94 protein-coding genes, 2 rRNA genes and 2 pseudogenes (2 of these 98 only partly in view) are annotated in these 115,343 nt (G+C 63.5%); 47 read left to right on the forward strand and 51 right to left on the reverse strand.

The genetic code is table 11. From position 1 onward, the window contains the following. From WBP07_RS28175 to WBP07_RS28185, 3 genes are all read left to right on the forward strand, one after another. Positions 1-940: ribosomal RNA gene (locus WBP07_RS28175) — 23S ribosomal RNA — on the forward strand (it extends 1,853 nt beyond the left edge of the window). Between the two features lie 167 nt (positions 941-1,107). Then, positions 1,108-1,222: ribosomal RNA gene (gene rrf, locus WBP07_RS28180) — 5S ribosomal RNA — on the forward strand. 293 nt (positions 1,223-1,515) lie between these two features. Further along, entirely contained in the window at positions 1,516-1,938 is a 423-nt protein-coding gene (locus WBP07_RS28185; protein WP_395396548.1) for a hypothetical protein, read from the forward strand. 64 nt (positions 1,939-2,002) lie between these two features. Here the strand turns inward: WBP07_RS28185 and tnpC (WBP07_RS28190) are convergent, their stop codons facing one another. Next, entirely contained in the window at positions 2,003-2,632 is a 630-nt protein-coding gene (tnpC, locus tag WBP07_RS28190; protein ID WP_395398262.1) for an IS66 family transposase, read from the reverse strand. Between tnpC (WBP07_RS28190) and WBP07_RS28195 the strand changes: the two genes are divergently transcribed. Beyond that, positions 2,579-2,710 (forward strand): hypothetical protein, encoded by a 132-nt coding sequence (locus WBP07_RS28195; protein WP_395396549.1) that lies wholly within the window; start codon positions 2,579-2,581, stop codon positions 2,708-2,710. The genes tnpC (WBP07_RS28190) and WBP07_RS28195 overlap by 54 nt on opposite strands. A gap of 57 nt (positions 2,711-2,767) precedes the next feature. Here WBP07_RS28195 and istB read toward each other — a convergent pair whose 3' ends face one another. The 6 genes and pseudogenes from istB to WBP07_RS28225 form a co-directional block, all read right to left on the reverse strand. After that, entirely contained in the window at positions 2,768-3,508 is a 741-nt protein-coding gene (istB, locus tag WBP07_RS28200) for an IS21-like element helper ATPase IstB (protein WP_395395986.1), read from the reverse strand. Positions 3,509-3,518: 10 nt separating this feature from the next. Continuing rightward, positions 3,519-5,045, reverse strand: coding sequence for an IS21 family transposase (istA, locus tag WBP07_RS28205; RefSeq protein WP_395395985.1), 1,527 nt, complete (start codon positions 5,043-5,045; stop codon positions 3,519-3,521). Between the two features lie 178 nt (positions 5,046-5,223). Next, positions 5,224-6,225: pseudogene (gene tnpC, locus WBP07_RS28210) on the reverse strand (IS66 family transposase); the annotation flags it as partial. Between the two features lie 66 nt (positions 6,226-6,291). Continuing rightward, positions 6,292-6,645 (reverse strand): IS66 family insertion sequence element accessory protein TnpB, encoded by a 354-nt coding sequence (gene tnpB, locus WBP07_RS28215; protein ID WP_009822160.1) that lies wholly within the window; start codon positions 6,643-6,645, stop codon positions 6,292-6,294. Further along, the gene (tnpA, locus tag WBP07_RS28220) at positions 6,642-7,100 is read right to left on the reverse strand and encodes an IS66-like element accessory protein TnpA (RefSeq protein WP_395396550.1); all 459 of its coding nucleotides are present in this window, start codon (positions 7,098-7,100) and stop codon (positions 6,642-6,644) included. The genes tnpB and tnpA overlap by 4 nt, the downstream gene beginning before the upstream one ends. A 33-nt stretch (positions 7,101-7,133) precedes the next feature. Next, positions 7,134-7,583 carry a DUF2269 family protein gene (locus tag WBP07_RS28225; RefSeq protein WP_395398263.1) on the reverse strand — a complete coding sequence of 150 codons (450 nt, stop codon included), beginning with the start codon at positions 7,581-7,583 and terminating at the stop codon, positions 7,134-7,136. Here WBP07_RS28225 and WBP07_RS28230 point away from each other — a divergent pair. Beyond that, positions 7,569-7,658, forward strand: coding sequence for a helix-turn-helix domain-containing protein (locus WBP07_RS28230; protein ID WP_395396551.1), 90 nt, complete (start codon positions 7,569-7,571; stop codon positions 7,656-7,658). The genes WBP07_RS28225 and WBP07_RS28230 overlap by 15 nt on opposite strands. 34 nt (positions 7,659-7,692) lie before the next feature. Here WBP07_RS28230 and WBP07_RS28235 read toward each other — a convergent pair whose 3' ends face one another. Together WBP07_RS28235 and WBP07_RS28240 are read right to left on the reverse strand one after the other, a co-directional pair. Next, on the reverse strand, positions 7,693-8,865 hold the full coding sequence (locus WBP07_RS28235) for a sensor histidine kinase (protein WP_395396552.1): 1,173 nt from the start codon (positions 8,863-8,865) through the stop codon (positions 7,693-7,695). Continuing rightward, positions 8,855-10,099 (reverse strand): sigma-54-dependent transcriptional regulator, encoded by a 1,245-nt coding sequence (locus tag WBP07_RS28240; RefSeq protein WP_395396553.1) that lies wholly within the window; start codon positions 10,097-10,099, stop codon positions 8,855-8,857. The genes WBP07_RS28235 and WBP07_RS28240 overlap by 11 nt, the downstream gene beginning before the upstream one ends. Positions 10,100-10,246: 147 nt before the next feature. Here WBP07_RS28240 and WBP07_RS28245 point away from each other — a divergent pair, with 147 nt between their 5' ends. From WBP07_RS28245 to WBP07_RS28270, 6 genes are all read left to right on the forward strand, one after another. After that, entirely contained in the window at positions 10,247-11,482 is a 1,236-nt protein-coding gene (locus tag WBP07_RS28245; RefSeq protein ID WP_395396554.1) for an efflux RND transporter periplasmic adaptor subunit, read from the forward strand. 15 nt (positions 11,483-11,497) lie between these two features. Further along, entirely contained in the window at positions 11,498-12,175 is a 678-nt protein-coding gene (locus WBP07_RS28250; protein WP_134096332.1) for an ABC transporter ATP-binding protein, read from the forward strand. 11 nt (positions 12,176-12,186) lie between these two features. Further along, a complete protein-coding gene (locus WBP07_RS28255; RefSeq protein WP_395396555.1) occupies positions 12,187-14,607 on the forward strand; it encodes an ABC transporter permease in 2,421 nt (806 codons plus the stop codon). After that, entirely contained in the window at positions 14,600-15,859 is a 1,260-nt protein-coding gene (locus WBP07_RS28260) for a TolC family outer membrane protein (protein WP_395396556.1), read from the forward strand. Before WBP07_RS28255 ends, WBP07_RS28260 begins: the two co-directional genes overlap by 8 nt. A 212-nt stretch (positions 15,860-16,071) precedes the next feature. Next, positions 16,072-17,691: a sensor histidine kinase gene (locus WBP07_RS28265; protein WP_395396557.1), complete on the forward strand. Its 1,620-nt coding sequence runs from the start codon at positions 16,072-16,074 to the stop codon at positions 17,689-17,691. Next, positions 17,691-18,338 carry a response regulator gene (locus WBP07_RS28270; protein WP_395396558.1) on the forward strand — a complete coding sequence of 216 codons (648 nt, stop codon included), beginning with the start codon at positions 17,691-17,693 and terminating at the stop codon, positions 18,336-18,338. Before WBP07_RS28265 ends, WBP07_RS28270 begins: the two co-directional genes overlap by 1 nt. On the opposite strand, the gene WBP07_RS28275 is transcribed toward WBP07_RS28270, so the two are convergent. Both WBP07_RS28275 and WBP07_RS28280 read right to left on the reverse strand, forming a co-directional pair. After that, positions 18,335-18,760 (reverse strand): DUF6678 family protein, encoded by a 426-nt coding sequence (locus WBP07_RS28275; protein ID WP_395396559.1) that lies wholly within the window; start codon positions 18,758-18,760, stop codon positions 18,335-18,337. The two genes, WBP07_RS28270 and WBP07_RS28275, sit on opposite strands and share 4 nt — an antisense overlap. A gap of 55 nt (positions 18,761-18,815) precedes the next feature. Next, positions 18,816-19,106 carry a hypothetical protein gene (locus WBP07_RS28280; protein WP_395396560.1) on the reverse strand — a complete coding sequence of 97 codons (291 nt, stop codon included), beginning with the start codon at positions 19,104-19,106 and terminating at the stop codon, positions 18,816-18,818. Between the two features lie 263 nt (positions 19,107-19,369). On the opposite strand from WBP07_RS28280, the gene WBP07_RS28285 reads away from it, so the two are divergent. The 8 genes from WBP07_RS28285 to WBP07_RS28320 all read left to right on the forward strand — a co-directional run bounded on the left by WBP07_RS28285 (position 19,370) and on the right by WBP07_RS28320 (position 26,406). Further along, on the forward strand, positions 19,370-19,720 hold the full coding sequence (locus WBP07_RS28285; RefSeq protein WP_395396561.1) for a hypothetical protein: 351 nt from the start codon (positions 19,370-19,372) through the stop codon (positions 19,718-19,720). 153 nt (positions 19,721-19,873) lie between these two features. Then, positions 19,874-20,962 (forward strand): hypothetical protein, encoded by a 1,089-nt coding sequence (locus WBP07_RS28290; RefSeq protein WP_395396562.1) that lies wholly within the window; start codon positions 19,874-19,876, stop codon positions 20,960-20,962. Between the two features lies 1 nt (position 20,963). Further along, positions 20,964-22,037, forward strand: coding sequence for a nucleotidyltransferase family protein (locus WBP07_RS28295; protein ID WP_395396563.1), 1,074 nt, complete (start codon positions 20,964-20,966; stop codon positions 22,035-22,037). 139 nt (positions 22,038-22,176) lie between these two features. Continuing rightward, a complete protein-coding gene (locus tag WBP07_RS28300) occupies positions 22,177-23,157 on the forward strand; it encodes a sterol desaturase family protein (RefSeq protein ID WP_395396564.1) in 981 nt (326 codons plus the stop codon). Between the two features lie 121 nt (positions 23,158-23,278). Next, positions 23,279-23,899: a hypothetical protein gene (locus WBP07_RS28305; RefSeq protein ID WP_395396565.1), complete on the forward strand. Its 621-nt coding sequence runs from the start codon at positions 23,279-23,281 to the stop codon at positions 23,897-23,899. Between the two features lie 118 nt (positions 23,900-24,017). After that, positions 24,018-24,470 carry a tRNA (cytidine(34)-2'-O)-methyltransferase gene (locus WBP07_RS28310; protein ID WP_395396566.1) on the forward strand — a complete coding sequence of 151 codons (453 nt, stop codon included), beginning with the start codon at positions 24,018-24,020 and terminating at the stop codon, positions 24,468-24,470. An 85-nt stretch (positions 24,471-24,555) separates the two neighbouring features. Then, positions 24,556-25,659, forward strand: coding sequence for a Rieske 2Fe-2S domain-containing protein (locus tag WBP07_RS28315; protein WP_395396567.1), 1,104 nt, complete (start codon positions 24,556-24,558; stop codon positions 25,657-25,659). Positions 25,660-25,689: 30 nt separating this feature from the next. Continuing rightward, a complete protein-coding gene (locus WBP07_RS28320) occupies positions 25,690-26,406 on the forward strand; it encodes a GntR family transcriptional regulator (protein WP_395396568.1) in 717 nt (238 codons plus the stop codon). 90 nt (positions 26,407-26,496) lie between these two features. On the opposite strand, the gene WBP07_RS28325 is transcribed toward WBP07_RS28320, so the two are convergent. Then, a complete protein-coding gene (locus WBP07_RS28325) occupies positions 26,497-27,438 on the reverse strand; it encodes a GGDEF domain-containing protein (protein ID WP_395396569.1) in 942 nt (313 codons plus the stop codon). 288 nt (positions 27,439-27,726) lie between these two features. Between WBP07_RS28325 and WBP07_RS28330 the strand changes: the two genes are divergently transcribed. Genes WBP07_RS28330 through WBP07_RS28340 form a run of 3 tightly spaced genes read left to right on the forward strand, consistent with a single transcriptional unit; the run spans position 27,727 to position 31,981 of the window. Beyond that, on the forward strand, positions 27,727-28,410 hold the full coding sequence (locus tag WBP07_RS28330; protein ID WP_395396570.1) for a response regulator transcription factor: 684 nt from the start codon (positions 27,727-27,729) through the stop codon (positions 28,408-28,410). Then, a complete protein-coding gene (locus WBP07_RS28335) occupies positions 28,407-29,735 on the forward strand; it encodes a FecR domain-containing protein (protein WP_395396571.1) in 1,329 nt (442 codons plus the stop codon). Before WBP07_RS28330 ends, WBP07_RS28335 begins: the two co-directional genes overlap by 4 nt. Next, complete coding sequence (locus WBP07_RS28340; protein ID WP_395396572.1) at positions 29,732-31,981, forward strand: CHASE2 domain-containing protein; 2,250 nt, start codon at positions 29,732-29,734, stop codon at positions 31,979-31,981. The genes WBP07_RS28335 and WBP07_RS28340 overlap by 4 nt, the downstream gene beginning before the upstream one ends. A 97-nt stretch (positions 31,982-32,078) precedes the next feature. Here the strand turns inward: WBP07_RS28340 and WBP07_RS28345 are convergent, their stop codons facing one another. The 5 genes from WBP07_RS28345 to WBP07_RS28365 form a co-directional block, all read right to left on the reverse strand. Further along, on the reverse strand, positions 32,079-32,618 hold the full coding sequence (locus tag WBP07_RS28345; RefSeq protein WP_395396573.1) for a hypothetical protein: 540 nt from the start codon (positions 32,616-32,618) through the stop codon (positions 32,079-32,081). Positions 32,619-32,756: 138 nt separating this feature from the next. Continuing rightward, positions 32,757-33,560, reverse strand: a complete 804-nt coding sequence (locus WBP07_RS28350) for a sterol desaturase family protein (protein ID WP_395396574.1) — start codon at positions 33,558-33,560, stop codon at positions 32,757-32,759. A 343-nt stretch (positions 33,561-33,903) separates the two neighbouring features. Continuing rightward, positions 33,904-34,581 carry a TetR/AcrR family transcriptional regulator gene (locus WBP07_RS28355; RefSeq protein WP_395396575.1) on the reverse strand — a complete coding sequence of 226 codons (678 nt, stop codon included), beginning with the start codon at positions 34,579-34,581 and terminating at the stop codon, positions 33,904-33,906. Positions 34,582-34,655: 74 nt separating this feature from the next. Then, a complete protein-coding gene (locus tag WBP07_RS28360; protein WP_395396576.1) occupies positions 34,656-35,861 on the reverse strand; it encodes a phytanoyl-CoA dioxygenase family protein in 1,206 nt (401 codons plus the stop codon). 448 nt (positions 35,862-36,309) lie between these two features. Beyond that, positions 36,310-37,221 carry a LysR family transcriptional regulator gene (locus WBP07_RS28365; protein WP_395396577.1) on the reverse strand — a complete coding sequence of 304 codons (912 nt, stop codon included), beginning with the start codon at positions 37,219-37,221 and terminating at the stop codon, positions 36,310-36,312. A gap of 143 nt (positions 37,222-37,364) precedes the next feature. Between WBP07_RS28365 and WBP07_RS28370 the strand changes: the two genes are divergently transcribed. The 4 genes from WBP07_RS28370 to WBP07_RS28385 all read left to right on the forward strand — a co-directional run bounded on the left by WBP07_RS28370 (position 37,365) and on the right by WBP07_RS28385 (position 43,505). After that, on the forward strand, positions 37,365-38,513 hold the full coding sequence (locus WBP07_RS28370) for a TIGR03364 family FAD-dependent oxidoreductase (protein WP_395396578.1): 1,149 nt from the start codon (positions 37,365-37,367) through the stop codon (positions 38,511-38,513). Continuing rightward, the gene (gene phnX / locus WBP07_RS28375; protein ID WP_395396579.1) at positions 38,510-39,355 is read left to right on the forward strand and encodes a phosphonoacetaldehyde hydrolase; all 846 of its coding nucleotides are present in this window, start codon (positions 38,510-38,512) and stop codon (positions 39,353-39,355) included. The genes WBP07_RS28370 and phnX overlap by 4 nt, the downstream gene beginning before the upstream one ends. After that, entirely contained in the window at positions 39,352-40,686 is a 1,335-nt protein-coding gene (locus WBP07_RS28380; protein WP_395396580.1) for a DUF5690 family protein, read from the forward strand. Before phnX ends, WBP07_RS28380 begins: the two co-directional genes overlap by 4 nt. A gap of 203 nt (positions 40,687-40,889) precedes the next feature. Beyond that, positions 40,890-43,505, forward strand: coding sequence for a TonB-dependent receptor (locus WBP07_RS28385; protein WP_395396581.1), 2,616 nt, complete (start codon positions 40,890-40,892; stop codon positions 43,503-43,505). 141 nt (positions 43,506-43,646) lie between these two features. On the opposite strand, the gene WBP07_RS28390 is transcribed toward WBP07_RS28385, so the two are convergent. The 11 genes from WBP07_RS28390 to WBP07_RS28440 all read right to left on the reverse strand — a co-directional run bounded on the left by WBP07_RS28390 (position 43,647) and on the right by WBP07_RS28440 (position 60,110). Continuing rightward, a complete protein-coding gene (locus WBP07_RS28390) occupies positions 43,647-45,281 on the reverse strand; it encodes an alkaline phosphatase D family protein (protein WP_395396582.1) in 1,635 nt (544 codons plus the stop codon). 91 nt (positions 45,282-45,372) lie between these two features. Continuing rightward, complete coding sequence (locus tag WBP07_RS28395; RefSeq protein ID WP_395396583.1) at positions 45,373-48,162, reverse strand: TonB-dependent receptor; 2,790 nt, start codon at positions 48,160-48,162, stop codon at positions 45,373-45,375. Between the two features lie 195 nt (positions 48,163-48,357). Further along, on the reverse strand, positions 48,358-49,089 hold the full coding sequence (locus WBP07_RS28400) for an SDR family NAD(P)-dependent oxidoreductase (protein ID WP_395396584.1): 732 nt from the start codon (positions 49,087-49,089) through the stop codon (positions 48,358-48,360). Further along, positions 49,086-49,499 (reverse strand): hypothetical protein, encoded by a 414-nt coding sequence (locus tag WBP07_RS28405; RefSeq protein ID WP_395396585.1) that lies wholly within the window; start codon positions 49,497-49,499, stop codon positions 49,086-49,088. The genes WBP07_RS28400 and WBP07_RS28405 overlap by 4 nt, the downstream gene beginning before the upstream one ends. A gap of 74 nt (positions 49,500-49,573) precedes the next feature. After that, positions 49,574-50,695, reverse strand: a complete 1,122-nt coding sequence (locus WBP07_RS28410; protein ID WP_395396586.1) for a TonB family protein — start codon at positions 50,693-50,695, stop codon at positions 49,574-49,576. Continuing rightward, positions 50,679-51,272, reverse strand: a complete 594-nt coding sequence (locus WBP07_RS28415) for a biliverdin-producing heme oxygenase (RefSeq protein ID WP_395396587.1) — start codon at positions 51,270-51,272, stop codon at positions 50,679-50,681. Before WBP07_RS28415 ends, WBP07_RS28410 begins: the two co-directional genes overlap by 17 nt. A 17-nt stretch (positions 51,273-51,289) precedes the next feature. After that, positions 51,290-54,832 (reverse strand): TonB-dependent receptor domain-containing protein, encoded by a 3,543-nt coding sequence (locus WBP07_RS28420; RefSeq protein ID WP_395396588.1) that lies wholly within the window; start codon positions 54,830-54,832, stop codon positions 51,290-51,292. 113 nt (positions 54,833-54,945) lie between these two features. Further along, the gene (locus WBP07_RS28425; protein WP_395396589.1) at positions 54,946-55,983 is read right to left on the reverse strand and encodes a FecR family protein; all 1,038 of its coding nucleotides are present in this window, start codon (positions 55,981-55,983) and stop codon (positions 54,946-54,948) included. Next, the gene (locus WBP07_RS28430) at positions 55,980-56,594 is read right to left on the reverse strand and encodes an RNA polymerase sigma factor (RefSeq protein WP_395396590.1); all 615 of its coding nucleotides are present in this window, start codon (positions 56,592-56,594) and stop codon (positions 55,980-55,982) included. The genes WBP07_RS28425 and WBP07_RS28430 overlap by 4 nt, the downstream gene beginning before the upstream one ends. A 170-nt stretch (positions 56,595-56,764) precedes the next feature. Continuing rightward, a complete protein-coding gene (locus WBP07_RS28435; protein WP_395396591.1) occupies positions 56,765-57,160 on the reverse strand; it encodes a hypothetical protein in 396 nt (131 codons plus the stop codon). A 130-nt stretch (positions 57,161-57,290) separates the two neighbouring features. After that, a complete protein-coding gene (locus WBP07_RS28440) occupies positions 57,291-60,110 on the reverse strand; it encodes a TonB-dependent receptor domain-containing protein (RefSeq protein ID WP_395396592.1) in 2,820 nt (939 codons plus the stop codon). Positions 60,111-60,322: 212 nt separating this feature from the next. On the opposite strand from WBP07_RS28440, the gene WBP07_RS28445 reads away from it, so the two are divergent. The 6 genes from WBP07_RS28445 (at position 60,323) to WBP07_RS28470 (ending at position 67,289) form a co-directional block, all read left to right on the forward strand. Further along, a complete protein-coding gene (locus tag WBP07_RS28445; RefSeq protein WP_395396593.1) occupies positions 60,323-61,264 on the forward strand; it encodes a helix-turn-helix domain-containing protein in 942 nt (313 codons plus the stop codon). Positions 61,265-61,399: 135 nt separating this feature from the next. Continuing rightward, positions 61,400-61,825: a hypothetical protein gene (locus WBP07_RS28450; RefSeq protein ID WP_395396594.1), complete on the forward strand. Its 426-nt coding sequence runs from the start codon at positions 61,400-61,402 to the stop codon at positions 61,823-61,825. Between the two features lie 33 nt (positions 61,826-61,858). After that, positions 61,859-63,667: an ABC transporter ATP-binding protein gene (locus WBP07_RS28455; protein ID WP_395396595.1), complete on the forward strand. Its 1,809-nt coding sequence runs from the start codon at positions 61,859-61,861 to the stop codon at positions 63,665-63,667. Beyond that, complete coding sequence (locus WBP07_RS28460; protein WP_395396596.1) at positions 63,664-65,463, forward strand: ABC transporter ATP-binding protein; 1,800 nt, start codon at positions 63,664-63,666, stop codon at positions 65,461-65,463. Before WBP07_RS28455 ends, WBP07_RS28460 begins: the two co-directional genes overlap by 4 nt. Positions 65,464-65,500: 37 nt before the next feature. Further along, a complete protein-coding gene (locus tag WBP07_RS28465; protein WP_395396597.1) occupies positions 65,501-66,361 on the forward strand; it encodes a class I SAM-dependent methyltransferase in 861 nt (286 codons plus the stop codon). A gap of 73 nt (positions 66,362-66,434) precedes the next feature. Beyond that, positions 66,435-67,289, forward strand: coding sequence for a siderophore-interacting protein (locus WBP07_RS28470; RefSeq protein ID WP_395396598.1), 855 nt, complete (start codon positions 66,435-66,437; stop codon positions 67,287-67,289). 122 nt (positions 67,290-67,411) lie between these two features. On the opposite strand, the gene WBP07_RS28475 is transcribed toward WBP07_RS28470, so the two are convergent. Next, a complete protein-coding gene (locus tag WBP07_RS28475; protein WP_395396599.1) occupies positions 67,412-67,879 on the reverse strand; it encodes a MarR family winged helix-turn-helix transcriptional regulator in 468 nt (155 codons plus the stop codon). A gap of 64 nt (positions 67,880-67,943) precedes the next feature. On the opposite strand from WBP07_RS28475, the gene WBP07_RS28480 reads away from it, so the two are divergent. Next, positions 67,944-69,074 (forward strand): FAD-dependent oxidoreductase, encoded by a 1,131-nt coding sequence (locus WBP07_RS28480; RefSeq protein WP_395396600.1) that lies wholly within the window; start codon positions 67,944-67,946, stop codon positions 69,072-69,074. A gap of 263 nt (positions 69,075-69,337) precedes the next feature. On the opposite strand, the gene WBP07_RS28485 is transcribed toward WBP07_RS28480, so the two are convergent. The 9 genes from WBP07_RS28485 to WBP07_RS28525 all read right to left on the reverse strand — a co-directional run bounded on the left by WBP07_RS28485 (position 69,338) and on the right by WBP07_RS28525 (position 78,132). Beyond that, entirely contained in the window at positions 69,338-69,760 is a 423-nt protein-coding gene (locus WBP07_RS28485) for a hypothetical protein (protein WP_395396601.1), read from the reverse strand. Between the two features lie 10 nt (positions 69,761-69,770). Then, positions 69,771-70,541, reverse strand: coding sequence for an energy transducer TonB (locus WBP07_RS28490; protein WP_395396602.1), 771 nt, complete (start codon positions 70,539-70,541; stop codon positions 69,771-69,773). Between the two features lie 5 nt (positions 70,542-70,546). After that, positions 70,547-70,837, reverse strand: coding sequence for a hypothetical protein (locus WBP07_RS28495; protein ID WP_395396603.1), 291 nt, complete (start codon positions 70,835-70,837; stop codon positions 70,547-70,549). Further along, positions 70,834-71,124, reverse strand: a complete 291-nt coding sequence (locus tag WBP07_RS28500) for a DUF3325 domain-containing protein (RefSeq protein WP_395396604.1) — start codon at positions 71,122-71,124, stop codon at positions 70,834-70,836. Before WBP07_RS28500 ends, WBP07_RS28495 begins: the two co-directional genes overlap by 4 nt. Further along, complete coding sequence (locus WBP07_RS28505; protein WP_395396605.1) at positions 71,121-72,650, reverse strand: PepSY-associated TM helix domain-containing protein; 1,530 nt, start codon at positions 72,648-72,650, stop codon at positions 71,121-71,123. Before WBP07_RS28505 ends, WBP07_RS28500 begins: the two co-directional genes overlap by 4 nt. A 40-nt stretch (positions 72,651-72,690) precedes the next feature. Beyond that, positions 72,691-75,204 (reverse strand): TonB-dependent siderophore receptor, encoded by a 2,514-nt coding sequence (locus WBP07_RS28510; RefSeq protein ID WP_395396606.1) that lies wholly within the window; start codon positions 75,202-75,204, stop codon positions 72,691-72,693. A 151-nt stretch (positions 75,205-75,355) separates the two neighbouring features. Further along, entirely contained in the window at positions 75,356-76,360 is a 1,005-nt protein-coding gene (locus WBP07_RS28515) for a FecR family protein (RefSeq protein WP_395396607.1), read from the reverse strand. A 79-nt stretch (positions 76,361-76,439) separates the two neighbouring features. Beyond that, positions 76,440-76,955, reverse strand: coding sequence for an RNA polymerase sigma factor (locus WBP07_RS28520; RefSeq protein ID WP_395396608.1), 516 nt, complete (start codon positions 76,953-76,955; stop codon positions 76,440-76,442). Positions 76,956-77,112: 157 nt separating this feature from the next. Continuing rightward, entirely contained in the window at positions 77,113-78,132 is a 1,020-nt protein-coding gene (locus tag WBP07_RS28525; protein ID WP_395396609.1) for an SDR family oxidoreductase, read from the reverse strand. An 87-nt stretch (positions 78,133-78,219) separates the two neighbouring features. Here WBP07_RS28525 and WBP07_RS28530 point away from each other — a divergent pair, with 87 nt between their 5' ends. From WBP07_RS28530 to WBP07_RS28575, 10 genes and pseudogenes are all read left to right on the forward strand, one after another. Continuing rightward, positions 78,220-79,083, forward strand: coding sequence for a LysR family transcriptional regulator (locus WBP07_RS28530; RefSeq protein ID WP_395396610.1), 864 nt, complete (start codon positions 78,220-78,222; stop codon positions 79,081-79,083). A 342-nt stretch (positions 79,084-79,425) separates the two neighbouring features. Beyond that, entirely contained in the window at positions 79,426-79,935 is a 510-nt protein-coding gene (locus WBP07_RS28535; protein ID WP_395396611.1) for an RNA polymerase sigma factor, read from the forward strand. Between the two features lie 103 nt (positions 79,936-80,038). Beyond that, on the forward strand, positions 80,039-81,010 hold the full coding sequence (locus WBP07_RS28540) for a FecR family protein (protein ID WP_395396612.1): 972 nt from the start codon (positions 80,039-80,041) through the stop codon (positions 81,008-81,010). Between the two features lie 122 nt (positions 81,011-81,132). Continuing rightward, positions 81,133-83,586: a TonB-dependent siderophore receptor gene (locus tag WBP07_RS28545; protein WP_395396613.1), complete on the forward strand. Its 2,454-nt coding sequence runs from the start codon at positions 81,133-81,135 to the stop codon at positions 83,584-83,586. A 23-nt stretch (positions 83,587-83,609) separates the two neighbouring features. Next, positions 83,610-84,350: a TonB family protein gene (locus WBP07_RS28550; protein WP_395396614.1), complete on the forward strand. Its 741-nt coding sequence runs from the start codon at positions 83,610-83,612 to the stop codon at positions 84,348-84,350. 810 nt (positions 84,351-85,160) lie between these two features. Continuing rightward, positions 85,161-85,289 carry a hypothetical protein gene (locus WBP07_RS28555; protein ID WP_395396615.1) on the forward strand — a complete coding sequence of 43 codons (129 nt, stop codon included), beginning with the start codon at positions 85,161-85,163 and terminating at the stop codon, positions 85,287-85,289. A 272-nt stretch (positions 85,290-85,561) separates the two neighbouring features. After that, positions 85,562-87,538: a hypothetical protein gene (locus WBP07_RS28560; RefSeq protein ID WP_395396616.1), complete on the forward strand. Its 1,977-nt coding sequence runs from the start codon at positions 85,562-85,564 to the stop codon at positions 87,536-87,538. Between the two features lies 1 nt (position 87,539). Beyond that, positions 87,540-88,022, forward strand: coding sequence for a TadE/TadG family type IV pilus assembly protein (locus tag WBP07_RS28565; protein ID WP_395396617.1), 483 nt, complete (start codon positions 87,540-87,542; stop codon positions 88,020-88,022). After that, the gene (locus tag WBP07_RS28570) at positions 88,019-88,471 is read left to right on the forward strand and encodes a TadE/TadG family type IV pilus assembly protein (protein ID WP_395396618.1); all 453 of its coding nucleotides are present in this window, start codon (positions 88,019-88,021) and stop codon (positions 88,469-88,471) included. The genes WBP07_RS28565 and WBP07_RS28570 overlap by 4 nt, the downstream gene beginning before the upstream one ends. Before the next feature lie 45 nt (positions 88,472-88,516). Continuing rightward, positions 88,517-88,784, forward strand: a pseudogene (locus WBP07_RS28575) (transposase); the annotation flags it as partial. A 728-nt stretch (positions 88,785-89,512) separates the two neighbouring features. On the opposite strand, the gene treF reads toward WBP07_RS28575, so the two are convergent. The 6 genes from treF to WBP07_RS28605 all read right to left on the reverse strand — a co-directional run bounded on the left by treF (position 89,513) and on the right by WBP07_RS28605 (position 99,249). Continuing rightward, positions 89,513-91,108: an alpha,alpha-trehalase TreF gene (treF, locus tag WBP07_RS28580; RefSeq protein WP_395396619.1), complete on the reverse strand. Its 1,596-nt coding sequence runs from the start codon at positions 91,106-91,108 to the stop codon at positions 89,513-89,515. 12 nt (positions 91,109-91,120) lie between these two features. Beyond that, positions 91,121-92,608 (reverse strand): tryptophan halogenase family protein, encoded by a 1,488-nt coding sequence (locus WBP07_RS28585; protein WP_395396620.1) that lies wholly within the window; start codon positions 92,606-92,608, stop codon positions 91,121-91,123. Continuing rightward, on the reverse strand, positions 92,605-94,644 hold the full coding sequence (locus tag WBP07_RS28590) for a hypothetical protein (RefSeq protein WP_395396621.1): 2,040 nt from the start codon (positions 94,642-94,644) through the stop codon (positions 92,605-92,607). The genes WBP07_RS28585 and WBP07_RS28590 overlap by 4 nt, the downstream gene beginning before the upstream one ends. Before the next feature lie 162 nt (positions 94,645-94,806). Then, entirely contained in the window at positions 94,807-97,614 is a 2,808-nt protein-coding gene (locus tag WBP07_RS28595; RefSeq protein WP_395396622.1) for a TonB-dependent receptor domain-containing protein, read from the reverse strand. A 154-nt stretch (positions 97,615-97,768) separates the two neighbouring features. Further along, a complete protein-coding gene (locus tag WBP07_RS28600; protein WP_395396623.1) occupies positions 97,769-98,734 on the reverse strand; it encodes a FecR family protein in 966 nt (321 codons plus the stop codon). Then, entirely contained in the window at positions 98,731-99,249 is a 519-nt protein-coding gene (locus tag WBP07_RS28605) for an RNA polymerase sigma factor (RefSeq protein ID WP_395396624.1), read from the reverse strand. The genes WBP07_RS28600 and WBP07_RS28605 overlap by 4 nt, the downstream gene beginning before the upstream one ends. A 487-nt stretch (positions 99,250-99,736) precedes the next feature. Here WBP07_RS28605 and WBP07_RS28610 point away from each other — a divergent pair, with 487 nt between their 5' ends. Both WBP07_RS28610 and WBP07_RS28615 read left to right on the forward strand, forming a co-directional pair. Then, positions 99,737-100,933: a DUF2252 family protein gene (locus WBP07_RS28610; RefSeq protein WP_395396625.1), complete on the forward strand. Its 1,197-nt coding sequence runs from the start codon at positions 99,737-99,739 to the stop codon at positions 100,931-100,933. 230 nt (positions 100,934-101,163) lie between these two features. Further along, the gene (locus WBP07_RS28615; protein ID WP_395396626.1) at positions 101,164-102,462 is read left to right on the forward strand and encodes an ammonium transporter; all 1,299 of its coding nucleotides are present in this window, start codon (positions 101,164-101,166) and stop codon (positions 102,460-102,462) included. Positions 102,463-102,658: 196 nt separating this feature from the next. On the opposite strand, the gene WBP07_RS28620 is transcribed toward WBP07_RS28615, so the two are convergent. The 3 genes from WBP07_RS28620 to WBP07_RS28630 all read right to left on the reverse strand — a co-directional run bounded on the left by WBP07_RS28620 (position 102,659) and on the right by WBP07_RS28630 (position 107,862). Next, the gene (locus tag WBP07_RS28620; protein WP_395396627.1) at positions 102,659-103,924 is read right to left on the reverse strand and encodes a dicarboxylate/amino acid:cation symporter; all 1,266 of its coding nucleotides are present in this window, start codon (positions 103,922-103,924) and stop codon (positions 102,659-102,661) included. Positions 103,925-104,008: 84 nt separating this feature from the next. After that, positions 104,009-105,466, reverse strand: a complete 1,458-nt coding sequence (locus WBP07_RS28625) for an amidohydrolase (protein WP_395396628.1) — start codon at positions 105,464-105,466, stop codon at positions 104,009-104,011. Positions 105,467-105,555: 89 nt separating this feature from the next. Further along, positions 105,556-107,862, reverse strand: a complete 2,307-nt coding sequence (locus WBP07_RS28630) for a TonB-dependent receptor (protein ID WP_395396629.1) — start codon at positions 107,860-107,862, stop codon at positions 105,556-105,558. Positions 107,863-108,111: 249 nt separating this feature from the next. Here WBP07_RS28630 and WBP07_RS28635 point away from each other — a divergent pair, with 249 nt between their 5' ends. Then, a complete protein-coding gene (locus WBP07_RS28635) occupies positions 108,112-108,567 on the forward strand; it encodes an RNA polymerase sigma factor (RefSeq protein WP_395396630.1) in 456 nt (151 codons plus the stop codon). After that, positions 108,564-109,616, forward strand: coding sequence for a FecR family protein (locus tag WBP07_RS28640; RefSeq protein ID WP_395396631.1), 1,053 nt, complete (start codon positions 108,564-108,566; stop codon positions 109,614-109,616). Before WBP07_RS28635 ends, WBP07_RS28640 begins: the two co-directional genes overlap by 4 nt. 9 nt (positions 109,617-109,625) lie before the next feature. Here the strand turns inward: WBP07_RS28640 and WBP07_RS28645 are convergent, their stop codons facing one another. The 4 genes from WBP07_RS28645 to WBP07_RS28660 all read right to left on the reverse strand — a co-directional run. Further along, positions 109,626-112,094, reverse strand: coding sequence for a TonB-dependent receptor domain-containing protein (locus WBP07_RS28645; protein ID WP_395396632.1), 2,469 nt, complete (start codon positions 112,092-112,094; stop codon positions 109,626-109,628). Positions 112,095-112,543: 449 nt separating this feature from the next. Beyond that, a complete protein-coding gene (locus WBP07_RS28650; protein WP_395396633.1) occupies positions 112,544-113,551 on the reverse strand; it encodes an MBL fold metallo-hydrolase in 1,008 nt (335 codons plus the stop codon). A 22-nt stretch (positions 113,552-113,573) separates the two neighbouring features. Continuing rightward, positions 113,574-114,662 carry an MBL fold metallo-hydrolase gene (locus WBP07_RS28655; protein WP_395396634.1) on the reverse strand — a complete coding sequence of 363 codons (1,089 nt, stop codon included), beginning with the start codon at positions 114,660-114,662 and terminating at the stop codon, positions 113,574-113,576. A 424-nt stretch (positions 114,663-115,086) separates the two neighbouring features. Beyond that, positions 115,087-115,343, reverse strand: partial view of a TSUP family transporter gene (locus WBP07_RS28660; RefSeq protein ID WP_395396635.1) — the 3' portion only. Its footprint extends 520 nt past the window's final position; the window shows 257 of its 777 coding nt (coding positions 521-777); its start codon lies beyond the right edge, outside the window; the stop codon is at positions 115,087-115,089.

A 115,343-nucleotide genomic window follows, 5' to 3' on the forward strand; every position in this document is an offset into this window, starting at 1 on the left:
TGTCGGGTAAGTTCCGACCTGCACGAATGGCGTAACGACTTCCCCACTGTCTCCAGGATATGCTCAGCGAAATTGAATTCTCCGTGAAGATGCGGAGTACCCGCGGTTAGACGGAAAGACCCCGTGCACCTTTACTGCAGCTTCAGAGTGGCATTAGGATAGAATTGTGTAGCATAGGTGGGAGGCTTTGAAGCACCGGCGCCAGCTGGTGTGGAGCCATAGGTGAAATACCACCCTGTTATGTTCTGATGTCTAACCTCGCACCGTTATCCGGTGCAGGGACCCTCTGTGGCGGGTAGTTTGACTGGGGCGGTCGCCTCCTAAAGAGTAACGGAGGCGCGCGATGGTAGGCTCAGGCCGGTTGGAAACCGGCTGCAAGAGTGCAATGGCATAAGCCTGCCTGACTGCGAGATTGACGAATCGAGCAGAGACGAAAGTCGGTCATAGTGATCCGGTGGTCCCTCGTGGAAGGGCCATCGCTCAACGGATAAAAGGTACGCCGGGGATAACAGGCTGATGATTCCCAAGAGCTCATATCGACGGAATCGTTTGGCACCTCGATGTCGGCTCATCACATCCTGGGGCTGGAGCAGGTCCCAAGGGTTTGGCTGTTCGCCAATTAAAGTGGTACGTGAGCTGGGTTCAGAACGTCGCGAGACAGTTTGGTCCCTATCTGCCGTGGGCGTCGATACTTGAGAGGAGTTGACCCTAGTACGAGAGGACCGGGTTGAACATGCCTCTGGTGTACCTGTCGTGGCGCCAGCCGCGCAGCAGGGTAGCTATGCATGGACGGGATAACCGCTGAAAGCATCTAAGCGGGAAGCCTCCCTCAAGATTAGGTATCTTCGAGTCGTGATAGACCATCACGTTGATAGGCCGGGTGTGGAAGTGCGGTAACGCATGGAGCTAACCGGTCCTAATAACTCTGTTCATGCTTGATGAATCCCACCATCAATGACAGCCCTGCCAACCCGTGAGACACAGTCTCACAAACCGGGAAAAGCAGCGCCAGTCTTGATGATCGGACGATCATCCAGCCAGATATTCAGCTCCGACAAGGAGCAGCACGGGAACCATCGATTAAAAAACAGCACGCCGTCTCCATTGCTTGGTGACCATAGCGTCAGTGACCCACCCGATCCCATCTCGAACTCGGCCGTGAAACCTGTCAGCGCCAATGGTACTGTGGCTCAAGCCCCGGAAGAGTAGGACGTCGCCAGGCATTGAAGCCGGCGTGCTTAAAAAAAACCCATCACAATGACAAAGGGCTAACGCCCTCAAGCAGGGCCCCAAAAGGGCCCTGTTCGCGTTCATCAAGAACGCAACAAGTAGCAAGGGGGCTTTCGCCCCCTTTTTTTGCGTTCCGACAACGCTGAGCGTGCATTGCGTTAGCGTGATATCCGTAAGCGTCCGCCCAGGACCGTTGGCAGCAGAAAACGCCAACTTAGCTGCCGTGGGCAGACATTTTCGTCAGTCGCCCTAGCCGACGTTCGCAATGGACCTTATCACTCTCATATGCACGCTCATATCGTCAGTTGCCTCGCTGTCCTCCTCGCATTGTCCGGCTGCGGAAAGTGGGAGCCGAAGAGCAAAGTGAAATCGCCAGATGGCAAAGCGGTGGCCGTTGTCGAGACCAAATTGAGCGGGGCTTCTAGTTCGAACCGGACTAGGATCAGTCTTGAGAATGCCGGCGATGGCAAGCTGCTCTCGCCCGGCGAAATAGTTTCGGCTGACGGCGCCATTGTCGATCAAATTCAAGTCGCCTGGGTAGGGCCGAATGTTCTGAGCATCGCTCTATGCGAAGCGACAGATTATCAAGTCCGCGCTCGCGTTCTCCGTGATCCTGTCACGCTACCGGATGGCTCCGTGAACGCAGTGTCGATCAAGGTCGAAAACTGGCAATACTTCGAGACGCAAAGGGCCTGTAAACCTGGGTAGGGTCACCTTTGCTGGATTATCGTGCGGAACCGAACTGTGTCCGGCCCCCGCGACAAATGCGCGTTCACGCCTGCTGGGTGGCACAGTTCCAAGGCAACAGTTCGTCGATCCGGTTGATCGGATGCCCCTTGCCGATGCGATCAAGTACGTCGGCTAGCCATTCCTGCGGATTGACGCCGTTAAGCTTGGCGGTCTCAAGCAGTGAATACATGGCAGCAGCACGCTCCCCACCGCAGTCGGCGCCTGCGAACAGCCAGTTTTTGCGGCCGAGACAGATGCCACGTAGCGCATTCTCTGCCGGGTTGTTGTCGATCTCCAGCCTACCATCGTCGGTGTAGGCGAGCAGTTGCGGCTTCAGCTTCACGCCATATCGCAACGCCTCAGCCAGCGGTGACCGGGCTGAGGCCCTGGACAGCACATCATCAGCCCAGGCGAAGAAATCCAGCGCCTTGAGCTTCGAGAGCTTGCGAGCCTTGCGGCGGAAATCCGCCGGCTCACGTACGATCTGCCGCTCCACGTCGTAGAGCTCGCCGATTATCTGCAGCCCCTGGAGCGCGGCCGAGTTCGGGGCTGCCTTGTAGACATCGTTCAGCTTGCGCCGCGCATGGGCCCAGCAGGCAACGGGCGTGATCGGCGCAGGTTGGCGGTCACTCGCGTAGAGGCGCTCGAAGCCAGCATAGGCATCGGCCTGCAGGAATCCCGCAAAGGTCTGCGGATTCCGATGATCCCGGTCGCCTGTTCCAATCTGATCCCGGCCACCATTCCGATTTGATCCCGGCCGGGTAGAAGCCAGATCGTTTCGCTTGATGGCATTAGGGATTGACGGTGGTCAAGCGGCGGTTTGGGTCGCAGGCCGGCGCATGGAATCTCCCTCGAGTTCGAGGCGGTGTGCATTGTGAACGAGGCGGTCCAGGATGGCGTCGGCGTATGTCGGATCGTTTATGGTCTGATGCCAGCGGGCCACGGGAAGCTGGCTGGTGACGAGCGTGGAGCGTTGACCGTAGCGGTCCTCGAGAATTTCGAGGAGATGATGCCGGGCATTGCCGTCGAGCGGCTGAAGACCCCAATCATCCAGGATCAGTAGCTCCACCCGGGCAAGGCTTTTCATCCGGGCGGCGATACGGCCGTCTCCCTTGGCCAGCGTCAGTTCGTCGATCAGCCGGGGCAACCGGGTGTACAGAACCGAACGGTTATCGCGGCAGGCCTTGTGGCCGATTGCACAGGCCAACCAACTTTTGCCGATGCCAGTCGGGCCGATGATGGCCAAGTTCTCGTGCCTGGAGATCCATTCCCCGGCCAGCAGCGTTTCGAAGAGCCGGCGATCAAGGCTGCGGCGCGTTCGGTAATCAACATCCTCAGGCACGGCGCGGTGCCGCAGCTTGGCATGTCGCAAGCGCAGAGCGAGGCGTCTGTCATTTCGGTAGGTGGCCTCATGGTCGAGCAGCAGCGCCAGCCATTCTGCGTGACTGAGACTGGCTGCATCATCGTTGCTTTCCATCTCGGCGAAGGCCTTGGCCATGCCGGCGAGGCCGAGCTGGCCCAGGAGGTCCAGAGTGGGATGCTTCAGCATTCTTGCTCCTTCAGTTGTAATAGCTCGAGCCGCGGATGTTGGAGTGGATGATCGGCTCTTGCTCGGGGGATTGGGGAACCGGGACCTGATCGAGGCCCTTCTCGAGGATCGATTTGACCGACGGGTAATTGCGCGCCTGGATTTCCAGCGCGCGCAGCGCCGCGGCCTCAAGCCGTTGGGCGCCGAAGCGCCTCTCGAGCCCGATGATGCCCAAGCATGACCGGTAGCCCTGTTCCGGATGGGGCTTTGCCTCGATGACCTTCTCCACCAGCAAGGACAGCATCGGTCCGATCCGACCCGCCTCTTCGCGGATCTTCGCCGGCGTCCATTCGCCGTAGCGCCGATGACTGGAGGGCATGTGCTCGGGGACGGTGGTGTGCCGGCCATTCCCGCTGCCGCGCATGTGCACGGCGATACGCTCGCCTCCCAGGAAGATTTCGACCGTACTGGCAGTGAACCGGGCTTCGACCTCGCGGCGCGCGAAGCGGTGCGGGACCGAGTAGTGATGCCGCTCAATCGCGATATGATAATCGAGCCCGACGCGGCAGCGGCGCCATTCGGCATGAACCCACGGCTCTGCCGGCAGCGGCTTGAGGTTCGGAACATCGACTTCGTCGAAGAGCTGGCGGCGCGTCTTGCCGAACTGGCGCAACACCCGCCGATCATTGAGATCGGCAAGGCATTCGGCGATCGCTGCATTCACTTCGGCGAGGCTGTAGAAGATCTGGTTACGTAAGCGGCCAAGCAACCAGCGTTCGACGATACCGACGCAAGCCTCGACCTTGGCCTTGTCCCGCGGCTTGCGCGGCCGGGTCGGCAGGATCGCTGTACCGTAATGCCGGGCCATGTCTGTGTAACTGCGGTTCACCTGAGGATCGAAGTGACAGGCCTTGATCACCGCCACCTTGGCATTGTCGGGCACCAGCAACTGGGGAACGCCGCGGAAGAAGGCGAAGGCGGCATTGTTGCCCGCGATCCAGTCAGGGAACTGCTCGGTCCATGTCGCCAGCGCAAACGACAGGCTCGATCCGCCCATTACAGCGACGAAGATGTGGGCACCGCGGACTTCCCCAGTCCTGCGGTCCACCACGACCGGAACCGTGTCGCCAGCGTAGTCGAGGAACAGCTTCTCCCCGCCGGCATGGCTTTGGCGCATGACCAGCGGTAGGCGGCCTTCCCACCGACGGAATAGGTCGCAGAACCGGCTGTAGCGATATCCGTCTGGATGTTCGGCGCGGTACTCCTCCCAGAGCACCTGCAGCGTCACGTGTTTGCGCTTCAGCTCGCGCGCGACCAACGGCCAGTCCGGCTCGGGCAGCTTACGTCGCCCAGGTTTGACGCCGGAGGGGCCATACAAGCGGCCCTCCAGATCTATGTCGCCGATCTCGGCCGGAACCGGCCACGCCAATCCCGAGCGGTCGAAGCGCACGATCATGTCGCGCACTGTTGATCGAGCAAGGCCAGTCAGTCGGGCGATCTCGCGCATCGGGACACAAGCCTCCCGATGCATTCTCATTACTTCGCGCACATGGCGCATCTTCGGCCTCCTCGTCGGCATCTCCATCCTCCGGCTGCTGCGCCGATAAGATGGACCCAACGATCGGGCTTCTCACTCCCTCCCGGGTGGCCGGGAATTGCTCGGAATGGTGGCCGGCATCATCTCGGAATCCCGGCCGGGATCAAATCGGAATGGTGGCCGGGATGACCCCGGAATCCGCAAAGGTCTTGAGATGTTCGCGCGGACGCTCACCTTTGCGATCAGGGCTGTAGCGGAACAGCGCTGCCGGCTTGTCCAGATGGGTCCATCGTCGGTTGTCGCGAAGGTAGACCCATAGCCTGCCAGTCGCTGTCTTCCCGGTCCCCGGCGCTAGGACGGGAACGGGTGTATCGTCGGCGTGGAGTTTTACGCTGGCCATGACGTGATCGGCGATCCGATCGACCAGCGGCTGCAGCAGCCAGCTTGCCTGTCCGAGCCAGTCCGCCATGGTCGAACGGCTGATCTCCACGCCCTCGCGAGCGTAGATCTGTGACTGGCGATACAGAGGCAGGTGATCAGCGAACTTGGAAACGATCACATGGGCCAAAAGGCCGGGACCCGCACGGCTACGCGGCACGGGAAGCGCCGGGGCCGGTGCCTGACTGATCGCATCACAGCGGTTGCAGGAAAGCTTGGGTCGGACGTGACGGACGACGCGAAAGCGGCCGGGGACACATTCCAACACTTCGGTCACGTCCTCGCCGAGCTTGCCCATCGTGCCCCCACAGGCGGAACAACCATCGGCATCCGGCGCTGCGTGAATAACCTCGTCGCGAGGGAGATGGTCGGGCAGTGGTGCACGGCGCGGCTTGCGAGGGGCAGCCTTGACCGGGGCATCTTCGGGCACATGGCCCTCGATCACACACTCGGCATGGGCATGCTCGGCTTCGAGATCCTCCAGCGTCAGTTCGAGCTGGTCGGCCTGGAGCGCAAGGCGCTCCGAGGACTGACCGAACTTCATGCGCCGAAGGCGGGCCAGTTGGACCTTGAACTTCTCGATCTGCAGCGCGGTTAGCAGAATCGAGTTCTGGGCGGTCTCGAGCTTCTCGCGGGTCGCGTCATGGGCCGCCCGTTCGGCTTCCAGCGCCTGCTCCGAAGCCGCCAGGCGTGCGCGCATCGCCTCGGCGAAAGCGCGCAGTTCTGCGGGATCAGAGGGGAGTTCGAGATCGTCGGGAGACACGCTTCCCGATAGCAGAATCCAGCCTTCCGCCCAAGGAGAAAGCCCGGAAATACGCCGATTATCGCGTCAAATCTGCACCGGCAGACGGGGCGGATCGGGAGCTACGGTGCGCCGCCAATCCATCGCTTCGATCAGCAGCGCAAACTGCGCCGGGGTCAGCACAACACCGCCCTCGATGAGCGGCGGCCAGACGAAACGGCTGCGTTCCAGGCGCTTGGCGAACAGGCAAAGTCCTGTCCCATCCCAGTGCAGCGCCTTCAGGTAGTTGCCGCTCTTGCTGCGAAACAGGAAGACATGCCCGCCATAGGGCTCGACCGCGAACAAGGGACGCACCAGCGCGGCAAGCCCGTCGAACCCAAGCCGCATGCTGACCGGTTTGCTTGCCAGATAGACCTTCGTTCCGGGTGCCAGCGAGATCACGAGACATCCTGGAATGCCCGCAGCACGAGGGCCAGCGCCTTCTCGTTGACATAGCTGTCCACTGACAGGCGAACGCCGCTCGGCAGGTCTATGTCTATGGCTCCAGGGCGAGCACCGGGATGGGGACGGATCAGATCCTCCGGCGCTGACAGTATCGGTGGCGAAACGGGTCGCGGTGCCTTCTGGGGCTCAGGCACAGCCGGCGCAGGTGCAGGCTCCGTCGTCATGATCGCGCCGTAAGGAATGAACTCGAGCGCCTCGCTGGCGATGCCCGCCGCCTGGCGGCGGGCCGACCGCCAGTTGTAGATCAGGCTCTCGGCAATCCCGTGGCGTTCAGCGACCTGGCGGACGGATACGCCGTCTGCATCGGCCTCGGCGAGGATCGCCGCCTTCTCGGCATCCGAAAACTTCCTGCGCCGCTCGGTGCGCGCGATGATCTCCACCCGATCCTTCACCTGGCCTCCTTCTGGAGTCCAGAAAGAGACTCCTTAGCGGAGGTCCATCAGCGCCGAGCCGAAATGCCGCAACACGCCCGAGGGCGGACGCTTACTGATATCCGGCTTGGCAATCATGAGCCAAAAGATGGCGCGAACGCCGATGTAGGCGGGCCAGCCGAGTGCGAACCACCAGCAGGATAAATGGAAGTAGCGTGCCGGCAGCGGCACTTCGTCCAGAGTTTCGTCTGCAATCCGGCACATTGTGATCCGGATAGCTGCCATGGGCAGCCAATACGGCCCGACCATTGCATAGCGCAGCATGGCCGTGACCAGCGAGCCGGGAAACGTACGCGAACTGCGCGCCGCCGCTCGCTGTGCGGGGAGCGGCGGGTCTTGTTGTTGAACGGTGATAGGGGGCTGCGGGCGACGTTCGAAGAGGAAATCGCCGTGCTTGAGTGCCGACAGATTACAGGAGTGCTGGCGCGGATGGGCAACAACCATACCCACGCTGCCCGTGAGCTTGGCCTGTCGCGTGTGGGATTGCCAAGAAGATGGACCGGATGGGCTTGCGATTGATAGCAGGCGACGCGGCCGATGCTCAGGCCCGCGGTTATTGCGCATCATCGGAGAATGGTGCCGCCCCCGGCAGAAGCAGGCGAAAGGTCGTCGGCTCGGCGTGCTGTATCGAGAGCGTGCCTCCGTGCGCATGCGCGATCTGCCGGGCGAGGCTGAGGCCGATGCCCGTGCCGTGGGCTTTCGTCGTGTGGAAGGGGCGGAAAATGGCCGCTTCGCTGCCCAGCGAAATGCCGTTGCCATTGTCCCTTACGTCCAGGGCCAGCCCGGCATCGATCCGGTTCACGGCTATCTCGATCCGCGCATCTCCGCCGCGATCGGCGGTTGCGGCTTCCGCGCCGTTCTGGATCAGCGCCCAGAGGGCCTGGTTGATCTGATCGCGGTCCATCGGCCAGGCGGGCACGTCTGCGACGTCAACTGTCAGAGCAACTTGCGGCCAGCGGCCTGCGAACAGCCGGGTAAGATCTTCGACGAGCTGCGCGATCGAAACCGGGCGCGTGCATGGTTCGGGCAGGCGAGCCAGCGCGCGATAACCCTCCACGAAGCGTTGCAGGCCCTCCGCATGCCGGGTCAGCGTGCCCAGTATCTCCCGCAGTAACGCCCTGTCGACAATGGCACCGGGAACGGGCGTATCGATCGCCGCGATCCCGCTCTCGGCAAGCGAGGCGATCGGGGCCAGGCCGTTCAGCAGTTCGTGGCCTAGGACCTGGATCAGTTCGGCGGTGGCCCGCGCTTCGGCCGCACGTTCTTCTTGCTCGATATCGATCAGGGTCACGACGGTGCGGTTTTCGGTGGCCAGTAGGACCCGGTCGATGCGCCAACTGCGGCCTTCATGGCGAAAGTGGCTCATGTCCCGGTCCGCCAGCGCGGGCGGCATCGGCAGTATCCTGTCATCGGTGGCGAACAGACGCCGCGCCGCACGGTTGAGTGCGCGCGCGTCGCGCTCCCCCTCGATACTGAGCATCGGCGTTGGTGCGGCGTCGAGCAGAAGCCGGTGCGTGGCCACTTCCACCGGCGCGATCGGAGGCACCGCAGCCGCGGGTCCGGCTTCGCGAATGAGGCTCCAACCATGGAGGAAGACGATCCAGACCGCGATCAGCGCCGCACCCGTCACGGTGCCCCAAAGGCCCTGATGCCACGCCTCGCTAGCAACGATCCCGCAGGCGACTAGCCCAAGGCCAGACAGGATCGCGCGCAGTTTATAGGCCATGGCGCGCCATGCGGCGATAGAGGGCGCCGCGGCTGAGGCCCAGCGCGGCAGCGGCATGCGTCACGTTATGGCGGTGTTCGCGCAGGGCAGCCTCGATCATGGATCTTTCGGCATCGGTAAGATCGAAACTGGCATCTGCCGGTCCGGTGAAAGGCGATTGAGCGGGAAGCGCCAACGCCGCCGCATCGATCGTGCCGTGGTCTGCCAGCAGGACCGCACGCTCGATCGCGAGGGCGAGCCCGCGAACTTCATCGTTCCATACCGTCGTGCGGATCGCCTCTTCGGCAGCCTGAGTCAGTTGAGGGAGTGGACGACTGAAGCGTTCGGCCGCCAAGCGCGCAAAATGCCGCGCCAGAAGTACTGCATCGTCCCCCCTCGTGTGGAGCGGAGGAACGGCGACCTGCACTGTCGCGAGCCGGCGGCGCAGCGCGGGGGTCAGTGCACCCAGATCGTCGGCAATGGCGATACAGCGCAGGCCGTGCGGCAGGCGATCCAGCAGGCGGGCCTGCGTAACTTCGTCCAGCCTGTCAGGATGACGCAGGATCGCGGTGCCCGTGGCGCCGGACAGCCGCTGCCACGCGCTTTCGTCCCGCAAGTCGATCCGCAGCGGTTCGCGGGCCGCATCCAGCGAAGCGGCATGGATGGCAAGCGCCGTCAGCATGCGGCCGCCGCCCGATGGGCCGGTCACCGTTACGCCCGCCGGAGTGGGCGCGACGCGGCGGATCATGTCGCGCAGAGCCTGCATCGCGGCGCTTTCGCCGAGCAGCCGCACCGGTTCACCGCTGCCACTTTCCATCGCGGCGAAGGTGGGCACGACAGGCGCTCCGCGCGCGATTGCCGCCTCCACTTTGGCAAGGAGTTCGTTGTTGCGCCACGGCTTCATCGCGAAGTCGCGCGCGCCTGCCTGCATCGCGGCCACGGCGATCCGGATGCCGCTATGCGCGGTGATCACGATCACGCAGGCGGCCGGATCGTCGGCCATGATCCGCGCCAGCAGCGCCAGTCCCTCGTCCCCGTTCGACTGGCCGGGGGAGAAATTCATGTCCAGCAGGATCGCGTCGAACCGGCGCGAAGCAAGACGCGACAATGCCTCTTCCGGACCATTTGCCGTCTCCAGCCGGCGGCCGGCCATGCGGAAGGCGATCTCCATCGCGCCGGCGACGGCGGGATTGTCATCGATCAGCAGAATCGCATTGTCGCTTGACGCTTCGCCGGACTGTCCACTTCCGGACACTGTGTCCGGACCCGAACGTTCACCTGTATTGGCTTCGTCAGAAAATCGTTGATTCATCGATGGTTAGGCTTTCTGACGAACTTGGGTGACACTGTCCCCATGATGACCGAACAGCCTGTACATGCAACAGTTTCTCCCGGAGCGGAGATGGACCGCAAGGTTGCCCGTCCGCGTGCGCCGCTGTGGCGCCGACCGGCCACTTTGGCGACGGTGGGGGCCGTTGTCGCCGCCATTTTGGTCTGGAGGATGTTGCCGGCCAGCGGCTCAACCGATGTGGCTGCCGCGGACATCGAGACGGGCATGGTAACCCGCGCGCCTTTCGCGGACTATCTGCCGGTGCGCGCCACCGTCGCGCCGAAAGTGACTACGCTGGTTGGCGTGCTCTCCGGCGGGCAGGTGGAAAAGCTGCTGGTGCAGGACGGCGTCATGGTCACCGAAGGCCAGCCGCTGGCGACCCTCGCCAATCCCGAACTGCGATTGGATGTGCTGACGCGCGAGGCGCAGATCGCCAGCCAGCTTGGCGGCGTCGCGGGCGAGAACCTGGGCATCGAGCGCAACCGCATCGACCGCGCCGGCCAGGTCGCGCAGGCCAGCTATGACCTGATCAAAGCCCGCCGCGAACTGGCCATTCGTCAGCAGCTCTACGATCAGGGCTACCTCGCCGATGCCGGGGTCAAGAGCTATGCCGAGGAAGCGGCCTATCAGCAGAAGCGACTGGCCCAGTTGCAATCGGGCAGCAGCCGTGAGGCGCAGATCACCGCGACGCAGGGTGCCCGTCTGGACGACACGCGCGGGCGGTTGGAGCGTAATTTGTCCGCCGTGCGCGCCAGCCTCGACGCGCTGACGATCCGGGCGCCGATGGGCGGCCGCCTCACCAACTTCACGATCCAGCCGGGGCAGGCGCTGAAGCCGGGCGATCCGGCGGGGCAGGTCGACAGCGAAGGGTCGTGGAAACTCACCGCCGATGTCGACGAATACTACCTGCGGCGCGTAGCGACAGGCCAGAAGGCCGCCGTGGACGGTTCGCGACTGGTCGTCTCCAAAGTGCTGCCGGCAGTCAAGGACGGCCGCTTTCGCGTCGAACTGACGTTCGAAGGCGCACCGCCCGCCGGGCTCAATCGCGGTCAGACGCTGGACACGCGCATCACGCTGGGCAGCACCGCGCCTGCGCTGGTGGCGCCAGTAGGCAGTTGGATGGAATCCAGCGGCGGTGCCACCGTTTTCGTACTGGACGCCGATGGGGCCCATGCCCGTCGCCGCGCGGTGAAGACCGGCCGCCGCAATCCCGAACAAGTCGAAATCCTCTCCGGCCTCAATCCCGGCGAACGCATCGTCACCTCCAACACTTCGTCCATCACGGGCGACGTTCTCAACCTCCGCTGACAGGGAACCAATGACATGATCCGACTGGAAAAGATCCAGCGCCGCTATGTTTCGGACGAGGTCGAGACGACCGCGCTGCGCGACGTCGACCTGACAGTGGAGGCGGGCGAGTTCCTGGCCGTGATGGGGCCGTCCGGCTGCGGCAAGTCCACCTTGCTGAACACGCTGGGCACCGTCGATCGCCCCACCGGCGGCCGTTACATGTTCGGGGACAGCGATCTGGCCGCGATGAACGAAAAGGAACTGGCGAAGTTCCGCGGCGCGACGCTGGGCTTCGTGTTCCAGAGCTTCAACCTGATCGACGAACTGACGATCGAGGAGAACGTGGCGCTCGGCCTGGCCTATCGCACCAATGCCGGCGATCGGCGCTCCAAGGTTTCGGCAGCGATGGACAAAGTCGGCATCGCCCACCGCGCGCGCCATTTCCCACACCAGCTTTCAGGCGGCCAGCAGCAGCGCGCCGCAATTGCCCGTGCCATCGTCGGCGATCCGAAACTGATCCTGGCGGACGAGCCGACCGGCAACCTGGACACCGCCAATGGGGAGCAGGTGATGAACATCCTGCAGGCCCTGAACGACGAGGGCGCCACCATCGTCATGGTCACCCACTCGCCCAGCCACGCCGACATGGCGAAGCGCCGGATCGACATGCTGGACGGCCGCATCGTCGCCTCCGCTGCAAGAGCCATCTGAGGGGCAGACCGATGAACCGCTTCGCTTTCATATCGCTCTATCGCTCGCTCACCCGCCACAAGCTCTATGCCGCACTGAACGTTGGCGGGCTCGCGCTGGGGATCGCGGTATTCCTGGTCCTGGGGCTCTATGCCCGGTTCGAAAGCAGCTTCGAACAATGGATCCCGCGCAATGACCGCATCTACGTGGTGCAGACGGTTTGGAACCTGCCGGAAAGCCCGTTCAACGGCGCCTATAACTTCACGATGGGCGGTCTTCTGGAACAGATGCGCGAAGACTTTCCCGGGGTCGTCGGCACCCGCATTCGTGGCGGCGAGAACGGCGGCTCAATCATCAGAGGAGGAGTGGCGACATCGGTTGACGTCGCACTTGTCGATGCCTCTTTCTCCAAGGTATTTGACCTGCCGATGCTGCGCGGAAGCGGCGAAGCATTGCGCCGCCCGGATGCCATTCTGATAAGCGAAACGCTTGCGCAAACCTATTTCGGCAAGAGCGATCCCATCGGACAAACGCTGACCGTGGCGACGGACAAGACCGCAAATTACCGCGTCGCCGGCATATTCCGCGATCTGCCGAAAAGCACCGATCTGAAATTCTCGGTGCTGGTGCCAATGCCCGCCACGTCGACGGAGTCGTACTGGTATCGCTGGGGCAGCACCTCACTCCAAACCTTCCTGCGCTTCGACAGACCCGAGGATGCGCGCGCTTTCGAACAGAGGATGCCGTCCTTCGTCAATCGCCGCGCGCTGAAGGATATGGGCAAGGATGCGTGGAAGACCCAGCAACTCTCGCTCTTGCCGATCACTCGCATGCATCTGGAACCGCAAGGCCCGGCCAGCGCCAGCCGGAAGATCACCGTCGTCACGCTGGGGATCGTGGGAGTGCTCACGCTGCTCGTCGCAATCGTCAACTACGTCAATCTCGCCACCGCCCGTAGCAATCTGAGGGCGCGGGAAGTCGCCATGCGCAAAGTGCTGGGTGCGGATCGTGGCGTACTGGTCTGGCAGTTCCTCTGCGAGGCCGTTTTGACCGTTGGCGTGGCAGCGCTGTTCGGACTGATCCTTGCCGAGCTTGGTCTGCCACTCGTCAATGCCGCCGGAGGGCTTTCGCTCAGCATTCCCTATGCATTGGTTGTGCCGGGACTGATCGTTCTGACCATAGTGGTCGGCGTGCTGGCGGGCTTCTACCCCGCCATCCTGCTTTCCGGCTTCCCCGCCGCAGCCGTCTTGGCTTCGGCCAGAAGCCCCGGCGGCGGCCGATCGGGCACCCGCATTCGCGAGGCTCTCGTCATCCTTCAATTTGGTTTGGCCATCGCGTTCATGGTCGGCACTACGGTGCTGGTCAGCCAGACTCGCCATGTGCGCCAGTCCGATCTTGGCTTCCAGCGCGATGGGTTGCTGATCGTAAGTTCGCTCGCCAGCAACCTGATCGACCCCGCACAGCGGCGATCAATCGTCACAGCTATCCGCGCGTTGCCAAATGTTAGCGAGGTTACCATCGCAAACAATGCAGCAGGCGGAAGCGGAGAGAACAATGCCCAGAACGTGCCCTTGCCAGGCGTGGCAGGGGACGGTCCTTCGCTCCGCTGGATCGCCATCGGGCCGGACTTCTTCAAGGTCTACGGTACCCGGTTGCTGGCAGGGCGCGTATTCGACGATGCTCACCGTGATGACGATGCTTCAGTGCGCGCGGCCGGTGAGTCTATCAACATCGTCATCAACCGCCGGGCCATCAGCACGCTGGGCTTCCGCTCCGCGCAAGAAGCCGTGGGCAAGACTGTCGGCGGAGGAACGCCGCGCACGATCATCGGCGTCGTGGACGACATGCGTTTCTTTTCCCCCCGGGAACCCAACAGCGCAACTTACTACGTCCACTACAGGGAACCGGAAAAGATCGACACAGCCGTCGGCTCGGTACGTTTCCACGGCGATCCGCGCACCACGATGGAAGCCATTGGCAAGCTGTGGCAGCAGATGGTTCCGCAAGTCCCGTTTGACGGCGCGACTGCCGATACCCAGCTCAACAAGTTCTACGAAGCGGACGATCGCGCCACGCGGCTGTTCGCCATCGGGTCGGGGCTGGCGGTGCTGATCGGCTGCGTCGGGCTCTGGGGTCTTGCCTCCTACAACACCCAGCGCCGCATCAAGGAGATCGGCATTCGAAAGACACTGGGCGCGTCGTCCCCCGACATTGCCAAGCTGCTGGTTGGCCAGTTCCTGCGGCCGGTGCTGCTCGCCAACCTGATCGCGTGGCCGCTGGCCTTCGTGGCGATGCGGACCTGGCTGGCCGGGTTCGACGACCGCATCGCGCTATCGCCGCTGTTCTTCCTCGGCGGCAGCGCTTTGGCCACGGTGATCGCGGTGCTGACGGTTCTGGGCCAATCGCTGCGCGCCAGCCGCGCCGCTCCGGCATGGGCGCTGCGCCATGAATAAGCGGACGAAATGGATGACGGCATGGGGCGCGGCGTTGCTTCTGGCGCCCCCAGCCTCGGCCGAGACGCTGGGTGATGCGATCGCGTCGGCTTATGAGAGCAATCCCGAACTGGCCGCGGCGCGGGCGCGGCAGGATTCGCTTGCTGAGACCCCGGAACAGGCCCGCGCTCTGGCGCGGCCTACGATGTCGGTCGGCGGCGATGCGGGGTACGACAGCCAAGGCTATGGCCGCTCGGCATCGCTGACGGCGAGCGCCGATCTGCCGATCTGGACGGGGGGCCGTGTCTCCTCCGCCGTGCGTGCTGCCAATGGCGATGTCGCTGCCGGAGAGGAAGGGCTCCGCGATGCGGAGGCGGCGATCCTGCAGCGCGTCGTCGGCGCCTATGCCGCGCTACTCTACAACCAGCAGGCCGTCGAAGTGGCGCGCGTCGGCATCGAGCGTCTGGACAACCAGGTGGCCGAGGCGCGTTCGCGCTACGATCTGGGCCAAGGCACCCGGACCGACGTGGCGCAGCTGGAAGCGCAGCGATCCACCGTCATCGCCAATCTGGCCGATGCCGAAGGCGCGCTGGCTACGGCTGCCGCGTCCTATCGGGCGGTGGTGGGGCGGGAGGCGGGGGCGCTTACCTCCGAAGTCGCTCCGCCGATCGCGCTTCCGGTAAGCGGCGAAGAGGCGCGCCGGGCCGCGGAAGCCGCCAATCCCCAGTTGCTCCAGCAACGACACGTGGTGGAGGCGTCCGCCGCGCGGGTAGATCGGGCGCGGGCAGAGCGTGCGCCCTCGCTCGATCTGGGCGGGGCCTATGGGCGGGGTGGCCGGCTTACCAATGGCAACGTGCAGAATTTCGAAGCGGCGGGTTCGGTCGGCATGACGCTGCGGGTGCCGCTGCTCACGGGCGGGCTGGTCTCCTCCCGCGTGCGGCAGGCGGAGGCGGACAACCGTGCCGAGCGCTTTCAGGCGGATGCCGCCGAGCGTGAAGCGGTTCGCGCGTCCGACAGTGCCTGGGCCACACTGAAGGCCGCGCAGGGCAGGCTGCAGGCCAACGTGGAGGGACTGGCCGCTGCGGACATCGCTCTCAAGGGCGTTCGCACCGAATATGGCCTGGGCCTTCGATCCACGATCGATATCCTTGTCGCGGACCAGAGCTTTCGCGCGGCGCAATTGGCGGTCGCTCTGGCCAGATCGGACCTCCTTGTCGCGCAGGCGGCGCTTTTGCGCGCCGTCGGCCGGTTGGACGGCGGGGCCTATGGCTGAGCCATCGACGGGCCCTGCGAAGGGCAGGCGGTCGATTTGGTATTACGCCAATTCCTCCCTTGCGGGGGTAGGCGGGCTCGCGCAGCATCGACGGGTCGAGAAGCGGGCGGGCGATGCGGAGCCGGCCGGCGAACCGGCGGCGAAGGCCAGTGAAGGGGGAAGTGACCGGGGATATCTTCCCTTCCGCTCTGCGCCACCGGACCGAGGGTTTGATGGCCAAGACACGATCCGCGCAGAGACTGTCCCTGGCGTACCGGATCGACCGGGCCGATCCTGAAACCCTGATCGCCATCGCGCGTCTGCTGGCATCCAGCCTGTCGCTGGTGGCGGTCTTCGTGGACCCGACGACGCCGCGGTCGAATGTCAGCGAAACCTATGCCGTCCTGTGCGCCTATGTGCTGGTCAGCATTGCCTTTCTGGTGATCCCGATCCCACCGCGCCGCCGCGAAGCCTCACGCATTCTGCAGACGGCCATCGACATTCTTACCCTGGGGGTGCTGGCGCACTATTCGAACGACCTTGAAAGCCCGTTCTTCGTCTTCTTCACTTTTGCCCTGATCAGCGCGACCATGCGGTGGGGCTGGCGCGGCGTGCTGGCGACGGCGGCGCTGCTTCAGGTGCTGCTGTTCATGGTCGCAATCCCCGATCTGGGCAAGCCGAACTGGGCGATGAACGTCCTGCTGATGCGCTTCGTCTATGCCTGGGTCGCGGCGCTCATGCTCGGCTTCTTCGGAAGCTATCGGGGGCGCAACGAACGGCGCCTGCAGGACCTGGCGGCCTGGCCTATCCGGATCATGCCGGACGATGATCGGCCGTGGCTGGCGGAAACCTTGCAGCACGCTGCCAGAGTGCTGGGCACCGATCACATCATCGTCGTCTGGCAGAATCAGGACGACGAACACGCCACGATCGGATTCTGGACGGGAGAGCGCTGTGAATTCGTGGACGATGTGGACCTGCCTGCCTCCCTGCACGAGATCAAGGCGCAGGCCCCGGTCGACCCGCATGGCATGCTGAAGCGGCTGAATCCGCGCCGCATTACCGTGGCATGGGCCGATATGTTGAACGGCGCGAAGCAGTCGCTGCACCTCACCGAGTTCGAGGGCATTCACTATCAGGGTCTGGTCATCGTCATCGATCCGCCGTTTCGCGAGGAGAACGTGGAAGCCCTGACGCGGATCATCGGGGCGCGGATCGCGCTGGCGCTGGAACAGTTCGCGATGTCGCACGGGCTGGCGGCGGCGGCGAGCCTCAAGGAACGGGTGCGCGTGATGCGCGATATTCACGACGGCGTGCTGCAGGATCTGACGGCGGCGGTCTGGCAGCTGGATGCGATGTCCAGGGCATTGCCGGTCAAGGCGCAATCCACCGTGGTGCGCGTTCGCAACCTGCTGCAGCACCAGCATTCGCGGCTGCGCATGCTGGTCGACGCCACGCGCCCGGGCCGCGGCGGCGGCTTGCTGAAGGATCAATTGTCCGCCCTGGTCGAACCGCTGGCGACCCAATGGGCATGCAGGGTGGAAATCGCCGTCGATCCCGAAGACCTTCAGGTCGGGGACGAGACCGCTGCCGAATTGTGCCTGATACTGTCGGAGGCGACCGCCAATGCCGTGCGGCACGGTGCCGCGGGCGCACTTCGGATATCGGTTCTTGCCGAACACGGCGACCTGCACGTCAGTATCGAGGACGATGGCTGCGGGCTGGAAGCGCGGGCCGCGCTGCCGCAATCGCTGCGCGGACGGATGGAGGATATCGGCGGAGCCCTCGTCGCGGTGGAGAGCGAGCGCGGGTGCCGCCTCCACCTGACGTTCCCGGCAGGGAGCAATGGCTGATGACCAGGCTGGTCGTATGCGACGATCACCACCTTATCCTGGGCGGGATCCAGATGCTGCTGGAGAACGACAGCGATCTTCACATCGTGGCCACAGCCAGCGATGGCGAAACGGCGCTGCGGCGGATCGGTGAACACCAGCCCGATATCGCCCTGGTCGACGTCCGCATGCCGGACATAGACGGACTCGCTCTCCTGGCCAGGATCAACCAGAACGGCTGGCCTGTGCGGGTGGTGCTGCTGAGCGCCACGATCACCGATGCGCAAGTGATCGAGGCGGTGGCCGGCGGCGCTGCCGGCATCGTTCTGAAAGACATGGCGTCCACGACGCTGGTCGAATGCCTGCGGACGGTTGCCGGCGGCGGGCAATGGTTGCCGCGCCAGCTCGTCGCCTCCGCAATCGGCCGCAGCCGGGCCGAGGAGCGCGAAGCATCGCCGTTCGAAAGCCTCACCCGCAGGGAATGGGAAGTTACCCGCCTGCTGGCGGACGGAAAGTCCAATCGGGACATAGCGGCGGAGCTTGCGATCACGCTTGGCACCGTCAAGATCCACCTGCACAGCATCTATTCCAAGCTGGGTGCCGACAACCGCACGGCCGTCGCGCTGATGGTCGCGCGGAGCATGCGATCGCCGTCCCGGCCAGCTTAGCGGACGTGGCCCAGAATTCGCAGGCCCGTGGCTGTATCGTGCAATGGGAATTTCTTGCCCGAAGCCGTGAGAGAAGAGCGGACCGCCTCGATATTCTGAGCAACCTGCTCTGCGGGGAGGTGGTCGGCGCGCGGCAATACCGCGATCGCGGGCACTTCGATCCACTCGATCCCGACCAGTGGAAACGGACCGAATTCCAGGCTGTCCGCGAAGGCATGCGGCGCATGGAGCCAAGGCACGTCCATGGTCTTGGCGTCGGCACCATCGATGAACTTGACGATGATCTGCCGAATGCCAGGGGCTGCTGCCTGCAAGGCCGAAAACACGGTTCGCCATTTCGTGTCCGACATCAGGGATGCGGAGAAGGACCGACGGACGGCGGAACGGTCATGCCGCAGTTCACGCGAAAGATCCTGGGTCATGCCTGATCAAGCTCCGGATACGTGATGTCCGCCACGTCGAAAGGATGGACGTCGATCAATCGAAGCCCTCGGCCCCGCCTCGCTCCCCGACGCCGTGCGGCAGCGGTGCGAGGCAAAACCAGCATACGACCATGCCCACCCCGCTCAAGCAGACGACGAGCGATAGGCCGATCACCCAATCCAGCGTCAGATTGTCGATTCTAAGAAACGAACGCAAAGCCAGCGGAATGACAGGCAGCTGCAGCCATGGGGCCAGTTGCCAACGCAAGGCAAAGGCGCGCTCGGACCGCCCCATTTGAGACGCCTTCTCGGTCAAATGGCTCTTGTACCGGGCAAGCAAATTCATTGGGCAAAGCCTATGTCACGCGCGAAGGATGCCTGCAATGTCGGCACGTCGGACCGGCAAGTATCGGTTGAAGAAACAAACTTCCGCTGCGCACTGCCTGTGCCGGCCTTAGCTGACGCGTCTGGCGCGGCGTGAGCCACCTCGCTCATGAGGGCTATATCCTGCGATAGATGTGTGTGCGGGCTGGAAGGCGTATTCAGGATGGCATGTTCCGGCCATGCGCTGGCGGAACCGTTCTGATGCAACGGTATGGGGAAACAGTCATGGAAGACCGCGATTCCGATCTCATCGGTGCTACCCATAGGCGAGATTTCCTGAAGACGGCCGGGCGCTTCGCCCTGACCGTGCCGCCAACCATGACCGTGCTGCTGTCCACCTCCTTGTCCTCACCCGCGATCGCTGCCTCAGGCGGCGGTGGTGGCGGTGGCGGCGGTGACGGTGGAGGCGGGAGCAGTGGTGGTGGCGATTCCGGTGGCGGCGGGGGCGGCGGCGGCATCGGTGGTGGCATGGGCGAGGGTAGCGGCGGCGGAGGAGGCGGTGGCGATCGCGGCGGCGGAGGCGGCGGTGATCGTGGCGGCGGACCCGGCGGTGACGGAAAGTACGGTAAGGGCTGATCTGCCTCTGTGAAGAGCCCCCAGGCCACTTGTGTATCCTCCCTAAAGCGCCCGCATTCCGCAGCGCAGTCGGCCGAACTTGCGGGCGAGCCTGGAGTGCCTCACGGCGACTGCGCACCGGCCATGTCACCGTGCTGGCAATTTGCGCCCGGCGTGGTTCTCCTCCCGCTTGCCGGCTACCAGGCACTGTTCTGCGAAGCGGCGCAGAAACTTTACGCAACCGACCTTTTCGCGGCCGTCGTCGCTCGCCGACTTGCCGAAGGACCGGCGCCGCTGGACAGCATCATTGCGGCATGCGTTCGGCTGGGGATGGCGCCAACCGGCGTCGCCGATGCGGTCATGGCGTTGTTGGGGCTGTGGTCGGATAGCGGTTTGCTCGCCATCGCTCCGCCGTTGGATCGCGAGGTTTCCGGCCGCTTCCGCTTCGAACTGGCCGGTGTAGCGATAGACGTCTCAGTCATCGGCGACGCGCCCCTTCCGGATATCGACTGGCCGGCGCTTTGCACAGAGCCGGCAGGCGTACCTGCGGCTTGTTCCTGGCAGATTCGTGCCGGTCCGCAGCGAGGCGCCGAACCCGATGTGGTGATCGCCCGAAACGGCGGGATTGCATGTATCGTCAAGCCGGCAGAGGCGGTGCCGACGCTCAAGGCAGGGCTGGTCGATAGTGTTCTGAGGGCGACTGACCGTATCGCCCTGCATACCGCCATGCTTGTCCGGCACGGGCGCGCACTTCTGCTCAGCGGGGCGCCGGGGGCGGGCAAGAGCACGCTGGCAGTCGGGCTGACGATGGCCGGCTTCGGGTATGCGGGAGACGACATTGCCCTGCTGGACGAAGACGCGATGCTTCAGGGCGTGGCGTTCCATCCCACGCTCAAGCAGGGTTCGTGGGACCTGTTGCCCGCCTGCCGCGATGTGCTGGCCGCTGGTCGCGTGCACCGGCGGCGCGACGGTGCCGTCCTGCGCTATCTTCCGGTGTCGGAGTCGTGCCGGGATCGCCATGAAGCGGGATGGATCGTGGTTCTCGACCGGCAGGAGGGGGCGCCGGCGCGGATCGATCCGATCGAACCGCTCGCCGCGCTTGAAACGCTGCTTCAGGGTGCGTTTTCCCGCAGCGGCCGATCCTCCGTCAGCGATCTGCGGGTTCTGGGGCAGCTCGTTTCGGGAGCGACCTGCTGGCGATTGACCTACGGAAACCTGGAAGGCGCCGTGGAACTGCTCGACCGTGCCACGAAAGCGGCATGACATGACCAGGATCGGGGCTTTCGCTGCGGCTCTGGACGGCAGGATCGATGCAAGCGGGATCGATCCTGGCGGCTGCGATTGGGAGGATGTGATCGGCCAGGCGAACCGGACGTTGACGACGGCCGGGCTTGCCTTGCACTGGGCGGAACGGCCGGAAGTTCCCGAGGATGCCCGCGCGTTCCTGACCGCCGTTCTCGATGCGAATGGGGAGCGCAATCGGCGCTTGATGGTGCTGCTGGAAGAAGTGCTGGGCGTACTGGACGGCATCGGCGCCGTGCCGATCCTGCTCAAGGGAGCGGCGCTCGTCCTGACACCGGGAACCTCCGCCATGCGGAGCCGCATAATGGGCGATATCGACCTGATGCTGCCCGCCGGCGCGATGCGGGATGCCCACAGGCGGCTAGGCCAAGTCGGCTTCGTGGTGCATGACGATCGGGGCCTGCCCGATGCACCGATCGTGCTCTATCGCGAAAGCGACGTCGGCATGGTCGACCTCCATGCCCGGATGAAGGGCAGCAATCCCCGTTTCGACCATGCGCTGCTTTCGGCACATTGCCGGCCCGTCACGGTCGGCAGCCGGGAAGCGCTGCTGCCCTCCGCCGCCGCGCAGGCGGGCGTGCTGATATCCCACGATCAACTTCAGGAACTGGATTACTGGCGCGGCGTGATCGACATGCGCCACCTTGTCGATCTGGCTGACTTGTCTCGATCCGGTACCGGGATCGACTGGCAGATCCTGGACGATCTGTTCGGTGCCCGTCAGTCACGGCGCGCCCTTCGCGCCCAGTTGCTGACGCTGCGCGCGCTTTTCGAGGTGGCCGTGCCTCAGGAATACTGCACCGGCCTGTGGCCCCGGATCCAGCATCGCCGCCAGCTTCTGCAGGCCGAATGGCCCGGGTTGCGCTGGCCGCTCACCTTGTTGGCTCTTGCCTTGCAATTGCCGCGCGCCGTTCGCGATGATCCCGGGCCGCTGCCGGGCGGCGTGTCGCCGGGCTCGCTACCTGCGCGGTTTCATCGCGCGGGCTTCATTGCGCGCAAGGCCGTGCGATCGCCGGGGCCAGGCAAATATTCCTGAAAAACGGGGGCAAATCCCGCCTGCGCGAAGGCCAGCGGCTGGCTCCTGCAATTGCTGTAGACGTTGCAAAAAGTTCGTATTACCATATTCAGTATTAGTATTACCGAAATGGGTGGTCACGTAATACGAGGGCAGGCGCATGGACGGAGTTCGGGTAGGCAAGAGGCTGATAGGCACCCAGGCGCCAGTCACCGTGGGATGGGAAAACATCCCTCGCGTGGAAGGCGGGCGGGTGAAGCAGTTCGTTTTCACGTGGTTCCAGCCCACCGTGTTGTTCGCGCTGATCGCGTTCTGGTACTACGCCCCCAACTCCATCGCCAAGGCATCGACCGCGATCGGCATCGGCATCGGCTTCCGGGCGCTACTGCTGGTGATGGAATGGTTCTTTCCCCGCCATGAGAGCTGGCGGCTGACCTGGAAGGAACTGGTCACCGACCTGTTCTATGTCGGCCTTGGCTACACTGTGCTGAGCATGATCGATGGCTACATCGGCGATGGCGTCATGATCGAAGCCATCCAGCACCAGTTCGATTGGGACAAATTCGCCTGGTTCACCGGCCTGCCACTGCTGGTGCAGGCCTTCATGATCTCTTTCATCTTCGATTTCGGGCAATACTGGATGCATCGCGGGATGCACAACTGGTACCCGCTGTGGCTGCCTCACTCTGTGCATCACTACATCACGCAGCTGAACATCAACAAAGGCGCGGTGGGCAATCCGGTGGAGCTTTTCCTGATCGGGCTGGGCATCGGCGGGTTCTTCGATTTCCTTCCCCGCGCCGCTCTCCTTGCCGGTGCGATCGGCCTTGCGGTCGGCAGCTACCAGCACATCAACGTCCGGTTCAATTCGCCAAAGTGGTGGCGCTTCCTGTTCCACACGACCGAGCACCACAGCCTGCATCACTCGCAGGATTTCGAGGCCAGCCGCAGCAATTTCACCAATACCTACATCTTCATCGACCGGATGTTCGGCACCTGCGTCGATGGCGAGGCCGAACTCTTGGGCATGGAAGGCGGCCGCCGCATGTCGATCCGCGAGCAGATGACCTTTCCCTTCACCGAGGCGTGGAAGTCTCTCAGGATGCGGTTCGGCCGGCCGGAGGCGGTGCCGGCGGAGTGACGGACACCGTATCGCCCGGCGCTCATTCCTCCACCCATTCGGCACGTTCCGGCCATGACCGGCGGCATCCCGGCAAGGCCATGCGCGGCGCTATCGACACTTTCCCCCGACAGGAGATCGCATGAATTCGCGCCTTATCGACTGGATCTGGCATGTCAGGGGCAGTCTGTCGCTCGCCCCCGGACAATCGGGAGCCGAAGCTTTCGACAGGCTGGACCCGCTGTTTCGCCAGGCCGGCACCAGTCATGAGCGGACGAATGACACGCTGACCTTCCGCAAGAAGGATCAGGCGGCGCAGGACAGGATGTCCGTCTTCGACGGTGGCGTTTTGCGGATCGAGAACGGACGGGCCGGGTCGGTGCTGCACTATCACCTGACCAGTCGGGCCTTGTTGTGCTGCTTTCTGGCGCCGCTTCTGTTCCTGGCCTTCGCACAACTTACGGTGGCCTTGGGCAAGCTTGAAAAGCCACCGGCCGAAGCATCGGATGCCTCGAAAAAAGGGGGCAAGAAGGATGCGGACATGCCGATGAATCCGATCGACAAGGCGCTGGGCGCCCCCGCACCCGAAAAGCCTGCCAAGGGCGAAAAGGACGGCGAGAAGGCCAGGGACGGGGACAAGTCGCACTCCCCCACGGCCGCCTATGTCTTCGCGGCGATCTTCGCGGTTCTCTACTTGGTCGGACGCATCCTCGAAAGCAGGCTGGTCAGGACGCTGTTCAGGAAGAGCTTGCTGGGCGCGTAACTTCCGGCCGCTTATTGGGCGCCCAATAAGCGCTCAACGCCGGCGCGGCGCCGGACATTCGGCGGCGCGGACCAACCGCACGCTTGCACGGCCGGTTGGCCGGCGGCAATGAGCGGCGATGCGCATTGCTCTTTTCGAACCGGAAATTGCCGGAAACGTCGGCGCCGTTCTGCGCCTTGGTGCCTGCCTGGGCGCGGCCGTGGACCTTATCGAACCGATGGGGTTCGAGTGGGATGATCGCCGGGTTCGCCGCGCGGCGATGGATTACATCGATCATGTCTCGGTGACGCGCCACGCCGATTTCGCCGCGTTCCGGGCGGCATCCGGCACGCGGCGGCTGGTGCTGTTCACCACCAAGAGCCAGGAATCGATCTACGATTTCAGCTTCCGGCCCGACGATGTGCTGCTCTTCGGAAAGGAAAGCGCAGGGGTGCCGGCCGAAATCGCCGAAGCCTGCGATGCGCGGGTGCGCATTCCGATGCGGCCAGAGGTGCGTTCGATGAATCTTGCCATGACGGCGGCGCTCGCGCTGGGCGAAGGCTTGCGCCAGACCGCCAGTTTGCCGGGCTGACCGGAACTCCGACACCAAGGCTCCGCTTGACATTGGATCCAAAAGATCGATTATTGGATCCAATAACGGTGTTTTGGAGCAGAGAATGAACGGCAAACCGCAGGCTGAATCCACCCAGATCTGGCTGAAAGACGCCTGGTACGTGGCCTGTACCCCCGACGAGATTGCGGAAAAGCCGCTCGGCCGAACGATCTGCGGCGAACGCATGGTGTTCTTCCGTGGCCCGGATGGACAGCCGGCGGCGCTGGAGGACTTCTGCCCCCATCGCGGCGCTCCGCTCTCGCTGGGTTTCGTGCGCGAAGGGCGGTTGGTCTGCGGCTATCACGGGTTGGTCATGGACTGTCTGGGCAAGGCGGCGGAAATGCCGGGCCAGAAAGTCGGCGGCTTCCCGGCCGGGCGCCGCTTCGCCGCGATCGAGCGCTACGGCTTCATATGGGTCTGGCCGGGCGATCCGGAAGCGGCCGATCCCGCGCGGCTGCACCCGTTGGAATGGGCGGAGAGCGCGGAATGGGTCTATGGCGGCGGTTACTACCACATTGCCTGCGATTATCGGCTGATGATCGACAACCTGATGGACTTGACGCACGAAACTTATGTCCATGCCAGCAGCATCGGCCAGAAGGAGATCGATGAGGCCCCCGTCCGCACCCGCGCGGATGAACGCGAAGTGGTCACCAGCCGGCACATGGATGGCGTGAAGGCCCCGCCGTTCTGGCGCATGGCGCTGCGCGGCGCCGGGCTGCCCGAGGATGCGGTGGTCGACCGCTGGCAGGTCTGCCGCTTTTCGTTGCCCAGCCACGTGATGATCGAGGTGGGCGTGGCGCTGGAAGGGCAGGGCGGTTACGACGCGCCGGAAGAGGCGAAGGCGTCCAGCATCGTCGTGGACTTCATCACCCCCGAAACCGAGACCAGCCACCACTATTTCTGGGGCATGGCGCGCCGCTTCGCGATCGACGATCCGGCTCTGACCGACACGATCCGCGAAGGCCAGGGCAAGATCTTCGGAGAGGATCTGGATATGCTGGAACGGCAGCAGGCCAACCTTCTGCGTTGGCCAGAACGGCGGTTGCTGAAGCTCAACATCGATGCCGGAGGGGTGCGTTCGCGCATGATGATCGACCGTGCCATCGCAGCCGAGACTATTCCGGTGGAGAGCGAGGATTGTTGGGAGACCGTCGATGCGGTTTGACAGGCCGCGCTGACCGGCCGAAACCAAGCCATGGACGATCAAGGGGATTCCTGGCCGCAAGGCGATGGCCGGTTGAAGCCAGGTCAGCACGTCATCATCTCGCTGCGGCGAATGATCGTGGAGGGGGCGTTTCGCCCCGGCGACCGGATTGCGGAGATCGCGACAGCGGAAACGCTAGGCGTCTCGCGCATGCCGGTGCGGACGGCCCTGCGCGCGCTGGAGGCGGAAGGACTGGTGGAGAAGCTGGGCGCGCGGGGCTATACACCGCGCGCGATCAGCTCGGCCGACGTCCATGGCGCCATCGAAGTGCGCGGCGTGCTGGAAGGGCTGGCGGCGCGGCGCCTGGCTTCGCGGGGATTGACCGCCGCAGAGGAAAAGCGCTTTGCCGACTGCCTTGCCGAAGGCGAAGCGATCTTCGCCAGCGGCACGTTGGGCCACGGCGATGTCGATCGTTTTCACGACTACAATCTGTCGTTTCACAACCTGATGGTGGAGGCCAGCGGCAATTCGTCGATAAGCCAGGCGCTGGCCCGCAACGATCATCTGCCGTTCGCCTCCGCCGTTGCTTTCACGCTGGATGAGGAACCGGCGAACGAATTCGCCCATCTCCGGTCGGCGCACCGAGAGCATGAGGCAGTGGTCGCGGCGATCCGGCGCATGGACGCGGAAGCGGCGGAACGCGCAATGCGCGATCATGCGCGCGCGGCCCTCAGCAGCGAACGACCGTTCCGCCGTTTCGTCGGCTAGAGCACTTTCCGATCCGATTGCATCGGATCAACTGCTCTAAGTTTCTGGTTTTCCGCGTCATCAGGTGATTCCACCTGATTGGAAAACGCTCTAGAGTGCCGGATTGGCGGCCCCGTTCCGCTCTTCCGGCGGGAAGGGGTGGAACCGGACCGTATTTCGTCCCTGCTCCTTCGCTTCGTAAAGCGCCCCGTCCGCAGCGGCTATGCAGCGGGCAATGACCTGGGCGTCGATCTTCCGATCCTGCAGGCCCGCCACCACGGTGACGCCGATGCTTACAGTGACATGGCCCGCGCCGGTTTCGGGATGGTCGATGTTCAGCGCCGCGATCGAGGCGCGGCACCGTTCCGCCACCCGCATGGCAGCTGGAGCGTCCGTGTCGGCCAGCACGATCACGAACTCCTCGCCGCCGTAGCGCCCGATCGCATCATCCGTCCGCCGTCCGCATTGGCCGATGCCGTGGGCGATGGCCATCAGGCATTCGTCGCCGGCGACATGGCCGAAGCGGTCGTTATAGGCCTTGAAGCAGTCGATATCGATGACCAGCAGGGCGACCGGACGGTCATCGCGGCTGTTGCGGCGAAGTTCCTGCCGGATCGCGCATTCAAGGCCCTTGCGATTGAGCAGGCCGGTGAGGTGGTCGATCCGCAAGGATTCGATCAGCCGCCGCCGCGACTGGCGCAGGCGGTTCTCCACCCGGGCCTCCCGCGTGACGTCGGCGGCGCAGACCATGATTTCGGCCGGCTTGCCGTCCCAGTCGTACGTCGCGCTGAAGGCCAGCACATACATGCGCCCGCGCCAGGAAATGCGGAATTCGGGAAGCGGCCTGCCCCGTTCGGCCCGGCTGTAGCGATCGCGAAGCACCGGCGCGATATCGGGGAACAGGCTGGTGATGCAGTGGCCGTCCAGTTCGCCCACGCTGAGGTCGACGATCCGCGCCATCTCTGCATTGACGAAGACCACGTGCCAGCTGCGATCGAGAATGCAAAGCGCGAAGGGAACGGAATCGAAATACCGGCCGATGACGTGCCCCATGCTCCGGCCCGATCCGGGACATGGATCCGGAGACGGCAATTTGGAGGGGTGCGCAATCAGGTTCACGCCGGCAGCTCTCACCATCACTTTTTCGTGTTCCTGTCAGGTTCGAATGAGTGAGGAACCGTGATGATCGGGCGGCGTGGGGATGTCATGTAAAGGAGTGCAAATTCGTCATCCGCGTGCAAAACATTGTAAAATGGCAATCGAACCGCTGACCGGCCGTCACTTCGCTGGTATGCCCCGCCGTGTCGACAATGACCTTGCATGGGTACGCGCGGAGCACGAATGCGAATTGCAATCCTGGAGGATGACCTCGCGCTCGCAGCCTATGTCGAGAAATCGCTGCTGGAGAGCGGCAACAGCTGCGTGATGTTCACCGATGGCCAGAAGCTGCTCCACCACCTTTATCGCGAAAATTTCGACATGCTCATCCTCGACTGGAACGTGCCGGGCATGTCCGGGATCGAGATCCTGCACTGGATGCGCGACAATCTGGATACCCGGCCGCCCTCGCTGATGCTGACCAGTCGATCGGCCGAAGAGGATATCGTCGAAGGGCTTTCGGCCGGGGCGGACGACTATGTGGTCAAGCCGGTTTCGCCCGCCGTTCTGCTGGCGCGCGTGAACGCCGTTGCCCGCCGCGTCTATCCGGAGCCTGCGAACACGGTCGAGACTTTTGGCGCCTATCGGTTCGACAGCCGGGCGGAAACCGTGGAGGTGGAGGGGCGGCCCGTGGCGCTCACCGCCAAGGAATTCGGGCTGGCGATCCTGTTGTTCCGGAACATGAACCGTGCGCTTTCGCGCGCCTATCTGCTGGAAACGATCTGGGGCGTGAAACCGGACCTGCCGACGCGGACGCTGGATGCCCACATTTCCAACGTGCGAACCAAGCTCAATCTGCGTCCGGCGAACGGCCTGAAGCTGACGCCGATCTATTCCTACGGCTATCGGCTGGAAGCTCTGACGTGATTTCGCCCATCGTTTCCCGCACCATTTCGCGGGCTGTTGCCCCGCTCGCCCTGGCGCTTGCTCTATCCGTCTGCCCGGTGGCGCTCTGGGCGAAGGAACCGTCGCAATTCGTCGAATACCGGGTGAACCGGAACGACACGCTCTACGCGCTTGCCCGTCGCTATTTCGCCGATCCGGGCAGGTATGCAGAAGTGCAGCGGCTCAATCGCGTTGCCAATCCACGCCGCATGCCCGTTGGCCTGGTGCTCAGGATTCCGCGCAGGCTGCTGCGGCAGGAGCCGATCCCGGCGGTCGTCCAGAGTTTCAAGGGGGACGTGCTGGTCGGTACCCGGGGCGCGGTCATCGGCATGACCGTGCGCGAAGGCGATCTGGTCGAGACGGGCGAGCGATCGTTCGTCTCGCTGCGGCTGCCCGATGAAACGACCGTGGCCTTGCCCGCGCGCACCCGGATCCGCGTCCAGCGCCTGCGCCGCACGCTGCTGTCCGAATCCGTGGAGCGGCAGTTCGCGGTCCAGTACGGCCGCGCAACCGGCATCGTCACGCCGATGACGGACCCGGCCAGTTCCTTCCGTTTCACGACGCCGCACGCGATCACCTCGGTACGGGGAACCCGGTTCCAGGTGGGATACGAACCGGCGGGCGGAAGTTCGAAAGTGGAAGTGGTGGAGGGCAAGGTCGCCTTTCGCGAAGGCAGCGAAAGCGAGCAACTGGTTCCTGCCGGGTTCGGCAGCAGCGATCGGCTGGCGGCGCCCGTGGCCCTGCTGCCGCCGCCCGATCTGGCCGATCCCGCCAAAGTGCAGGACGATGAACAGCTGTCCTTCGCCCTGCGCCCCATGGCGAATGCGGTGGGCTATCACTTCCAGATCGCCCGGGATGCCGGTTTCATCGATGTCATCGACGAGACTTATGCGGATACGCCGACCGGCGCGTTTCCCTCGCTTCCCAACGGCAGTTACTTCGTGCGCCTGTCCGGTATCGACGGCAATTCGCTGGAGGGCGAGCCGGCGGTCTACAGTTTCGAACGCCGCCTCAATCGCCTGCGCACCAGCCTGGAACAGAGCCGCGCCGGCCGTTACCGCCAGTTCCTGTTCCGCTGGCAGGCGCCGGACGTGAAGGCCGCGCAATATCGGTTCCAGCTGTCCCGCGCAAAGGACGGATCGGACCCGGTGGTAGACCAGACCGGCCTTGTCGATAGCTTCTTCATCGTTACCGACCTGCCGGGCGGCACGTATTACTGGCGGGTGATGAGCATCGAGGCGGCCGACGGGAAAGTCTACACCAAGTGGTCGGCGACCAGCGAATTGAGGGTCGGGGAAGCCAAGTGAATCTTGCGGCTCGCCTCAGGAGCCAATGGTGGATCATCGCGATCCTGGTGAGCGTGCTTGCGATCGGCCTTGCCCGGGGTGAGGCTTTGTCCCGGCTGGACAATCTGGTCTACGATCATCTGCTGCAGCTGGGCCGGGAGACGCCGGAACGGGACATCGTCCTGGTCGAGATCGATGACGAGAGCCTGTCGCGCTTTGGGCGATGGCCGTGGCGCCGGGATCTTCATGCACAGCTGATCGACCGGCTGGGCAAGGCCTCTCCCGAAATCGTCGCCTACGACACGCTGTTTACAGAGCCCAGCGATCCGGCTGACGATGCGAAGCTGGCCGGCGCCATCGCGCGCACGGGCAATGTCTTCGTTCCGCTGTTCTTCGCGCCCGCCGCCTATCCGGGCGGTCCTGTCGCCATCGTCGAGCCGATTCCCGAGATCGGCGACGCGGCAAGGGGCATCGGTTTTACCGATTTCCTGGTCGATCCGGATGGCGTCGTGCGCTCCGTCCCGCTCGCGCTCCATTCCACGCCGCCGCGTCGGCATCTCATGGAACTTGTGCGTGAGGCTCTGGAACCCTGGGCATTGGCATCGGGGCAAGCCGATCGGGGCGAAATGGTACCGTTCACCGGAAGCGAGCGCTGGCGCCGCATTTCCGCTGCCTCGATCCTGGACGGTGCGGTGCCGGAGGCGACGCTGCGCGACAAGATCGTGCTTGTGGGCATCACCGCGACGGGGATCGGTCCGCGTTATCCGGTACCGGGGCGGGGCACGATGTCCGGCCTTGAAATCGATGCGCAGCTTTTGCGCGGCCTTCTCGATCATCGGATGATCGCGAAAGCCGGCCTAGGCCCCCGGATCGTTTTTGCCATCGTGCCGCTCTGGCTGCTGATGCTGGCCATGGGGCCGTTCGCGCGCCTCTCGCCTACGGTCTGGCTGCTGGCGCTGTCGGGTACGATTCTTGCCGTTTCCACGATTGCCCTGTTCTGGTTTCGCATCTGGCTTCCGCCGGGCGCGGCCCTCCTGTCCATCGGCATCGCCTTTCCGGTCTGGGGCTGGCGCCAACTGGCCATAAGCGAGGCGTTCATGCGCCGCGAATTGCAGGGCCTGCGTGCCGATCCGGCAATCTTGCCAAGGAGCGTGGCCCCGGCCCGACAACCCGCGCTGACTTCCACCATCGCGCTGCTGGAAGCAGCGATCGCCGAAAACCGCGACATGAAGCACTTCGTGACCGACCGGCTGGATCAGCTGCCCGACGCAACGCTGGTGACCGGCGCGACCGGCCGCATCCTGTTCGCCAACCGGTCTGCCCATGCCCTGTTCGGCGATGAGGCGGTTCGCACGCAACCCGCTGCCAGCGCGGTCGCGATCCTGTCCCGTTTCACGCAAGTGAACTCCAGCGAGGCGCTGACTTTCCCTTCGCAGCCGGGAGAGAGCGCGCTCAGCTATGACGCGATGACCAGCGACGGGCATTACTATGCGCTCCGTTTCGCGCCGCAACGATCGGTGGCGGGGAATTTTACCGGCTGGATCGTCCAGTTCATGGACGTTAGCGAGGCCAAGGCCACCCAGCGCCAGCGGGACGACATTCTCGAACTGTTGACGCACGACATGCGCTCTCCGCAGGCATCGATTCTGGCGGTGCTGGAAACCGCGCCGGCAGAGAACATCGCGCCTGAGGAGGCGCGGCGTATCCGGCACTACGCGGAACGCACGCTGGGTCTGGCGGACGGCTTCGTGCAGCTCGCCCGCGCGGAGTCCCTCGAATACGCGCTGGAGGAAGTGGCGCTGGGGGACATGGTGACCGATGCGATCGACGATCTTTGGCCGCAACTGACCGCCAAGTCGATCACCATCGATACCAGCGAAACCGAGGAGCGGCTGATCGTCGAGGTGGAACGCTCGCTGGTCACTCGTGCCCTGATCAACGTGCTGGGCAATGCGATCAAGTACAGCGGGCCCGGCAGCCACATCCGCTGCACTCTGGCGCTGGAGGCTGGCGCCGATGGCGAACCGCGCGCTTCCTGCGCGATCGCCGATCAGGGGCCGGGCCTGGACGAAGAGCACAAGCACCAGATATTCGATCGCTTCCATCGCGGTCCACTGCGCGCGGGCCGCAGGGCCGATGGGGTGGGTCTGGGGCTGAGCTTCGTTCACACCGTGGTCGTGCGGCACCGGGGAGAGATCCGCTGCCACAGCACGCTTGGCCAGGGCACGACATTTACGTTCGTTCTTCCGCTGGCGGGCAGGGGATGACCGGGCGGGGCTGACGGGGAGGAGGCTGGCTGGGACGAGCTGGCTGGGACGAGCAGGCTGGGACGAGGCTTGCTCGTCCCGGTGTCGGGTCCCCGAGCTATCGCGAAGCAGCGCCCGTTGCAGCCGGCGCCGCGCCATTGTCGAGCGTGCCCGCGACGGCTTGCGCGATCCGTTCGTCCGTTTCCGGCTTTCCGTTACGCCGCTGCTCGGACACGATGACGCGGTAGAGTTCCCGTCCGGTCGCGCGGTCGGACAGTGTGACTGTCGCCACGCGCAGGCCGATGGAGCGCGATGGACTGGGCGCCACCAGCCACTGCGCCTCCGCGTCCGGATTGCCGTTCCCCACGAACAGCCCGGCCTTGCCCGGTACGCGTGAGGTGGTGATCTGTGCAAGGTAGGTGCCGTGATCCGCGGGCGTGAACCCTCTTGCGACAAGCTGTGCAGCGATCTCCTGCCCCAGCGCTTCCGTTGGCGCCGTTCCGCCGGGAAACTCCAGCGTTCCGGGCGGCGGCAGCGAGCCGAGCGTGGCGACTGCCGGCGGTGGAGTGCCCGTGCATCCCGCCAGCGCGCCGAGCCCGGTCAATGCCAGCCCCGTCATTGGCAGCCCCGTCAGAACCGTGGGGAAACGAAATTTCATAGCCTGTCCATGCCGTTCGTCGTGTTTGGGCCGAGACGCAGGTTCGCCGCCCGGCCCCATCGCCTTGCCGGAACAATCGCACCCATGGCAACCGGAGGAGTAGGGATTTTACAATTGCCGCCCCTCGGCCGAGGCGGCTCATTCGGCCGCTTCGGCAACCTCGGCACTCGTCACAGAGGCGGGTGCGGGCCGGCGCTGCTGCGCGGCGCGCTGCTTGACCGCGTCGAAATCGGCTTCGTACTTCTTGCGCACGGTTCCGCACAGATAGTCCCAGATCGTCGTATATCCGCCGTAGTTGCCGGTGAAATAGCGGTGATGCTGGTCATGGAACGTGGCGGTGATGAACCACTTGGTGGCCCAGCTGCGGTTCCACCAGCGCGGCAGGAATTCGTAGCCAGAATGGACGTAGAGGCCCATCACGATGTTGGTCGGCAGGATCAGCGCCAGCGTGGCATCGTGAACGGAGAAGACCGTGAGGAACAGCGGCACGAAGCCGCCATTGATGATCGATTCCAGCGGGTTGACCGAAAGCGTGGTCAGCAGGTTGGGGGAGGTCGACTTGTGGTGCAGCTTGTGGACCCAGCTATAGAATGGCTCCTTGTGCATCCAGCGATGCAGCCAATAGAAGTACGTGTCGAAAAGGAAGAAGTAGGCCACGAACTCAAGTGCGATAACCCACCAGGCGGCGGGGGCGTGGTTGAACGTGATCCAGCCATGGGCCTTCAGCCATCCGGTGCCAAGGCCGATTGCCTTGCCCGAAACGGCCAGCGTCACCACCGCGATAATGGCCTCGTTACGGAAGATCTTCCATTTGAACCCGCGCGGCTGGATCTTGCGGGCCTTGAAGAAGCCCGAAACCACGCCTGCCGCGATACCGACTGCGACGAAGGCCCAGAGCCACAGCGTAAGGGCGCGCTCGCCGCTGACAAATGCCTCGAACATCTCGGTCCCTCAGGAAAGCGCGACCGCGAAGGCAAGGACGTGGGCGGTGACCGCGAGAAGGCTGGCAAAGGCGACGGGGGTGATGTGAGCGGGCAATGGCTTTCTCCTGTTTCGAGACCGCTTCTGGATCTCGATCCTACAGACCTGACATTGCGCGACTGGCCGGCAACCGACTCTACGTAACGGGCGGGAAAAATCCGCGAACCCGGCAAAAAACCTTGAGTTTTCCCGTTCGCGCAGCGTGGATGGGCAGCGGAAGTCTGCGTGAACCGTTCACTCAGGCTGCATTGGGCAGTGGGTCGGGCGTATTCTGGCCGAAATCATTCGGCCTCATGCCGAGACGCTACCAGGCGTCGATCCCGCGCATCATGACGTCGATGACGTATTCGGCCTCGGTCCGTGCCTCTTCGGAAGTGAGTGGATCGTGGAGCCGGCGCACGCGCAGCCAGCCGGAAATGATGGCCATCAGAAATTGGGCAATGCGCTCCGGATCCTTGGTATCGACGCCCGCCTGGGGCCCGTAACGGGATATCTCCCCCGTCAGGAAATCGACCATGTGGCTATATCCGAAGAAATCCACGCCGACATCTCCGGGCCCTCGCCCCGCTGCGCTGAGCATCAGCCGCGTATAAGCGCGGACTTCCGGTTTCGTGCTCCATTCGAACATGATCGCGGTGTGATTGACCATGCGCGCGCGGAAATCGTTGCCGAGCTTTTCAGTCAGCGGGGTCGTCACCTGAGACCATGACGCCACGCGGCTGGCAAGGACGGCGTTCAGCAGCGCCATCTTGTCCGGATAGCGTTTGTAGAGCGTGGTCTTGGGAATGCGGACGGCATTGGCGACCGCCTCCATCGAGACGCCGTCGAAACCGTCCCTCAGGAACATTTCGGAGGCCACGGCAACGATCGCATCGGTGATCGCGGCCGACTGTTCCCGCGACGGCCTCCCCCGCCCGACAGGCCGCTTGGGTCGCACGGCGGAGGTTTCGCTGGCGGCAGCACCGGGCTTCGCTTGGTTCACACGATCGTTCCTCTCGTCAGTGCCCCTCCTTAACGTGGAGTCACTGCGCGACAAGCAACTCCCTCACTTTCCGATCAAGGCGCGGAACCGCGGATCAGGTCGTTCACCCGTTCCCGCAATTCGCTTACGGATGTATCGATCAGGCGGCCGGCCAGCGGGATCTCGGTGTACATCACCCTGCGTTCCTTAGAGGCGGGCGCGGTTGCCTCATGCAGGGTGCACGACAGGTGCACCGTCATGTCGCCGGGCTGCGTCGTCAGCGCCACCACGGGGAGATAGGGCGCCGCCTTGGCGATCTCTACCGGCATCGCCAGGCGGTGAGAGCCTGCAACGACGCGCAGTTGGCCGTTATCCCTATTCGAAGCGGAGATGGCCACGCCGATGGTCATCCGCGCACAGGCATAGCTGTGACGGCCAAGATGACAGTCGCGGTGAAACGAGAGATCGGACGGGCCCGATACGACGTTCACCGGCTTGAACAGCGCCTCGATGATCCTGCCTTCGACGGGTTTGCGGGCCAGTTTCTCGTCGCCCTCCAGGATTCCGACCATCTTTTCCCAGATCGGGCCCTTCAGCAGTTGCGCCGTCGAAGGCGAGCGGTCGACGAATTCCTGCATGCGCACGCATGTGCGGGAGCCATCCGAAAGCTCGGCCCACCACGACTTGCCGTCGCCTTCGGCATAGTGCGGCCGGGCCGCGTCCATCTCTGCCGAGATCGATCCGATCAGTGACGGGTCGACCCACCCCCGCAAGTGCGCGAAACCGGCTTCGCGCAGGAAATGTGCGATATCCGCCGGATCGTCGTCCATCGCGAAGCTCTGTTCGAGGTCCAGCGGCTTTCCGTGCCTGTCCCGGAATGCCAGGCCGGGATCGACGAGGGGCCAGCCTTCGAGAATGGCGATCCAGAGAGAATCCCAGACCGACACGTCAAGCAGCGATCCATTTCGGAATTCGAAGTTCCTGGCGGTCATCATGCCATTGAAACTGAGCTGGTTCTGCGTCCAGTCGGTAAATTGCTGTGCGCTCAGCGAAACGACCAGCGCATCGGGAACCTGACCGGCAACGAGGGACAGCGTGCCGTCAACGGGGACGAGGGACCATGCCGCGCCGCCGACCTCGATCGTGAGCGGGCGGGCGCTCAGAGCCTTGTAGCCGGCTGCGGCAACCGCACCGTTTTGCGCGAGGTAGGCGGGCAGCGTCGTGGTGAAGAAATCATCGGGCGAGACGACGGCCAGCCGGTCCTCGTCTCGGCGCGTGCGACGGTCCAGTTTGAAGCGCATTCTATCCTCCTCCATCCCAAAAACGGCGCCTTTCCGGTCTGCCTACCGATGTGTCCGAGCCTGTCGGGGACCTCGCCGGCGGGTTCCGGTTGCCGCGTCGGCACTCCGATTGTTTCGTTCGTGCAAAGTTATAAACAACGATGCGTATTTTTTGATAGGAAGAGACGGTCGGTGTCAAACGGTTTCGGGCGGGCTTGGCGGCCGGCCGGGGATGTCGGGCCGGAGATCGGCCACGATATCTTTGAAATCGCGATAAAATATGGGGGCGCCACCGGGGCGATGCCGACACCGGCCCAGGTTGAACAACTTGGGGCCAACTCTGGCAGAACGTTCGATGTTGAACCGGACTGCGGGCGCGATTCGCCGGCAAGGCACCGCCGCGTGGCGTACATCGCCTGCTCTACAGCGGTTTCGGCACATTCCCGCTCCGCTGAAACGCGGTTGGGAACTAAGCCCCGGCTTTGTCCTGCCGGGACGGCCCTTGCCTCGACATTTCCTGCGCGATCGCCATGGACTGGCGGATCAGCGGCATGCGCCTGCGCTCCGTGCGCACGGCGAGATAGCCCTTCACCTCGATCAGCGAAGAGTCGGTCTCCAGCGGCACCATGCGGATGCGGCTGTCCGGCGGGCATTCCTTTTCGAACATCAGGCTCATGCCCAGCCCCTGCGCCACCGCCTCGCGGATCATTTCGCGGGTGTGCAATTCCATCGTCTGGCGCGGGGCGAGGCCCTCCTCGGCCAGCAGGCGGTTCATTGCCGCCAGCGTCCGCGAGGCGCCTTCGCGGACCAGGACGACCTCCTCCCCGATCCGCGCCAGTGGTAGGCGAGCCAGCCCGTCGTCGGGCCAGGATGCGGGGAGGATCGCGACCAGACGGTCGGTGTAGAGCGGGGTGTAGGTGTAGTCGCTCTCGATCGGCGGTTCGCAGATGATGCCGATGTCGATCTGGGCCTTCAGCAGCAGTTCGTTGGTCTGCATGGCATTGGCGATGGTCACGCGGAAGTGGGCGTTGGGCACGGCGGCTTTGAAGGCGGCCATGAATTCGGCGGCGCAGGGCGGCGAGTCGGTGCCGAGGCGCAGCAGGGCGCCGGAATCGATGTCATCTTCGCCCAGCAGCGCACCGATTTCGTCGGCGATGCCGAACAGGCGCTCTGCCTTTTCGTAGAGCGCGCGGCCTGCCGTCGTAAGGGTGAGGGGCGGGCGCATGCCTTCGATCAGCTTGACCTTGTAGCGATCCTCCAGCGCCTTGAGCTGCTTGGACAATGTCGGCTGCGAAATGTTCAGCCGCCGCGCCGCCTTGCTGACGCTGCGTTCGGAGGCGACCGCGTAGAACGATCGCAAGTGCAGGAAATTGACGCTCACCGAACCCTCTTTTCTCTACCCCGCGCCCCTGTCGAGTTGCCGCCGTCTATAGTCGTCATTCCCGATATGCATTGGCCGGAATGGCGCGGCGGGCGCACATCGCCTGTGACGCACGATTGTTACAGGACGGTCACAGCAGAGCCATGTCAGGCATTCTTGGAAATTTCGACGTCGCGGTGGTTGGCCGCGGCATAGTGGGTCTGGCCCATGCGCTGGCGGCGGCGCGGGCGGGCAAGCGCGTGGTGGTGATCGATCGCCATGCCCGCGCCACCGGCGCCAGCATCCGCAATTTCGGCTTCGTCACCGTGACCGGGCAGGAGCGGCACGACATGTGGCCGCTGGCCCGCCGCGCCCGTGACGTATGGGCCGAAGTGGCGCCGCGTGCAGGGATCGCGATCCAGCAGACCGGCCTTGTCCTGCCCGTGCGCCGTGCCGCCTCCGCCGCCGTGCTGGAGGCTTTCATGAGGACCGAGATGGGCGAGCAGTGCCGCCTGCTTTCGGACCGCGAACTGCGTGCGCTCGATCCCGAAACGCCCTTCACTGCCAGCGAGGCGGCGCTGGTCAGCCCGCACGAATTGCGGGTGGAAGCGCGCGAGGCAGTGCCGCTGATCGCGCAGTGGCTTGAGCGTGACATGAACGTGACCTTCGCGGCACCTGCGGCGGTTATTGCCTGCGAGCAGGGCCGGGTGGTGACGAGCGGCGGCGAATATCGCGCCGAAAGCATTTTCGTCTGCCCGGGCGACGACCTTAACGCCCTGTTCCCCGAAGTCATGGCTGAGCGCGAAGTGACGCGCTGCAAGTTGCAGATGATGCGTCTGGCCGCCCCTGGATACCGCCTGCCGCGTCCGGTGATGAGCGACCTCGGCCTCGCCCGTTACGAAGGCTATTCCGCGCTGCCCGAGGCGCAGGCCCTGATCGAACAGCTTTGCGTCGAGCAGGGGGCGCAGCTCGACGCCGGGGTGCACCTGATCGTTGCGCAATCGGCCGACGGTTCGCTCGTCGTCGGGGACAGCCACGATTACGGCGATGCGCCCGATCCGTTCCATCACGAGGCGGTCGACCGCCTGATTCTGGACGAATTCCAAGCCGTGCTGGGCAAGGCACCGCCGGCGCTGGAGTGCTGGGTGGGGGTCTATGCCTCATCGCCCCGGCAGAACTGGTTCACGCGAGAGGTCGCCAATGGCGTCCATGTCACGGTGGTGACGTGCGGCGCCGGCATGTCCACCGCCTTCGCCATCGGCGAGCGGGTGGTGGGCGCGGCGATCGATGCCCCCATCAAGGAGTTGGTATGATGTCGAAGATTGTCGCAGTCTTGTTCGACTGGGCCGGAACCATGGTCGATTTCGGTTCGCGCGCACCGGTCATGGCGATGGAGCAGGTGTTCGGTCAGGCCGGCGTGCCGGTGGGTGAGGCGGTGATCCGCCGCTACATGGGGCAGGCCAAGCGCGAGCATGTGATCGCCATCCTGTCCGAGCCGGAGATTGCCGCGCGCTGGCGCGAGGCCAACGGTGCGGACTGGACCGAGGCCGATGTCGATGCGCTGATGGTGCGGCTGGAGCCGGCGATGCGCGAATGCGCGGGCGTGTGCCGCGATCTGATACCCGGCGCGGCGCGCGCAGCCGCCAGCTTGCGGGCGCGCGGCATCAAGGTGGGATCGACCACCGGCTATACCCGCACGATGATGGCGGACATCATTCCCGCCGCCGCAGAGCAAGGCTACGCGCCTGACGTGATCGTCTGCGCCGGGGAGACCGCGCAGGGCCGCCCGGCGCCGCTGATGCTGTGGAAGGCCATGGTGGAGTTGGGCGCCTGGCCCGCCGCCGCTTGCGTGGCGGTGGACGATGCGCCGGTGGGGATCGCGGCTGGCCGCCACGCCGGGATGTGGACCGTCGGCCTCGCCGGATCGGGCAACGGCGTGGGCCTGCCCCATGGTCAGTTCGCGGCGCTGGACCGGGCCGAGCGCGTATCGCTGATGCAGCCGGTGATCGCCGCATTCGTGGAGGCAGGCGCCGATTTCGTGATCGAGAGCGTGGCCGATCTGGACCTTGCCGTCGCCGCCATCGAACAGGCGCTGCGCAGCGGCGCGAAGCCGGGCGCGGCCCCCGCGCTGTTCCTGGGCGAGTTGGTCGCGTGAACACGCTGGCGGCGGAGAACCTTGCCGACGTGGAGGGCGCGCGCAGACATCGCTCTTTGCGCGAATGGCTGGCCGATGGCCATCCCTGGGCGCTGGCGCTCTATGGCGGGCTGGTCAGCTTCGCCGCCTATTTCTCGATGTACGCCTTCCGCAAGCCGTTCACGGCGGCAACTTATGCCGACGTGCCCGGCTGGGAAGGGCTGGTCGATTTCAAGATTGCGCTGGTGATCGCGCAAGTGGCCGGATACGCGCTTTCGAAGTTCATCGGCGTCAAGGTCGTGTCCGAAATGGCGGCCTCTCGCCGGGGCATCGCCATCGTCGGGCTCGTCGCCTTCTCATGGGTGGCGCTGCTGCTGTTCGCGGTGCTGCCGACCCAGTGGAAAGTGCTGGCGCTGTTCCTGAACGGGCTGCCGCTGGGCATGATCTGGGGGCTGGTGTTCGGCTATCTGGAAGGGCGGCGCACCAGCGAAGTGCTGGCGGCGATCCTCTGCGCCAGCTTCATCGTCTCTTCCGGCGTGGTGAAGTCGGTCGGCCTCTGGCTGATGACCACGCTGCATGTAGGCGAGTTCTGGATGCCTGCCGCCACCGGTCTTGTCTTCTTCCCGCTGCTGCTGGTGGCGGTGATCGGACTGGCGCAACTGCCGCCGCCTAGTGCCGAGGAGGAGGCGGAGCGCATGGCCCGTCCGCCGATGCCTGCCGCCGCCCGCCGCGCCTTCCTGCGGGAATACGGCCCCGGCGTCGCCTTGCTGGTGCTAGCTTATGTCCTCTTCACCGCGCTGCGCGACTTGCGCGACAACTTTGCAGCGGAGATCTGGAGCGAGCTTGGCTACGCGGGCGTTTCGGAAGTCTTCACCGCCAGCGAACTGCCGATAGCGGCGGCGACGCTGCTGATCCTCGCCAGCCTAGTACTGGTGCGGGACAATCGCCGCGCGCTGATGGCGGTGCACGCCATCGTCATGCTGGGCGCGCTGCTGATCGGGCTTTCCACGCTGGCCTTCCAGCTTTCCTGGATCGCACCGCTGCCGTGGATGATCCTGTCCGGCCTTGGCCTCTATCTTGGATACGCGCCGTTCAACGCCATGCTGTTCGACCGGCTGGTGGCGGCCAGCCGAAGGGCGGGAACGGCGGGTTTCCTGATCTACGTGGCCGATGCCTCCGGCTATGCAGGCAGCGTGGCCCTCACCCTGTTGCGCAACGTGCCGGGGGTGGCGGTGGACTGGCTGCACTTCTTCATCTGGCTGGCCTACGCGTCGGCCGCCCTGTGCCTGACGATGATGGCGGCGTCAGCATGGTATTTCCGGGTGCGACTGAAGAATGCGGGCATGAAATAAGTTTTATTCCAAGAATATTTCGTGTGGAACCCCGCCGGACTTTGGTTCGGCGGGGCTCTCTTGTTTTTCTGAAGCAGAATAATTCGCGTCTATTGCTGCGATGCATCCAATGAATTGGTCGCTGCGTCACAAGTCATGTCAGGGAGCGCTCCGGGAAGTGGCCGGTAACGAGAGTGTTCCGGCACAGTAATCGGGGAAGCGCAATGTCCAGATTCGTTTTCATGTCCACGCTCACTGTCGGGGCAAGCCTTGGCGCGATGCTCGTCGCGGGCACTGCCAATGCCGCTGCGACCGAAGTTGCTGCCGATCCGGCCGGAGCCGCTGCCGAAGGCGCATCCGGATCAGAGATCGTCGTCACCGGCACGATCGTCGCGGGTGAGATGAAGTCCATCGCCCAGCAGCGCCGCGCGGACAACATCGTCAACGTGCTCAGCTCGGACGGCATCGGCCGCCTGCCCGATCGCAACGCCGCCGAAGCCGTGCAGCGCCTGCCCGGCGTCGCCATCGAGCGCGATCAGGGCGAGGGCCGCTTCGTCGCCGTGCGCGGGTTGCCGTCGCAGTGGAACTCTACGCTCATCAACGGCGATCGCCTGCCGACGGCGGAGGAAGAGACCACCAGCCGCGCCACGGCGTTCGACTTCTTCCCGTCCGAACTGATCGATCAGGTGGTGGTTTCCAAGGCGGTGACGCCGGATATGGAGGGCGATGCCATCGGCGGTTCGGTGAACTTCATCACCAAGACGGCGCCGGACAAGCGCACGCTGCAACTGACCGGCGGCGTCAACTATGGAGAGAAATCGGGCAAGGCGGGCTTTCTGGCCAGCGGCGTCTATGGCGATCGCATCGGCCGCTTCGGCTTCGTTCTTTCGGGAACATATTACAAGCGCCAGTGGGCAACCGACAACTACGAGCCGCGCCGCGGCGCGGACGGCGTGGGCATTACCCGCCTGGAACTGCGCGACTATACCGGCGTGCGCGAGACGAGCGGCATCAACGCGGCGATGCAATACGATCTGGACGATGGCGGCAAGATCTATGCTCGCGGCATCTACGGATCGCTGAACGATGACGAGACGCACTACAAGCACCGCTATCGCTTCGACAAGGACCGGATCGAGCAGCAGAGCATCTTCAACACCCTGATCACCCAGCTTTCGGGCGGCGAAGTGGGCGGCGAACACATGCTGGGCGGCCTGCTGGGGGATGGCGCGAAGTTCGACTGGAAGGTGTCACACTACGAGAATCTGTTCCGTTACGGCAACACGCCGGACAAGCAGGATCACAGCTACTTCGTGGTGCGCTTCGACCAGAACAACGTCGGCTATCAGGGGCTGGAGGATCGCGGATCGGGCGATTACGCCTACAACACCGTCGATGGCGGCACCGATCCGGCCGATGCGATCAGCAACCACCTGCCGTCCGACTTCGCGATGGACCCGGCAAAGATGTCGCTGGCGAACGTGGAACTCTACAAGATCCGCGTGAAGGAGACCGACCGCATCGTGCTACAGGGCAACCTGACGGTGCCGGCTGGGGACACGCTGACTTTCAAGCTGGGCGGCAAGTACCGCGACAAGAAGCGCGAAGCCTCGTTCTCCGATCTGTTCTACACCTGGAACCCGGCGGCAGGCCCGGTGCCGACACTGTCGCAGTTCCCGCTGATGAACCAGCCCACCCGGAATGACTATCTGGACGAACTGGCGATCGGTTCGGCTTACGCCCGCCAGTTCGGACAAGTGGCCAGCGAGAAGGATCTGGTCGCCTGGTATCTCGCCAATCGCGGCAATCTGGTGCTGGACGAGGGCGAGAGCGCGACGATGGAAAACGGCGGCGCGCTGGGCCGCACCTTCACGCTCTATGAAAAGCAGGCGGCGGGTTATGCCATGGGCACCTGGAACCCCACGCCGGACTTCACGCTCGTCGGCGGCGTGCGGTTGGAATACACGAAGACGACCGTGGACGGCCACGTGCTGATCAACGACGCGCTGGAGCCGACGCGCAGTTCGAACGACTACCTCTCGGTGCTGCCCTCGCTCAATGCAACCTACCGTATGGGCGACACGCAGGTCCGAGCGGCCGTGACCCGCACGTTCGCAAGGCCGGACTTCGGCGACCTTGCCCCCGGCGGCGCGTTCAGCGAGGCGGACCTCGAATATCAGGGCGGCAATCCGGACCTGAAGCCGACCTATTCGTGGAACGGCGACCTGATGGTGGAGCACTACTTCGGCAACGACGGCGTGATCTCTGCCGGTGCGTTCTACAAGCGCATCTCGAACCCGATCTACGACACCCGCCGCGTCGGCACCTATCGCGGGATCGAGGGCGTGACCTTCCTGACACCGGGCAACGGCGCCACGGGCGACCTCTATGGCTTCGAATTCAACGTGCAGCGCCGGCTTAGCTTCCTGCCCGGTCTGCTCTCCAACCTGGGCGTCAATGCCAACTACACGCTGATCCGCTCCAGCTTCACGCTCCCCGACGGGCGCGAGGTGCGGGTGCCGCGCCAGGCCAACAACCTCGCCAACGTGGCGGTCTACTACGATGACGGCCGTTTCTCCGCCCGCCTGGCGATGAACTACAAGGGGGCATACATCGAGGAATACGGATCGGATGCGGACAGCGACAGCTACTACGGTGCCTATACCAGTCTCGACCTGACGATGAACTGGAAGGTGACGGACAGCGTCACCCTGTTCGGAGAGGCGAGCAACCTCACGGACCAGAAGCTGAACTACTATCTGGGCAACAACCAGCGGCCGCTGCAGGTCGAATACTACGGCCCGCGCTTCATGCTGGGCGTGAAGGCCGCGATTTTCTGATCCATGCCCAAACGCCGGGCCGCTTCCGATGGCGGTCCGGCGTTTGGGTTGTGGCTGAAAGAACAAGCGAGGCTCCCGCCTTCGCGGGGGCGACGCGGGTGAGGGCCGGACCAGCCGTTCGGGCCGACCGGCCTCGCGGGATCAGGTGCGGTGCAGGCCGGGTTTGCCGTTCTCGATCGCGAAGCGGGCGTACGTGGAGAGCTTGCCGCCCGGCGTGCTCACCTTGTCCACCACCTTCAGTTCGCCGATCCATTCGCCCGGCGTCACGTCGCACAGCAGGTATCCGCGCTGGTCGGTGGTGGCCTTCAGGAAGGAATTGTCGGCCCGGACCTGGCGGCTGTAGGCATCGCTATCGCCTTGGCCGTCCGCGCCGGAGGTGATCGAGGTGGCCAGGAACTCGCTGGAGATCACCTTGCCGTTCCCCCCCGGTGCGTCCGCATCCTGAACCAGATCGCCGGCGTAGTGGCGGTGGGCGTCCCCCGTGACGTTGACGACATTGCCGGGGCAGCGCTTCTCGATGCAGTCCAGCAGGCGGCGGCGGTTGGCCATGTAGCCGGGCCATTGGTCCATAGAGTAGGTCGCGCCCTTATCCGCGCCCTTCTTTACCGGCTGCTTCTTCTGGTTGAGGTTCATCACCATGACCTGATGCGCGATCAGGTTCCAGCGCGTGTCCGACGCGCCAAGCCCGTCGTAGAGCCACTGTTCCTGCGCCGCGCCCATGATGCTGCGCTCCGCAAATGCCTCTGGGCCGAGAGCCGCCAGCGTATCGCCATAAAGCTGGTCGGCGCGGTACTGGCGGGTGTCGAGCACGAAGGCGCTCATCAGGTCGCCATAGCGCGCGCCGCGATACATGCGCATGTGGCTGCCCTGCGGCATGGAGGCGCGGCGCAGCGGCATGTGCTCGTAATAGGCCTGCATCGCCATCGCGCGGCGGAACAGGAAGACTTCGGGCGGGGTGCCGTCCTGATCGAAGTCGCTGGCCCAGTTGTTGTCCACCTCGTGATCGTCGAAGCTCATCCAGAACGGGGCGGAGGCGTGTGCGGCCTTGAGGTCGGCATCGGACTTGTAGAGCGCGTAGCGGCGGCGATAGTCGTCCAGCGTGTAGATCTCGCCGCCGACGTGCCGGCGCATCCCGTCATAACTGTGGCCGTTGACCTTCAGCGGCCCTTCGCCGTGGTCCGCGCCTTCGTAGATGTAGTCGCCATAGTGGAACACGAAGTCCACCGGCTCCTCGGCGATGTGGCGCCAGGCGGTGTAGAGCCCCTGTTCGTAGTGCTGGCAGCCCGCCGCCGCAAAGCGCAGCCGCTGGACCTTGGCGCCGGCGGCCGGCAGCGTGCGACTGCGGCCGACCATGCTGTTCTCCCCACCGACATGGAAGCGATACCAGTAGGGCCGGTCGGGCTTCAGCCCGGCAACCTCTACGTGGACGGAGTGGGCCAGCTCGGGATGGGCCAGCGCCTCTCCCTTGGCGGCGACAGTGCCGAAATGCTCGTCCTCCGCCACTTCCCAGGCGACCGCGACCGGCTTCAGCGCCATGCCGCCATAAGGTTCCAGCGGGTGCGGGGCCAGGCGGGTCCAGATCACGAAGCCGTCGCTGGCGGGATCGCCCGAAGCGACGCCCAGAGTGAAGGGATCGGTGCCGAACTTGGGATCGGCCAGCAGATTGCGCGGATAGGCGCCATCCTGCGCAAAGGCGGCGAAGGGAAGGCCCCCGATCAGGCCGACGCCACCGGCGCCGAGCAGTTGGAGGGCGTGGCGGCGATCGAAGGGGCGCATGGAGGGGCTTTCCAATTGGTATCTGTCTGAAAGCACCGCACTAGCGACGCTTTCAGACAGATTTCTTTCAGGCAGGTTCGCTCGAAGGCGATCAGCGGATGATCAGGTGGATGAAGGCGGTGCGGCCATAGTCGTCCACTTCGGTGTAGTACTGCAGCTTGTCGCCCATCAGCCACTTCGGCTTCTCACCCAGCACGTTGTAGAATTCGTACTTGAGCGTCGCGAAGGAAGTGACCTTCTGCGTCAGGCTGAGATCCAGCGTGCCGTATCCCGCGCGGCCTTCGTCCAGCCACGGCGATGCGCCCACGGTTTCCAGATACTTGCCGCGATAGTTGTAGCGCGCGGTCAAGGCGCTCTTCAGGAACGGCGTGTGCCAGGTCATGCCCGCATTGGCGAGGATTTCGGGCTGGTAGAGCATGCGATCGATGCGGCGGGTGCCGCTGTCGCTCTCTACGTCCATGCGGCCCTTCATCCAGGTCACGTTGGCGAACAGGTCGAACTTCTGGCCGGCGAAACGGATACCCTTGTTCTCGATCCGCCCCTCGATACCGAAGATGCGCGAGCCGGAGGCGTTCAGCGGCTGGCTGATCTTGTAAGTGGTATCGTCCACCGTGGTATAGCTGGTCAGGTCGTAGATATCGTCCGCGATCCACTTGGCGAAAGCGCTGACGCCGAACAGGCCCTTGCTGCCGTTGAAGCCCTGCGTGAACGTGAAGTCCAGGTTGGTGGCGCGGCGCGGCTTCAGGTCGGGGTTGCCCTGGCTGATCGTGCAGCCTTCGCCGCCATCGTCGGTCTCACCGCAGCTGACGCTGCGTGCCTGCGCCACGTCGCCGGGGGTGGGGCGGCCGATGGTGCGGCTGATCGATCCGCTGACCACGCTGCGCTTCGCCAGCTTGTATTCGGCCGAAAGCGAGGGCAGCGCGAAGTCGTAACCGCCGCGATTGCGCGTCATCCCGTCGATCGCCCCGTCGGAGACATAGGGCGTATCCGCCGTGAAGCGCGTGTGATCGAAGCGCACGCCCCAGACCAGCGCCAGCTTGTCCGTGCGGTAGTGCAATGCCGCGTAAGGAGTCAGCGTCGTTTCGTTGTAGCGATAGTCGGAGATCAGGCTGTCATAGGTGGAATTGGCGGTGTCCACCGTCAGGTCGGCCATCTTGTCCACGAAGGTATCGCTGATCCACGGCATCGGCCCGATCGCGCCCAGCGCGGTATAGTCCGGCGTGAACAGATAGTTCGTCATGTCCATGCCGGTCTTGTACTCGGTCTCGTCCAGGTTGCGGCGCAGGATCAGGTTGCGCCATTCCGCGCCCACTGCGAAGCCCATGCCGCGATCGTCCTCGTCCGCGTTCCACGTATAGTCGACGCGGGCATTGCCCATGTCCTCCCGCGCCACGCGAAACATGTCGTAAGCGGTGCTGAGGGCATAGGCCGTCTTGGTGGGATCCAGCACGCTCGCATCGCTGAGCGAGGTGATGTAGGGCAGGTTGGCGATCCCGCCGTTCGATGCGTAAGTCAGATAGGCGGACTTGGGATAGGCGCGTGCCACGATCGAATACTGGTGGTTGTCGTAAAGCGCCTTGTTGTAGCCGCCGCGGATTTCCAGCACGCCCTGGCCCGCTTTCCACGACAAGTCGCCGATCACGCCAAACAGCCCACGGTTCCAGTTGTCATGGCGATAACGCGTGTAGATAGAGTTGATCTGCTGGCGGCCGCCGTCCTCGGTCTGGTCGTAGACTGCGCTCTTGGTGTAGTAGTCCTGCTTGTTCATGGTGGAATCTTCGTAGCGACGACGCCCGAAGCCCATGATCGAGGCATAGAGGCTGTCGTCGGGCGACTGCCATTCCAGCTTTGCCGATCCGCCGTATGACCGTAGGGTGTTGGTATAGCTGGCATATTGCTGGTCGTAAGGGACGATCAGCCCGTTCCAGTTGGGATCTTCCGGGCCCACCAGCTTCTTGCCGGCATCGCTGAAGTAATACTTCGTGCCCTGCCAGAACTTGGCGGAGTTGCGGATGCGCTTCTGGTATTCGCCCGAGAGCACGATGCCGAACTGGCCGCCAGGGCCGAAGCGGTTGCTGATCACCCCTTTCACGCCCTGGCCCCAGTGCGCGCCGGATCCGGTGATGTCGTTGATGTGCGCGGGGCCCCGGTAGGTCGAATAGATGCCGTTCAGGTCGATCACCTTGTAGACGCCGTCATGATCGAAGGCGCTGCGCGTGGCGACATTGACCACACCGCCAATCGCGTCACCCGGAAGTTCCGGCGTGAAGCTTTTGTAGACTTCGTTTCCCGCGCTCATGTTCGAGGGCAGGAGTTGAAGGTTTACCTGTCGCGATCCGTCACCGTCCGACCCGATCGAGGCGATCGACAGGCCATCGATGGTGGTGGCGTTGAGGTCGGCGGATATGCCGCGGATCGAGATGAAGCGCGGGGTATCGCCTTCCTCGATGCCGGTCACGCCGGGCAGGGTGACAAGCTGTTCCACCACCGAACCGTCGCCGCCGGCCAGGGTCGCCACATCGTCGAACCGCACGGTATCGACCACGGCGGTGGCCTTGCGCGTCATGCGCGACTGGGCGCGCTTGGCTTCAACCACGATCGCGCTGCCGTGCAGCGGTGCGGTGTCCGCCGTGTTCTCGCGGTGCCCCAGCGTGATCACGGTGCCGTCGATCGAGATCACCTCCAGCCCGGTGCCGCGCAGCAGCCGGCCCAGCGCCTCGTCAATGTCCAGATTGCCCTTCACCGCATTGGTGCGCTTGCCGCGCGTCAGCTGCTTTTCCACCAGCACCTGCACGCCGGCCTGGCGCGCGAAACTCTGGATGCCCGATGCGGCGGGCTGGGCGGGTACGTCGATCGATGCCGTCCGTGCCTCAACGGCCACGGGCGCGACGATTGCCGCAATGCCCGTTCCAAGCATCCATATCGAAGTACGCGAAAGCGAGAACATGAAACCTCCACCTGTTGCTAGGCAGGAAGAGGATCGGTTCGGAAAAACCCCTCACATATCGCGAAAAATATTTTCCATAACTATGTAGGGTCGGCCGATGGAGCGAACATCCGGCTAAAAATCTCTATTTTAGATCCGAGCATAGATACCGCCAGGCAGACTCTTCAAAAGCCAGCCCACCAGTCTCCAACGACGCGTGACATAAACGTGGGATTTCCGAAACCGAATGGCACGGCAGATTTGATCGGCGGCTTTATCGGCGGAAGCCACCCAGAACAAACCGTTCCCTTTTGCCATGGAAGTGTTCACAAACCCCGGTTTTACGTCCGTGATCGTAATCGGCATTTTCTTGTGGGCGGCATTCTGCCGCAATCCTTCAAGGTAGTTTGAAGCGAAAGCCTTCGACGCATTGTATGCCGGCGTGGCGCCGCCTCCGCGAATGGCCGCAACGGATGAGATGCCAACGAGGTGCCCTGAATGCTGTTTCACGAAATGCCGCATCCCGAAGTTTGCGGCCGCCGCGAACCCTGCGACGTTGACGGCGATAGTGTCGCGTTCCAGATCCCAATCCAGATTCGGATTGATATGGCCTATTCCGGCGCTGATCACGAGCAGGTCGAGGCCGCCTAGCCGTTCGACCAGCGCTCCCAAGCCGTTCAGAAGCGACGCTGTGTCCGTTACGTCAATAACTTCATAGTAAGAGGCTCCATGGAGTTCATCGACGAGAGTCTCCAACATAGCTTGCCGGCGTCCCGCTACGCCAACGGAGTAGCCCTGCCGGGAAAGATTGATGGCGAGCGCTCTGCCGATGCCGGAAGTTGCGCCGATTACGATCGCTTTCTTCGCAGTCAGTTCCTTCACGAGCATAGATATCGGGCTCTCTCGGCATTCGATTGAGGGTGTGTTGAGATCGCAGGTTGCAACCTGTGCCAGTACAGCGACAGCGGATAAAGCCGTACGCCGGCGTCGTCGAGCAAGTCGGCGCAGCGACGGATGACCGCGGCGAGGCAATGGTCGGCGGGGCGTAAGTGCTGTGCGGAGGCACGCTGAGAAGCGGCAAGCCAGGATAGCAGAGAAAGCTCGTCATCGCCGAGGTAGCCGTTGTCGGCTGCATGGATGACGAGCCCCTTGCGGCGAGCGAGATGGTTGAGACGTACGAAGGCGTTGTCGGGGTTGCCGTTCAGAAGCGGATCGTCCTCGCCGCGTAGGATCGCCAACACGCGCCGTTCGATCCGGGGGCGGCGTCGTAGAGATCGGCTGCTGTAGTTCAAATTCGATCTCCTAGCCGGGCGAGCGTTTCCCGTGCTCTTGAAAGGACTGCCCGCAAAGCGGCAGTGGTGTTCCGTCAATTGAGGAAAAAGGCGATCGGAACACTGAGTTCGGTGGGATCGGCCCGCCCCTTGGGAACAGGGGGAAGGGGCTGCGCGCGGCGGATAGTGGCCAGCGCGGCGTTATCCAGCACCGCTGAGCCTGAGGATCGCAAGATGGACATGGACGAAACCAGCCCCTGCCGGTCGACCGAAAACCGGACGTAGACAGTGCCTTCCTCTCGCCGGGAGCGGGCAGTGGGAGGATAGCGGCGATATTTCTCAAGATGGGCCAGGATCAGCGCTTCCCACGTCGCTTCGGCATCGCTCGACAGACGATTTGCAGGCGGCGCTGGAAGCGTTTTGGGAGCGGTGGTCTGTTCGACTGCCTTGGTGGATTGCGTTTGTTCCATCGGTGCTGGCGTCGAAGCGTTCGGTACCGCAATCTCGGGCATTTCCAGCTTTGGGGCCTCATGCTCCCGCGGTTTGCTTTTCGCCGCTTCGACTTTGGCCGGCCCATCCGGCACCTGCCGATCCGGTTCGGGCGGAGCGGCCGAAGGCGCGAACGCGACCAAGGCCGGTGCGGACTGGGCAGTGGCAACAGGGCTGGCGTGCCAGGCGAATGTGGCTAGTGCCAGCCCGGCAACGACAATCGCCGCCGTTCCGCCCAGCCCGAAGGATCGCGTTCGCCAACCGACAGAGGCATCGCTGAACCGCATGGCGGCGTTGTCGGATGGTACGGCTTCCGCGCTGGGGCGGGGGCGACGTGCGATCCACAGACCGCAAACGGCAAGCGTGAAGCCTACTGCGGCAGCCGGCAGCGCGCCGGGGCGGACCAATAGCCAGAACCAGGCATAGCCTAAACTCATGCCCGCGCAGGCAGCGATCTTGGCGTGGCGCGGGATGGCCCGCTCTGCTCGCCAGGCCTGCAGGCTCGGCCCGAAGCGGGGATGGGTGAGCAGCCAGTGTTCCAGACGAGGAGAGGAGCGGGCAAAGCATGCGAGTGCCAAGATCAGGAAATCGGTCGTGGGGAGTAGCGGAACGAATAGCCCCACCATTCCCACGAGAACGAGCGCAACTCCGGTTACCAGCCACGCGGTGCGTCCCAGGCGCGTGCGAGCGCCGGGGAGCACCGTTGCGACATCAGCCGAAGCTGGCATTGGCAAGGGCCTGAACGCGGGCGAAAGCGGTGTTGGCGCCTGCCGCCGTGCGCGCTTCTTCCTCGGGAGAGAGATTGATCGCATCGAGCGCTGCGGTGAAGGTGCGCCAATGTGCCGCAGGGCCTTCATCGGCGGGGGCGAGGTGCCGTGCGCCGCGTTCATCGGAAAGTCCCAGTTTTGCCGCTTCCTTGCGCAGCAGCGCGGCGCCCATGTTGGAACCTTCGGCGACGTAGAGCCAGCCGAGCGCGGTCGGCATGTCGGGTTCGATGTTCGGCGGGAACGCGCGCGAGGCATCCTCGGTGGGCAGGGCGACGCCGAGATCGGCAAGATCCGCCGCGATCAGGCTGAGGCGTCGCCGTTCGGCAAGGCCGGGGAGGAGCGCCTGCAACGCGGGTGCGCCGTAGAGTGCGTCGATATCCTGGTGAAAGCGGTACTGCATGGTCGCGAAGCGTGCATAGCCTTCGAGGTCGGCAAACGATGCGGCCTCCATGATTGAGCGGTCGAGCCGGTCATGGGTTTCGCGGGTTGCCGCCTTGAGCCGCTTGGCGCGCGACGGCTCCTGGGTGTGGGCGTCCATGGGAATGGTCCTTTCGATCAGAAGCGATAGCTGACGCCGAGGCGCAGATTGTGAAGCTCGGCATCGCTGCGAACCTTGCGGCCGGTGATGGTGTTGGAGGTGCCGGGCCCTTCCACGGTCTCGAACCAGACCGACCCGTCATCATTCCAGCCGTAGTCGAAATCGCTGTATGCCAGGCCGACACCTTCGCGCGCCTTGTCGAACTGGAAGGTCTTGCGCTTGAAGCGCGAATATCCGTACTCGGCGCGCAGCGACCAGTGTTCGCCGATGGCACGTTCGATACCACCGCCAAGCGTGACACCGGCGCGGTTCTTGCGATCCTTCTCCTCGAAGAAGTGTGCCAGCGAAGAGCCGATGCCGCGATTGCCGGACTCGGCGGAGCGATACTGATTGCGCGTCTGCGTTTCGCGCAGCCAGGCGGCGCCCGCGGTTCCGAAAACGAGCGTCCGGCCGAGCGAATAGCCAAGCCGACCCCGCAGGGTCATCAGGCGGTCCCAATTGTATCGCGTATCGGATTCGAGCACGTTGTTCGCGCGCAGTCGTTCGGTTTCGGTGCTTTCCTCCGAAACGAGCACGCCCGACCAGCCACCCATGTCGCCGGCGGAAATATCCGCTTCCAGGCCCAGCACGAAATTGTTCGGGAGCTGGTAGTTGTAGCCCGCGTGAAGCCCGCCCAGCACGTTGCGCAGCTTCTGGTGGATACGGCTGTCGTTGTCGATATCGGCGGGATTGCCAGCACTGTCTGTTACCGTGCCCTTGCTGGTTCCGATGCCGTAGCCGAACTGCGCGCCGATATAGGGGCCGGTCCAGTCGATGGCATCGTCATTGCCGTCCCGACCAAACCAGTTCGCCGGCCAAAGGGGCGTCTTCGATCCGATCTTGCCGGTGAGCCCTATGCGCAGCGTGCGGCCCGGAGCGGGGATGTACCCCAGGCTCATCGCTTCGGTGTAATAGCGGTCGGTGACGTTATCGATGCTCCAGTCGATCGAGAGCGCTTCCGTCACCTTGAACTGGCCGGTCAGGTCAAGCAGGACATAGGGATCCCACGGTATGGCGGAGATCAGCGGCATATAGCCGCTCTGCGGTGTCTCTGCGCCGACCGCGCGCTTGCCGGTATAGGTCAATCGTCCGCCCAGGGTGGCGCGTTCGTTCAGGAACTTCTGGCTGACGGAAAGATTGGCCGACCAGCGCGGCGGGATGTAGTTGGTGGCGTAATCCGAGGCGAGCGAGCTGGCGACGCAGTCCGCCCCGCTGCCCCGGCAGAACACGATCTTGTCGTAATAGGTCGCCCCTGCGGAGAGGTTGAAGCCGCCGGTCCGGTAGCTGAGATTGCCTTCGACGCCGCGGAACTGGGCGCGATCGATGTTGAACATCTGCATCGCGAAGACGGAACTGATGTAGCGGCGCGCGATATAGCCATCGATGTCGTTGTCGAACCAGGTGACCTTGGCACCCAGTTCATCGCCACCCGCAATCACGCCGGATCGGCTGAAGTTGACGCCAGCCTCCCAGTCGTGCGCGACCTCCTTGTGAAGATCGGGGTTGGCGATCATGAAGAAGCTGGTGGTCGCTTCCATCAATGAGGGCAGGCGCGCGGCCTGCTTGTAATTGGCGAAGACCTGCACGCCGTCCATAGGCATGACCGTGGCGCCCAGCGAGAAGCTGACGGCATCCTCGCTGCGATCGAGGATGCTGGTGTTGTAGGTTGTGCCGGACTGGCGGTCCTTCAGGTCATAGCGCTGGTAGCGCAGGCCGCCGTCCAACCGTAGCCAGATTGCCGGTTCCAGGCTGGCCTGGCCGAACAGGCTCCATTCGCCGCGCGTTCCCTCGCGGCCCGGCGGGGTCGACCCGTTCATGATCCAGCCGTCCTGCGGACCGGCTTTCTCATGCGTGTAGGATGCGCCGTAGTCTGCCGAAAGCAGGCCCATGGGCGTCAGCAGGCGGGAGCCGTTGGAAAGGTCCACGCCCCATCCATCGGCATAGCGCCGGGTCTGGTCGGTCTGCAGCAGTGAGGTCGCACTTTCTTTCAGCTTGGAGACCCAGCCGTTCAGCTTGACGTCGATGAGGTCGCTCGCCGGGTTCCAGCGATGGCGCGCGGTAAACCGGTCGAGGCTGGTGCGGGATAGCGGATAGCTTTGCATGACCGTACCGGTCTGGCTGATGCCGCCCGGATAGTTTTCGCCGAACGTGCTCCAGTAGCCGCCGTAGCCCAGTTCCAGCACATGGTCTGGCGCAGGGCGGATCGTGGCTTTCAGGAGCACGGATTCCGTGTCTGTGGATGTATTGAGCACTTCCTCGCCGCCGACGAAAGGCGTGCTGCCATGGACGTCGTAGAACTGCACGGCGCGCTGGCACAGGTCCGCCAGGCTCGTGTCGGCCGGTCCGGCGATGCAATCGGGAGACGGCGTGCCGGTGGCCTTGGGCACGTTCTTGCCGCTGGTTCCCGCATGGTAGTTGCCGGTGCGGCGGAACGAATAGCCCGCCACCAGGTCCACCAGATCGCTCTTTCGGGCGAACACCAGGCTGCCGGAACCGGACGTTGGAGAGAGGAAGCCGGGGCGGTTTCGTTCTCGTGTCGCGGCCAGGGTATCGCCATTGTACGACTTGGGCGCCAGTAGCGAGCGTGTCATGCCGGAACCGGGCTCGGTGGTGTTGTTGGAGAGTGAGGCCTTGATTCGCAGTCCGAAGGTCTCGCCCTCGGCAAGTATGTCGTCGGCCGTGATCGTGCTCATGCTGACCGAGCCGCCGATGCCGCCGGCAATGGCATTGCCCATCGACGGACCTTTCTCGATCGCGACATGGCCGATGAAGTCTGGGTCCACGAAACTGCGATTGCTGGTGCCTTGATAGCCGCGATAGACGGTGGTGCCGTTGATCGCGCCATCCACCGTGACGGGGACCCGGCCTTGCCCCTGAAGACCGCGGATGTTCACGTCGAGACCGCCGCTGGTACGTGCCTCGCCGGATATCACGCCGGTCGTGCCGCGCAGCATGTCGGCGGGAGAGGTGCCGGGATAGGCCTCCAGGGTTTCGCGGGTGATGACGCTGACCGAGCCGGGCGTCGAATAGACCGTGCCTGCGGTTCCATCCCAACCGGCGACGCGTCCATTGGCGCCGCTAGACCCGTTTCCCGATCCACCCTGCGCGGCCGTGCCTTCGACGCGGAGCGTATCGAGTTGAACTGCGCCTGCAGCAGCTTGTGGCGCGCGTTCAATGGTATAGGTGTTCGGCTGGGTCTGTCGGGCGGTGAGGCCGGTGCCTGAAAGCAGGTGCATTAACGCTGCGGCGGGGCTGTAGCTGCCTTTAAGCCCATGGCTGGCGCGCCCGGCGACAAGGCCGCTGTCGTAAACGAGTTCGACGCCGCTCTGCTCCGCAAAGTCGTTGAGGGCGTTGGCAAGCGTTCCCGCCGGTACCGCATAAGCGCGGCCCGTCTGCGCCGTTGCTGCGGAGGTGGTACTCGCCATTCCGGCCAGCGAAACCGAGGCGAGCAGGAGCGCCTGCGTCGCAGCACGGAAACGGCGCGCCTGCCTCGGCCACATGCGATGTGAATCGATGGTCATTGATCCCCCTTAGGTTTCATCGATGCGTCAAATGCTATTGCGACGCATATTCAGATGATCAGACGGAGGAGCCGCCGGATGCGAAACCTGGGCGAACGAATTTTTTTATATTTTCAATCGTGAAGCACGATAACCGCGCTGCCAAGGCGGGTAGAATGGACCCCCAGCGTCTTTTCCATGGCGTCGATGGCGTGGACAGGATCGTCGATGCGGAAGACGCCGTTGACCGGGCGTGCTGCAAGGGCCGCGCCCGTCACAGTGATATATCCTGGATGATAACGTCCGATTTCCCGAACGACTTCACCGAGGGGGCGGTTGACGACCCGGATAACCCCGCGCGTCCAGGCGTCGGCCTCGGTGATGCTTACCCGTTCGGGCGCGCCGATACCGTGCGGGCCGAAATCGACCTCCTCGCCTTCCCGGATAAGCCGGTCGCCTACGTTCGGCTGATGGACGCGCACGCTGTGCTCGGTAACGGCAACACTCGTTTCGTCGCTTGCCATGCGGACGACGAAGCGGGTGCCGAGCGCCGTAACCGTACCGTCCCCCACGGCCACGACGAAAGGTTTGCCGGCGGCCGGGGCCACGGTGAAAGCAGCTTCTCCCCGCAGCAGACGGACCTGCCGCCCAGCGTCATAGTCGATGGCGATGGCGCTGTCGGTATTGAGAAATGCTTGGGACCCGTCCGGCAGGGTGACATTGCGCTGCACGCCTACGCCGGTGACGGCATCTGCGCGCAGGCGCGTGAAGATCACGCCGGATTGCGCAAACACGGCGATCAAGAGGCAGGCCGCCAACGCAGTCCGCCCCAGAGACTTTCGCCCCCGCCGATGGTGCGTGGAAGCCGGCTTTTGCTTCACTGCGCGGATGCCGCCTGTTGTACTCGGGCGTATCTTCGGCAGCGACGCCGGATCATTCGCCGCAGGCGCCGGCGGCATGGTCGAGCCATCGATCGCCATCCAGATGCGTTCCATCTCGGCGTAGGCCTGCGCGTGCCGGGAATCCTGGTTCAGCCAGACGGAAAGGTCCCCCTCATCCTTCCCAGTCATCGCGCCGGCCGCACGCTCTCCAAACAAGCGTGCGGCTTCTGCCCGGATGGTGGGGGTGATGATCGATTCAGCCGGAGGCGTGGGATCCATCGGCGATGTCACTTTTCTGTCCCTTGGTCTGCATTGTGCCCATTGTCTGACGGATTGTCGTTGCGATCCGAAACCGGGGGTATCCAGTTTTCGTCTTCCATCCGCGCATGGCAATGCGTCATCGCCTGCGCGACGTAACGCCCTACCATCTGCCGGCTGATGCCCAGTTTTTCAGCCACTTCTCCCATCGGGATACCTTCGACCCTGTGCATCCGAACGATCTCCTGGCAGCGAGGCGACAGCTCGGACAAGGCGGCGGTAAGGCGGGCGAGGGCTTCTCGATCCAGAAGCACGGTCTCGGCCGAAGGCGCAGGGAAAGGCGCTTGCGCCAGAATGTCTTCTTCCGAGGAAAAGCGGCTCGCCCGGCTTTTGGCCGACCGGAATGCGTCTACCGCTACATTGTGCGCCATGCGGTAGAGAAATGCGCGCTTGTTGGCGATCGGGCGGTGATCGTCGATCGCCCGGATCTTCAGATAAAGCGCTTGGGCAACATCTTCCGCCTCGTCGCTGCCGACCAGGGATCGCAGATATCTCAGCAGCGCCGAGCGCTCCGCGACCAGGAGGCGAAACAGGGAAATGGAATTGGACCGCACACGAATGCCGTTAATGATAATGACAATCAAACGCAAATGCGTTGTTCGTTGGGCCGGCGCATTGCAATTCTCGGAACAGCATATCGCGCAAGGTCATCGGCTTTCCAATTTCATTGATCGTCGTGGACGGCGCGTTGCTGGATAATTCGCGGTTCATCGCTGCTTACTGGCCGTTCGATCGGTGCAGTGCCGGTGATCGCCTACGAGGCTGTGCCGAACGCCGGGGAATGCATCTTGAGCCAACCGGAATAGAGCGAGAAAGGCTGGAGCAAGAGGCCGTCCTTGCATAGCCGGAGAGCGCATCTTTCGACGAGGGAAGCGATGATCGGGTCGGGCGGGAAAAGCGCACGATAGGCAGTGCGTTGGGCCGCCGCAATCCAGGCCAGAAGCGTCAGTTCGCTATTGCTCAGGTAATTCGCGCCAGGAGGAAGTACGGTGATCCCCCGACTGTCTGCCAGGTGTCTTAGCTGCACCAGGCAGCGGGGTTTGATGAGTGTGGTGTCCTCACCGCGTAGCAGGGCGATAACCTGGCGTTCGACACGAGGACGCCGGGAGATCGGCCGGGTATTGCGCAGCGCTCGGGCGGGAAAGGTCATGAGGGAATCCCTCGGGCATCGTGAGTATGCAGGGGTGGCGGTACGCAGTCGTTTGCCGAGCCTCGGAAAGGCTCGGCAAACGAGGTTCTGGATGGCGGGCCTTAGAGAGAGCCAGCGTCCATCAGATCAATCAGAAGCGCGCTTCCAGGTTCGCTTTGAGCATGCGGCCCGGGTAGAAGTTGTAGCCGAAGGTGGTCGGCTGTGCGTCCATGCGGTTGGTGATGTTGGACGCGTAAACGCCCAGCTTGAGGTTGTCGTTGACCTTGTAACTGGCGAAAAGGTCGAACTTCATCACCGAGGGGAACAGGTTGGCCACCAGCCAGCCGTCGCCGTCCGGGATCGGCTGGGTGGACAGATAGCGGTTCACGTCCGTCTGCATGGCCGAGTTGTACCAGTAGGCCGCGCGCTGCCGCCCGCGATAATGCGCGGTGCCGCCCAATTCCAGCTTGTCGCCCATCGGCGTCAGCGTGGCGGTGAACGTGCTGGTGATCGGCTGGATCAAGCTGGTCTGCATCCAGTTCCAGCCCGAATAGCAAACCTCTCCGGCATGACCGAGGTTGGTGTAGATCGTATCGAGTCCGGTTGCGTCGCTACTCGTCCCATAAGCTCTGCCGCTGGGCGAGTACCAGGAGCAAATCTTGTTATCGTGGCGCAGCGGCACGGTCAGGTTGCCGCGCAGGTTGAACAGCGGCTGATGGTAATCGAGGTTGAACTCGAACCCTTGCCGGATGAACGGAAGGCGGTCGTTGACGGCGGCCATGCCGCCAGCCGCTGGCTGGAGCAAGTGCGCGCCGGTTTCGGCATCTCCATAGGGATCGGAAACGGTAGAATCCGGCGCAATGATCGGGCCATAGTCAATATAGTCGGTGATGCGATTGCGGTAAAACAGCACGCTCGCCTTCAGCCGGTCCGAGCTGGTGAACAGGCCGGACCGCGCATAATCGACGCCCAGTTGCAGCGACAGGTTCTTCTCCGGCTTCAGGTCCGGATTGGCGGTGAAGATCAGGAAGTTGTAGACGCCGGCCATGTACATTTCATTGCTGGTCGGCGCGCGTTCGCTGTAGTTGACCTGCGCGTGCGCTGACAGCCCACTGCCTTCCAGTGTGTACTGAACCGACAGGTGGGCGGATTTCAGATTGAAGTCATGGTGCTCATCTTCGGACGTATAGCGGTAGCTACCCGCGCCAGGGACGATACTGAACTGATCGGAATAGCCATCCAGATCCGCCAGTGCCGAAGTGGTGGCGTCGGAGTAAGATTGGCCGAGATCCTGGTAGCTTTGAAGAAGCGAGAGATATTTCGTCAGGAAGTCGTCCGTACCAGCCTTGGCCTGATTGCCGGTCATGTAGCGCGGATCATAGACGCTCATCCTAATGTGCTGCCAGCCTGCGCCCGCCGTGACCTGAAGAGGCCCGTCCCCTTCGGTGCTGAGCGAGAATGCAGCGCTGACGCTGTCGTTGCGTGAGTCAGGGTCCCACTTGGGTACCGGATAGTCGATCCCGAAGCTGGTCTTTAGATAGTTGGCATAATATTCCTGTTCGGACAGGCTATCGACGGTCTTGTTCATGCGGCGCAGATCGACGCCGATGTCGAAGCGCATCGGTCCGGTGAACGCGGTCGAGAAGTGGGTGGTGTTGTCCAGCTTGATGCCGAAGGATTCGTTCTTCACGTCATAGTGAAGCGGCTGGTTCATGGCCATCGAGCCCATCGTGCCCAGCCAGTTCTGTTTGCGACGCTGGTTCTCGTAATAGCCCTGTACCGTGGGATTGAATATCTGCGAGAATTCCCCGCTGTACTTCAGGCTTGCCACTGTATTGCTCATGCGCGTGCGCACGGTCCATGGATCGTCGCCCCAATAGGCGGTGCCGTTGCTGCCATCGTCATTCGTCGGCACCATGATCCGCGGCGCCTGCTCGGTGAAATAGCGCGCACCGCTGGTGACGGCGAACAGGTCCAGCTTCTGGTTGTGATCGTCACCGAAATCGTAGCGCAGACGCAGGATGCCCGAATAGGTGCGCTTCTTCGTGCCTTCCAGCGCACTCGATTTCGCGGCCTGCTTCAGTTCTTTCAGGTTCTGGGCGGTAAGCTGGCAATTCTCGAAGCCCGAGTATGCCCCGCCATAGATGCCGATGATCTTCTGATAACGGCAATCGCCTTCGGGGAGCCCGGTGCTGCCCCCGTCCCTGAAGAACGTCATGTTGTTGGCGTGGAAGTTGTTCTGCATCGCGTCGGTGTCGAAGCCGCTGCCGACGCGGTAATCGTCGTTGTCGGAATAGGCGCCGCCCGCCAGCCACTCGAAGCCGCCGGTGCGCCCTGCGAGGAACGCCGAGCCCGCCGGACGCTGGCCATTGCCGAGGCGGCCGCCGACGCCGGTGGACAGACGCGCCACGCCGCCGATGCTGCGCCCCGGCTTCACCACGTCGTCCACGTCCATGTAGCGGAAGTTGACCGAGGCGCCGAGGCCGCCGAGCGTGCCGGTGCCCACAGAGCCGCCGCGCGTCACGTCGATGCCCGCCAGCAGCATCGGGTCGATGAAGATCGATCCGGTCTGCGCCACGTTCGCGGAAAAGGCGCTGAAGCTCTGGCTGATGCCCTCGATCTGCTGGGTGATGCGGTTCTGCCCGGCAATACCTTGGATGCCTACTGCCACATCGGGCCGCGAATAGAGGCTGTTGAGGTAAAGGCCCGAGATGCTCTCCACCAGATCGCCCATGTTGCTGGTGTCGCGGCGCTGAATCTCCTTGGCGCCAAGGTCGATCGCCTCGTCCTTGTCGCGCAGACCGGTCACGGTGATCGCACTGCGATCATGGTTGCTTTCGGCAGCCTGTTCCTGCGCAAAAGCGGTGACGGGGACCAAGGCGGTCGTGGCGAGCAGCATCACGGCGGCCGAGCCGGACTGCGTGGCGGCCAATAGCGAAGACCGGCTTCCCCGGATACGCGGGCGGCACATTCTCAACATCTCCTTGTAAATCGTTTGCCCCCAAGGCGCCTTGCCCGCGCGGCAAAAACCTCATGGGAAGAGGTGTTTGCGTCTGCCGGAAGCGCCGAGATTGACTCGACAAGCACTGTCGAGGCGGTTAACTAATAATGATTATCAATTGCAAATCTGCCCGGAGCGGATTTGTTTATACCCGCATCGGATCCGCAAGGAGCACCAGACCCATGTTCACCACCCCGGCTTCGCGCATCGTGCAAACCCCGATCTCGTCCCTGATCGGGGAAGACAGGATGGATGGCGCGGGCACGTTTTCCCGGGTGGAACTGCAGCAGGGCATCGACCTGATGGTGTGGGAAGGCGATCTGGCCAGCCCGATCACGTTCGATGTCCACGACGACTGGCACCGCATCAATTTCTCGTGTGCGCTGGCGGGCAAGTCGCAATTCTCTACGCTCGATCAGCGACAGAACCGGACCTACCAACTCGACGGCGGCATGAGTTGCATCAGCCATACGCCCGATTGTCGGGGGCAGACGAGCTATGCCGGGCGATTGGAAAGCCTGTTCGTTTCGATCGATCCCGGGCTTCTGGCAAACCTCGCGCCCGACATGCCGGACGCTTTACGCAAGGAGTTGGAATCGGGGCGGTGTTACCTCCAGGGGCAGGCGGCGGCGGAATTGAGCGCCACGGCCCAGGCCATGGTCCGGGCGCTTCAGAAAGCGCGCATGCGCGGGGACGACTTGCTGGCCGGCCATTCGCGGCTCTGGATGCAGGGGCAGGCTCTGGTGCTTGCCAGCCTGGCGATGGAAGCGTTCGGCGAGGAGCGCGTTGCCGAGGATTTCAGCCTGGACGAGATGCGCAAGCTGCGCCGGGCGCGTGACATGCTTTTGGCCGATCTTACCCAAGCCCCGACCATCGCCATGCTCGCTGCGGAAACCGGCCTTCCGATCATGAAGGTCAAGCGGGGTTTCCGGCGAATGTTCGATGAAAGCGTCTATGGCCTGTTCCAGCGCGAACGCATGGGGGAGGCGCGCCGCCGGTTGGAGGCGGACACGCCGGTGATGCTCGTGGCCAGCGATTTGGGCTACACGAACGCCAGCCACTTCGCGGCGGCCTTCCGCAAGCAGTTCGGGATCGCCCCATCCGCGCTGAAGCGGCGCAAGTGAGAGCGCCTGTGGCTTTGCCTGTGCGCTTCAGCCGTACGAACCGATCCGGCCATCATCCAATCCGCGTCGGGTAGAGGCGGCTTATTGAGAACGGTTATCACCTGCAAGAACCCACCATACTTGCGGAGACACGCCATGAATTCCTTTATCAATACTCGCGAATGGCCGATCGCACGGCTGGTGATGCCGGATGAAGTCGCCGATCACGAGGCGCAGGGCCATATCGCCTGCCTTGCCGCGCTTTACGAACCACGCGAGCCGTTCGTGCTGTTGATGGCCGGCGCGGAACTGCCGCGTCACTCGCCGGCGTTCATGAAGGCCTATGTCGAATGGAGCATGGGCACGCTCGATCTGGCGCGTGAATATTGCCTTGGCGCGATCCGGGTCGAGCCGGATTCCCACTTGCGGCAAGGCTATCAGGAGCGTGCGGCGAAGGCGCTGGAAGCCGGAACGCAACCCTATCCTTACGAAATCGTCGCCGACGAAGACGCCGCCTCCGAATTGGCGCGCCACTGGCTGGCTGTCACCGCGACGGCGCCATCGGACAGCGCCGCGAGCTGAGCCGCCTTTCTTTCCTCCATAGCGGAGACTGCCATGTCCGTCACGGATGCCGACGCCCCCCAGGGGCCTGACTATCTCGCTCCCTTGCGCCTGATAAGGGGCCAGTTGCATCAATCATCCGGACGCATGGTGCTGGCGATTGCTTTGGCGACGTTGGGTGTTTGCGCCGAGCTTGTGCCGATCTGGGTTGTATACCGCCTTGTCGTTGCCGCAGCGGATGGCGCGCTGAACTGGCCAATGGTGGTATCGCATGCAGCGCTGGCGGCGGCGGCGATCGTCGTGGGCTTCGCATCGATGGGACTGGCGCTGGCGCAGTCCCACATCGTCGCGTTCGATGTGATCCACCGTCTTCGCCTGACCATCGCCCGTCACATGGCCCGTCTGCCGCTGGGCTACTTCGCAAGTCGCGCCAGCGGCGATGCCAAGAAGCTTGTGGTGGATGAGCCTGAGAAGCTGGAAGCGATCATCGCTCACGGGCTACCCGAAGGCGTCAGCGCCGTCGCCACCTGGCTGGCTGTATCGGTTTGGCTGTTCGTGGTCGACTGGCGCATGGCGCTGGCGGCCATTGTGCTGACGCCCATATCGTTCGTGCTGCTGTCCATCGGCATGTCGCGCGGGGGCAAGCATGCGAAGGCTTATCAGGCGGCAGGCGCCCGCATGAACGGTGCGATCGTCGAGTATCTTGCCGGCATGGCGGTAGTGAAAGTCTTCAACCGCACTGGTGAGAGCTTTGCCGAGACGAGCGATGCGGTGCGTGACTACGCGGCCATCGAAACGCGATGGTCGCAGGAATACCTGCCGCTGGGCGGCGCGTTCTACATGCTGGTGTTGGCCAACATCGTGGTGATCCTGCCAGTGGGGCTGATATTGATGCGGCAGGGCACGCTCGATCTGCCGACACTTCTGCTGTTCGTGGTGCTGGGGGCCAATTACAGCCAGCCGCTGCTCAAGCTGTTCAACCAGTTCCACGGCCTAGCCCATATTGCGATGGGATCGACCGCCATTGCCGACCTGCTGAACGAGGCACCGCAGGCGGATTCTCGCGAGCGGATCGTGCTGCCGCATCATGACGTTGCGTTCGAAGGCGTCCGCTTCGGTTATGGCGATGCCGACGTGTTGCACGGGGTCGATTTCATCGCGCGCACCGGCGAAGTGACCGCGCTGGTCGGCCCATCCGGATCGGGCAAAAGCACCATCGCCGCCCTGGTTGCCCGCTTCCGCGACGTTCGCGGCGGCAAGGTGACCATCGGCGGGGTGAACGTGCGCGAGCTGAGCCTGGACCAGCTTATGGAAACGGTGGCCTTCGTATTTCAGGACACGTTCCTGTTCTCCGACACGATCGCGGCCAATATCCGCTTCGGCAAGCCCGATGCCAGCGACGCGGAAGTACGCGCCGCGGCCGAAGCGGCACGTGCGCATGACTTCATTCAGGCACTACCGCTTGGCTACGATACGCCTCTGGGTGAGCAGGGCCGCACCCTGTCCGGTGGCGAGCGCCAGCGCATCGCGATTGCCCGGGCAATCCTCAAAGACGCACCGGTGATCGTGCTCGACGAAGCCACCGCATTCGCCGATCCCGATAACGAGGCGGCGATCCAGGACGCCATCGGCGCGCTCACCCAAGGGCGCACGCTGATCATGGTTGCGCACCGCCTGCACACGATCATGGCCGCTGACCAGATCCTGGCCATCGCGGATGGACGTGTCGCCGAGCGGGGCACGCATGGCGACCTGGTTTCCGAGGGACGTCTCTATGCCCGGCTATGGGAGGATTACGTTTTCGCCCAGAGCACGCAGCTTCGGCCGGCCGGATCGAACAGCGAGATGGAGACCGTGGCATGAGTGCGAAAGCGATATCCATGCACGTGGATGAGATCGCCGCCGTCCGTTCCGACTTCGCGAGCCTGCACCGGGTGTGGACGCTGGCGGGCCCGATGCGGGGCAAAGTGATGCGCGGCATCCTCTATCGTTTTGCTCAATCGCTTTCGCTGGGATTGTCGTTCGGCGCGATGATCTGGATCGTAACGGCGCTGGCAGGCGGAGAGCCACTGAGCGGGGCTCGCATCGGGCAAGTCACTGCGCTGGTCGTACTGTCGTTGCTGGGACAGACGCTGTTCAGCTATCTTTCGGCGCAGAGCAGCTGGCTCTCCAGCTTCGAGCTGGCGCGCGATCTGCGTCTGGCGATCCTCGACCGTCTACGGCGGCTACCGATGGCCTTCCATCTCTCGCGGCACAAGGGCGACACCGTCACCGTGCTGACCTCCGACATGCAGATGCTGGAGAGTTTCCTCTCGGACGCGCTGCCGCGGATTGCACAGGGGTTCGGGTTGCCGGTGATCGTGCTGGGGTATCTTGCCTGGAAGGACTGGGCGGTGGCGCTGGCGGCGCTCGTCTCGATCGCGGTAGCATTGCCGCTGTTCGCCTGGACCAGCCGCCGGCTCGCGGTGCTTGGCATCCGCCGACAGGACATGCAGGCCGCAGCCGGCGCACGCATGATCGAATACGTGCAGGGCATGGCCGTCATCCGGGCCTTCAACCGGCTGGCAAAGGGTGAGGAGAGCTTCCGCGCCACGCTCCGCGATTTTCGCGACATTTCCGTGCGCATGGTGATGCAGTTGACTTTGCCATTGGTGCTGTTCGGTGCCGTGCTCATGCTCGGCGCTCCGCTGATGATCCTGGCGGGTGGGGCGCGGCACCTTGACGGGCACATCGACGCGGGCGCGCTGATTGCCGTTCTTGTCCTGATCTTCTCGCTCTATTCGCCCTTGCTGGCGCTGATCTCGGTCATGGAACTGACGCGCATGGCCGATGCTTCGCTAACCCGTATCGATCGCATCATGACGGCCGAGATGCCGGCCAGTCCCAAAACCTCTCGTGAGCCCGATGGATTTGGCATTCGGTTCGAGGATGCCGGGTTTTCCTATGTCGCGGGCAAGCCGGTGCTCGACGGTGTCGATTTCGAAGTGCCGGAGCGAACGATGACAGCCATTGTCGGTCCATCAGGCGCGGGCAAGAGCACGATCCTCAACCTGCTTGCGCGTTTCTGGGATCTCGACAGCGGACGCATCGTCATCGGCGGCGTGGATATTCGCGAGATCGATGAGGAGCGGCTCAACAGCCTCGTCACCGTGGTGTTCCAGGACGTGTTCCTGTTCAGCGGAACGCTCTACGACAACATCGCTTTCGGTCGCGACGGAGCGTCGCGCGCCGAAGTCGAAGCGGCCGCGCGAGCAGCCTGCGCGCATGATTTCATCATGGCTTTGCCGGACGGGTACGCGACGCGGGTGGAGGAGGGCGGTGCCAGCCTTTCGGGCGGGGAGCGCCAGCGCATCTCGATTGCGCGGGCCATCCTGAAGGACGCGCCGATCGTGCTGCTGGATGAGGCAACCGCGGCGATCGACCCTACCAACGAACGCGCCGTGCAGCAGGCCATGGCCCGGCTGGTAGCGGACAAGACGCTGATCGTCGTGGCGCACAAGCTGGGCACGATCCAGGCGGCGGACCAGATCCTGGTTCTTGAAGGCGGAGCCATCGCCGAACGCGGTACGCACGAGACACTCATGGCTGAGGATGGCCGATACCGTCGGCTCTGGAGCCATCGGGCCCGCTCGGCGGCATGGCGGATCGGCGCGCAATGACACGGTGCACATCCGGGCGCAAAAGGATGAAAACGCAATGACGACGCAATTGGGTACTTCGAACCTGGCCGGCGTGCCGGAGACTTTGCTGATCCCGCTGGCCGCGCGGCTGATCGCGCATCGCCGCAATCCGGATTTGCACTTCGCCGATCCCGCGGCCGAAGCGGTGGGCAAGGCGATCGGCTTCGACCCGGATCGCTTCTCGCACGACAAGGCGAGCATGCGCGGGTGCGTGGCAAGGGGGCAATGGTTCGACCGGATCGTCAATGACTGGCTGAATGACAATCCGCATGGGCTGGTGATCTCGATCGGGTCCGGCCTCGACACGCGCGCCAATCGGTTGTTGCCGCCGCCGGGCGTTGACTGGGTGGATATCGACTTTCCAGAGGTCGTGTCCCTGCGCGAAGCTTATGTTCCCACTCTGGCCAACGTCACGTCGCTTGCGGCGGACGGTACCGATGTCCCGGGGTGGGGCAACAGCATTCCCTGGCATCATGGACGGCCGGTGATGATGATCGCCGAGGGTGTTTCCATGTATCTCCAACCGCAGCAGGCGCTGTCCTGGCTTCGGGAGTTGTCCGCGCGGGCGGAGGAGCGTGGCTCCGGCTTGACCGTTGCGCTCGATCTCGCCTCGCCGCTGATGGTGAGCCAGTCCCATCGCCATCCCAGCGTCTCGAAGACCGGCGCGGTGTTCTCATGGGGCGTGAAACGACCTGTCGACCTGACGACGGCGGTCCCGGGGCTACGTTTGATCGAAACTTACGATATCGCCCGCCAATGCGGGCTGCCTTCGTTGCTGGTCGCGTCGGCCTATCGGTTACTTACTCTCGGCAGGCCAATCTACAGTTGCGCGAAGTTCGGTAACGCCAAGGCGCACGGATCAATCCGCCAGCGATGACCGATAGTCGTCGTTTCCGTCGATGAGCGCCGGGCGATGCAACGCATGAATCAATTGAATCAGGAGGCATGACATGGCCGACGGAAACCAGAATACGCAGATGGCATCGCAGGCGGGCACCAGATTGCGAGAGGAAGAGCACGACAGGGAGCTGCATGAAGTTCGGGCCATCGTCGAAGCGATTACGCGGCCGAGCCGCTCTATCCTGCGCGTCAGCGCCCGGCTCGTTTCTTCGACCGACGACCCGAACTGGTCGCAACCCAATGTGGCTTTCCGCATCCATCTGGGGGCCGACTATGGTGGCATTTCGCGGATCTACACCGTGCGCGACTATGACGGTTCGGGCTGCTTCACCTTTGACGTCGTTCTCCATGAAGGAGAAAGTCCGATGATGCGCTGGACCTCCGCTCTCGCCATCGGGGATTCCTTTGAGTTGACCGGGCCCAGGCCCCATCTCGGGATACCGGAAGCGATGGGGCGCAAGGTGGCCCTGTTTCTCGACGAAACGGGAATACCCGCGCTCCATTCGCTGCTTCGGCAATGGCCGGCTGGGATCACCGGGAAAGGATGGGTCGCCACGAAGGACGCCGAGGCCTTCGCTGAACTGCCGCAGATCGAGGGGCTGGCACTGATGAGGATCGACGTGCAAGACGATGCCGAGGCAGACGTTCTCCTGTCTCAGGCCAAACGAATGGCCGACGCAGCCGGCTGGGCCGTGTGGGGCGCTGGCGAGCGGCGTGAGATGCGGTCGATCCGGCAGCACTTCGTTGGGCTGGGTCTGAACAAACAGGACCTCGCCATTGCCGGCTATTGGCGGCGTGGAGTCAGCAACACCGAAATCGATGAGCGTCGCAAACAGGACTACCAGCGCGTGCTGGCACGCGGCGGCACACTTGCAGACTACGATGACCTTGCCGTCGAAGTATGAGCTTTCGGCCCTCGTTCCCTACCGGAGAAGGGGCAATGGCTCACCTGGTTTGCTTGCCTCTACCGAAGAGTTGAAGCTGTTGGAGGAAGCAGGTGAGTATCCGGTCTCACCTTCGGGTGAGTCTACTTGCGCGAGACCACAGTCTTCTTCTCCATCTCCTCGACGTTCTCAAGAAGGCGGCCAAGCAAGGAGACCAATAGCGCGACCTCCTCCGACGACATTCCTTGCGTCATCTCGTCATTGCCCTGACGCAAGACCGCCTGTCCTGCCGGCAGCCGCTGCTGCGCCTTGTCTGTGAGATGCACGAGGCTAGAGCGTCGATCCGCAGGATCCGGCTCCCGGCCTATCAGTCCATCTCGTTCCATCCGGTTCAGCAATTGCGCCATGCTCGGCTGTTCTACCTTGGCCCAACGAGCCAGTTCGGCTTGCGACATGCGTCTACCGTCTTTCAGCGCAGCAAGCACCGGCAACTGGCCCGTTGCAAAACCCAGGTCGCGAAGTCTCACATCGCCGATCCGCGTGAGTGAGCGTGAGATACGGCTGATGTAATGGCCCGGCTTACTGAGCGGATCCCACTCTTCGATCGCCATTGCATAGGCTCCTATGGTTCTGTATATAGGTGCCTATGGATAACGGGAAGTGGCTGGTATGACAATGAAGCGGATCGCTATCGTCGGCGGCGGGCCAGGCGGCTTGATGTTGGCCAGAATGCTTGAACTGCATGGCATGGCCCCGATCGTCTTCGAGCGTGACGTTCACGCCGACGATCGTCCGCAGGGCGGATCGCTGGATTTACACGATGACACCGGACAGCATGCGATTCGACGCGCCCGGCTGGAGCACGAATTTGCATTGGCCGCGCGCCCGGAGGATCAAGGCGATCGGCTCTACGACGCGAACGGGCAACTCCTGTTCGAAAGCGACGGCATTGGTCACAACCGGCCCGAGATAGATCGCACCGAACTGCGCAGGATTCTGATCGGCTCGCTCACTCCCGGTACGATCCGTTGGAACAGTCGCATTGTGAAGGTCGTGCCTGCTGGGAACGGATACGCGATTGTGGGAGACGATTGGCAGGAGGACTTCGATATAGTCATCGGCGCCGATGGTGCCTGGTCACGCGTACGCTCGCTTCTCAGTGACGCGGAGCCAATCTACGAAGGAGTAGCCTTTGCGGAGCTAGGCTTTGACTCGCGACGCCATCCTGCGATCGACGCGCTGACGGGAGCAGGCAAGATGTTCGCGGTTGGCAAGGATTCAGCCCTGATCACGCAGCGCAACGGATTTGGACACATTCGCGGCTATGCCGGCATCCGTGCACCCGAAGAGATCGCAGCGAAATGGAGGCATATGTCAGAAGTTGAGCTAAGGGCCGAATTGCAGCGGTCGTTTGCCGATTGGGCCCCCACGCTGCGAAAGATCGTGGAGACCGGGGACATCATCGGTGCTCGCCCGCTCTATGCCCTGCCGATTGGCCATCGCTGGAATAGCCAGCGAGGCCTGACTTTGCTTGGAGATGCGGCACATGTGATGTCGCCATTTGCCGGACAGGGGGTGAACTTGGCCTTGGCGGATGCCGTCGATTTGGCGGATGCGATTGCGAATGATGAAGATTGGTCGGCAATTACAGCCTTCGAGGAAACGATGGTTAAGCGCGCCGCGGTGGCGGCCGCCGCTTCCGCAGACGGCTTGAGGTCGGTTTTCAGCCGGAATGGCGCGCAACCGGTGCTGGATCATTACCGCGAGCGGGCGGCGCCTCAAAGTGATTTACTTCAATGTCCATGAGGCAGAAGGTAGTAATGCCGTCTCCGAATTGTCGTTTATCACCTGTAACTTATACCGTTCAAGGCAGGCGAGCGATGACGGCTGTCGCCCCACGCGCGATCGTTCGGCTTTATCCATATCTTGCTTAACCGAGGGCCGCTTTCAGGGAGCTGAAATAAGGTGCTCAACGTCGACTCTGTCGCCGAAGCCCGAGCCGGGGCAGGGTGTTACGGGCAAGTCGCGACATTTCTGGACGATCAATCGCAAATCCAAGAGCGACAACTCTAAGGAGTTCGGGACGTTGGCAAAGCTGACACCTCATGTGCGAGCTTCGCTTGCACAAATCCTGTGTGCTCAAGCATCCGGCTGTAGAGCGTAAGCGGATAAAGGCGCAGTCCCGCATTTTCCAACAGCATGGCGCACCGGCGTATATTCGCGGCCAACATGCGATCCTTTGGCCTCAGGTGGGATGCCGAAATCCTTTGCGCAGCGGCGAGCCAGGACAGCAGGGCGAGTTCGTGATCGCCGACGTAGATCGTCTTTGGTTCGTGGATCACAAACCCATTGCTTCTGGCCAATTGGCGCAGCGCCGCGAAGGCTTGCGCATCGCTGCCGGTGAGCAGAAGATCGTCTTCGCCGCGCAAGATCGCCAGCACCTGGCGCTCGATGCGTGGGCGGCGGCGCAAAAATCGGCTGCTGTAACTCATGTGAATTCCCTCAGCGCATGAAGAACTCGACCGGCACGACGAGTTCGATGCTTTCGCCCTTCACGTCCTCGGGCGGTTTCGGCAGCGGCTGCGCGCGCTTCGGCAGGGCCAGCGCCTCCTGATCGAGCGAGCGAATGCCGGAGGATCGCTCCAGCGAGACCGAGAGAATTTTGCCCTGCCGGTCCATCGTGAAGCGGATGTAGGGCACGCCCTGCTGCCGCGCGAAATGCGCATCGCGCGGGTAACGCTTCACTTTGTCCAGCGCGGCGAGCACCATGCCCTGCCAGGTCGGTTTACCGCTCGACATCTGTGGGGCCGGCGGCGCGGGCTTGCTGACGGGCGCGGTGGTCTCCTTGATTGGCGGGCCCGGATCGGGCGGAGTGGGAAGGGCAGGCGGCGCTGCGGCCACGATGTTGGTGCTGGGCAGGACGATCTTCGGCGTTTCGATCGCGGGCTGATCCGGTTGTGGGACAGGCTTGTCCTTCTTGACCTGTTCGGGACCCGGCGGGACCTCCCGGACCGGCTCTGGCGGGGCTGCGGGCGGCGCGACGTTGACGGCCGTGAGCGTCGCCGGCGGCGGCGCGGCGGTGTAGGTCTGCCACGTCAGGAACAGGCCGGCGAGGATCGCAAGGCCCACCCCGCTCGTACCGCCAAGCCCGATCAGACGCGTGCCGAGCGACGCAGGCTGCTCGGCATAGCGGCGGGAAGCAACGGCGGGTTCGGGCGCGAACGGCTCGGAATGGATATGGGGCCGCGGACGTGCGGCGAGAGAAGTGATCATGGCAGTCATCCGGCGCGCAGGGCGAGCATGGCGAGCCCACAAGGCAGGCCGAAAACGAAAAGCCAGAGCCAGGCATGCGCCGGGCTGCGGGCATGGAACACCGCGATCGAAACACCTGCAAAAACCGCGAAACTGGCTAGCGTCACCCCGGTGACGGCCTCCACCGCATCGACGCCGAGACGTATCATCAGGCGTGAGACGGCGACGGTCAGCAGCGACGTCAGCGCATAGGCGCCCAGCGTTCCGGCCAGCACTCGGGCGGTCGTGGACCAGTGCGTGGATGCGGGTGCCTTCATCGCCGCACCTGGCGCATGATCCGTTCCCGGTTGGTCTGCACGGTGACGATGGCAAGGCTGGCAAGCGTCAGCCATCCGAACCAGACGACTGCGCCATAGCCCCAACCCAGCCGCGATCCGGCATGCAGGAAGGCGAAAGCCAGCAGGCCAAAGCCGGTCCAGCGCAAGGCGCGAGAGACCGGAGCGGCCAATTTGCGCCGCAGCCAGTCCTGCTGGTGCCGCGCCATGGCCATGAGCAGCAGGGCAAAGCCGCCAAGGCAGAGAGTGCCGACAACAACGTGGGTCATGCCATGATCTCCGTCCCGGTCCGTGTGCGGCGTGGCGGAACCTTCGCCTTGCGGGCCGCGAGGCGCCATGCGGCTAACGCCAGCAGACCCGCGGCAACGAACATCATCAGATCGAAGCCGACAAAGACCCAGTCACCTGCGATCAAGCTCGGCACCAGCCCGCGCGCAGTGGTGAGCGAGTTGACGAGCGGAACCAGCGCGTAGAGCGCGGCGGATACCGCCAGCGTCTCGATCCAGGCCCGTGCTGCCGGCCGTGCCAGCGCCCAGGCGACGCCGCCGCCCCATACCAGGAACAGGCAATCGATCTCCCATTCGTCACGCAATGCGACGTCCAGCGGCAACAGGCGATTGGCGAGGAAGTAGGCGGCGATCCCGGCGACGGGGCCGACCATCATCGCGATGTTGAGCCGTTCTACCAGCCGGAAGCCGAAGTGCGGCCGGGCCGGATCGGGAAGGCGCTGCCGCCGCTTGACGGTCCACAGGACGAGGCCTGTGCCTACCATCGCCGTGCCCAGCGCCCCCGAAACGAAATAGAGCCAGCGTAAGCCTGTCTCCGCAAATGTGCCGAGGTGAAGCAGGATCATCACGTCCTGCGTCGCCCGAGCGCCACCCTCTGTCGGGGCGCGATGAAGCAGCCGCCCATCGGTTGCGGACAGGATCAGACGCGGGCTGGGACGCCCGAGCCGGTCACGCAGCGCGTAGGCCGATGCGGTGGCATTGGCGTCGCCGGGATGGTCGATCGAAAGGCCGCCAAGATGCCCGCCGCCCCACAAGGCTTCCGCCTTTTCGGCCAGCGCTGGTGGGGGTAGCATCGCGCCGGTCCGGCCGGACGCCGGAAATTCCGGGGCATCGGGATAGGCCGCCGCGTTGAATGCCTTGCGGGCTGGAAACTGCGTATCGAGCGCCCAAGGCATGATCGTGAAAAGCAGCGCTGCAAGCCCGGTATAAGTGATCATCAGATGGAACGGCAGGGCCAGCACCGCCGTTACGTTATGGCTGTCGAGCCAGCTCCGTTGGCCTTTCCAGAACCGCAACGTGAAGAAGTCGGCGAAGATCTTCTTGTGCGTGACCACACCGGACAGGATCGCCACCAACATCGCCAACGCCGCGATCGATACGAGACTGCGCGCCCAGATGCGCGGCATCGCGTAGAGGTCGTAATGGAAGCGATAGAGGAAATTCCCGCCTTGCGTCTCGCGTACGGTGATCTCTCGCCCCGTGGCGGGGTCGAGCGTGGCCTTGCCTTCGGCCGCTTCGCCGCCTTCCCACGAGACGCGCACCACTTGTCCGCCCCGCGCGGGCAGCGACAGGTTCCACTCCTGAGCGCCGGTTGCCCGAACACGCAGGAGTGTGTCGGCCGCTGCGAGCGCCGGAAATGACGGCGACCGAGATGAAGCGGACGCGGACATTTCCGGTCGCATCCAGCGCGAAATCTCCTGCTGGAAATAGGCGGTCGTCCCGAACAGGAAGATCAGGAACAGCAGCCAGCCCGGCAGCAGCCCCACCCACGTGTGGAGCGCTGCCATCGACTGGCGAAAGCCTTGGGATTTCGCGCCGGACATCGCCTCAGTAGTTCCCGCGCAGGGTCACCATGAAGTTGCGCGGATTGCCATAAGTCGCCGCGCTGCTGGTGGAGACGCGGTAGGTCTCGTTGGCAAGGTTGTCGATGTAGATGCCGAGCGTCAGATGTCGGTTGATATCGTAATCGGCGCTGGCGCCGATCACCGCGTAGCCCTTGCGCAAGTCGCTGTTGCCGAACACCCGGACGCCGCCCCCCACGCGCAGACCTTCGAGCGCGCCGGGAAGCTGATAGGTGCTCCACAGCCGTGCCGAGTGCTTGGGCGCCCAGAGCAGGATCGGCGCGCCGTCGTCTTCCTTGTTCTTGGTGACGTTGAAGGTGTATCCTGCGGAAATCTGCCAGTTCTGCGTCAGAGCGCCTTTCAGTTCGGCATCGAAGCCCTTGCTGGTCTGCAGCTTCGCGACGCGCTGCATATACGTGGTGCCATAGCCGGGGATGACGACCTGCCCCTGCTCCTCGTCGTTCACGTAGACGTTGTTCTTCTCGATGTAGAAGACCGAAACCGCCGCCTGAAGCGCGCCGCCGGCAAGGTCTCCCTTCACGCCCGCTTCGTAGTTGCGGCCAGTGGTCGGCTTGTCGGAATAGGTGATCTTGGTCGGATCTTCGTTCCATTGACCGATCGGCACGATGTTCTGCATCGGCTCGAAGATTTCCGAGTAGCTGGCGTAAGCCGTCCAATCGCGCGAGAAGTCGTAAGTCGCGGCGGCGTAGGGTACGAACTTGCCGATGGACTGGTCGCGAAAGTTGTCGTTGCGGCTGTAGCGGCCGCCGACGATCAGCTTGACGGGATCGGCAAGGTGCATGCCCAGCGTGCCCCAGAAGCCGTAGCGCGTCGTATCCCAGCCGTTCTCGCCGTAGACGCTGCCCCATTCGCCGTAATTGGTCCAAGTCGCGATCTCGGCCTTGGTTGGCTTCGCGTAGCGGTAGTAGGTCAGGTATTCCTCTACCGTGACGCCGGCGATGCCGCCGATGGGATTGGTGGAATTGGCCTGACTGCGCGACCAGTTGGCACCGACCGCAACATCGTGTTGCTGTCCGAACAGCGTAAACTTGCCCTTGAGGTTGGCGTCCACCATCGTCTGATTGGCATGGCCGTGCGACATCCAGCGCATGAAGTAGCCGCTGGGCGTTGCCGCGTCCGAATTGATGCCGATGCCGTAATAGCCGTAGAGTTCGTTGGAATCGACTTCGTTGCGGGTGGCGTTGACGGTCAGGTTCCAGTCCGCGCCGAAATCGTGGCTGACCTTGGCGAAGTACTGGAGCGTCTGTGCCTTGTCATAGGCCCATTCGGGCATCCACGAATCCCGCTTGGACAGGATCGGCAAGTTTTCCGGCGTACCCAGACTGCCGCTTCGCCACGCCAGGGTGCGCTCGTACTTCTGGGCGTTGAGATCGTCATAGCTGACACCGGCGGACAGCGTGGTATCGGGGGTTACGTCCCACTCGATGATGCCGTAGCCGAACTTGTCCTTGGTGTAGGCGCCGGTGAAGTAGGAATCTGCGTCCTGCCAGCCCGCAACCACGCGTGCGCGCAAGGTGCCGGATGCGTTGAGCGGGCCGCCCACGTCCAGTTCTGCGCGGTAATTGTTCCAGCTTCCGGCATAGGCCGCGAACTTGATCTGGCGCTCCGCGGTCGGACGCTTGCGCACCAGGTTGACAGTGCCGCTGGCATCGCCGTTGCCCGAATAGAGCCCGTCCGCCCCGCGCATTACCTCGACGTGATCGTAGGCCAGCAAGTTGGGCAGACCGACGCCGTTGATGATCGACTGTAACCCGTCATGCATGCGCATCGGGCTGCCGCCGTCGATCGTCAGGTTCTGCAGCAGAAACCCGCGTGAGTAGAACACCGGCGTGCGCGTATTGTACGAGGCGACGTAGATGCCCGTCACCTGATCCAGCGCATTGGTGACGGTGGTGATGTTCTTGTCCTCGATCTCCTGCGCGGTCAGCACAGTGACGCTGCGTGGGATTTCGCGGATCCGCTCGGCCGATTTACCGCCGACTTGTGCGTACTGACCGGCGAGCGACTTGGTGCCTTCGGTCATGGTGAGAGCAAGGTTCGCGCCATCGGTTCCGGTGCCTGCCACGGTCTCGTTGCCGCCCTCGACGCGGACTGGGCCAAGCTGGGTGGCACCGTCCGCCACTTGCGGTGCGCGTTCGATCGTGAAAGTGCGCGGCGCGGTCTGGCGGAAGGTCAAGCCTGTTCCGGCCAACAAGCGGGACAGCGCCTCGGTCGAGCCGAAGCTGCCTTTGAGGCCGCTGGTCGAAATGCCCTGCGTCAGCGGAGCATCGTAGATCAGCTCGATCCGCGCCTGCCGCGCAAGCTGGTTGAGCGCAGCGGGAAGCGGGCCGGCGGCAATGTCGTAAGTGACCGCAGTTTGGGCCAAGGCCATGCCTGGAACGGCGGCGATGCCGATAGAGAGCGTGGTGGTGGTCAGCAGGCCAAGGGCAAGGCTGCGGGCCGCCGATCGGACAGGGCGGCGCAGACGGTTCGAATTCACGGAAAAACCCCCAAGATCATGAACGAATGGGAGCGCGGATGACGCTATTGCGACGCGCTCTCAAAACTTTGACGTGTGACGGAGGAAGAACGGGACTGCCGGGGCCAGATTTTTTTGTATTTTTTCGCACGGGCCGCGTCAGAGCGCGGATTCAGCCGTAAATGAAGATCATGCGGTCGGTCAGGCGAACCGACTTCAGGCTCAGTGATCCCTGCAGCTTGGCGACTGCGCCGACCGGATCGTGAACGTTGAACACACCGCTGACGCGCCGTGCGCGTACCTCTTCGCCGACGACCTGGATGAAGCCCGGATGATAGCGGCCCAGTTCGGCAACGACTTCGGACAGCGGTCGGTTCTCGAACGTCAGGAACCCTTGCGTCCAGGCATCCGCATCGGCGACCTTGCCGGCTTCCAGCGGACCGATACCGCGCGTGCCGTCATACGTGACGCTGCCGCCCTCGCCGATATCGACGGAGTTGCCGCCCGGTGCCGGATAGGCCACGCGCACACGGTGCTCGGTGACGCTCACCCGCGTAACGTCATCGACCGCGCGCACCAGGAAGCGCGTTCCCAGTGCCGTCGTACTGCCACCGTTCGCCTCGACCGTGAACGGGCGGGCGCGATCGGGGGCCACGGCGAAGGCGGCCTCTCCCTTCAGCAATCGGATCGTCCGTCGGCCGGGCGTATAGTCGAACGCCACGGCGCTTTGGGTATTGAGAAGGATGCGCGAACCGTCCGGCAGATCGATCGTGCGCTGCTCGCCCGTCGCGGTCATGGCATCGGCCTGCAGGCGGGTGGGCACGTCATAGACTTTGCCGACGATCAACAAGCAGAGACTGGCGGCCAATGCGGTCGGTACCCATCGGCGAACGGGAGCGCGCGTGAGCGAAGACGGCACTGGCAAGACGCGATGGGGAGCCAGCGATGCACGAACGTCCGGCACGACCGTCACGGCGGCAAGATCGGACCACACGACTTCCATTTCCGCGAAAGCCTGCGCATGGCGCGGGTCGGCCGCGAGCCAGGCATCCAGTTCCGCCTCGTCGCTCAGCAACCCACTGTCGCGCTCTGCGAACCAGCGCGCCGCCTCGTCGGCGATCTCGTCAGGAATGGTGTCGTCTGCCATCACCGGCGCGGTTCCTCGGGCTTGCGACATGCCATGGCCATGCCGACGCCTATAAACGGGAGACGTCCGGCGTGCGCGGATCGGGACTGTTCGCTGCGAAAAAAGAAAGTCACGCGTCCGTATCATCCTGAAGTCTGGCATGACAATGCCGCACCGCGATGCGTACGTGCTTCGCTACGGCATTGAGCGTTATGCCCAGCCTTTCCGCTACCTCCTGCGCGGGCAGCCCGTCGATGCGCCGAAGCGTGAAGACCTGACGACAGCGTAACGGCAACTCCTCCAGAGCCGCCTCAAGCCGTTGCAGCCGCTCCCGGTCGACCATCCGGGTTTCGGCGGAAGGGGTATCCGCCGTTACTTCCAATGGCAGTTCGCCGCCGTCGAACAGCTTGCCGTGGCGCGCAGCGGCACGCACATGGTCGGTCGCCAGATTGGTGGCGAGGCGGTAGAGGAATGCCTTCTTGTTGAGGATAGGCGGATCGTCCTCCACCCGCTGGACGCGGAACCACAGGCTTTGCGTCACATCCTCTGCCGCCGGCGCATTGCCGACAATGCGCTGCGCCAGCCGCAGAAGCGAGCGGCGTTCCGTCAACAGCAGACGCGTCAAGGCACTGGCGTTCGATGACATTTCGTGCGCGCTTAGCGATGCTGCGATCAATTCGCAATAAGTCGAGAGCTATTGCGGCTTCGCAGCTTCCGGGAGAGAGGAATTGGCCGCTCTCGCTCCATCAAGAGGGCAGCCCAAACGGCCGCTCGTATAAAGACACACGGTTTCCGTTCAAATTTCAGGCTGGTTCCGCGTTGCGTAACCATGTCACCTCGTCGGCAATGGTTTCGTGGATTGGCCGAAAGGAAAGGCCGAGATCGTGCTCAGACTTGCGGTGGTCGAAGCGGGTACGATCGGCTTCGCGCAACATGAGACGAACCGTGGCGAGTCCCATGAGGGCAGACTTGCCCATCAATCTGGCCGACAGTTCCTGAAAGCCGGCCACGACCCATAACACGGCGGGAGGTATGACTCGCTTTGGGGCCGCGATGCCGGTGACCTGCGCATAGCATTGCATAAGATCGCGCATCGCAACATGCCGACCGGCGGCAAGATATCGCTCGCCGCGCCTTCCTTTTTCGGCGGCAATGATCAGGGCGTGCGCAACATCCCGGGCATCGACGAACGCAAAGGTGCCCGGCGGCACTCCCGGCAAGCGGCCGTGCAGGTAGTCGAGTGTGAATTGGCCCGCCGAGGTTGGCCCCAGATCGCCGGGGCCGTGCATCCAGCCGGGCAGGATGAAGCAGGCGAAGAGGTCCGGATAGCGATCGAGCGCTTCTGCCACTGCCCGGTCGGATAGGATTTTGCTGCGATAATAATCGTCGGCATCGGCTTCGTCGCGGATCATCGTCTCGTCGATCAGGCCGCCGCGCGGGCCGTCCAGCACGGCGATCGAACTCGTGTGTATGAACTTTCGCACTCCGGCCTGGTAGGCCGCCTCGATCAGCTGCCGGGTGCCGTCGACATTGATGGCTTGCAGTTCAGCCCAATGCCGGCCGCCGCGGTAGCTTTCGCGAAAGTACGCGGCCGTGTGAAAGACCACGTCGCAGCCCTGTAGGGCTGCAGCAAACTGGTCGATCTGCGCCATGTCGCCCTCGATGACCGTCAGCGCCGAGATTTCCTTCTCAGAGGCAAATTGCCGGTGTGCCTTTTCGCGAGATCGGGCGAGTGCTTTCACCTGATACCCTTGCTTCAGTAGGAGGCGAACGAGGTTGCTTCCCAGCAATCCGGTTGCTCCGGTTACGAATGCAGTCGACATGATCGGCGTCCTTGATTGAGAGCGGGATCTGCGACTTAGCGACAGATTGATTTGCGTAGAACGATCACCCATGCAAATCAGCTTTTCATGAATGCAAAACAAAATCTGGATTGGGACGACCTTCGCCTCTTTCTGGCGGTAGTTCGGCGCGGGAGCTTCCTTCAGGCCAGCCGAATTGTCGGCATGGTACCATCCTCCCTTTCGCGGCGTATGGACCGGCTTGAAGACGCACTAGGCCAAGCGCTGTTGCATCGTGGTTCGGAAGGAGTGAGGCCAACGGCACGAGGACGGCAACTTGTGGCGGTCGCCGAAGCGATGGAGCGGACCCTTGCCCCACAAGTGGGCGTTAGTGACGGGGCCGGCAGCACTGTCACCCTCTCGTCGGGAGAAGGCTTTACGCCGATCCTGATCGACGTGATCGCAGAACTTCGTAGCGCAATGCCGGGATGCTGGGTCGAACTATTGACCGATCAGCGCCTGGTCAAAGTGGCGAAAGGCGCTGTAGACATAGCGGTCCGCTCGGTGCACCTGGGCGAGCCTTCGCTGATATATCGCACGGTGGCGCAGATTCCATTCGGGTTCTACGCCAGCGAAGAATATCTCCGCACCCTCGGATCCCATCCGCAGATGCATCAAGCAGAACTGATCGATCTTGCCTCGCCCTTAAGCGAAATGGCGGTAATGCGGGCAGTTCGTGCCATGGGTTTCGCCGCCAGGCCGCTCCGTCTATCCTCGTTCGACGCACTTACGATCGCTGTCAGAGCTGGAATGGGAGTGGGAGTGTTGCCCTGCATATCCGCCGAAGGTCTTGTCCAGTTGTTCACGCATGTCGAACTGCCGCCGCTTGACGTATATGTCGTGGCACATCCCGATGGGCTTAAAGAGCCTCAGATTAGGCTCGCCTTCGACTTGTGCTGCGATCAGATACAACGATCGTTTGCACGATCCTGAAGCTTCACGGACCAGTCAACCGAGGTTTTACGATCGGACCTGTCCAATACTTTCCCGGGGCTGCCGGACCGGCTTGAAACCGCTGCCGCCGATTGTCCGGCGATCATCAAGGGCATGAACGACGCTGCAGAAGGGCGAGGCAAAATGGACATGGCCGGTCTGCAAGGACGCATCGAGCGAGCCGTTTTCGGCTACCTTGGGCCAAATCTGTGATCGCCCCCTTTCCGCCAGGCATCGACGGCACACTGCTGGCACAGATGAAATTCGTAAGACAGCGGACCCGAGAGTAGTTGCGAGTCATTCGCAAATTCTCTAGGGGCCCCATTGTCACGAGCGGAGCCCATGTCCACCAACGCGCTTGTCCTGTCCCATCTGCTGCTGCGAGAGCGGCCGTCGCTGATGAAGCGGCTGCGGCGGATGCTGCGCGACGAACGCGCGGCGGAGGATGTGACGCAAGGGCTTTGGCTGAAGATCCAGACCGTTCACGATCATCCGCCGATCGACAATCCGGCAGCCTATCTCCACCGCCTTGCCATGAATGCGGCGACCGACGTTCTGCGCGCCTCGAAGCGGCGCGGGGCCGAGATCGAGGCGGCAGTGGCCGACGTACTCTGGGTGGAAGACGACAGCCCGGCGCCCGACCGTGTGGCCATCGGCAGGGACATGCTGGAGCGCATCATGGCGGCGCTGGAGGCGCTGCCGGAACCGACTCGAACGATCTTCCGCCTCAACCGTTTCGAAGGCCTGACCCAGCGGGAAATCGCGGAGCGCTACAAGGTTTCGACGACCATCGTCGAACGTCATATCCGTCGCGCCCTGAAGGCGCTGGACGATGTGCGGAACCAGCCGTGAGGAAAATCTGCACGCCCCTGTTGGGAAAGCCCGATCCCGGAACGTCATGCCAGATGACAGGCCGCGATTTTTGCCTGCGCATGACTAGATGGCCGGGGGTGTGATGGAACCCGAAGAGGAACTGGCGGAAACGGCGCGCGGCTGGATCGCACGTCTTGCATCCGGCGAGATGGATGGCGAGGAGCTTGATCGCTTCCGGCAATGGCGTGCTGCGCATCCCGACAACAATGGGGCGTTCGAGCACCAACGCGCGCTGTGGCGGGCGCTAGGGCCGGCAAGTATGCCGACATATGTGCCACCCAGGCGGCCACGGCGTCTGCCATGGCGACGGCAGAGTGGATCGCCCGCGCGTGCATGGCAGGGGATCGCGCCCGGGATCGCCGTTGCCGGTGCGGCGGCGCTGGCCGCTGTGCTTGCCCTCCCGGACGTAACGCTGGCACTGCGGGCCGATCACCACAGCGGGATCGCGGTGGAAAGCGTAACGCTTCCCGATGGCTCGGCCGCCGTGCTTGACGCCGGGTCAGCGATCGCGGTCCACTTCAGCGAAAACGAGCGGATGGTTTCGCTGCTCAAGGGTGATGCCTGGTTCGACGTATCGCATGGTGACCGTCGGCCGTTTCGGGTGGAGGCACTTGGCGGTGTCACGGAGGATGTCGGCACGGCCTTTGAGGTTCGCCGGGAGAGCAACGCGGTGCTGGTCGGCGTGACGCAGGGCGCGGTGGAGGTCCGATCCGGCACCCCCGTGGTGGCTGCGGCCCTGCATGCATCGCAACGCGCGCGGTATGAGGCTGGAGGACCGGTGCACCGGATGGATGATGCCGCGCCGACCGACATTGCCGTCTGGCGCAATGGCGAACTGCTGCTCGACAAGGTATCGGTGGGCGATGCGATTGGGGCGGTTGGCCGCTATCGCCGCGGGCCGGTGCTGGTAATGGGCGCGTCGTCCCGCGCCACGCGTATCAGCGCGGCGTTTCGTACCGACCGGCCGGACGAGGCTATCGATGCCATCGCCCAGATGGCGGGTTTCAACGTCTATCGCCTGGCCGGGATCGCCGTATTGCGTCCGGCTCGATAATTTTTTCGCCCTGGTGTTAGGAAGCTGCCCCCGCCCCGCGTCAGACATTGTGAACGTGCCGCTAATGCGGCGCATTCGCATTATTGAACGCGTCTCGCATGGGTCGAGCAGGGGATCATAGAATGTCGTTGCAATCGTATCGCCGCGTCGTCGGCGCCACCCTTCGTCTGTCGTTGCTGGCATCGGGAGGCGTGTTTGCGCTTTCCGCGGCGACGCCGGCTCTGGCGCAGAGCGCGCGGCAAGCCGTCCGCAGCTTCGACATCGCCGCGCAGCCGCTGCCGGGCGCGATCCGTCAGTACATGCAGCAGTCCGGCGTACAGGTGGCCTATCCGGCCGATTTGGCAGAAGGCGCCAGTTCGTCGCCGGTAAAGGGCGAATTCGGCGCGGCGGAGGCGCTTTCACGCCTACTTTCGGGCACGGGCCTTACCTTCCGCTTCACCGGTGCGGGCACTGCCACGCTGGAGCGTGCGCCGCAGTCGGCCAGTGGTACCATTCAGCTCGGCCCGGTGCAGGTCCAGGGTGACGGGGGCGACTACGGCATTCCCGCCAGCATGACCAGCGACCCCAATGCCACCGAAGGCACCGGGTCCTACACGATCCGCCAGACCAAGGGTGTCACTCGCCTCGACCTTTCGCCGCGCGAAACGCCGCAATCGATGTCGGTCGTGACCCGGCAGCAGTTGGACGATCAGCAGCTGATCTCGGTCACCGACGCATTGCGGGTCGTGCCCGGCATCGTCCTTTCGCACGACGACAGCGATCGGCACTTCCTCTATTCGCGCGGGTTTTCGACCACCATCGTCCAGGTCGACGGGTTGCGATCCTATGACCAGGACGCCAGCGCCAGCTTCCTGACGCAAGTCGATACCGTGACGCTGGACCGAGTGGAGGTTGTCCGCGGCGCCAGCGGGCTGCTGAAGGGCGTGGGCAATCCCTCTGCCGCGATCAATCTGGTGCTGAAGCGCCCGACCAGCGAGTTGCAGGGCTATGCCTCGTTCAGCGCTGGCTCGTGGAACCGCTATCGCGGAGAGGCCGACATTTCCGGCCCGCTTAACAAGGAAGGCACGCTGCGCGCCCGCGCGGTCGCCGCGTTCGAGAGCCGTGACAATTTTTCCGACTACTACCACAAGGAAGTGCAGACCTATTACGGCATCCTCGAATACGATCTGACGCCCGATACGCTGGTCGATGCCGGGGTGGAGTACCAGTATTCGCACACCGACGGTTCGACATATGGTGCCATCCCGCTGTTCTGGTCCGACGGCACGCGCTTCATCGCCAAGCGTTCGTGGAGCCCGTCCAGCAAGGGCGCCTATCTCGAAACCAAAAGCCGCAAGGTCTTCGTCGACGTGAAGCACGATTTCTCGCCCGATTGGCAGGCGCGGGTGCGGCTGACGGATTCGCGCCTGATCCGCGACATGCTGGTGCGGCAGATCTACGGCTCGATCGCGCCGAACCGGCAGACCGGCACTGCGACGATCTACAACACGACGCTCGATCCGGACCGCAAGGCCAAGGGCGTGGACGCGCAGGTCACTGGCCATCTCGATCTAGGTGGATGGGACGCGGATGTCGTTGCGGGCTATTCGTGGACGCGCGGGGTGCTGCACCGCACCGATGCCTACAAGAACGAAACCACGCTGCTGGCCGACTGGGATGGGCAGATCGCCCCGCTGCAGGATTGGACCGGCGCAACGGTTTCGGCGCGCCGTACGATGGAGCGTGAGACCAGCGCCTATGCCACGGCCCGCCTGCGACCGCTCGATGGCCTTTCGGTGATCCTTGGGACCAATTTTACCACCTACAAGCTGCGCGACGTGGTCAACAGCGTGCTCAGCCGCCGCCTCGATGAGAATGGCAAGTTCGTGCCCTATGCCGGCGTGGTCTACGATTTCGCCAAGAACCTGTCGCTCTACGGCAGCTACACGCAGATTTTCTCACCCGCGTCGGTCTATGGCGAGGATGACAACCTGCTCGATCCGGTCACGGGCGACAATTACGAAGCCGGCATCAAGGGAGAGTTCCTGGGCGGTGCCCTGAATACCAGTCTTGCGGCGTTCTATATCAAGCAAAACAACGTCGCCGTCGCCATTCCCGGCGCGACGACGCCTTCCGGCGCGCAGGCGTACGAGGGGGCGGATGGTGTCACCAGCAAGGGCGTGGAGTTCGAGGTTTCCGGCGAGATCCTGCCGGGCTGGCAGATCCAGGGCGGCTACACCTACCTCCATGCGCGCACGGCTGCGGGATCGCGCGTCAACACGGGCCTGCCCCAGAACCAGGGCAAGCTTGCCACGTCCTATCGCTTCAGCGGTGGCAGCCTCGACCGGGCGATGATCGGTGCCAATCTGACCTGGCAGGACGCCACATACTACGCGACCTCCTATGGCACAGCGAAGCAAGGCAATGTCGCCGTGGTCGGCCTGATCGGCGGGTACGAGGTGAACGATCACCTCTCACTGTCGGTCGTGTTGAACAATCTTTTCGACAAGACCTATTATGACGGATACGGCCTCTACACGTCCTACACCTACGGTGCCCCGCGCAACGTGCTGTTCACGGCGCGCTACAAGCTGTGAGTGAGCGGCGGCGCCAAAATCCGATGGTTTCGGAAATCCCGTCGCCGTTTTCCGGCCCGCCGCCGCTCGTCGATGTGCCTGAGCGCTATCGCACGAGCGGCGGCAGCCGCTGGCTGGGGCTTGCGGGTACGGCCAGCCTCTATGCCGTCGTAATCGTCGCCTTGCTTGCGACCTTCACGGCAGTCGTCGACGCCCCCAAACCTTCGGCCCCGCTGGTCGTCGATAGTGTGCCGCTGGCCTCGCCGGAAGAAACCCCGCCAAAGGACAAGGAAGCGCCGCGTCCTACCGAAAAGCAGCAGCCGGTTCCGAAGCCCGCCGTGCTTGCCGTTCATGAGCCCGTCGCCATTCCGCTTTCGTCCGTGCAGACACCTGCGGTGATTACGCCGCCCCGGCCCGCAGATCCGGCCCCGGCGCAGACCGAAACGGCCGCCCCCAAGACAGTGCCGGCACCGCCCGCGCCGCAAGTATCGAGCAATGCGGCCGACACCTGGGAGGGGCGGGTGCTGGCAAGGCTGAACAAGTACCGCCGCTATCCCGCCGGAGCGCGATCGCGCCGCCAGCAGGGCGTGCCGTATATCCGCTTCGTGATGGACCGGGGTGGGCGCGTGCTGTCTGCAAGTCTTGAGCGTTCCTCCGGCTTTGCCGAACTGGATCGCGAGGCCATGTCCCTGCCGAACCGCGCCCAGCCGCTGCCCAAGCCGCCGGAGGAAAGAGCCGGGGATACGTTGGAGCTGGTCGTTCCGGTTGAATTTTTCATTCGATGACGCAGCGTGGTCCTCGGTGCTTCTTTCTACATTCTAAATGAGGACCGGTTCAGCCTTTCGCGACCATCTCCAATCACGATCAATTGCGCCCCGATCGTCAATGGTCTGCTCGGCCGTTGACATCAGGGACTGAGATTCGTCGGATGGGTGCAAGCATGTAATCCTACCGCGAATATCCTGAGATGAACTGGAAGACCGGCGATGCAGCGCGCGCACAGTTTATCGTTGCAGCATGAAGCGCGAAAAGAACGGGGCGAGTGCCGCCGATCTCCTCTGGCCGTAAGTCGGCTTAATCCAGCGAAATAAGAGTGAGTTGGCACGTTCCACGACGATGGGGCGGTTCGCGCCCCATCCCGTCGTTCACGTATCGATGCCGAAACGGCCGCTTTGGAGAGAAGCGGCCGTTTGCATGTTCTTCTTCCACACGCGGTGATGCGCTTTCAGTCCGCGCCTAGTTCTGAGCGACGCTTTTCTAATTCCCGCATTCCTTCCTCCATGTCGATCAGTGGCACATAACCGAGTTCGCGCCGTGCCTTGTCGATATCCGGTGTGATTTCCGCGCCGTGGTTGGCGTTACAGGCAGGCGGACTGCGCCTCTCGACAGGGCCGTCAGCCGATCGCCTAGCGATGCCATAGTTCTGAGAAGCCATCTTGGGACGGTTTTGTCAGAAGCCTCGATCCGTTGGGGCGCCAGCAAGCGTGACACGAATTCACGACCGCGAATGACTGGCCTGCCTGTTTCCGCAAATGGTTTGGCGCCGCCATCTTTGTCGACCATCCGTCAATTTCAAATCCGAGCATAAACAGCGCTTGGCAGACTTTTCAAAAGCCGTGGCCTGGGATCGCGCCGCAGGTTCGTTTACCGAGGTGAGCGCTCAAGATATTACCTTTTCAGATGAATCAGTGATTTCGGCGATGGCCCTGCAGGCGCGGCGGTAAACTTGAGGCAAACGTCGAGGGTCCGGGCGCTGTTGCGCCTAGGCACATTGCATTTGCAATATGCGCAACACTTTGAAATACCTGCAATCCTTGCGACTACCACTAAAACGCTGTAGCGGATCGGCCCGCCATGTTCGCGTTCGTCAGTTAACTCCGGGATGCCACTCCCAACGCCGCTTTGCCTCAGGATCCCGTATCTTGAGGCGCTCGGAAAGCTGCGGCAGTTTGGCCGGCAATTTCTGCGTAGCAAAAGTGGCGGCGTTTCGACGCTGGTGGCGCTGTCCCTGCCGGTGGTGATCGGCAGCGTCGGCCTGGGTTTTGACCTTAACCGCGGCTACAACCAGCGTCTGTTCAATCAGCGCGTGGCGGACATGGCCGCGTTGGGCGCCGCGATGGAATACCGGGCGAGCGAAAGTGCGGACATCAACGCTGCGGCGAGATCGATCGCGGTCGCAAACGAACTGTCCACCGCCGTCGTCAAGGCGGAACTCGTGTCCGACTTTCCTAACGCGGGCGACACCTCGGTTCGCGTGACCGTCACCCATTCGGTGCCCTACACGCTGGCCGCCGTACTCGGCTTTTCGGGAAGCTATTCCGTCGCTGCCGACGCTGCCGCGATCGTGAGCAGCGAAGCGCCCTATGCTGCGCCGTGCTTTCTTGCACTCAGCGGGGCGTCGGACGCGCTTCAGGTGCAAGGCGGTGCATCGATCGTGGCTTCGGATTGCTCGGTCGCCGCCGTTGGCGACGTGACCAACAACGGAACGCTGATCAAGGCGAGCGACATCATTTCGGGTAGCGGCAGCATAGCGCTTGCCTACGGCACTCTGACCGCCAATTCCTTGCGCTATGCCAATGGGCTGAGCGTTCCGGCGTGGAATAGCAACCTGCCGCCTGCAAAGGACCGGCACAACGTCACTACCACTTTGTCGGATCCTTGGGCGAGCAGTTCCGAACTTCAGGCGGCCATAGCCCAGATCGGCAACCACGCGCCGCTGCCGACGCTTTCAAACCCGGTGACGCCATCGGGCAGCGAGTGGAACCTGTCATGGAGCCCGAGTGCTGCCGTCACGGCCTATCGCACCGGGCCTTACACCGGCGAATACGTGATCCCGAAGGGCGATTACACCATCGGTGCCTTTATCGTCGGCGGCGGCATCAAGGTCACTTTCGAATCCGGTTCGAACATCACTATCGCCAATGGCGTGAGCATCGGCGGTGGTTCGACCGTGAACTTCGGTGACAGCAATATCCGGGTTAACGGAGGCTTCGATAGCGGCTCCAATGGCGTGACAATCGGTAATGGAACACTGTGGATCGGCAGCGGCACAGTCACCTTCAGCGGCACCAACAAAAAGGGCAATGGCGACGTGACGATCAACGCGCCTGTCTCTCTTGGTGGCGGCATCTATCTGGACATGGGTGTAGGCAATCATGCCTTTCGTTCGCTGACACTATCAGGCGGCGGCAGTTCCGCGCTGGGCAATGGCGATTTCACGGTGCTTTCCGGTGTGAACACGGCGGGCGGCAGTGAACTCATTGTCGGCAACGGCAACATCATCATAGGCGCTAACAGCGCCGGCAACGCTATCGATGTCGGCCAAGGTGGCCGCATGTTTATGGGCGACGGCGCGTTTTCGGCAATCGGCAATGTTGTGGCGAGGGACGGCAGCCGGATCGCCTTCGGCCAGACCGTCAATCACTACATCGTCGGCAATTTGTCGATTGGAGGCGCCGCCTATTTCGGCAAGGGGCGTTACACGGTGGCTGGTAATTTCACCAACGGAACGGGCGGAACGACCTGGCCCTACACATCCTCGCGCACTGGCATGACTTACGGTGCCGATGGTTCGGGTTTCGATATGGTGGGCTACGACGTTTCCTTCATCCTGTCAGGAGCGCTCAATCTGGGCGGGGGTGCGAAGACCAAACTGTCCGCGCCATCAAGTTCGGTTTCGGGTGGGGCAATCAGCGGGCTGCTCGTTCATTCGAATACAAGCTCCGACGTGAAATGGGAGGCAGGAGCGGTCAACGTGTTCAATGGGGTGGTCCACGTCCCCAATGCCACGGTGACGATGTCGGGCGGCACTTCTAATGGAGATTCCGGCGGCAACTCGAGCAATTGCTTCATGCTGATCGCCAATAAAATCAACGCTAAGGACGGCAATGCTACGGGCTCCACCTGCAAGTCGAGCATCGACGGTTCCGCCGGTGGGGGAACGACAGGCCCTCAAATCAGGTTGGTGAAGTAGCATGCGCAAAGGCAACGTCCTTGCCGACGAAAGCGGCGTGGTCGCCGTCGAATTCGCGCTGTGGAGCACCTTGCTGTTCCTGGTGATCTCCATCGGCCTGGATTTCGCGCTTTACTATATTCAGCGCTCCAAAGTGGACGAAGCGCTTTCGGCTACGGCGATCAGTGCGTTCAATGCGCGCCTGAGCGTGCCTTACAGCGATCTTCCCGCCTACATGCGCACCCTGTCCGAAAATGGATCGCTGGAAACCGCGCTAAGCTGCAACGGTCAACTCAATGCCTGCACCAACACGTCGCGGGAATGTGCCTGCCTGCAAGCCGATGGCACCTATCACGCGCAGGCCTGCGCCTCGGCTTGTACGGGCATGACGACGACGGCGGGGTATTATCTGACGATCCGTTCGAGATCGGGCTTCGCGCCATTCATGGTGCCGCGCTCGCTGACAAGCGACATCGTTCGACAAACGACGGTTCGCCTACAATGAAAAAGCGCAGCCTTTGCGGCGACAGGCGTGGGGCAACGCTGATCGAGTTCGCAATCGTCGCCCCTGTGTTCATTCTGATGCTGATCGGGCTGATCGAGACCGGTCGGTTTCTGTGGAGCCAGCATGTCCTGAAAGACGTGGCCTTTGCCACTGTCCGATGCATGAGCGTCTCTGCGAATTGCGCCAGCAGTCAGACCAGAACTCTCCTACGCTGTCAATCGCGCGTCCAGCCTGGGCCTGACGGTCAAGTCCGAGAATGTGACGATCAGCGAGAACATCGCCTGCAAGGGGCTGTCCAACGCAAACAAGGTAGCGATTTCGATACCGTACAACTCTGCTATCAAGGGCTTCCTTCCGGGGGCTCCGACGACCCTTTCCGCGGAAGCCTGCTTCCCTATGCTTCCCAGCGACACCTAACTGACGATGTCGTTGAAGAAAGTCGGCATTGAAGTCGCGGTGAGCCTCTGATTCAATATTTTGATGGGTTTCAAGCGATGATGGGCAAGCGCCGCGTAGCGCAGGAGGCCTGGTTTTACGAGTTTCGGGTTCGATCAGCACGTACCTGCCGATCATCTGCTTCGGGCGATCGACCGGTTCGTGGACTTGCCAGCCATGCGCGAGCATCTGCGAGGGTTCTAAAGTGCGATCGGTTGGCCCTCGATTGATCCTGAGCTAATGCTGCGCATGCTGATCGTGGGATACTGTTTCGGGATCCGATCGGAGCGGCGTTTGTGCGCGGAGGTACACGTCGAAGTGGCTTATTCGATCAATCCATGAGGGTGCGCGAGACTTTGCCCGGACCCAGGTGCAGGGAGACGAGTGGATCACCTCGCCGCGGCCGCTCAGAACCTCCGCAAGTTGGCCAAGATCAGCCTCGCTAGGCAGCCCGTCACGACCTCAGGCGGGCAAACTCCACTTGCCCGCAGCCATCGCGGTCGTCGGCCAGGTCGACAGACGACTTTTTCAGCGGCATCGTTACCGAAGCTGCCGCTGACAGCCCAGCGGCTGACAAATGCGGTCGCGTCGGCTGTCTTGGGATCTAGGTCGGACGGTGCTCGAGGAGCAACTCCCTTGGTCTTGTTGAGCGATCGGCGGCTTGCCCATGCTTCAAGATCAGAAAGGGCATAGACGACGCGTTTCCAGAATTACCTGGCAGCCGGGCCGTCGCCGACAACGCGAAGCTTTTCGAGAGTTCCAGGCGAAAGTCTCAGATATTCGGTGGCTTCGCCGTTGGGTCAGGAGCTTAGTAGCGTTGGGCTTGATCATCGATGCGCCCTTCAGCGGGCGGTGATGGTTCCACTTCGCTACGTAGCCATTAGCTTAGCTTTTTTTTTGAAATGTCCGATCGAGTGCACCAACCCGCTTTTCCAATGCAACTCGAATTTTTCCTATCGCAACACGGCTCGCAGAAGATTTGAAGCGTGCGCGGCTATCGCCACGCTGGGCGATAGCCGCGGAATGGTGTGCTGCTTCAGACGGGCGAGCGCCCTTTAGGGTAGGGTGTTTGGATATCGTTCGAGGATCGCGCTGGTCACACCGTTGGTCCAGCCGAACCCGTCTTGAAGAGGGTACTCCCCGCCGCCACCGGGCCGCTGCTCCTCAACGTCGTACTTCTCCAGCATCTTGCCAGTTTCGTGATAAGTGACGTTCACCGTCTTGATCCACCGGCTTGCGATATCACGCGCCAGATCCTGTTCCCCGTAACGGCCGAGCCCGTGGATCGCGACCCATTGGAGCGGAGCCCAGCCATTCGGTGCATCCCATTGCTGGCCGTTCCGCGTGCCGGTTGTGCGAAGGCCGCCCGGTGCCACTAGCTTGGCGCGCGTCGTTGTTGCGACGGCCTTGGCTTGGGCAGGAGATGCCATGCCTACGAACAAGGGGTAAAGCATCGCGCTGGACAGTACGGCCGTCGTCTTGCCGTCATCGCACGACCAATCTGCGAAGCGGCTTTCCTTGGCAAGCCAGAGGTAGCGGTCGACCGCAGCCTTGCGGGCGTCGGCGCGTTTGGTGAATTCGCGCTGGCAGGGTTGGTCGGCGGTCTCTGCGCACCCCTTGGCGATGCGCGTTTCCATTGCCCAGAGCAGGGCGTTGAGATCGATGGGGACGATCGATGTGGTCCGGATCGTCGCAAGGTCGTTCGGATCGGTCAACCAGCGCGAACTGAAGTCCCATCCGCTTTCGGCGCCGGCGCGCAAGTCGCGGTACATTTGGGCAGCTGGACGCCCGGGCGCCTTCGCAGCAGTTACGCGGTCTTCGGCGAAGGATTCGTCGCGCGGAGTGTCGCGGTCATCCCAGTATCGGTTCAACAGGCTGCCATCCGGCATTGGAACCACGCGCTCGCACGGCTTCCGACTGGCCCTGGCGCATGCCTCGCCGGCCATCCAGTAGGCGTGCTCTTTGCGAAGCGCGGCGAGGCGCCGCGCGCGGACTGTTGCATCGGTCTGTTCGGACAGATCGAGCATGAGGGCGAAGAACGGCGGTTGCGAGCGGCTGAGGTAATACGTACGCGCGCCGTTCGGGATGTGGCCGTAGCGTTCGATGAGGCTGGTGAAGTTATCGATCATGCTTTCGACAAGGTCGGGACGATTGTCCGACTTCAGTCCAAGCATCGTAAAATAAGAGTCCCAATAGTAGACCTCGCGAAAGCGACCGCCGGGAACGACGTAGGATTCCGGCATGGCGAGGGCCGACGAACCGGACGGCGGCGTGAGCGGCGGGCGGGTCAGTTGGGGCCAGAGAGTAACGATATGCGCGCGCAAGGGAAGGCGTTCGCCCGGTGCGGGTGGAACGTCGAAATGGCGTTTGACGAAAGCGCTCAAGGCATCGCGGCCCTGAGGCTGTTCGGTGCGCCAGGCTTGCATGATGGTTTCGGCGTCTTCCCGGGGAACCGCGTCTACGAAAGTCTTGCCATCGGAGAACACCCGGTCGGTCTGCACGGCTTCGAACAAGGGACCGAAGGTGTCTTGCGGGCTCTGCGGCGGCGCGGCCTGGGCGCCGCAGGCGAGGGCGCCGGTCAGCACAAGTGCGGTCAGAGCAAGCCCGGTCTTGTGAAGGCGGGCTCTCGGCGAGGGAAGCGTAAAGGGCAAGACGGACATTCCTCAGGCGATCGGGGGGATGCGTTCGCTGGACTGGCGAACGGCGGCGCGGACGGCTTCCAGGTGGCGCAGGTTCTCCGCGTCCGGCATGGCATCCAGCACCGGGGCATAGTCGCGCGCGCGGATGCCCTGGCCGGTCATCACCGCGAACCAGCTGGCGTCGCGGAACAGGTCCTCGTTCGTCAGCATGATCCGGCCGGACGCCTTGAACTGCGCGATCCGATAGGCCAGGGTTTCAGGCATCGCGGTTGACTGGCAGTGCTGCCACATCGGCTCGCTGCGGCCGGCGGTGAAGTGATAGTGCAGCACCAGGAAATCGCGCACGTCTTCCATCTCGCGCGCGAAGACGCGGTTGTACTGTTCGGCCAGCAGCGGGTCGCAGCCGGCGCGGGGGAACAGAGAGAGCAGCTTGCCGATACCAGTCTGGATCAGGTGGATGCTGGTCGATTCCAGCGGTTCCAGAAAGCCGCTGGAAAGGCCGATGGCGACGACGTTGTGCACCCACGCGCGTTTGCGGCGGCCGGGGGTAAAGCGGATCAGGCGCGGTTCGGCGCTGGGTTCTCCGATCGCGCCGAGCAGCGTTTCGCGTGCGGCTTCCGGCGATTGGAAGCGGCTGGAGAAGACATAGCCGTTGCCCATGCGGTGTTGTAGCGGGATGCGCCAGCGCCAACCGGCTTCATGCGCGATGGCGCGAGTGTAGGGCACCGGTGCCGCATCGGCGGGTGTCGGCGCGGCCCAGGCGCCGTCGCACGGCAGCCAGTGCGACCAGTCCTCGAATCCGGCCTTCAGGCGATCCTCGATCAGCAGGCCGCGCAGGCCGGAGCAATCGATGAACAGGTCTCCCGTGAGGCGATCGCCCTTGTCGGTAGCGATGCTGCGGATGAAACCGGTTTCGCCGTCTTGCTCTATTTCGGTGACTTTGCCTTCGTGGCGGCGCACGCCGCGTGCTTCCGCTTGTTGTCGCAGGAAGGCGGCATAGAGCCCGGCATCGAAGTGATAGGCATAGCCGAGTGTGGAGAGCAGTGATCGCGAATCGTTCGCTGGCTGGATGAAACGGCGCTGGCGGGCCAGTTGCGTCGTCAGCGAATAGTCTTCGGGCGAGGCGTCCAGCCCTCCCAACCATGCCCGGGTCAGGCGGTGTGGAAAGGTCGCGCCGTCGCCGGGGCCACCATAAGTGCCGAATGGATGGAAATAGGCATGGCCATCACCCTGCCACCCCTGGAATTCGATGCCGAGCTTGTAGGTCGCCTTGGTGGCGGCCATGAATTCGGCTTCGTTCAGACCGATGAGCTGGTTGAACCAGTGGATCGTCGGAATGGTCGCCTCGCCCACGCCGATCGTGCCGATGGCATCGGACTCCACCAGCCGGATCTCGATCCCGTTGGCTTGCAGCGCTTTGGACAAGGCGGCAGCCGTCATCCATCCCGCCGTGCCGCCGCCGAGGATGACGATCGAACGGATGGGCGCGCGGTCTGCCGCCTGTCCCGTCATTGGCCGCATCCCGTGCCGGAGGCGGGGCGCTGGACGGCGAGGAACACCGTGCTCCACAGCTGCGCGGCGTTGGATTCATCCACGTCCGCGCCGCTGGCGCCGAAGGGAACCACGCGGTAGGCGCCGTCCGCATAGTTCCACGACCAGAGTTCCGAACTCTGCACGCTACGGCTGGCAGCGATGGCGTCCCACAAGCTGTTCTGCGCTTTCAGAAGCTGGCTGCAGACGCCGGCGGGCAGGTCGCTCCGTGCGATCTGGCGGGCAAGCCCGGAGGCGGCCAGCGCCTGCTGCCACGACCAGACGACGGTGCCATGATAGGCATTGCGGCCGAACTTGGCCTGCAACTCGGGCGAAGCGAAGACTGGGTTGGCCACCAGCATGCCCGCTCCTGTCATGAGTCCGGCGGGGAAGGCGTTGTCGATGGTCTGGGCCGCGACCGTCAGCTGATCTGCGGTGGGATGGCCGAACATCAGCGCGAAGCCTTCGTCGGAATTGACGATCGGCACCGGCTTGCCGGCGCGGTCCAGCGCGATGGCGTGATAGCGGATGGGGCGACGCGCAGCCTCCAGCGCGGCGGCGTCCGGCACGCTCTCCTGCTTGGCATAGGCGGCGATGGCAGCGCGGGCAGCGGCAGGCTTTACCGTCTGTAGGAACAGCGGCGGTGCATTGTCGCGCCAGACTTTGGCCGTGCGGGCCAGGTCCGCCAGCATCGCCTTGTCCTCGGGCTTGGCGTAGGCGTCGAGCAGGCCGGCGCGGGCCAGTGCATCGGCGGCGTCGAGCGCGGCGGGGACTAGGATGGCGTTGACGTCATAGGGATAGCGGCCGCCGCCGAGCCCTTCGTTGCTGTCTCGCCATTCGCCCACTTCCATGCCTTCATGCAGCGCGATCAGGTTCTGCCAACGCGGATCCTTGGCGAAGGATTGCGCTTGCTGCGCGACGAAGCGGATGTTGGTCATCAGGGCTTCACCGAGCGGGCGCCCCTGATCCTGCTGGGAGAGGAAGTCCGTCGCACGCGCCTTGCCGCGCGGATCGTCCAGCAGCCACGCCTGCGTGACGGGCGCCAGCATGAACGAGCTATCGATCATCGCGTAGTTGAACGTGGGCGCTGCAGACTTGCCTTGCCCTTCGCGCATGTGATCGAGCACCGCGAACTCGCCGATGTCTTCTTCATGCGCGACGTTGCCATCGTGCGAGAGACGTTCGAGCACTGCACGCAACCCGGTTTCCACCGCTTCGGGCTGAAGGGCCGGCATCAGCATCCGCACCGACATCAGGGTATCGCGACCGAAATAGGTGTTGAACCTCCAGGAGCCCGCCATGAACTTCTCATGGTAGCTGAGGAATTGCAACGCGGCCCGGGCGGCAGGATCCTGCGCTGCCTTGTCGGTCAGCAGCGTATCGGGCGTGTAAGGCGTCAGCGGCTGTTCGCCGGTGAGCGCGGTTACGCTGAAGACGATCTTGCCGTCCGGTCCGGCAGTGATCCTGTTGCCGGAGACGCTGCCTTGCTCCACCGTCAGCGCCAGCTTGTAGCCCGGCGCGCCGTCCAGACGATCCCGCGCCCAGACGAGCGTATTCGCCTGGATTTGCCCGGGGACGAGGATTTCCGCCGGTGCGGTGCCAAGGCCCTGATAGTCGCGCAGCACGCGCACGCTGGAGAGTACGGCCTGCCGCACCACCAGTTCCGAAGCGCGGATCTCTGCGCGGAAGGTGACGCCGCGCAGCGGGCGGCCTTGCGCGTCGGTCTGAGTGATGGGTTGCGGTTGGCCGGTCATCGACCATTCGGCCGCCTGGGGCACTTTCTCGAACCACAGGCCGACGCCGCTGTTGCCGGCCGGGAAGGCGACGATCACGCGCGGGTCGTTGCCGGACCGCAGCAGCACATGCGCCGCGACCGGGCCTTGCTGGACGAAGTTGTTGAGGTTCAGGCCTTCACGCAGCGTTTGAGCGGAGGCTTGCGAGGACAGGGCCAAAGGGATGGTGAGCAGCGGGGCGGCGGTCAAAGCCAGCGCGGCCAATCTGCGAAACAGGGGGGGCATCGGAAAGCTCCATGCAGAAGTGAAAGGCCGCGCTCCGGGAGGAGGAGGGGGGAGCGCGGCCTTCCGAAACCGGAGCGCGATCATGGGATCGACGGGGTGTCTCCGGCTTCTCAAGTAGGTCCGGTCACCGCAACTATGCGCGGTGACCGGAAGCGGGCTCTATCAGAACGAATAGGTGACCGATGCCAGCGCGTTGCGCCCTGCGATGGAGCGGCCGTAGAAGTAGCCGTTGACGATCGTCTGGGTCTGGCCCTGGCGCGGGTTGCCTTCGGTGAAGCCCTTGGCATTGGTCAGGTTGTCCACGCTGACGCTGACGTTCACCTGATCGGTCACGTTCACGTTCGCACCGATCGAGAAGACGTTGTAGCTGGGCAGGGCGACGCCGTTGCCGGAATCCGCGTAGATCTTGCCGATGTATTTCCAGCGGCCATAGATTTCGCCCAGACCTCCGGGCAGCGTGAAGACCGGCGTGACCGTCAGCAGCTTCTTCGGCGTGCGTTCGGGGGTATTGCCTTCATACTGTGGCTGCGCCACGCCATCGAAGCGCAAGTTGCTCAGCTTCGGATCCTGATAGACGCCGGTTGCCGTGATCGCGAAGAACGAGACCGGACGGAATTCGGCATCGAGCTGCACACCGTTGGTCTTGTTGTTCGCCAGCGCATTGGCGGCTTCTGTCGGATCGGTGGGATCGATGAACTGGTACGACTGGTTCTTGAAGATCGTGCGGAAGCCGATCAGCGATGCGCTGAGCATCCCCGTGCGGAAGCGCACGCCGCCTTCGTAGAGGGTAAGGTCGGTGGGCTTGTGCGTGCCGCCGGTGTCGCCCCCGTTGGTCTGGAAACCCTTGGCGCCGCGAACGTAAAGCGAGATATTGCTGGTCAGTTCGTAGTTCACGCCGGCCGTGTAGGCCCAGTCGTGATAGGTGGCGCTTGAGTGCGTGTAGGTGCCGTCAAACGTGCTGCCCACGGTCTGCGCAAGGCCGGGCGTCCCAGTGGGCACGGCTTCATTGACAGCGGCGGTGTTGCCGATGTTCACGGCGACATGCTGGTGCTCGTAACGGGCGCCGAAGTCGATGTGCAGCTTGTCGTTGATGACAAGTTCATCGTTGAAATAGGCCGAGGCGGAGCTGACCTTGTCGTTGAAGATGCCCTGGCCCCAGTTGCCGTAGCTCAGCATGCCGTTGTTGGTCAGCTGGCCAAGCTCGTTACCGTTCGCATCCAGCGCGACGAGATCGTAGATGTGCGAGTTGTTCGTCACGTCGTTGATGGCGTAGGCGACGCCCGACTGGTCGTTCTTGCGGCGCACGTTGTAGTACATGCCGCCCACGGTCAGCGAGTTTTCGAACCAGTTGCCCCGGGTATCCCACTTCAGCCCGAAATCGCTGCCGAAATCCTTGGTGGACAGCGTCTGATGGTTCAGCACTGTTTGCTGAAGCAGACCATTGCCGTTCAGTGCGTTCAGCGTCGCGGTATCGGAGGCGGCGATGATCCGGCCGGTCTGCACGTCGCGAATGCCGAACTGGGTAGTGCCTGCGAAGGCAGTCTGCCCGGCGGTAAGCAGATCGGCGACCGGCGATACGCCCGGCGTCAGGTAGTCGACGGCAGAGGCAAGGCCGGAAGTGCCGGCGCCGCTGCCGGGGAAGATGCCGTTGAAGTCGTACTTGCCGTCCAGATAGCGGGCACGACCGAACAGCTTCAGGTCTTCGTTCAGCGGCTTTTCGAAGTCGAGGCGGAAGGTGTTCGACGTTGTGTGGATGCCGTTGTCGCCGCGGAACGGTCGGATGGTGCGGCCCGTCGCCGAAGACACTGGTACGCCAAGGTACTGGAAGGCGCTGCCCAGAATATTGTCGTACTTCATGTCCATGCCGGGGATCGAACTGATCTTGCCCGATGCGTCGACCGCGAAGGGCATGTCGGCATAGTAGGGATCGGTTTCGTCACGGCGCTGATAGCTGACGCGGATGAAGCCATCGTCGTCGAAGCGCTTTTCCAGGGCACCCTTGATCTGGAAACTGTCGTAGCGGAACGGCGACTTGCGCTGGCCCTTCTGGCTCCAGAAATAGCCGCTGGCGGCAAAGGCCAGGTTGTCGGCCAGCGGGGCCGAGAAATAGCCGTCCACGCGGTAGTCGTCATAGGTCGTGCCGGTTGCGCGGATCGATCCGGTCGGCTTGTCGTAGCTCAGCTTCTTGGAGACGAAGTTGATCGTCGCGCCGGCGCCGTTGGGAGCAAGGATGCCCGAGGTGCCGCCGGCCACCGCTTCCATGCGGTCCACCGAAAGGTCCTGCTGGAAGTAGAAGTCCGCGCCGCCACCGGCATAGAGGATCGGCATGCCGTCCTGCTCGATGGTGATGAAGGCCTGGCCGCCACCGCGCAGGCCGCGCACGGAGTAGTTGTTGGAAGCGGGGCCGGCGGTGCCTTCCACGAAGATGCCGGGCACCAGTTCCAGCGATTCCGCCATCGAGCGCGGGGCCTTGCGCTGAAGTTCTTCCTTGCTGGCCAGCGTGACGTTGGACGAGGAGTTGAACAGCGTACGCCGGCCGGAGGTGCTGCCGGTAACGATGATCTCGGGAGAGCTTGCGTCGCTTTCCTGTGCGGAATCGACCGTGTCGGCGGCTTGCGCCGCGCCGGCCGGTGCCGAAGCGCCGGTCATGACAGAGGCGGCCTGACCGTAGGAAGCGCTGGTCAGTCCCGTACGGACGGAGGGTGCGGCACGCTCTGCCAGCACCGCGGTCCGGCCGTCGAACGAGACGACGCGCAGGTCGCTGGCGGAGATCAGCCGGCGCAGACCTTCCTCGACGGTGTAGCGGCCCTGCACGGCGTTGACCTTACGGCCATGCGTAGTGGCGCCGGAGGCCAGAACCTGGATCCCGGCCTGCTGCGCGAAGGCAAGGATACCCTTGCCGGCGTCCTGCGCGGGAATGTTGAAATTATGAATCTGATCCTGCGCCAGCACCGGGGTGCTGGCCAGCATGGATACTCCGGCGACACTTGCCAGCAGAGCTGATTGCACGTGGAAACGGCGGACGGATCGCATGTTACCTCCCAATTATCACGGCCGAACATTTCAGCCATTTTTTGAGAAAGATGGTCGGCGATCCGGTTTCCGTCAGTCCGGCGAAAAATTTTTACGGAACGATGCGGATGACGTTGCCCTCGTGCACGACGCGGCCGCCAACCATCGCGGCCGTGGCCGAGGCGAAGCCGTTGATATCGTCGGTCTGGAAGGATCCGATCACGCGCTTGTCCGCAAACGCCGGGTCGACGGCGATTTGCTGGGCGTGATAGACGTTGAATTCGGCGGCGGCCTGCGAAAGCGGCGCATCCTCGAACACGATGCGGCCATCGCGCCAGGCCAGTTGCCGGTCCGCCGCGTCCCCATCGAGCGAGGCCACTTCCACACCGTCATCGCTGACGAATGCGCTGTGGCCTGCCTTGACGTACGTGCTGCCCGGCGTCCCGGCCGACCAGACTTTCACCGTACCCTCGGTCACGACCACTTCGGTTGCGCCGTTCCGGCGGCGCACGCTGAATGCGGTGCCCACGGCCTGGACGCTGACCGGCCCCGCGCTGACCGTGAAGGGGCGATCGGGCATTTTTGCCACCTGAAACCAGGCCTCTCCCTTCGCCAGTTGTACGTCGCGCTTGCGGCTGGTGAACGACAGGCGCAATTCGCTGCCCGAATTGATGACCGCCAGAGAGCCGTCGGCCAGCGGGACCCTTCGGATTTCGCCGGTATCGGTGCCGAGCGTCGTCGCCTTGGGCCAGAGCGTGAACGACAGCACGCCGGCCAGGGCCGCAGCGATCCCGGCTCCGCCAAAGGCCAGGACACGGCGGCGCGCGAAAGCCGACGTGGGGGGCGGCGCAAGGCCGCCGTCTTCGTTGGCGGCGCTCGGATAGGCATCCCCTTCAGCGGCGTCGGATCCGGCCAGTATCCGGCAGCGATCCAGCACGCTCATCGCGGCGCGGGCGCGAAGGAGGGCGCCTTTGTGGCGACGGTCGGCCGCCAGCCAGGCATCCAGCCGAGCGCGTTCGGCAGCATCGATTCCGCGATCGAGGGCTGCAGCCCATTGCGAGGCGATTTCGTCGATCATGGCTGCTTACGTGCCCCGCGCAAGGAATTAGAGGGCTTGCGGCGAGCCGGAATGTCTGTGCGTTCGTCTTCCGTCATTTGATTCAGGATGCGGCGCAGGCCGCGCGCCACTTCGTTTTCGACGACATTCTCGGTCAGGCCAAGCCGGACCGCGATTTCGCGCTGGGGCACATTCTCAATCTTGCGAAGGCGGAAGACCTGTCGTGCTCGCTCCGGCAGAGCGTCGATCAGCCGCTCCACGCGTTGCAGCGCGCTGCGCCCGGCAGCGATCCGCTCTGGAGAGAATTCATCCACCAGTCCGTTTTCCATCTCGGCCAGGCCGCTGGCCGCCTCGATGCGGACCACGCGCTCCCGCCGCACCTGCTCCAGCACGATATTGCGGGCCGTGCGAAAGAAGTAACTGCGCGGATCTTCGATGTGATCCACACGCTCCAGTTCGGAAATACGGCAATAGGCCTCCTGCACGACATCATCGACATCTATCGTCGGGAAGGTCGCACGCAGCCACTTGCGCAAATGGCGTTCGTGAGGAAGCACATGGCGACCGACCCATCCGACCAGATGAAGCAGCCGGTCCTCTCCGTCATCCGTCATTATAAAAAATCCAGCACACGTGACGGGCAGCTTCTTCGCCTCCTTTGCATGAAAGAAGGGCCGGCACGGGCGGGCAGGTCTATGCTAACGCCGGGGGGCGGCGCAAGTTTGATAATTTCATTATCGGAATGTGCCCGGAAATTTGCGGTAAATGCTTTGCTGAAGCTGCCGCTCGCTGCTCTGCGCCTGAACGGCCGGCAGATCCCGCATCCGGTTGTTCAGGTTCATCCTCAATTCGATGAATCAAGGGCCGTGAACGGGTCAGGGCGGCCCGATCCACTACGAAGGCCGGCGTGCACCGAGCCTTGTGATTTATTGAACGGGCAAAAAGCTTGGAGAGCGGGACACAGTGTTGAGCTCTCCCGTCGGGTAAGCGGAACCAGTGATTTTGTTGCTCGTTCTTTGCTGTATGAAATTCTTCAATCCAGCAGAACGTCTTTCCATCTTGCATGCCCGGAGGGATCTGAAGATGGCACGCTCCGCACACGCTTACGTGCGGGGAAATACGCTGCGGTTTTACGAATGGTTGGCGGACTCAGCAGCCGCGTGGTTCATTCCCGACGGGCCGCCGGTGTGGATATGCGGCGATTGCCATCTCGGCAATCTCGGCCCGATCGCGGACGGCAACGGCAAGGTCGCCATCCAAATCCGTGATCTCGATCAGGCGGTGATCGGCAATCCCGCGCACGATCTGATCCGCCTGGGCTTATCGCTGGCAACGGCCGCCCGGGGATCGGACCTGCCGGGCGTGGTCACTGCGCGAATGATGGAAGAGATGATCGAGGGTTATGAACGAGCCTTCGTGTCTCCTGACGAGAAGGAGATGGAGCTCCAGGAGGAGCCTGACGTCGTCCGCACGGTACGTCGCCGCGCTCTCGGCCGGAAGTGGCGGCATCTTGCGAAAGAGCGGTTGGAGGATGTCGATCCGGCTATTCCGATCGGCAAACGATTCTGGCCGCTGGCGGCCGAGGAACGGGACGCCTTGCGCGAAATCGTGATCCATCCACCTGTCAGCCGCATGATCCTCTCGCTCGACCGCAAGGGAGAGGATCGCAAGCCGTTCATGGCGGATGCGGCCTACTGGATGAAGGGATGCAGTTCGCTTGGACTGCTTCGGCTTGCCGCGATTGTCGGGCTGAAAGGGCGCGATGCAGTCGATTATTCGCTGATCGACCTCAAGGAGGCAGTCGATCCGATTGCGCCTACCGCGCGTGGCGCAACGATGCCGAGCGAGCCGGCCGAGCGTGTGCTTGCGGCAGCCATTGCGCTTTCCCCCAATCTCGGTGAGCGGATGGCGACGGCGCGGCTTCTTGGCCATTCGATGTTCGTCAGGGAGTTGATGCCGCAGGATCTCAAGATCGAGGTCGAGCAGTTCTCGCAACGCGAGGCGCAGAAGGCGGCGCGTTTTCTCGCGTATGTCGTCGGCAAGGCTCATGCGCGCCAGATGGACGATGCGATGCGCCGGGATTGGCTCCAGGCCTTGAAAAAGGGGCGCTCCTCGGACCTTGACGCGCCGTCATGGCTCTGGCGATCGGTTGTCGAACTCGCCGCCCGGCATGAGGCGGGTTACCTTCAGCATTGCCGGGTCTACGCCTTGGCTAACTGAGGTGCGGGCGGTGGCTTCGGGCTGCGGTTGTTAGGCTACGTTCCCAGGAATGCACGGATCAGGCCGTGCCCAATCGGTATCCGGGAGGTGCCGAGCGCGGCCGGGAACGACGATATTCTGTCGATGCCATCCCCGATTTTTACATCATCACAATGTTCGCATTGCGCATTCCATTCCTGCGCGCTAGCTGCCCGCACGAAAGAGACGATGGGTGCCGGGAAAGAGCAATTATGTTGCGCAATGCGTGCCGATTTGGTGTAATTTTTTCCGTTTCCCTATGTCCGACCGTGGCCCGAGCCGCCTCGACCGCCAGAACGATCGACAAGGCGGACACGTTGCTCTTGATCCTCGGCGCGGCACTCGTCCTGTTCATGACGCTGCCGGGATTGGCACTTTTCTATGGCGGGCTGGTTCGCGCCAAGAATTTCCTGTCAGTGCTGATGCACTGTTTTGGGCTTGCGGCGCTGGCCTCGATCCTCTGGTTCCTCGGGGTCTACAGTCTCGCTTTCCGAGGCGACAACCCGTTCATCGGTGACCTCTCGGCGATCGGGCTCAATGGCCTGACGGCCATTCGATCGGGGTTGACCGTGCCCGAGAATGTCTTTGCGCTCTATCAGATGACCTTCGCGATCATCACACCGGCGCTCATTGTCGGCGCGTTTCCCGAGCGTGTTCGATTCGGCTGGCTGATGCTTTTTTCGGGTTTGTGGCTGGTGCTGGTCTATGCGCCCGTTGCGCATTGGCTGTGGGACGGCGGTTGGCTGGCGCAGCTTGGCGCGCGGGACTTTGCCGGTGGCATCGTGGTCCACACCACTGCCGGCATGGCGGCGCTTGCATTGGCGATCCTGATCGGACCAAGAAAGGGCTTCCCGCATTCGATGATCCCGCCGCACAGTCCGGCGATGACGATGATCGGGGCCGGTATGTTGTGGGTCGGCTGGTTCGGGTTCAACGGTGGATCGGCTCTTGTTGCCGATCAGTCCGCGGGCGCCGCAATTATCGCCACGCATCTGGCGGCCTCTGCGGCAGCTCTCACCTGGGCTGCGGCCGAGCACCTGAAGATCGGCAAGCCGACGTCCATCGGTGTCGTGACTGGCGCAGTAGCAGGCCTTGCAACGATCACCCCGGCTGCCGGATACGTTTCGCCAACGAGCGCTGTCATCATCGGCATCCTGGGCTCGCTCGTTTGCTTCGCGTCGGTGCTGGGAGTGAAGCATCGCTGGAAGGTCGATGATAGCCTGGACGTATTCGCCGTCCACGGCGTCGGCGGAATGTTGGGGTCCGTTTTGTTGGCGATATTCGCAAGCAAGGCGTTCGGCGGCTCCGGGCTGTCGGCAGGACAGACCATCACCAGCCAGATGCTTGTTCAGGTCGCTGCGGTTGTGATCGTGGCTCTCTGGTCAGTGGCACTCACCTTGATTGCAGCGCGCGCCGCAGCCCTGCTTCTTCCAATGCGCGTCAATGCCGAGCAGGAACATGACGGCCTCGATTTAAGCCTTCATGGCGAAAGAGCGTACGAGTTCGATTGAATGGAAATTGAGTGCCTGCCCCGTGCTCCCGCTACGGCGGTTGGGCACGGGCAGATGCCGGACACTTCCATCGTCATTCGAAAACGGCAAGGAGAGAGGATTTCGCGAAGCCAGGCGGCCTCCTTGAGATGCAATTGAGTTCTGCCATCCGGAATGGGACGCGGAATTGCAGTTGGCTGCCTCATCGCGGTGATGGTCAGGCTGGAATAGCGTCTCGGACTGCAGTTGCAGCAGAAGGACGCGGCGGTGCAAGTGCCCCCTCCCACTTCGAAATTACCGAGGTGGCGACAGCATTACCCAACACGTTGGTCGCAGTGCGGCCCATGTCCATGAAGTGATCGACAGCAAGGATGAAGGCGACGCCTTCGACCGGCAGGTCGAACTGTGCGAGCGTGGCGGCGACCACCACCAGTGAAGCGCGTGGGACTGCGGCGATACCCTTGCTCGTCACCATCAGCACCAGAAGGATCGTGAACTGCGTAGCGAGCGGCAGGCCTATGCCGTAAGCCTGGGCGATGAACATCGTCGCGAAGGTGGCGTACATCATCGAACCGTCAAGGTTGAAGCTGTAGCCCAGCGGGAGCACGAAGCTGCTGATCCGGCGCGGCACGCCGAAGCGGTCCAGTTGTTCCAGCATGCGCGGATAGGCGGCTTCGGACGATGCGGTGGAGAAGGCGAGCAGCACCGGCTCGCGTACAAGGCCGATGAGCGCGAAGATGCGCTTGCCGAGGAACACCGCGCCGGCTGACAGCAGCAGGATCCATAGCGAGATCAGGGCCAGATAGAACTCGCCGACCAGTGCGCCGAAAGTCTTCAGCACGCCGAGGCCCTCGGTCGTCACGGCGGCGGCAAGGGCGCCGAACACCGCGAGCGGGGCCATGCGCATGACGTAGCCGGTCACTTTCAGCATCAGCTCGACCATCGTCTCGATCAGCACGACGACCGGTCTGCCGGTCTCGCCCAGCGCGGTGAGGCCGACGCCGATGAAGATCGAGAAGACCACGATCTGGAGGACGGAGTTGTCCGCCATCGCGCCGACCATCGATGTGGGGAAGACGTGCAGCACGAAGTCACGGAAATTGAGTGCTTGTGCATCGACGCCCGCACTTGCGCCCGAACGTACGAGGTTAAGCCCCTCGCCGGGTGCAAAGGCATTCACGAAAACAAGGCCGAGCGTCAGCGAGATCAGGCTGGCGATCACGAACCAGGCCATCGCCCGCCCGCCGATCCGCCCCAGCGTCTTGCTGTCGCCCATATGCGCGATGCCTGCGACCAGCGTCGAGAACACCAGCGGCGCTATGATCATCTTGATAAGGTGGAGGAAGACATCGGCGAGCAGGTGGAAGTAGCCCGCCACTTCCTTCGCGGCCTCGGCCGAGCCTGCCATCCGGTGGGCGGCGAAGCCGGCGCAGACGCCGGATACCATCCCGGCGACGATCGTGGTCGTCAGGCGACGTGACATGGATTTCTCGCTTGTTGGGGAACCGAAAAAGACCCGGCCCGGCAAAGCAAGGCTTCGCCGGGCCGGGCAGAGGGTGGTTCGGTATCAGTCCTTCGAACCCGACTTGCGGTAGTCGAGCGAGGGCGCCTTGTCGCCGAGCAGCGAGCGGTAGACGAAGTTCGGTCCGCGACGCTCCTCGAGTTCGGCCTTGGCTGCGGCGAGCGTGTCGGGGCTCTGGAAGAGCTGCGCGGCGGTCAGCGCCAGCGTCTTGGCGGCGACATCGGCACCCTTGGTGCCGACGCTGGTGCCGCTGGCGGCAACCGCCTGCCAGCTGTGCGGCGGCGTGCCCGGCGCCCAGGTCCCCGCCGAAAGTCCAGCCGTCGGCGTGGTGTAGCTGACGTCGCCGACGTCTGTGGAGGCGGACATGATTTCGCCGCTGCTGTAGGGGGCGACGCCGCTCGGGCCCTTGCGGCCGCCCTTGGGCAGGGTGGCGCTGATCTTGTCGATGAAGGACTGTTCCTGCGCCGTGTAGGTCGGCAGCGGTACCTGCTTGAGGTTCTCGTACATGACATGGCCGAGCGTGTCGTTCGGCAGCAGGTCGAAGGTGCCGCCGATCTGATTGTACTCGACTGTGGTGCCGGTGCCGAGCGCAGCGCCTTCGGCCGCCTTCTTCACACGCTCCATGATCTCCGCCACTTGCTGCTGGTCCGGGTGGCGGACGTAGTAGTAGACTTCGGCAGTGTCGGGGACGACGTTTGGCGCCTTGCCGCCGTCGGTGATCACGTAATGGATGCGGGTTTCCTGCGGAACGTGCTCGCGCATCATGTTGACCATGTTGTCCATGGCTTCGACCGCATCGAGCGCCGAACGGCCACGCTCGGGCGCGGCGGCGGCATGCGACGCAATGCCGTGAAAGCGGAACTTGGCGCTGACATTGGCGAGGGCGTGACCCTGCATGGCGCTGTAGCCGTCGCCCGGATGCCAGTGGAGCATGGCGGAGACGTCCTTGGTCAGGCCCGAACGGACGAGGAAGACTTTGCCCGAACCGCCTTCTTCGGCCGGAGCGCCGTAGACGCGCAGTTCGCCCTTGATTCCGTGGGCGACCATCCAGTTCTTGGTGGCGATGGCAGCGGCGACGGAAGCTGCACCGAACAGGTTGTGACCGCAGGCGTGACCGGCAATGCCGTCAAGCGCGTGGCGTTCCGGCTCGGCGGCTTGGGCGAGACCGGGCAGGGCGTCGAACTCGGCAAGGATGCCGATGACCGGGCCGTCGCCGGTCTTGAAGCTGGCGACGAACGCGGTCGGCATTCCGGCGATGCCGGGCGTCACCTGGAAACCTGCGGTCTTCAGTTCCTTCTGGAGCAGGCCGGAGCTTTTGGTTTCCTGAAAGCCGACTTCGGCCCAGGACCAGATCTGCAAGGCATTGCGCGCCATTGCAGCCGAACCGCGATCGACGTCGGCCAGGATCGCAGCGCGGTCCGCTTCGGCAAGGGGGCCTGCGAGGGCAGGCGCGCTGGCGCCGGCGGCGAGGACGAAAAGGGCGGTACGAACGAGGGATTTCATCGGGCTATCCTCTTGGAAAGTCGTATCGAAAGGTCGCCCCGCGACGACCACATTTACTGAAGTGTGGTTCGCGCGGGGCATGGTTCTGGTCAGCGTTTGCCGAACGACACGCGCAGCTGGGCGCCGAACACGCGCGGTTCGTTGTAGACGAGCGTGGTCGAGGTGATCGAAGGTGTCACCACACCGCCCGCCGCCGCGTAAGTGACGTCGAACAGGTTGCGAACGAAGAAGCCGAGGTCGATGCCCCGATCTTCCATATTGTTGAAGTCCAGCTTCAGGTTGACGGTGTCGTAAGGCTTCTGGATGCCGTTGGTGTCCAGCGGACGTTCGACGTACCAGACTTTCGTGCTGTGGAACCAGTTGGCATTGAACACCAGTTCCGCGAAGTCGCCGAGATTATGCGCATAACGTGCGCCGCCACCCACGGTCCATTTCGGCGTGTAGGAGAACTTGTTGTTCACCGGATTGGTGCCGAGCAGCGGGATAAAGGCCGCCGGAGCATCGTATTCGTCGTACTTGGCATCGGTATAGGCGCCGAAGCCGGAAAGGGTGAAGCCGTGAAGCGGGGTCACCGAGAAGTCGAACTCGGTGCCCTTGATGTTGGCCTTGGCGGCATTGATGATCAGGCTGCTGGGGTCGTTGGCGGAGTTGTTGTCGCCGTCAAAGTTGGCGCCGGGGAAGATGGAGCGTTGGATATTGTTGTACTTGCTGGTGTAGGCAGCGATATTGAAGCGGCCCTTTACCGTGCCGACCTGCCAGCTTGACTTGATGCCGGCTTCGTAGTCGGTAACCTTCTCCGGCTTGAACGTCTCGAACCCATCGAAGTACGACGACAGGCCGCTCTGGTTGTAACCCGCCGAACGGTAGCCGCGGCGGTTGGTGATGTAGAGGAACAGGTCGTCATTGACCTTGTAGTCGAAGCCCAGAGTCCAGGTCGGCGCGCTCGACTTTTCGGAGCCGGTCTTGCCGCCGGCGGTCGCGCAGTCGTCCGGGCCGATATGCGCGGCGGTGTCCAGTGTCGCCACCGAGCAGCCCGAGGACTTGTCCCAGGTGTAGCGGAAACCGCCGTTGAAGCGCAGGCCATCGGCGAAGCCGCCGAAGGCATAGCCGATCTGGCCGAACAGCGCCTTGCTGGTCGAGGTGTTGTAGTTCTCGTTATAGGTGAAGGTCTTGCCCGGGATTACGGCTGAGTAGGTGACGCTGCCGTTCACGCCGTTCGGATCGCTTTTCAGGTAGAAGGCGCCGACGATCCAGTCCAGCTTGTCCCCGAACAGTTTGCCCATGACCTGGAACTCGTTCGAGTATTGCTGGACATTGGTGTTGGAGATGCCGTCGTAGAGCGCAAGGTAGGTGCCGTCCATGTCGCGGGCACCGTCCACCTTGCTGCTGCGATAGCCGAAGATGTTCTTGAAGGTAACGCTGCCGACATCGAGCGTCGTGGTGTTGGCAAGGCCCCAGAAAGTGCGGTTCGAGTAGGGATCGATGCTGGTCGAAATGTCACGCACGCCGGCGGCCTGCTGTTCTGACAGCGCGATGTCGATGTCGCAGCCGGCGACGCCGCAGTCGAAATAGGGAGCGTTCGCCGCCGTGCGCGCGGTGCCGCCGCCGCTGACCGCGGGGTTCGGGTAGACGCCGTTGAGCACGAGGCCGGTGCCGTTCTCCCGCGCGCGATACCAGTCGAACACGGTGGTGTTCTTGAGGCCGTCGACCGGCTCGATCAGCAGCGAGGCGCGGAAGGCATTGTTGTTGCGATCGTCGAGATCGCCGCCCACGCCGTGATTTTCGGTGTAGCCGTCGCGGCGGGCGATCTGCCCGGCAAGGCGCAGGGCAATGCGCTGGTCGACGATCGGCACATTGACCGCGCCTTCGAACGTACGCTCGTTGTAGGAGCCGAGCGTGACCTGGCCATACCCGCCGAAGTCGTAGTCCGGCGCGGTGGGATAGAGCAACAGCGCGCCGCCGGTGGTGTTGCGGCCGAACAGCGTGCCCTGCGGGCCCTTGAGCACCTGGATCGAGGCGACGTCGAAGGTCGGCACGATCGAGCCTTCGTTGGGCAGCGGCACGTCGGCGAAATAGGTGACGACCGAAGGCGCGGAGGCGCCTGCCGTGGCGCGGCGCTGGCCGCGAATGACGATGCTGGGCGTATCGCGCGACGTCTGAGGGGCGACGTTGAGGCCCGGCGTCGTGTAAGTAAGGTCCTGTGTGCTGACGATGGCCTTTTCGCGCAGCATGGTCTCGTTGAAGGCGGTTACCGAGACGGGGACGGTCTGTGCGCTTTCCTCGCGACGGCGTGCGGTGACGACGATGTCGCCGCCCGGATCCTCGGAGACTTGCGAGGCGGCTTGGGCGAAGGCTGCGGGGGTGGAAACGGATAGGAAGGAAGAAGCAAGAAGCAATGCGGATAGGCTGCGACAGGACATATTGTTCTAGTTCCTTATCAATCCGGCCTGTCCCTGATCGCAGGCCGACAATCGCAAGACGCAGCCCGGCGCGGATCATTCGCTCTCGATGAAAAAATATTCCGGGTGACGTTTCGGGGCGTGCGGAGCTAAGGAGGGCACGCTCATACGGATCCGGGAATCGACGTCATTTTCTCGCTGCGCAGATCATCGCCGAACGAACGTGCTCCCGATCTTTCGGTGCATGTGCCAGCGCTGCGTCGCTACATCGCCAAGCGCGCTGCGCCTGGCGATGTCGATGATCTGGTGCAGGACGTGTTGGTGCGCATGCATGTGCGCGGGCAGACCGATCCCATCGCCAACGTGGAAGGCTATCTGTTCCAGGTTGCCGCCAGCGTGCTCACCGACCGCGCGCGCCGTGACTCCGTTCGCCATCGCAGCGCGCATTTCGAGCTGACAGAGCCGTTCCATCCGGTTGAGGAACTGACGCCCGAGCGGGTGCTGCGCGGGCGCGAAGACGTAGACCGGCTGGCCAATGCGCTGGAGGAAATGCCGGACCTCACGCGCGATGCCTTCGTGCTGCACCGCTTTGAGGAAATGTCCTACGATGCCATCGGCGAGCATCTCGGCATCTCCACCAGTGCGGTTGGTCGGCATCTGATGAAAGCGGTGCGCTTTCTGGCCGCGAGGGACCTGCCATGAGCAAGTCCATGGATCATCAGCCCGCTGATGCTGGGCCGTTCGACGCCCGCGCACTGGAGCAGATCGATTCGCCCGAAGCGACGGCGGCGGCCTATTTCAGCCTGTTCCGTTCGCCCCGCGCGACCGCGCAGGATTACGACGATTTCGAGCGCTGGCACGCGCGTGACGAGGCCAATCGCATTGCCTGGGCCCGTGTCGAGCGGGCATGGGAAGGGGCGGGCGCCATGCGCACCGACGCCCGCATTCTGGCGATCCGGGAGCGAGCTTTGGCCAACCGCCGTCCGCGCGGACGCTGGAAGCGTCCGCTGGCCGCCGCGGTTGCGGCCGTCGCCGTGCTGTCCGCAGGGGTGCTTTATCAGCGCCTTCAGCCGAGCGGTCCATCGGCGCCGGCGATTGCCAGTGCGGAAGGGCAGGCGATTTCCACGGGCGTGGGCCAGCAGGTGACGTTCCGGATGACCGACGGCTCCACCGTCACCGCGAATACGGATTCGAACCTGGCGGTGGACGAGACCGAGACGCTGCGCCGCACCGCGATGAAGCGGGGGGAGGCTTTCTTCGAAGTGGCCAAGAACCCGCGCAAGCCCTTCGTCGTCGAAGCGGGCGGGGTGAAAGTGACGGCGCTCGGCACGGCCTTTGCGGTTCGCGACCTCGATGGCGGTGTGGGCGTGACGCTGGCGCACGGTCAGGTGCGCGTCGACATGCCGGCCGCGGCTGGCAAGGAGGCGCAGTCGGCCGTGCTGAAGCCGGGCCAGCAACTGGTTTGGAGGGCCGGCACGTTCCGCATTGCGCCGGTCGATGTCGATCGGCAACTGGCATGGCGCGAGGGGGCAATCAGCTTTGACCGTGTGCCGCTGAAGGACGCGGTGGCCGAGATCAACCGCTACAGCGCACAGGAAATCGTCATCGCCAGCCCTTCGCTGGCCGCCCATCCGATCAGCGGGACCTTCCGGATCGGGGTGACGCGGGGCTTCCTCCAGAGCCTCGAACTCGCGGGGATTGCCCGGGTCGAGAACGAAAGCGCGACGCGGGCCGAACTCGTCGCGCCCTGACGTGGGCGATTATTCGAAGCTGTAGCGCAGCCTGATGCCGATCGTGCGCGGCGGACCGGTGATGACCGATCCTGCCGCATAGGCGGGGTTGAGAGTGCCGCCGCCGCTGGCGTAGAAGCGGTCGGTCAGGTTGCGACCCCAGATTTCGATATCGAGCGGCAGCCCGCCTGGCCCGCGCCACGCGATCGCCGCGCCGAGAAGACCGTAGCCCGGCTGGCTGCCGAAAGTCTCGGCGGAGCGTTCGGTGAAGCGGATCTTGCTGACATGGCTGTAGTCTGCGCTAAGATCGAGTTGCCCCAGCGTGCCTGCCAGCGGAATTTCGCGCAGGATGGACACCGTGCCGCTGAAGCGCGGCATGTAGGTGAAGCGGTTGTGGAGCGGGTCGGAGCCCAGCAGCGGCATCAGCGCGGCGGGGGCGATAACTTTGGTGTAGCGCGCATCGATCCACGATCCGCTCAGTGTTATGTGGAGGCGCGGGCCAATATTGGCGGAAAGGTCGCCGTCAAGCCCTGCGATCCGGGCCTTGGCGCTGTTGATGTAAAGAGTAATCGGGTCGGTCGAGAGGTCGCCGTCGCCGTCGTAATCGATGTCCGGGAACAGCGCGCGTTGCACCTTGTCGTAGAAGCCCACATAGGCGGCCGCAGTGTAGGCGCCGGTGAGGGAGCCCAGCGTCCAACGCCCCTTGGCGCCCAGTTCAAGGTCGGTCAGGGTCTCGGGCTTGAACGTCTGGTAGGGCGACAGGCTGCCGGCCAGCGCCGGACTGTTGGATCCGCCGGAGCGGAAAGCGCGGCGGCTGGTCAGATAGATGCTGTGCTCGCCCAACCGCTTGGTCAGCGCCAGCGTCCAGGTCAGACGGCGCGAGCGGGCTTCGGCGGCGGAACCGCCTTCGGCCAGGCAGGCCCTGCGGGATTCGGGCTCCGCTGTGGTCGAGCGCAGCGAGCAGCCGCTGATCCACTCGCCTGTGTAGCGCAGGCCCACATCGGCGACGAGCGTCTCCGCGATCGGGAACGTCACCTGGCCGAAGATCGCGGCGCTGCGAAAGTGCTGATAGGTGGCGATGGTGTAGGGCGGATTGTCGGGCCGGACATAGCGCGAGACGGCTTGCAGGAACGGCCCGGTCGGCGCGCTGTCGAGATAGAACAGGCCGCCAATGTAGCGCAGCGCGCCCGCGCGGCCTTGCACCTGAAACTCCTCGGTCCATTGGCTGAGCGCGGACCGGGTGGTGGAATCGTTGATGGCCAGCGGAGTGCCGTCGCCATCTAGCGCATAGAAGACCTGCGTCGTCCGCCAGCCGAGAATGTTGCGGATCAGCAGCTTATCGTCACCATATTCGGTCACGTTGCCCAGCGCACGGAAACGGCGCTGGAAGCGTGGCGCGATGCCGGACTGCGAGGTGCGCCGACCGAGCGTCTTCTGGATATCGTAATAGCTGTCGATATCGCAGGCGCCCGAGCCGCAGTCGTAATAGGGCGCGTTTTCCGGGCTGCGGGCGCTGCCGCCTTCGTAGACCCCGGTGAGGATCGAGGCGGCGCCGAGTTCGTTGGCGTTCAGCATGTCGAAGCTCAGGGTGGAGCGTAGTGGGCTGTCGGGGGCGAAGCGCAGGATGGCGCGAATGGCCTCGCTATGGGCATTGTCGGCTCTACCGCCCGAGAGCAGGTGCGTATAGCCTTCGCGGCGAATCCGTTGCCCGGTGATACGCAGCGAGAACGGGCCTTGGGCAGGCGGTTCTACCGCGCCTTCCAGTCGGAACAGTCCGTAGTTTCCGGCTTCGGCTTCCATATAGGAAGGCACGCCGCTGCCCGGTTGCACAGAGCGTAGCAGCACCGCACCGCTCGTCGTATTGCGACCGAACAGCGTGCCTTGCGGTCCGCGCAGTACTTCGATCGAGGCCATATCGTAAAGCGGGGTGAGTGCTGCCTGATTGGGCAGGGGCACTTCGTCCTGGTAGACCACCAGCGGCAGGCGGTTCTCGTCACTGATGGACCGGCGTTGACCGCGCATGACCAGCAACGGAGTGGCATTGGTGGTCTGGCCGGTCGCGACGAAGCCGGGTGTGATCTTTGCCAGATCGGCCAATGTGCGGACGGCCTTGCGCTGCAAGTCTTCAGGTGCCCGATGAATGACGAGGAGGGGGACATCCTCATCGAGTTCCGGCCGGCGCCTTGCCGAAACGAGGATTTCGGCTCCGACAAGCGGTGGAGGGGCGGCGGATCCGACGGGCTTTTGTACGCGGGGTTGGACCGGAGAGATCACAAAAACTCCGGGAGCCACTTGTCTTGCGGCAAGGTTCAGCCCCCGCAGTAACTTGGCCAGCGCGATGCTGGCGGGCAAAGTGCCCTGCACGCCGCGAGCGCGCCGCCCTTCCATGCCCGGAGCATTGAGCAGGATCTCCACGCCAGCCTGACGGCCGAGTTCGGCGATGGCCGACGACAGCGGTAGGGCGGGCACATCGAGGGAGGCGCGCTGGGCATGGGCCATGGTGGCGGGCCACGTCAGGAGGGCCGCCGCAGCAATTGTCCTGGTGATGCGACGAGCCACCCGGCTTGTTCCCGATAGCACGGACCACAGATTGCAGCCCCCCCATGCTTGGGCGCATCCGGTATCCAGATTGCAGACCAAGTTCAACAAAATGTCACAATTCCCGGGCCGCAGTCCATGATCGTCGGCAGACCCCTAGGATAGAAGATCTCGATCGACGCACTAGAGCAGTTTCCGATCCGATTGCATCGGATCAACTGCTCTAAGTTTTTGGTTTTCCGCGTTTTCCGATTCATCAAGTGATTCCACCTGATTAGAAAACGCTCTAGGGAGCCGGAAAGCCTGGCTGCTGAATGGGCAACGGACGACTGGAAAGTCGCGTGGAGGCGATTTGGTGGCAAGAACGTGCGCCAGGTTGACGCATCAAGACACCCGAGGTGTAGGCCGAGTCAGGGATAGCGATAGGGATTGCGATCGATCGTCGTTGTGCCGCGTGTTTGATTGCACAGGAACACAGTGCCGGTGAAGTATATGCCGGGTTCGGTGATTGTCTGGGCGAATGTATACGCCTCGCGCAGTTGTTGCACGGTCATCTCCACGGGTGCCTCATCCGGCTGCCAGGTCATGCCGTAGGCATAGTCCTTGCCGTCCTTGCTGATCTCCACATGGCAGCCCATGACATGCGTGACGGGGTGCGCATCGCAAAAGGCGATCAGGCGCTTCATGCTCTCGAACCACGGTTCCCAGAAGCTGATGTAGCAGCGCCCTCGGTAGAACATGTCTCCAGTGTAAAGGATCTGCGTGTATGTGTCGTAATAGGCGAATTCGGAGATGACGTGTCCGGGAGAGCCCCAGATCAGGATTTCTCGGCCGCCGAGATCGAGCGTCACGCGCTCTTCGGGGAAGTTGGTCATGCCCCAGAAGCCGACCATCTCTTCGTGTGTGAGACCCATGTAGCGGGTGTTCGGACGATCGGCGAACTGGTTGGTTGCGGCGTAGTGATCGGCGTGCAGGTGGCTGAACGCGACGAGCAGTTCCAGGCTTGCCGGATCACGATCATTACGTTTGCACCATTCGTCGATGCACTGATCGACGACGCCGCGCAAGTCCCAGTCGTTCCGCAGTTGTACGAAGCCTTCGTCCAGCAGCAGCACGCGGTCGTTGCCGAAGTAAAGCGGGGCGAATGGGGCTTCGTAGCTGTAGGCTTTGTTCTGTCGCAGAATAGCTGTGTGCGGGTTGTACCAGTGGACCTGCACCGGCGGATCGGTGTTGTCCATGCAGGACGATGAGCCGCAGATCCAGCGTTTTGGAAAATTGCCAGGGGCAGGCAGATTGCTTTTGAAGTCGATCGGGGCAGGGCGGGCCGCTGCAGCAGCGGAGGCCTCGCCAAGGGCCAGTCCGGTCAACGAAACGGTGGCTGTGGCGGCATTGTAGGACAGAAAAGTGCGACGGTCCATGAAGGTGCTCCTCGGGCGCGCGTCAGAAGGGGCGGGGAGGGGTGATGTTGGGCACTCCCTCCGGCCATTCGCGCGTTCGTTGATCGGGACTGACCCCGTTGAACAGCACGAAATCGGGCCGGATCAGCATCATGTCTTTGTCCTGGACTTCCCGACCATAGCGGATCGCCTCGTCTATGAGGCCGGGCTCCATCTCCAACACGCGTTCGTAAGGTTTGTATGTCGCGAAGCGGGGATAGTACTTGCCGGGCACGAACATCATCTCGACGTGACCGCCCATCACCCACTTTACCGGATTGACGCTCGCAAAGGTCTTCAGGCGCTCAAGTGAAGCAACGAAGTCCTTGTCGTTGCCGATGTTGATCTTGCCGGGAAACAACAGGTCGCCGGTGAACAGGAAATCGCAGTAGGGATCGTAAAACGAGACCCCGTCCCGATGCGTGCCGGGCGTCGGTATGACTTCGATCACACGATCGCCGAGGTCGATCCTACCGCCTCCCGAGGGCCAACTGCCCTCAAGGCCGTAGAAGCGCTGCATGACCGCCAACGGCTTGGGAGCGATTGTGGTGTCGGGGCGACCCGCGAACTGCACCAACCCCTGGTTCTGAGCGACGTCCTCGCCCGAGGTCAGCACGACGGTCAGCGGTACCTTGTCACGCCCTCGCATCTGGCCCCAGCGCGCGATGATTGCATCGACCGTTTCGCGCAAAGGATAATGCCGGGCATCGGCGGTGGCGCCGCAGTCGATCAGCAGCGCGCCTCGATTGCCGAACAGCAGGTAGGTGAATGGGGCCTCCCAGTGAACGCAGACATTCTGCCGGAGCACGAAAGTGTCCTCGTTGTACTGGACGACCTGCACGCGCGGATCACGGTTGTGGGCAGCCACGTTGGAGCCATAGGTCCATCGGAACACAAGCGCACCGGGTGCGGGGCCGGCGCACGCATAATCGTGGTTCACCGGTGCATCACGATGCAGTGGAACCGCGCTGTCGGTGTTGCGAATGCCTGCTGGATTGTAGCCGAGTGCAGGATTTCCGTTCGGATAGGCGCTGCCGGTGGCGGAAGGCTGGTTGCCCGTCATCACGGGCTTCGCGGTGGAACTCTGCGGCACGGAATTTCCCTGGAGATGAAGCTCTGGCCTCTAGACATGGGCCGATTCCAGGTGGATGATATTTGTATTACCAAATTGGTCAATGTTAATAATCACGAATCCAGTATGGTAGCAGGTGAGCTGAAAATCGAGATAGCTTGGCCGTGTCAATTTGGACGAGGACCATCCACCCTTGCAGAGATGATTGCTAAGGGAGGCGCTGACCGTAATCGGTGAAAATGGCGTGAACCTCTGGTCGGTGAAACGAAACAACCCATGTCGACAAGGGTGAGCTCTGGAATGTCGGCTTTTTCCTAGAGCTGTCCTGCATAACCGCGTTGGCGGCCGACAGGTTTGTCCCAAGATAAGCCGAACGGGGCTTGCACCGAGCAGCGCTTCGTAGAGTTTCGGGAGTTCACGACCAGCCCCGATCGTGATGGCGGGACTATTTCAGCAAGTTCCAAAGAGGATTGCCGGGATCTGCGAGGAGTTTGATTGTCAGTGCGAACGACATAACGACCAGGAGCGGACGAACACCGCGGCCGCCGAACCGGATCGCCAGCCATGCTCCAATCTGGTTTCCCACGATGTTTGCCGCAGCCATGCTGAAGCCGAGAATCCAAAGGACCTCTCCGCCGGCAATCATTGCCAGCAGTCCGGCCACATTGGTCGCCAGATTAATGAACTTGGTGTTTGCTATGG

The organism is Novosphingobium oxfordense (assembly GCF_044029435.1).
Taxonomy (GTDB): domain Bacteria; phylum Pseudomonadota; class Alphaproteobacteria; order Sphingomonadales; family Sphingomonadaceae; genus Novosphingobium.

What these genes read in the sequence shown, in the direction of transcription:
- WBP07_RS28185 (WP_395396548.1), top strand. Translation starts at nt 1,516, where the DNA reads ATGCACGCTCATATCGTCAGTTGCCTCGCTGTCCTCCTCGCATTGTCC.
- istB (WP_395395986.1), bottom strand. Translation starts at nt 3,508, where the DNA reads ATGCTGAAGCATCCCACTCTGGACCTCCTGGGCCAGCTCGGCCTCGCC.
- istA (WP_395395985.1), bottom strand. Translation starts at nt 5,045, where the DNA reads ATGCGCCATGTGCGCGAAGTAATGAGAATGCATCGGGAGGCTTGTGTC.
- WBP07_RS28230 (WP_395396551.1), top strand. Translation starts at nt 7,569, where the DNA reads ATGGGCAACAACCATACCCACGCTGCCCGTGAGCTTGGCCTGTCGCGT.
- WBP07_RS28225 (WP_395398263.1), bottom strand. Translation starts at nt 7,583, where the DNA reads ATGGTTGTTGCCCATCCGCGCCAGCACTCCTGTAATCTGTCGGCACTC.
- WBP07_RS28235 (WP_395396552.1), bottom strand. Translation starts at nt 8,865, where the DNA reads ATGGCCTATAAACTGCGCGCGATCCTGTCTGGCCTTGGGCTAGTCGCC.
- WBP07_RS28245 (WP_395396554.1), top strand. Translation starts at nt 10,247, where the DNA reads ATGGACCGCAAGGTTGCCCGTCCGCGTGCGCCGCTGTGGCGCCGACCG.
- WBP07_RS28250 (WP_134096332.1), top strand. Translation starts at nt 11,498, where the DNA reads ATGATCCGACTGGAAAAGATCCAGCGCCGCTATGTTTCGGACGAGGTC.
- WBP07_RS28255 (WP_395396555.1), top strand. Translation starts at nt 12,187, where the DNA reads ATGAACCGCTTCGCTTTCATATCGCTCTATCGCTCGCTCACCCGCCAC.
- WBP07_RS28260 (WP_395396556.1), top strand. Translation starts at nt 14,600, where the DNA reads ATGAATAAGCGGACGAAATGGATGACGGCATGGGGCGCGGCGTTGCTT.
- WBP07_RS28265 (WP_395396557.1), top strand. Translation starts at nt 16,072, where the DNA reads ATGGCCAAGACACGATCCGCGCAGAGACTGTCCCTGGCGTACCGGATC.
- WBP07_RS28270 (WP_395396558.1), top strand. Translation starts at nt 17,691, where the DNA reads ATGACCAGGCTGGTCGTATGCGACGATCACCACCTTATCCTGGGCGGG.
- WBP07_RS28275 (WP_395396559.1), bottom strand. Translation starts at nt 18,760, where the DNA reads ATGACCCAGGATCTTTCGCGTGAACTGCGGCATGACCGTTCCGCCGTC.
- WBP07_RS28280 (WP_395396560.1), bottom strand. Translation starts at nt 19,106, where the DNA reads ATGAATTTGCTTGCCCGGTACAAGAGCCATTTGACCGAGAAGGCGTCT.
- WBP07_RS28285 (WP_395396561.1), top strand. Translation starts at nt 19,370, where the DNA reads ATGGAAGACCGCGATTCCGATCTCATCGGTGCTACCCATAGGCGAGAT.
- WBP07_RS28295 (WP_395396563.1), top strand. Translation starts at nt 20,964, where the DNA reads ATGACCAGGATCGGGGCTTTCGCTGCGGCTCTGGACGGCAGGATCGAT.
- WBP07_RS28300 (WP_395396564.1), top strand. Translation starts at nt 22,177, where the DNA reads ATGGACGGAGTTCGGGTAGGCAAGAGGCTGATAGGCACCCAGGCGCCA.
- WBP07_RS28305 (WP_395396565.1), top strand. Translation starts at nt 23,279, where the DNA reads ATGAATTCGCGCCTTATCGACTGGATCTGGCATGTCAGGGGCAGTCTG.
- WBP07_RS28310 (WP_395396566.1), top strand. Translation starts at nt 24,018, where the DNA reads ATGCGCATTGCTCTTTTCGAACCGGAAATTGCCGGAAACGTCGGCGCC.
- WBP07_RS28315 (WP_395396567.1), top strand. Translation starts at nt 24,556, where the DNA reads ATGAACGGCAAACCGCAGGCTGAATCCACCCAGATCTGGCTGAAAGAC.
- WBP07_RS28320 (WP_395396568.1), top strand. Translation starts at nt 25,690, where the DNA reads ATGGACGATCAAGGGGATTCCTGGCCGCAAGGCGATGGCCGGTTGAAG.
- WBP07_RS28325 (WP_395396569.1), bottom strand. Translation starts at nt 27,438, where the DNA reads ATGGGGCACGTCATCGGCCGGTATTTCGATTCCGTTCCCTTCGCGCTT.
- WBP07_RS28330 (WP_395396570.1), top strand. Translation starts at nt 27,727, where the DNA reads ATGCGAATTGCAATCCTGGAGGATGACCTCGCGCTCGCAGCCTATGTC.
- WBP07_RS28345 (WP_395396573.1), bottom strand. Translation starts at nt 32,618, where the DNA reads ATGAAATTTCGTTTCCCCACGGTTCTGACGGGGCTGCCAATGACGGGG.
- WBP07_RS28350 (WP_395396574.1), bottom strand. Translation starts at nt 33,560, where the DNA reads ATGTTCGAGGCATTTGTCAGCGGCGAGCGCGCCCTTACGCTGTGGCTC.
- WBP07_RS28360 (WP_395396576.1), bottom strand. Translation starts at nt 35,861, where the DNA reads ATGCGCTTCAAACTGGACCGTCGCACGCGCCGAGACGAGGACCGGCTG.
- WBP07_RS28370 (WP_395396578.1), top strand. Translation starts at nt 37,365, where the DNA reads ATGTCAGGCATTCTTGGAAATTTCGACGTCGCGGTGGTTGGCCGCGGC.
- phnX (WP_395396579.1), top strand. Translation starts at nt 38,510, where the DNA reads ATGATGTCGAAGATTGTCGCAGTCTTGTTCGACTGGGCCGGAACCATG.
- WBP07_RS28385 (WP_395396581.1), top strand. Translation starts at nt 40,890, where the DNA reads ATGTCCAGATTCGTTTTCATGTCCACGCTCACTGTCGGGGCAAGCCTT.
- WBP07_RS28390 (WP_395396582.1), bottom strand. Translation starts at nt 45,281, where the DNA reads ATGCGCCCCTTCGATCGCCGCCACGCCCTCCAACTGCTCGGCGCCGGT.
- WBP07_RS28410 (WP_395396586.1), bottom strand. Translation starts at nt 50,695, where the DNA reads ATGCCAGCTTCGGCTGATGTCGCAACGGTGCTCCCCGGCGCTCGCACG.
- WBP07_RS28415 (WP_395396587.1), bottom strand. Translation starts at nt 51,272, where the DNA reads ATGGACGCCCACACCCAGGAGCCGTCGCGCGCCAAGCGGCTCAAGGCG.
- WBP07_RS28420 (WP_395396588.1), bottom strand. Translation starts at nt 54,832, where the DNA reads ATGACCATCGATTCACATCGCATGTGGCCGAGGCAGGCGCGCCGTTTC.
- WBP07_RS28435 (WP_395396591.1), bottom strand. Translation starts at nt 57,160, where the DNA reads ATGACCTTTCCCGCCCGAGCGCTGCGCAATACCCGGCCGATCTCCCGG.
- WBP07_RS28440 (WP_395396592.1), bottom strand. Translation starts at nt 60,110, where the DNA reads ATGTGCCGCCCGCGTATCCGGGGAAGCCGGTCTTCGCTATTGGCCGCC.
- WBP07_RS28445 (WP_395396593.1), top strand. Translation starts at nt 60,323, where the DNA reads ATGTTCACCACCCCGGCTTCGCGCATCGTGCAAACCCCGATCTCGTCC.
- WBP07_RS28450 (WP_395396594.1), top strand. Translation starts at nt 61,400, where the DNA reads ATGAATTCCTTTATCAATACTCGCGAATGGCCGATCGCACGGCTGGTG.
- WBP07_RS28455 (WP_395396595.1), top strand. Translation starts at nt 61,859, where the DNA reads ATGTCCGTCACGGATGCCGACGCCCCCCAGGGGCCTGACTATCTCGCT.
- WBP07_RS28460 (WP_395396596.1), top strand. Translation starts at nt 63,664, where the DNA reads ATGAGTGCGAAAGCGATATCCATGCACGTGGATGAGATCGCCGCCGTC.
- WBP07_RS28465 (WP_395396597.1), top strand. Translation starts at nt 65,501, where the DNA reads ATGACGACGCAATTGGGTACTTCGAACCTGGCCGGCGTGCCGGAGACT.
- WBP07_RS28470 (WP_395396598.1), top strand. Translation starts at nt 66,435, where the DNA reads ATGGCCGACGGAAACCAGAATACGCAGATGGCATCGCAGGCGGGCACC.
- WBP07_RS28475 (WP_395396599.1), bottom strand. Translation starts at nt 67,879, where the DNA reads ATGGCGATCGAAGAGTGGGATCCGCTCAGTAAGCCGGGCCATTACATC.
- WBP07_RS28480 (WP_395396600.1), top strand. Translation starts at nt 67,944, where the DNA reads ATGAAGCGGATCGCTATCGTCGGCGGCGGGCCAGGCGGCTTGATGTTG.
- WBP07_RS28485 (WP_395396601.1), bottom strand. Translation starts at nt 69,760, where the DNA reads ATGAGTTACAGCAGCCGATTTTTGCGCCGCCGCCCACGCATCGAGCGC.
- WBP07_RS28490 (WP_395396602.1), bottom strand. Translation starts at nt 70,541, where the DNA reads ATGATCACTTCTCTCGCCGCACGTCCGCGGCCCCATATCCATTCCGAG.
- WBP07_RS28495 (WP_395396603.1), bottom strand. Translation starts at nt 70,837, where the DNA reads ATGAAGGCACCCGCATCCACGCACTGGTCCACGACCGCCCGAGTGCTG.
- WBP07_RS28500 (WP_395396604.1), bottom strand. Translation starts at nt 71,124, where the DNA reads ATGACCCACGTTGTTGTCGGCACTCTCTGCCTTGGCGGCTTTGCCCTG.
- WBP07_RS28505 (WP_395396605.1), bottom strand. Translation starts at nt 72,650, where the DNA reads ATGGCAGCGCTCCACACGTGGGTGGGGCTGCTGCCGGGCTGGCTGCTG.
- WBP07_RS28515 (WP_395396607.1), bottom strand. Translation starts at nt 76,360, where the DNA reads ATGTCGCAAGCCCGAGGAACCGCGCCGGTGATGGCAGACGACACCATT.
- WBP07_RS28520 (WP_395396608.1), bottom strand. Translation starts at nt 76,955, where the DNA reads ATGTCATCGAACGCCAGTGCCTTGACGCGTCTGCTGTTGACGGAACGC.
- WBP07_RS28525 (WP_395396609.1), bottom strand. Translation starts at nt 78,132, where the DNA reads ATGTCGACTGCATTCGTAACCGGAGCAACCGGATTGCTGGGAAGCAAC.
- WBP07_RS28530 (WP_395396610.1), top strand. Translation starts at nt 78,220, where the DNA reads ATGAATGCAAAACAAAATCTGGATTGGGACGACCTTCGCCTCTTTCTG.
- WBP07_RS28535 (WP_395396611.1), top strand. Translation starts at nt 79,426, where the DNA reads ATGTCCACCAACGCGCTTGTCCTGTCCCATCTGCTGCTGCGAGAGCGG.
- WBP07_RS28540 (WP_395396612.1), top strand. Translation starts at nt 80,039, where the DNA reads ATGGAACCCGAAGAGGAACTGGCGGAAACGGCGCGCGGCTGGATCGCA.
- WBP07_RS28545 (WP_395396613.1), top strand. Translation starts at nt 81,133, where the DNA reads ATGTCGTTGCAATCGTATCGCCGCGTCGTCGGCGCCACCCTTCGTCTG.
- WBP07_RS28550 (WP_395396614.1), top strand. Translation starts at nt 83,610, where the DNA reads ATGGTTTCGGAAATCCCGTCGCCGTTTTCCGGCCCGCCGCCGCTCGTC.
- WBP07_RS28565 (WP_395396617.1), top strand. Translation starts at nt 87,540, where the DNA reads ATGCGCAAAGGCAACGTCCTTGCCGACGAAAGCGGCGTGGTCGCCGTC.
- WBP07_RS28570 (WP_395396618.1), top strand. Translation starts at nt 88,019, where the DNA reads ATGAAAAAGCGCAGCCTTTGCGGCGACAGGCGTGGGGCAACGCTGATC.
- WBP07_RS28585 (WP_395396620.1), bottom strand. Translation starts at nt 92,608, where the DNA reads ATGACGGGACAGGCGGCAGACCGCGCGCCCATCCGTTCGATCGTCATC.
- WBP07_RS28590 (WP_395396621.1), bottom strand. Translation starts at nt 94,644, where the DNA reads ATGCCCCCCCTGTTTCGCAGATTGGCCGCGCTGGCTTTGACCGCCGCC.
- WBP07_RS28595 (WP_395396622.1), bottom strand. Translation starts at nt 97,614, where the DNA reads ATGCTGGCCAGCACCCCGGTGCTGGCGCAGGATCAGATTCATAATTTC.
- WBP07_RS28600 (WP_395396623.1), bottom strand. Translation starts at nt 98,734, where the DNA reads ATGATCGACGAAATCGCCTCGCAATGGGCTGCAGCCCTCGATCGCGGA.
- WBP07_RS28610 (WP_395396625.1), top strand. Translation starts at nt 99,737, where the DNA reads ATGAAATTCTTCAATCCAGCAGAACGTCTTTCCATCTTGCATGCCCGG.
- WBP07_RS28615 (WP_395396626.1), top strand. Translation starts at nt 101,164, where the DNA reads ATGTTGCGCAATGCGTGCCGATTTGGTGTAATTTTTTCCGTTTCCCTA.
- WBP07_RS28620 (WP_395396627.1), bottom strand. Translation starts at nt 103,924, where the DNA reads ATGTCACGTCGCCTGACGACCACGATCGTCGCCGGGATGGTATCCGGC.
- WBP07_RS28625 (WP_395396628.1), bottom strand. Translation starts at nt 105,466, where the DNA reads ATGAAATCCCTCGTTCGTACCGCCCTTTTCGTCCTCGCCGCCGGCGCC.
- WBP07_RS28640 (WP_395396631.1), top strand. Translation starts at nt 108,564, where the DNA reads ATGAGCAAGTCCATGGATCATCAGCCCGCTGATGCTGGGCCGTTCGAC.
- WBP07_RS28645 (WP_395396632.1), bottom strand. Translation starts at nt 112,094, where the DNA reads ATGGCCCATGCCCAGCGCGCCTCCCTCGATGTGCCCGCCCTACCGCTG.
- WBP07_RS28650 (WP_395396633.1), bottom strand. Translation starts at nt 113,551, where the DNA reads ATGGACCGTCGCACTTTTCTGTCCTACAATGCCGCCACAGCCACCGTT.